The 112,673-nt window shown below is 74.7% G+C and carries 103 protein-coding genes and 2 tRNA genes (2 of these 105 running past the window's edge); 69 read left to right on the top strand and 36 right to left on the bottom strand.

Annotated features, from left to right (window positions below; genetic code table 11):
• From sepX to K1Y72_RS04885, 3 genes are all read left to right on the top strand, one after another.
• On the top strand, positions 1-510 hold the 3' portion of the coding sequence (gene sepX / locus K1Y72_RS04895; protein ID WP_220163562.1) for a divisome protein SepX/GlpR. It extends 90 nt beyond the left edge of the window; the window shows 510 of its 600 coding nt (coding positions 91-600); the start codon falls outside the window, past its left edge; it ends in the stop codon at positions 508-510.
• A gap of 58 nt (positions 511-568) precedes the next feature.
• A tRNA-Ala gene (locus tag K1Y72_RS04890) sits at positions 569-642 on the top strand.
• 715 nt (positions 643-1,357) lie between these two features.
• Entirely contained in the window at positions 1,358-1,621 is a 264-nt protein-coding gene (locus tag K1Y72_RS04885) for an LppU/SCO3897 family protein (RefSeq protein WP_220163560.1), read from the top strand.
• Here K1Y72_RS04885 and K1Y72_RS04880 read toward each other — a convergent pair.
• A complete protein-coding gene (locus tag K1Y72_RS04880; RefSeq protein WP_220163558.1) occupies positions 1,608-2,429 on the bottom strand; it encodes an MBL fold metallo-hydrolase in 822 nt (273 codons plus the stop codon). The genes K1Y72_RS04885 and K1Y72_RS04880 overlap by 14 nt on opposite strands.
• 119 nt (positions 2,430-2,548) lie before the next feature.
• Here K1Y72_RS04880 and K1Y72_RS04875 point away from each other — a divergent pair, with 119 nt between their 5' ends.
• Positions 2,549-3,142 (top strand): hypothetical protein, encoded by a 594-nt coding sequence (locus K1Y72_RS04875; protein WP_220163556.1) that lies wholly within the window; start codon positions 2,549-2,551, stop codon positions 3,140-3,142.
• Here K1Y72_RS04875 and K1Y72_RS04870 read toward each other — a convergent pair.
• Together K1Y72_RS04870 and K1Y72_RS04865 are read right to left on the bottom strand one after the other, a co-directional pair.
• Positions 3,139-3,999: an alpha/beta fold hydrolase gene (locus tag K1Y72_RS04870; protein ID WP_220163554.1), complete on the bottom strand. Its 861-nt coding sequence runs from the start codon at positions 3,997-3,999 to the stop codon at positions 3,139-3,141. The genes K1Y72_RS04875 and K1Y72_RS04870 overlap by 4 nt on opposite strands.
• 50 nt (positions 4,000-4,049) lie before the next feature.
• The gene (locus tag K1Y72_RS04865; RefSeq protein ID WP_220163553.1) at positions 4,050-4,634 is read right to left on the bottom strand and encodes a TetR/AcrR family transcriptional regulator; all 585 of its coding nucleotides are present in this window, start codon (positions 4,632-4,634) and stop codon (positions 4,050-4,052) included.
• 71 nt (positions 4,635-4,705) lie between these two features.
• Between K1Y72_RS04865 and K1Y72_RS04860 the strand changes: the two genes are divergently transcribed.
• Positions 4,706-5,554 carry an alpha/beta fold hydrolase gene (locus K1Y72_RS04860; RefSeq protein ID WP_220163551.1) on the top strand — a complete coding sequence of 283 codons (849 nt, stop codon included), beginning with the start codon at positions 4,706-4,708 and terminating at the stop codon, positions 5,552-5,554.
• A 10-nt stretch (positions 5,555-5,564) separates the two neighbouring features.
• Positions 5,565-5,879 carry an NIPSNAP family protein gene (locus K1Y72_RS04855; RefSeq protein WP_258571886.1) on the top strand — a complete coding sequence of 105 codons (315 nt, stop codon included), beginning with the start codon at positions 5,565-5,567 and terminating at the stop codon, positions 5,877-5,879.
• Here K1Y72_RS04855 and K1Y72_RS04850 read toward each other — a convergent pair.
• Positions 5,834-6,493, bottom strand: a complete 660-nt coding sequence (locus K1Y72_RS04850) for a TetR/AcrR family transcriptional regulator (RefSeq protein WP_220163548.1) — start codon at positions 6,491-6,493, stop codon at positions 5,834-5,836. The genes K1Y72_RS04855 and K1Y72_RS04850 overlap by 46 nt on opposite strands.
• An 88-nt stretch (positions 6,494-6,581) precedes the next feature.
• Here K1Y72_RS04850 and K1Y72_RS04845 point away from each other — a divergent pair, with 88 nt between their 5' ends.
• Together K1Y72_RS04845 and K1Y72_RS04840 are read left to right on the top strand one after the other, a co-directional pair.
• The gene (locus tag K1Y72_RS04845; RefSeq protein WP_220163546.1) at positions 6,582-7,496 is read left to right on the top strand and encodes an oxygenase MpaB family protein; all 915 of its coding nucleotides are present in this window, start codon (positions 6,582-6,584) and stop codon (positions 7,494-7,496) included.
• A 197-nt stretch (positions 7,497-7,693) separates the two neighbouring features.
• Positions 7,694-7,924: a hypothetical protein gene (locus tag K1Y72_RS04840; RefSeq protein ID WP_220163545.1), complete on the top strand. Its 231-nt coding sequence runs from the start codon at positions 7,694-7,696 to the stop codon at positions 7,922-7,924.
• A 60-nt stretch (positions 7,925-7,984) separates the two neighbouring features.
• Here K1Y72_RS04840 and K1Y72_RS04835 read toward each other — a convergent pair whose 3' ends face one another.
• The 3 genes from K1Y72_RS04835 to K1Y72_RS04825 all read right to left on the bottom strand — a co-directional run bounded on the left by K1Y72_RS04835 (position 7,985) and on the right by K1Y72_RS04825 (position 10,475).
• On the bottom strand, positions 7,985-8,641 hold the full coding sequence (locus K1Y72_RS04835) for a hypothetical protein (protein ID WP_220163543.1): 657 nt from the start codon (positions 8,639-8,641) through the stop codon (positions 7,985-7,987).
• Positions 8,642-8,765: 124 nt separating this feature from the next.
• On the bottom strand, positions 8,766-9,800 hold the full coding sequence (locus K1Y72_RS04830; protein ID WP_220163541.1) for a transposase domain-containing protein: 1,035 nt from the start codon (positions 9,798-9,800) through the stop codon (positions 8,766-8,768).
• A 102-nt stretch (positions 9,801-9,902) separates the two neighbouring features.
• Positions 9,903-10,475: a TetR/AcrR family transcriptional regulator gene (locus K1Y72_RS04825; protein ID WP_220163540.1), complete on the bottom strand. Its 573-nt coding sequence runs from the start codon at positions 10,473-10,475 to the stop codon at positions 9,903-9,905.
• Positions 10,476-10,559: 84 nt separating this feature from the next.
• Between K1Y72_RS04825 and K1Y72_RS04820 the strand changes: the two genes are divergently transcribed.
• Genes K1Y72_RS04820 through menC form a run of 4 tightly spaced genes read left to right on the top strand, consistent with a single transcriptional unit; the run spans position 10,560 to position 14,969 of the window.
• A complete protein-coding gene (locus K1Y72_RS04820; protein WP_220163538.1) occupies positions 10,560-12,287 on the top strand; it encodes an acyl-CoA dehydrogenase in 1,728 nt (575 codons plus the stop codon).
• A 23-nt stretch (positions 12,288-12,310) separates the two neighbouring features.
• The gene (locus K1Y72_RS04815) at positions 12,311-13,072 is read left to right on the top strand and encodes an SDR family NAD(P)-dependent oxidoreductase (RefSeq protein ID WP_258571885.1); all 762 of its coding nucleotides are present in this window, start codon (positions 12,311-12,313) and stop codon (positions 13,070-13,072) included.
• A gap of 44 nt (positions 13,073-13,116) precedes the next feature.
• Positions 13,117-13,872 carry a GNAT family N-acetyltransferase gene (locus K1Y72_RS04810; protein ID WP_220163536.1) on the top strand — a complete coding sequence of 252 codons (756 nt, stop codon included), beginning with the start codon at positions 13,117-13,119 and terminating at the stop codon, positions 13,870-13,872.
• Positions 13,869-14,969: an o-succinylbenzoate synthase gene (gene menC / locus K1Y72_RS04805; protein WP_220163534.1), complete on the top strand. Its 1,101-nt coding sequence runs from the start codon at positions 13,869-13,871 to the stop codon at positions 14,967-14,969. Before K1Y72_RS04810 ends, menC begins: the two co-directional genes overlap by 4 nt.
• Here the strand turns inward: menC and K1Y72_RS04800 are convergent.
• Positions 14,966-16,630, bottom strand: a complete 1,665-nt coding sequence (locus K1Y72_RS04800; protein ID WP_220163533.1) for a serine/threonine-protein kinase — start codon at positions 16,628-16,630, stop codon at positions 14,966-14,968. The genes menC and K1Y72_RS04800 overlap by 4 nt on opposite strands.
• A 159-nt stretch (positions 16,631-16,789) precedes the next feature.
• On the opposite strand from K1Y72_RS04800, the gene K1Y72_RS04795 reads away from it, so the two are divergent.
• Entirely contained in the window at positions 16,790-18,322 is a 1,533-nt protein-coding gene (locus K1Y72_RS04795; RefSeq protein ID WP_220163532.1) for a phytoene desaturase family protein, read from the top strand.
• Positions 18,323-18,359: 37 nt separating this feature from the next.
• Positions 18,360-19,145 (top strand): SAM-dependent methyltransferase, encoded by a 786-nt coding sequence (locus K1Y72_RS04790; RefSeq protein WP_220163531.1) that lies wholly within the window; start codon positions 18,360-18,362, stop codon positions 19,143-19,145.
• Between the two features lie 7 nt (positions 19,146-19,152).
• On the opposite strand, the gene K1Y72_RS04785 is transcribed toward K1Y72_RS04790, so the two are convergent.
• Entirely contained in the window at positions 19,153-20,349 is a 1,197-nt protein-coding gene (locus K1Y72_RS04785; RefSeq protein WP_220163530.1) for a beta-ketoacyl-[acyl-carrier-protein] synthase family protein, read from the bottom strand.
• Between the two features lie 220 nt (positions 20,350-20,569).
• On the opposite strand from K1Y72_RS04785, the gene K1Y72_RS04780 reads away from it, so the two are divergent.
• Positions 20,570-21,760: a phospholipase D-like domain-containing protein gene (locus K1Y72_RS04780; RefSeq protein WP_220163529.1), complete on the top strand. Its 1,191-nt coding sequence runs from the start codon at positions 20,570-20,572 to the stop codon at positions 21,758-21,760.
• 22 nt (positions 21,761-21,782) lie between these two features.
• Here the strand turns inward: K1Y72_RS04780 and K1Y72_RS04775 are convergent, their stop codons facing one another.
• Entirely contained in the window at positions 21,783-22,184 is a 402-nt protein-coding gene (locus K1Y72_RS04775) for a carboxymuconolactone decarboxylase family protein (RefSeq protein WP_220163528.1), read from the bottom strand.
• Between the two features lie 102 nt (positions 22,185-22,286).
• Between K1Y72_RS04775 and K1Y72_RS04770 the strand changes: the two genes are divergently transcribed.
• Positions 22,287-23,168, top strand: coding sequence for a LysR family transcriptional regulator (locus K1Y72_RS04770; RefSeq protein WP_220163526.1), 882 nt, complete (start codon positions 22,287-22,289; stop codon positions 23,166-23,168).
• Positions 23,169-23,213: 45 nt separating this feature from the next.
• On the opposite strand, the gene K1Y72_RS04765 is transcribed toward K1Y72_RS04770, so the two are convergent.
• Positions 23,214-24,053 (bottom strand): hypothetical protein, encoded by an 840-nt coding sequence (locus K1Y72_RS04765; RefSeq protein ID WP_220163524.1) that lies wholly within the window; start codon positions 24,051-24,053, stop codon positions 23,214-23,216.
• A gap of 288 nt (positions 24,054-24,341) precedes the next feature.
• Here K1Y72_RS04765 and K1Y72_RS36990 point away from each other — a divergent pair, with 288 nt between their 5' ends.
• From K1Y72_RS36990 to K1Y72_RS04700, 13 genes are all read left to right on the top strand, one after another.
• A complete protein-coding gene (locus tag K1Y72_RS36990) occupies positions 24,342-25,847 on the top strand; it encodes a fibronectin type III domain-containing protein (protein WP_220163523.1) in 1,506 nt (501 codons plus the stop codon).
• Between the two features lie 194 nt (positions 25,848-26,041).
• The gene (locus K1Y72_RS04755) at positions 26,042-26,830 is read left to right on the top strand and encodes an MlaE family ABC transporter permease (RefSeq protein ID WP_220163522.1); all 789 of its coding nucleotides are present in this window, start codon (positions 26,042-26,044) and stop codon (positions 26,828-26,830) included.
• A 4-nt stretch (positions 26,831-26,834) separates the two neighbouring features.
• On the top strand, positions 26,835-27,665 hold the full coding sequence (locus tag K1Y72_RS04750; RefSeq protein WP_308286903.1) for an MlaE family ABC transporter permease: 831 nt from the start codon (positions 26,835-26,837) through the stop codon (positions 27,663-27,665).
• Positions 27,662-28,912 carry an MCE family protein gene (locus K1Y72_RS04745; protein WP_220163521.1) on the top strand — a complete coding sequence of 417 codons (1,251 nt, stop codon included), beginning with the start codon at positions 27,662-27,664 and terminating at the stop codon, positions 28,910-28,912. The genes K1Y72_RS04750 and K1Y72_RS04745 overlap by 4 nt, the downstream gene beginning before the upstream one ends.
• Positions 28,909-29,949 (top strand): MCE family protein, encoded by a 1,041-nt coding sequence (locus K1Y72_RS04740; RefSeq protein WP_220163520.1) that lies wholly within the window; start codon positions 28,909-28,911, stop codon positions 29,947-29,949. Before K1Y72_RS04745 ends, K1Y72_RS04740 begins: the two co-directional genes overlap by 4 nt.
• A complete protein-coding gene (locus tag K1Y72_RS04735) occupies positions 29,946-30,983 on the top strand; it encodes an MCE family protein (protein WP_308286902.1) in 1,038 nt (345 codons plus the stop codon). Before K1Y72_RS04740 ends, K1Y72_RS04735 begins: the two co-directional genes overlap by 4 nt.
• The gene (locus tag K1Y72_RS04730; protein ID WP_258571884.1) at positions 30,980-31,966 is read left to right on the top strand and encodes an MCE family protein; all 987 of its coding nucleotides are present in this window, start codon (positions 30,980-30,982) and stop codon (positions 31,964-31,966) included. The genes K1Y72_RS04735 and K1Y72_RS04730 overlap by 4 nt, the downstream gene beginning before the upstream one ends.
• Positions 31,963-33,063 (top strand): MCE family protein, encoded by a 1,101-nt coding sequence (locus K1Y72_RS04725; RefSeq protein ID WP_308286901.1) that lies wholly within the window; start codon positions 31,963-31,965, stop codon positions 33,061-33,063. The genes K1Y72_RS04730 and K1Y72_RS04725 overlap by 4 nt, the downstream gene beginning before the upstream one ends.
• On the top strand, positions 33,060-34,301 hold the full coding sequence (locus K1Y72_RS04720; protein ID WP_220163519.1) for an MCE family protein: 1,242 nt from the start codon (positions 33,060-33,062) through the stop codon (positions 34,299-34,301). The genes K1Y72_RS04725 and K1Y72_RS04720 overlap by 4 nt, the downstream gene beginning before the upstream one ends.
• On the top strand, positions 34,298-34,804 hold the full coding sequence (locus K1Y72_RS04715) for a hypothetical protein (RefSeq protein WP_258571883.1): 507 nt from the start codon (positions 34,298-34,300) through the stop codon (positions 34,802-34,804). The genes K1Y72_RS04720 and K1Y72_RS04715 overlap by 4 nt, the downstream gene beginning before the upstream one ends.
• Positions 34,801-35,346, top strand: coding sequence for a hypothetical protein (locus K1Y72_RS04710; protein WP_258571882.1), 546 nt, complete (start codon positions 34,801-34,803; stop codon positions 35,344-35,346). Before K1Y72_RS04715 ends, K1Y72_RS04710 begins: the two co-directional genes overlap by 4 nt.
• 2 nt (positions 35,347-35,348) lie before the next feature.
• Entirely contained in the window at positions 35,349-35,891 is a 543-nt protein-coding gene (locus K1Y72_RS04705; protein WP_372452828.1) for an Rv1363c family protein, read from the top strand.
• An 11-nt stretch (positions 35,892-35,902) separates the two neighbouring features.
• Positions 35,903-36,421 carry a nuclear transport factor 2 family protein gene (locus tag K1Y72_RS04700; protein WP_220163517.1) on the top strand — a complete coding sequence of 173 codons (519 nt, stop codon included), beginning with the start codon at positions 35,903-35,905 and terminating at the stop codon, positions 36,419-36,421.
• 11 nt (positions 36,422-36,432) lie between these two features.
• Here K1Y72_RS04700 and K1Y72_RS36985 read toward each other — a convergent pair whose 3' ends face one another.
• From K1Y72_RS36985 to K1Y72_RS35925, 4 genes are all read right to left on the bottom strand, one after another.
• Positions 36,433-38,022: a toprim domain-containing protein gene (locus K1Y72_RS36985; protein WP_220163516.1), complete on the bottom strand. Its 1,590-nt coding sequence runs from the start codon at positions 38,020-38,022 to the stop codon at positions 36,433-36,435.
• 58 nt (positions 38,023-38,080) lie between these two features.
• Complete coding sequence (locus K1Y72_RS04690) at positions 38,081-40,747, bottom strand: AAA family ATPase (RefSeq protein ID WP_220163514.1); 2,667 nt, start codon at positions 40,745-40,747, stop codon at positions 38,081-38,083.
• Positions 40,748-40,864: 117 nt separating this feature from the next.
• Positions 40,865-41,740, bottom strand: a complete 876-nt coding sequence (locus tag K1Y72_RS35930; RefSeq protein ID WP_308286900.1) for a serine hydrolase — start codon at positions 41,738-41,740, stop codon at positions 40,865-40,867.
• Entirely contained in the window at positions 41,737-42,669 is a 933-nt protein-coding gene (locus K1Y72_RS35925; protein WP_258571881.1) for a LysR family transcriptional regulator, read from the bottom strand. Before K1Y72_RS35925 ends, K1Y72_RS35930 begins: the two co-directional genes overlap by 4 nt.
• A gap of 111 nt (positions 42,670-42,780) precedes the next feature.
• On the opposite strand from K1Y72_RS35925, the gene K1Y72_RS04680 reads away from it, so the two are divergent.
• Positions 42,781-44,412, top strand: a complete 1,632-nt coding sequence (locus K1Y72_RS04680; protein WP_220163512.1) for a penicillin-binding transpeptidase domain-containing protein — start codon at positions 42,781-42,783, stop codon at positions 44,410-44,412.
• Here the strand turns inward: K1Y72_RS04680 and K1Y72_RS04675 are convergent.
• Positions 44,390-45,418 carry a magnesium transporter CorA family protein gene (locus tag K1Y72_RS04675; RefSeq protein WP_220163510.1) on the bottom strand — a complete coding sequence of 343 codons (1,029 nt, stop codon included), beginning with the start codon at positions 45,416-45,418 and terminating at the stop codon, positions 44,390-44,392. The genes K1Y72_RS04680 and K1Y72_RS04675 overlap by 23 nt on opposite strands.
• Positions 45,415-46,437, bottom strand: a complete 1,023-nt coding sequence (locus tag K1Y72_RS04670) for a LacI family DNA-binding transcriptional regulator (protein WP_220163507.1) — start codon at positions 46,435-46,437, stop codon at positions 45,415-45,417. Before K1Y72_RS04670 ends, K1Y72_RS04675 begins: the two co-directional genes overlap by 4 nt.
• 116 nt (positions 46,438-46,553) lie before the next feature.
• Between K1Y72_RS04670 and K1Y72_RS04665 the strand changes: the two genes are divergently transcribed.
• Complete coding sequence (locus K1Y72_RS04665; protein WP_220163505.1) at positions 46,554-47,759, top strand: MFS transporter; 1,206 nt, start codon at positions 46,554-46,556, stop codon at positions 47,757-47,759.
• Positions 47,760-47,781: 22 nt separating this feature from the next.
• On the opposite strand, the gene K1Y72_RS04660 is transcribed toward K1Y72_RS04665, so the two are convergent.
• Positions 47,782-49,389: a dolichyl-phosphate-mannose--protein mannosyltransferase gene (locus K1Y72_RS04660; RefSeq protein WP_220163503.1), complete on the bottom strand. Its 1,608-nt coding sequence runs from the start codon at positions 49,387-49,389 to the stop codon at positions 47,782-47,784.
• 127 nt (positions 49,390-49,516) lie between these two features.
• On the opposite strand from K1Y72_RS04660, the gene rsmI reads away from it, so the two are divergent.
• Positions 49,517-50,350: a 16S rRNA (cytidine(1402)-2'-O)-methyltransferase gene (rsmI, locus tag K1Y72_RS04655; protein WP_258571971.1), complete on the top strand. Its 834-nt coding sequence runs from the start codon at positions 49,517-49,519 to the stop codon at positions 50,348-50,350.
• 150 nt (positions 50,351-50,500) lie between these two features.
• Entirely contained in the window at positions 50,501-50,806 is a 306-nt protein-coding gene (locus K1Y72_RS04650; RefSeq protein WP_220163501.1) for a hypothetical protein, read from the top strand.
• Between the two features lie 15 nt (positions 50,807-50,821).
• Here the strand turns inward: K1Y72_RS04650 and K1Y72_RS04645 are convergent, their stop codons facing one another.
• Positions 50,822-52,372 carry a glycosyltransferase family protein gene (locus tag K1Y72_RS04645; protein ID WP_220163500.1) on the bottom strand — a complete coding sequence of 517 codons (1,551 nt, stop codon included), beginning with the start codon at positions 52,370-52,372 and terminating at the stop codon, positions 50,822-50,824.
• A 157-nt stretch (positions 52,373-52,529) separates the two neighbouring features.
• A complete protein-coding gene (locus K1Y72_RS04640; RefSeq protein ID WP_220163498.1) occupies positions 52,530-54,068 on the bottom strand; it encodes a hypothetical protein in 1,539 nt (512 codons plus the stop codon).
• A 233-nt stretch (positions 54,069-54,301) separates the two neighbouring features.
• On the opposite strand from K1Y72_RS04640, the gene K1Y72_RS04635 reads away from it, so the two are divergent.
• Genes K1Y72_RS04635 through K1Y72_RS04625 form a run of 3 tightly spaced genes read left to right on the top strand, consistent with a single transcriptional unit; the run spans position 54,302 to position 58,375 of the window.
• Positions 54,302-55,576 carry a glycosyltransferase family 2 protein gene (locus K1Y72_RS04635; RefSeq protein WP_220163496.1) on the top strand — a complete coding sequence of 425 codons (1,275 nt, stop codon included), beginning with the start codon at positions 54,302-54,304 and terminating at the stop codon, positions 55,574-55,576.
• 7 nt (positions 55,577-55,583) lie between these two features.
• A complete protein-coding gene (locus K1Y72_RS04630) occupies positions 55,584-56,915 on the top strand; it encodes a glycosyltransferase 87 family protein (RefSeq protein WP_220163495.1) in 1,332 nt (443 codons plus the stop codon).
• Positions 56,912-58,375, top strand: a complete 1,464-nt coding sequence (locus K1Y72_RS04625; RefSeq protein WP_220163494.1) for a hypothetical protein — start codon at positions 56,912-56,914, stop codon at positions 58,373-58,375. Before K1Y72_RS04630 ends, K1Y72_RS04625 begins: the two co-directional genes overlap by 4 nt.
• Here K1Y72_RS04625 and K1Y72_RS04620 read toward each other — a convergent pair.
• Positions 58,346-59,953 (bottom strand): glycosyltransferase family 39 protein, encoded by a 1,608-nt coding sequence (locus K1Y72_RS04620; RefSeq protein ID WP_308286899.1) that lies wholly within the window; start codon positions 59,951-59,953, stop codon positions 58,346-58,348. The genes K1Y72_RS04625 and K1Y72_RS04620 overlap by 30 nt on opposite strands.
• Before the next feature lie 434 nt (positions 59,954-60,387).
• Here K1Y72_RS04620 and metG point away from each other — a divergent pair, with 434 nt between their 5' ends.
• The 7 genes from metG (at position 60,388) to K1Y72_RS04585 (ending at position 68,876) form a co-directional block, all read left to right on the top strand.
• Entirely contained in the window at positions 60,388-62,187 is a 1,800-nt protein-coding gene (gene metG / locus K1Y72_RS04615) for a methionine--tRNA ligase (protein WP_220163493.1), read from the top strand.
• Positions 62,184-63,011, top strand: coding sequence for a TatD family hydrolase (locus tag K1Y72_RS04610; protein WP_220163492.1), 828 nt, complete (start codon positions 62,184-62,186; stop codon positions 63,009-63,011). Before metG ends, K1Y72_RS04610 begins: the two co-directional genes overlap by 4 nt.
• A 274-nt stretch (positions 63,012-63,285) precedes the next feature.
• Positions 63,286-64,092, top strand: a complete 807-nt coding sequence (locus K1Y72_RS04605; protein ID WP_220163491.1) for a resuscitation-promoting factor — start codon at positions 63,286-63,288, stop codon at positions 64,090-64,092.
• A gap of 18 nt (positions 64,093-64,110) precedes the next feature.
• Complete coding sequence (rsmA, locus tag K1Y72_RS04600) at positions 64,111-65,106, top strand: 16S rRNA (adenine(1518)-N(6)/adenine(1519)-N(6))-dimethyltransferase RsmA (RefSeq protein ID WP_220163490.1); 996 nt, start codon at positions 64,111-64,113, stop codon at positions 65,104-65,106.
• Positions 65,030-66,064, top strand: a complete 1,035-nt coding sequence (locus K1Y72_RS04595) for a glycoside hydrolase family 26 protein (RefSeq protein WP_258571880.1) — start codon at positions 65,030-65,032, stop codon at positions 66,062-66,064. The genes rsmA and K1Y72_RS04595 overlap by 77 nt, the downstream gene beginning before the upstream one ends.
• A gap of 56 nt (positions 66,065-66,120) precedes the next feature.
• On the top strand, positions 66,121-67,056 hold the full coding sequence (locus tag K1Y72_RS04590; RefSeq protein ID WP_220163671.1) for a 4-(cytidine 5'-diphospho)-2-C-methyl-D-erythritol kinase: 936 nt from the start codon (positions 66,121-66,123) through the stop codon (positions 67,054-67,056).
• A 53-nt stretch (positions 67,057-67,109) separates the two neighbouring features.
• On the top strand, positions 67,110-68,876 hold the full coding sequence (locus K1Y72_RS04585) for an ABC-F family ATP-binding cassette domain-containing protein (protein ID WP_220163488.1): 1,767 nt from the start codon (positions 67,110-67,112) through the stop codon (positions 68,874-68,876).
• On the opposite strand, the gene K1Y72_RS04580 is transcribed toward K1Y72_RS04585, so the two are convergent.
• On the bottom strand, positions 68,873-69,385 hold the full coding sequence (locus K1Y72_RS04580; RefSeq protein WP_220163486.1) for a MarR family winged helix-turn-helix transcriptional regulator: 513 nt from the start codon (positions 69,383-69,385) through the stop codon (positions 68,873-68,875). The genes K1Y72_RS04585 and K1Y72_RS04580 overlap by 4 nt on opposite strands.
• A 75-nt stretch (positions 69,386-69,460) precedes the next feature.
• Here K1Y72_RS04580 and K1Y72_RS04575 point away from each other — a divergent pair, with 75 nt between their 5' ends.
• Positions 69,461-70,246, top strand: a complete 786-nt coding sequence (locus K1Y72_RS04575; protein ID WP_220163484.1) for a trans-aconitate 2-methyltransferase — start codon at positions 69,461-69,463, stop codon at positions 70,244-70,246.
• Positions 70,247-70,422: 176 nt separating this feature from the next.
• Entirely contained in the window at positions 70,423-70,785 is a 363-nt protein-coding gene (locus tag K1Y72_RS04570) for a VOC family protein (RefSeq protein ID WP_308286898.1), read from the top strand.
• 7 nt (positions 70,786-70,792) lie between these two features.
• Here K1Y72_RS04570 and K1Y72_RS04565 read toward each other — a convergent pair whose 3' ends face one another.
• The 5 genes from K1Y72_RS04565 to K1Y72_RS04545 all read right to left on the bottom strand — a co-directional run bounded on the left by K1Y72_RS04565 (position 70,793) and on the right by K1Y72_RS04545 (position 74,196).
• The gene (locus K1Y72_RS04565; protein ID WP_220163482.1) at positions 70,793-71,155 is read right to left on the bottom strand and encodes a hypothetical protein; all 363 of its coding nucleotides are present in this window, start codon (positions 71,153-71,155) and stop codon (positions 70,793-70,795) included.
• A 5-nt stretch (positions 71,156-71,160) separates the two neighbouring features.
• Entirely contained in the window at positions 71,161-71,703 is a 543-nt protein-coding gene (locus K1Y72_RS04560; protein WP_220163480.1) for a hypothetical protein, read from the bottom strand.
• Between the two features lie 90 nt (positions 71,704-71,793).
• Entirely contained in the window at positions 71,794-72,351 is a 558-nt protein-coding gene (locus K1Y72_RS04555; RefSeq protein ID WP_220163478.1) for a hypothetical protein, read from the bottom strand.
• Positions 72,352-72,403: 52 nt separating this feature from the next.
• The gene (locus tag K1Y72_RS04550) at positions 72,404-73,189 is read right to left on the bottom strand and encodes a TetR/AcrR family transcriptional regulator (protein ID WP_220163475.1); all 786 of its coding nucleotides are present in this window, start codon (positions 73,187-73,189) and stop codon (positions 72,404-72,406) included.
• 53 nt (positions 73,190-73,242) lie between these two features.
• A complete protein-coding gene (locus K1Y72_RS04545) occupies positions 73,243-74,196 on the bottom strand; it encodes an acyl-CoA desaturase (RefSeq protein WP_220163474.1) in 954 nt (317 codons plus the stop codon).
• A 162-nt stretch (positions 74,197-74,358) separates the two neighbouring features.
• Between K1Y72_RS04545 and K1Y72_RS04540 the strand changes: the two genes are divergently transcribed.
• From K1Y72_RS04540 to rfbD, 14 genes are all read left to right on the top strand, one after another.
• Entirely contained in the window at positions 74,359-75,267 is a 909-nt protein-coding gene (locus K1Y72_RS04540; RefSeq protein ID WP_220163472.1) for an ADP-ribosylglycohydrolase family protein, read from the top strand.
• 42 nt (positions 75,268-75,309) lie between these two features.
• Positions 75,310-76,908 carry a hypothetical protein gene (locus K1Y72_RS04535; protein ID WP_220163469.1) on the top strand — a complete coding sequence of 533 codons (1,599 nt, stop codon included), beginning with the start codon at positions 75,310-75,312 and terminating at the stop codon, positions 76,906-76,908.
• An 80-nt stretch (positions 76,909-76,988) separates the two neighbouring features.
• Positions 76,989-77,059, top strand: a tRNA-Gln gene (locus K1Y72_RS04530).
• Positions 77,060-77,259: 200 nt separating this feature from the next.
• A complete protein-coding gene (gene glmU / locus K1Y72_RS04525; RefSeq protein WP_220163467.1) occupies positions 77,260-78,702 on the top strand; it encodes a bifunctional UDP-N-acetylglucosamine diphosphorylase/glucosamine-1-phosphate N-acetyltransferase GlmU in 1,443 nt (480 codons plus the stop codon).
• Between the two features lie 87 nt (positions 78,703-78,789).
• Positions 78,790-79,770: a ribose-phosphate diphosphokinase gene (locus K1Y72_RS04520; protein WP_220163465.1), complete on the top strand. Its 981-nt coding sequence runs from the start codon at positions 78,790-78,792 to the stop codon at positions 79,768-79,770.
• Positions 79,771-80,065: 295 nt separating this feature from the next.
• On the top strand, positions 80,066-80,728 hold the full coding sequence (locus tag K1Y72_RS04515) for a 50S ribosomal protein L25/general stress protein Ctc (RefSeq protein ID WP_220163463.1): 663 nt from the start codon (positions 80,066-80,068) through the stop codon (positions 80,726-80,728).
• A 139-nt stretch (positions 80,729-80,867) separates the two neighbouring features.
• Complete coding sequence (pth, locus tag K1Y72_RS04510) at positions 80,868-81,446, top strand: aminoacyl-tRNA hydrolase (protein ID WP_220163460.1); 579 nt, start codon at positions 80,868-80,870, stop codon at positions 81,444-81,446.
• A 260-nt stretch (positions 81,447-81,706) separates the two neighbouring features.
• Positions 81,707-83,197 (top strand): sugar transferase, encoded by a 1,491-nt coding sequence (locus K1Y72_RS04505; RefSeq protein WP_220163458.1) that lies wholly within the window; start codon positions 81,707-81,709, stop codon positions 83,195-83,197.
• A 93-nt stretch (positions 83,198-83,290) separates the two neighbouring features.
• Positions 83,291-84,178: an inositol monophosphatase family protein gene (locus tag K1Y72_RS04500; RefSeq protein WP_220163456.1), complete on the top strand. Its 888-nt coding sequence runs from the start codon at positions 83,291-83,293 to the stop codon at positions 84,176-84,178.
• A gap of 124 nt (positions 84,179-84,302) precedes the next feature.
• Positions 84,303-85,217 (top strand): sulfate adenylyltransferase subunit CysD, encoded by a 915-nt coding sequence (cysD, locus tag K1Y72_RS04495; protein WP_220163454.1) that lies wholly within the window; start codon positions 84,303-84,305, stop codon positions 85,215-85,217.
• Positions 85,218-85,234: 17 nt separating this feature from the next.
• Positions 85,235-86,497, top strand: coding sequence for a sulfate adenylyltransferase subunit 1 (locus K1Y72_RS04490; protein WP_220163667.1), 1,263 nt, complete (start codon positions 85,235-85,237; stop codon positions 86,495-86,497).
• Positions 86,498-86,690: 193 nt separating this feature from the next.
• On the top strand, positions 86,691-87,758 hold the full coding sequence (locus tag K1Y72_RS04485) for a glucose-1-phosphate thymidylyltransferase (protein ID WP_220163451.1): 1,068 nt from the start codon (positions 86,691-86,693) through the stop codon (positions 87,756-87,758).
• Complete coding sequence (gene rfbB / locus K1Y72_RS04480; protein ID WP_220163449.1) at positions 87,755-88,747, top strand: dTDP-glucose 4,6-dehydratase; 993 nt, start codon at positions 87,755-87,757, stop codon at positions 88,745-88,747. Before K1Y72_RS04485 ends, rfbB begins: the two co-directional genes overlap by 4 nt.
• A complete protein-coding gene (gene rfbD, locus K1Y72_RS04475; protein WP_220163447.1) occupies positions 88,744-89,595 on the top strand; it encodes a dTDP-4-dehydrorhamnose reductase in 852 nt (283 codons plus the stop codon). Before rfbB ends, rfbD begins: the two co-directional genes overlap by 4 nt.
• Before the next feature lie 6 nt (positions 89,596-89,601).
• Here the strand turns inward: rfbD and K1Y72_RS04470 are convergent, their stop codons facing one another.
• A complete protein-coding gene (locus K1Y72_RS04470; RefSeq protein ID WP_220163445.1) occupies positions 89,602-90,207 on the bottom strand; it encodes a dTDP-4-dehydrorhamnose 3,5-epimerase family protein in 606 nt (201 codons plus the stop codon).
• 44 nt (positions 90,208-90,251) lie between these two features.
• Here K1Y72_RS04470 and K1Y72_RS04465 point away from each other — a divergent pair, with 44 nt between their 5' ends.
• Entirely contained in the window at positions 90,252-91,283 is a 1,032-nt protein-coding gene (locus tag K1Y72_RS04465) for a hypothetical protein (protein ID WP_220163443.1), read from the top strand.
• On the opposite strand, the gene K1Y72_RS04460 is transcribed toward K1Y72_RS04465, so the two are convergent.
• From K1Y72_RS04460 to K1Y72_RS04450, 3 genes are all read right to left on the bottom strand, one after another.
• Entirely contained in the window at positions 91,230-92,591 is a 1,362-nt protein-coding gene (locus K1Y72_RS04460) for an O-antigen ligase family protein (RefSeq protein ID WP_220163441.1), read from the bottom strand. The two genes, K1Y72_RS04465 and K1Y72_RS04460, sit on opposite strands and share 54 nt — an antisense overlap.
• Positions 92,592-92,669: 78 nt before the next feature.
• Complete coding sequence (locus K1Y72_RS36980) at positions 92,670-94,466, bottom strand: right-handed parallel beta-helix repeat-containing protein (RefSeq protein ID WP_220163439.1); 1,797 nt, start codon at positions 94,464-94,466, stop codon at positions 92,670-92,672.
• 129 nt (positions 94,467-94,595) lie between these two features.
• Positions 94,596-95,183 carry a hypothetical protein gene (locus K1Y72_RS04450; RefSeq protein ID WP_220163437.1) on the bottom strand — a complete coding sequence of 196 codons (588 nt, stop codon included), beginning with the start codon at positions 95,181-95,183 and terminating at the stop codon, positions 94,596-94,598.
• A 280-nt stretch (positions 95,184-95,463) separates the two neighbouring features.
• Between K1Y72_RS04450 and K1Y72_RS36975 the strand changes: the two genes are divergently transcribed.
• Positions 95,464-98,616: a LamG-like jellyroll fold domain-containing protein gene (locus K1Y72_RS36975; protein ID WP_308286897.1), complete on the top strand. Its 3,153-nt coding sequence runs from the start codon at positions 95,464-95,466 to the stop codon at positions 98,614-98,616.
• A 167-nt stretch (positions 98,617-98,783) separates the two neighbouring features.
• The gene (locus K1Y72_RS04440) at positions 98,784-100,424 is read left to right on the top strand and encodes a hypothetical protein (protein WP_220163435.1); all 1,641 of its coding nucleotides are present in this window, start codon (positions 98,784-98,786) and stop codon (positions 100,422-100,424) included.
• Between the two features lie 79 nt (positions 100,425-100,503).
• Here the strand turns inward: K1Y72_RS04440 and K1Y72_RS04435 are convergent, their stop codons facing one another.
• Entirely contained in the window at positions 100,504-101,631 is a 1,128-nt protein-coding gene (locus K1Y72_RS04435; protein WP_220163433.1) for a DUF1972 domain-containing protein, read from the bottom strand.
• Positions 101,632-101,852: 221 nt separating this feature from the next.
• On the opposite strand from K1Y72_RS04435, the gene K1Y72_RS04430 reads away from it, so the two are divergent.
• The 3 genes from K1Y72_RS04430 to K1Y72_RS04420 are packed head-to-tail and all read left to right on the top strand — an operon-like array spanning position 101,853 to position 105,897.
• Positions 101,853-102,989: a glycosyltransferase family 4 protein gene (locus K1Y72_RS04430; protein WP_258571878.1), complete on the top strand. Its 1,137-nt coding sequence runs from the start codon at positions 101,853-101,855 to the stop codon at positions 102,987-102,989.
• Positions 102,986-104,533, top strand: a complete 1,548-nt coding sequence (locus tag K1Y72_RS04425; protein WP_220163431.1) for a GumC domain-containing protein — start codon at positions 102,986-102,988, stop codon at positions 104,531-104,533. Before K1Y72_RS04430 ends, K1Y72_RS04425 begins: the two co-directional genes overlap by 4 nt.
• Positions 104,530-105,897: a lipopolysaccharide biosynthesis protein gene (locus K1Y72_RS04420; RefSeq protein WP_220163429.1), complete on the top strand. Its 1,368-nt coding sequence runs from the start codon at positions 104,530-104,532 to the stop codon at positions 105,895-105,897. Before K1Y72_RS04425 ends, K1Y72_RS04420 begins: the two co-directional genes overlap by 4 nt.
• On the opposite strand, the gene cysC is transcribed toward K1Y72_RS04420, so the two are convergent.
• Positions 105,780-107,249: an adenylyl-sulfate kinase gene (cysC, locus tag K1Y72_RS04415; protein WP_220163427.1), complete on the bottom strand. Its 1,470-nt coding sequence runs from the start codon at positions 107,247-107,249 to the stop codon at positions 105,780-105,782. The genes K1Y72_RS04420 and cysC overlap by 118 nt on opposite strands.
• Positions 107,250-107,397: 148 nt before the next feature.
• Positions 107,398-108,156, bottom strand: coding sequence for a class I SAM-dependent methyltransferase (locus tag K1Y72_RS04410; RefSeq protein WP_220163425.1), 759 nt, complete (start codon positions 108,154-108,156; stop codon positions 107,398-107,400).
• A 187-nt stretch (positions 108,157-108,343) separates the two neighbouring features.
• On the opposite strand from K1Y72_RS04410, the gene K1Y72_RS04405 reads away from it, so the two are divergent.
• Genes K1Y72_RS04405 through K1Y72_RS04395 form a run of 3 tightly spaced genes read left to right on the top strand, consistent with a single transcriptional unit; the run spans position 108,344 to position 109,967 of the window.
• Positions 108,344-108,772: an adenylyltransferase/cytidyltransferase family protein gene (locus K1Y72_RS04405; RefSeq protein ID WP_220163422.1), complete on the top strand. Its 429-nt coding sequence runs from the start codon at positions 108,344-108,346 to the stop codon at positions 108,770-108,772.
• Positions 108,769-109,545 carry a CDP-alcohol phosphatidyltransferase family protein gene (locus K1Y72_RS04400; protein ID WP_220163420.1) on the top strand — a complete coding sequence of 259 codons (777 nt, stop codon included), beginning with the start codon at positions 108,769-108,771 and terminating at the stop codon, positions 109,543-109,545. Before K1Y72_RS04405 ends, K1Y72_RS04400 begins: the two co-directional genes overlap by 4 nt.
• A complete protein-coding gene (locus tag K1Y72_RS04395; protein ID WP_220163418.1) occupies positions 109,542-109,967 on the top strand; it encodes an FAD synthase family protein in 426 nt (141 codons plus the stop codon). Before K1Y72_RS04400 ends, K1Y72_RS04395 begins: the two co-directional genes overlap by 4 nt.
• Positions 109,968-109,973: 6 nt before the next feature.
• On the opposite strand, the gene K1Y72_RS04390 is transcribed toward K1Y72_RS04395, so the two are convergent.
• Together K1Y72_RS04390 and K1Y72_RS04385 are read right to left on the bottom strand one after the other, a co-directional pair.
• Positions 109,974-111,533, bottom strand: coding sequence for an MFS transporter (locus K1Y72_RS04390; protein WP_308286896.1), 1,560 nt, complete (start codon positions 111,531-111,533; stop codon positions 109,974-109,976).
• Positions 111,530-112,111, bottom strand: coding sequence for a TetR/AcrR family transcriptional regulator (locus K1Y72_RS04385; RefSeq protein WP_220163416.1), 582 nt, complete (start codon positions 112,109-112,111; stop codon positions 111,530-111,532). Before K1Y72_RS04385 ends, K1Y72_RS04390 begins: the two co-directional genes overlap by 4 nt.
• A gap of 227 nt (positions 112,112-112,338) precedes the next feature.
• On the opposite strand from K1Y72_RS04385, the gene mfd reads away from it, so the two are divergent.
• Positions 112,339-112,673 carry the beginning of a transcription-repair coupling factor gene (gene mfd / locus K1Y72_RS04380; protein WP_220163414.1) on the top strand. It continues 3,166 nt past the right edge of the window, so 335 of the gene's 3,501 nt are visible here — the first part of the coding sequence; it begins with the start codon at positions 112,339-112,341; the stop codon falls past the right edge of the window.

Below are 112,673 nucleotides of genomic sequence, written 5' to 3'. Positions count from 1 at the left end.
GGAGTCTCCCGCTTCCTGCACAAGCGCGGCGACGAAGCCCTCCCCGAGGAGAGCGCCGCCCTCGACGACGAGCCCGAGCAGGAGCCCGAACAGGACGCGACCACCACCGCCATGCCGCCGCCCGCACCCCGCCGCCCGAGGCGCGCCACCGTCATCGCCCGCCGCCGCCGCCGCACGGCCGGCCTCACCCTCCTCCTGCTGACCTCGCTCGCCCTCGTCCCGACGGACCTGGCGCCCTGGTGGATCACCGTCCCGCCGGTGCTGCTGCTGGCCGGGCACCTGGCCCTGCTGCGCGTCGCCGTCGGCATGGACGCCGCCAACCACCGGGCGGCCGCCGAGGCCGCCCGCGCCGCCCGCGAGGCCCGCGCCGCCGCCGCGGCGGCCGCCGCCCGCGCCGCCGAGGAGACCCCGGACCCGGCCGACCACGCCGAGATCATCGAGCTCACCGCCCTGGCCGAGGAGGAGGTCTTCGACCAGTACGCGGCCGACCGCCGCGCGGTCGGGGAGTGACCCGCCGTTATAGGTGGCGCGAGGACCGGCCGGAGTTTGCTAACCTTACGGAGTCCGCGGGGCTGTAGCGCAGTCCGGTAGCGCACTTCGTTCGCATCGAAGGGGTCAGGGGTTCGAATCCCCTCAGCTCCACCCGTGACAAGGGCCGGTTCCGACTTCGGAACCGGCCCTTTGCGTTCCCGCGCCGCGCCCCGCCGTTCTGGGTGGGAAGTGTGCATGATGCTGGTATGTCTTCTTGGCGTAGTGCCTCCCCGCGCGGAGGGTGCTGATCTCCAGCGCTCGCACGCTCGCACGCTCGGGCCTGGGCGACGGTGGTCGCGAAGAGCACGAGCAGTAAGTACGGAACGGACTACGGGCTGACTCACACCGACTGGTCGGGGCGGGCTCGCACGGTCCGGACCGAAGAGCTGGCTTCCGGGTACAAGGTCGGGGACCGCGTCGAGATCTACTACGCCCTCGCCGAGGGGTCAGAGGTCAGCGGGGTCCGGGAGGGCCGTCCTGGGGCGGCGCAGTTCCGCGGGTCGATCGCGTCTGCGGGGTTCTCGGTGATCTGTCTTGTTCTCGCGGCCGGTCTGACGGTCGCGCGGATCCGCCGGGGCCGCATGGAGCGCGGTCCCTTTCGTGGCCGCGTTCCGGTCGGTCCGGCAGGCGGCTCCGTCCGGGAACTCCGCGGGCCGCGGGCCTGATCTGAGGGGTGCGTCGATCAGGCCTCCGGGGAGTGGCACGAAGCGGTCGGGGAATCCTTGGGGATCTCGGGGTCTGAGCTACGACAGGTGTGGTTTGATCTGCCGCCAGCGCCAATCGTGGACATAAAAGGCGGATCGTGATGCGTCGTACTCTCGTGCCGGTGATCGTCGTTGCCGTCGCCGCCGGGCTCACCGCCTGCGGCCACCCGGCCAGCGGGGCCAAGGAAGGCGACTGCCTGGACAACGGCGGCATGATGGCCGACCTGAACAAGACCGAGATCGTCAAGTGCGACTCCCCGGACGCCAAGTACCGCGTCTCCCGGATCCTGGGGCCGGGCCGCAAGGCCGACTGCCCCAAGGACGGCGGGATGTTCACCTACTCGTGGCAGACCGACGACAAGACGATCTGCATCACGAAGATCTGAGCCGGGCGCGGTCGAACTCGGTCCCGTCGTGCGCGCTGAAGATGTCCGCCGCGCCGGTGCGGGCCAGCTCGTTGAGCCGGCGCAGGTTGTGCAGGCGGGTGGTGCGGTCGGCCTGCATGAGGGTCTGGAAGAACCGGGTGGCCGGCGGGCAGGACGGCTCGGCTTCCAGCTGCGCGTGGTTGAAGTAGGCGTCGCCGGCGTGCAGGAGCCAGCGCCCGCCGGTGTCGACGGCGACGCCGACGTGGCCCCGGGTGTGGCCGGCCAGGGGGACGAGCAGGATCGAGGGCGGCAGGCCCGGCAGGTCGCGGACGGCGGTGAAGCCGAACCAGTCCTCGCCCGCGGTGGCGTGCGGTGACCAGTCGGGGCCGTGCGACCAGTGCGCGGAGCGGTAGCGGGAGCGCTCCAGGGACGTGAGGGGGCGCCGGGCGGCCTCCAGCTCCGCGGCGTGAACGTGGACCCTGGCGTGCGGGAAGTCGCGGAGGCCGCCCGCGTGGTCGAGGTCCAGGTGGGTGAGGACGATGTGCCGGACGTCGCGGGGGTCGTGGCCGAGCCGGGCCACCTGCCGGACGGCGGTCTCCCGCTCGTCCAGGACGGGGCGGACGATCCGCCGGAACGCCGGGTTCAGGCCGGCCGGGTCGCGCACGTCGTCCAGGCCGAGGCCGGTGTCGACCAGGACGAGGCCGTCGTCGGTCTCCAGCAGGAGGCAGTGGCACACGTTCCGGGCGAAGGCGAGGACGCCGCCCGTCCCGTCGACGAGCCGCCCGCCGGGCGGGCACAGGGTTCCGCAGTTCAGGTGGTGGTGGCGCATGGCCAAAATATACAGACCGGTCTATTTAGCGGCAAGGGTCGCCGCTTCTCGTCCGGGAGGCGCTCCGCTGCGCCTGTGGGACTTGTCACGGGGCGGGGCGGTGGTGCGTCCTGGACGGTATGCGTAGGTCGGATCGGTGGGCCTTCGGGATCCTCGGCGCCGGCGTCGTCGCGATCCTGGGCGGGATCGAACTGGCGGGGCGGCTGGACGACGCGCCCGCGCCGCCGGCGCCCGTCGCGGAGTTCTGTCCGGAGAAGGCGGGCGGCGCGGCGCGGTCCGACACCCGGTACAGGGAGGACGCCGCGCCGTACCAGGGCGCCGGGCCGCATCCGGTGGCGCTCGGGCTGAGGTACGCCGGGGACGTGGAGGTTCCGGACGGGTGGGACGCGGCCCGTCCGCAGCTGGTGGCCTGCCTGTATCGGGAGGGCCCGGCCAGGCCGCAGGTGGTCCGCACCTGCCTGTACTCCTACGTGCAGGGGGTTCCCGTCGATCCGGAGAAGGCGGTGAAGGTCGCGCTGATGAGGACCGGATACACCGTGCAGGTGTACGAGGCGAGGACGGCCCGGCCGGTCGGGCGGGCCTCGGTCGCGGGCGGCGGGGCGTGCCCGGCGCGGCACGCGGCGGGGTCCGGCGGCGCCGTCGCCGAGGCGCCCGACGCCGCCGGGCTGCGCGCGGCCCTGCGCCCCTACGTGGAGCGCGCGGCCGGCGGCTAGCCGAGGACCTCGCGCAGCTTGCGGGCGAACGCCTCGGGCCGGCCGGCCCGGCCGTGCTCGCCGCCGAGGAACCCGGCGTGGTGGCTGGGGAAGACGACCGGCGGCCGGCCCAGGAGGCGGGCCAGGGCCGCCGAGGTGCGGCCGGTGAAGGTGTCGCCGGTCTCCTCGCCGACGGCGATCACGATGCGGGTCGGGGCGGCGGCGAGGGCGCCGATGTCGGGGCGGTGGTCGCTGACCGCCCAGGACCGGTCGGACAGGAGCGGGTCGTCCCGGGTGCCGTCGTCGCCGGTGGGCAGGCCGAAGGCGGCGGGGTCGGGGAGGGGCTGGGCGAAGTAGGCGTCGGTGTACTCGCCCTGCCACGAGGCCATCGCGATGAACGCGGCCATGCCGGTGCCCGCGCCCTTGGCCTCGTAGGCGTCGCGGACGGCGGCGCGGGCGCGGGCGGCGGCCGCGGCGTCGGGGAGCACGGGGATGAGGGGCGGCTCGTGCGCGACGAGGGTGGCGACGTCGCCGGGGTGGGCCGCGACCAGGGCGAGGGCGGTCACCGCGCCGCCGCTGCTGGCGAACAGGTCGACGGGGCCCGCGCCGAGCGCGGCGATGAGGGCGTGCAGGTCGGCGGCCTGGGTCTCGGGCGCGTGGTCGGTGCGGCCGTCCTTGCGGACGCTGCGGCCGAGCCCGCGCGGGTCGCAGGTGACGACGGTGCGGTCGGGGAACAGCGACGCGAGCGTGGTGAAGCCGCTCGCGTCCATCGGCTGGCCGATCATGAGCAGCGGCGGGCGCCCGTCCGCGGGCGGCAGCGGGCCGCGGACGTCGTGGACGAGGTCGGCGCCGGGCAGCGCGAGCGTTCTGGTCTCCATGGCAGGACGGACCGGCGGGACGGCCGGAACTCATCGCGCCGGCCGCCCGGTCAGGCGGTGCGGACCGCCGCGGCGAGGCGGGCGGCCGAGCGGCCGGCGGCGAGGAGGGGGGCGGGGTCGCGGAGGGACCGGCTGAGGATGAAGGCGCCCTCCAGGGACGTCAGGACCGCGGTGGCGAGGTCGCGGGCGCCGTCGGGGTCGTCCACGACGCGCCGGCACCAGGCGGTGAGCCCGTCGAGCCAGGACGCGAAGACGTCGGCGGTCGCGCGGCGCAGCGGCTCGCTGGTGCTCGCGACCTCCAGCGCGATCGTGGCGATCGGGCACGCGTCGGCGTAGCCGGACGCGGCGAGGTCGGCGGCGGCCTGCGCGAACGCGGCGCCGAGCGCCTCGACCGGGTCGTCCGGGCCGTCCTCCAGCAGGGCGAGCACGAGCGCGCCGTAGGCGGCGCCGCCGGAGCGGACGACCTCCTCGGCGAGGGCGTCCTTGCCCGCGTAGAAGTGGTAGATCGAGCCGATGCGGGCCCCGGACGCGGCGGCGATCTGCTGGAGGCCGGTGGCGCTGTAGCCCTGCCGCCGGAACAGCGTGCCGGCGGCCCGCGCGATGCGCTCGCGGGTGTCGCCCCTCGGTGCGGCCATGCGGATCCCCTTCCCTCGCGCCCTCTCCGGATGGTAGTTCTTGAATGATCGTTCAAGAGAGCGGAGCGCCGATGCCGATCGCCGAACTGCCCGCCGGACCCGTCGAGTACACCGACACCGGCGGGCCGGGCCCCGCCGTCGTCCTCACGCACGGCTTCCCGATGAACCACCTGCAGTGGCGCAAGGTCGTGCCGCTGCTGGAGGGCGTCCGCTGCATCGCGCCGACGCTGCCGCTCGGCGCCCACCGGACGCCGATGCGCCCGGGGACCGACCTGTCGCAGATCGGGCAGGCGGCCATCCTCGCCGACTTCCTCGACGCCCTGGACCTGCGGGACGCGACGCTGGTGATGAACGACTGGGGCGGCGCGCAGTTCGTCGTCGCGCTCGGCCGCACCGAGCGCATCGGGCGGCTGGTGTTCGTCGCCTGCGAGGCGTTCGACAACTTCCCGCCGCCGCCGGCGCGGCCCGCGGTCCTGCTGACGCGCGCGCCCGGCGGGGTGTGGCTGCTCATGCAGCTCCTGCGGACGTCCTACTTCCGGCACGGGCGGCGGACGTGGGGCGCCGTCGCCCGCAGCCGCGTCCCCGACGACGTCCTGGACGCCTGGTTCGAGCCCGCCCGGCGCAGCCGCGCGATCCGCCGGGACCTGCGCGCGTTCGCGACGGGCACCCCGTCGCGCCGCACGCTGCTGGAATGGAGCGAGGCGCTGCGCGGCTTCGACCGGCCCGCGCTCGTGGTGTGGGCCGGCCGGGACGCGATGATGCCGCGCGAGCACGGGCGGCGCCTCGCCGAGCTGCTGCCGCAGGGCCGCCTCGTCGAGATCGAGGACGCGGGGACGCTGATCCCCGAGGACCGGCCGGAGGAGCTGGCGGGCGTCCTGCGCGGCTTCCTCGCCGAGACCGGGGCGGTGCCGAGCGCCTAGCATGCGGCGGATGATTACCTGCGTGGTCCACTACGTGATCGACCCGGCCGAGATCGAGGCGTTCGAGCGGTTCGGGCGCCGCTGGATGGAGCTGGTCGAGCGGCACGGCGGCACCCACCACGGCTACTTCCTGCCCGCCGAGGGCGCGAGCGACGCCGCGCTCGCGCTGTTCAGCTTCCCGAGCCTCGCCGCCTACGAGGAGTACCGGGCGCTGTTCGGGTCCGACCCCGACTTCGTGGAGGCGGACCGCATCCGCGACGAGAGCGGCTGCGTCCTGCGCTACGACCGGACGTTCATGCGGCCGGTGCTGCCCGGCGGCTCCTGAGCGCGGATGTAGCCGACGACGAGCGCCGCCAGCTCATCGATGATCTTCTCGCGGGGGATGGGCGGCCGGTCGAGGACGTAGCGGATGGAGACGGTGCCGACGGTCTCGGCGAGGATCCACAGCGCCGCGTCCACGTCCAGGTCGTCGCGGAAGGCGCGCCGGTTCAGCAGCAGGTAGACGCGGACGAGGTCGGTGAGGCGGCGCTGCAGGGCGTTCAGCTTGTCCAGCGGGCCGAGGCGCGGGACCTGCTCGACGATGATGCGCAGCAGGTCGGCGTGCTCCTCGAACAGGCCGATCTGCGCCTCCAGCAGGGCGCGGCCGGCCTCCTGCCACGGCGCGCCGAGGCTCGCCTCGATCTGCGCGCCGAGCTGATCGGCCAGGTGGTCGGCGAAGCGGTCGAGGACGGTGGCGACGATGGCGTCCTTGTGCGGGAAGTACTGGTAGAGCGACCCGTTGCTGATGCCCGCGGCGGCGGCGATGCGGTTGGTGGACGCGCCGTCGTAGCCGTGCTCGGACAGAACGCGAGTGGCGGCGTCCAGGATGCGCTCGACCATCCGGCGCGAGCGGTCCTGCTGCGGGACGCGGCGGAGCGAGCGCGCAGGTGGCCGGTCCATCGGTCCTCCTCGGGCGAACGCGACTTGTAAGCGACTACTTATTCGCGTTTAGCTTAACCCCTGACCGCCGTCGCAGGGAGGCACCGCCATGACCGTCGTCGAAGGCACCCCGGCGGACGCGCCGGCCGAGCGGCCCGCCGTCCGCGAGCCCGTCCCCTTCGGGCCGGGCACCCTGCTGTGGGACATGATGGGCCTCTACAGCGGGGCCGTCGCGGGCAACAGCGCGTTCATCCTGCAGTCCATGCACCCGACCATCGGGACCGTCGTCGACCAGCTGTCGACCTTCCGCACCGACCCGCTCGGCCGCGCCGCGCGCAGCTTCGCCTCCGTGCAGACCTGGGTGTACGGCGGGCAGGAGGCGGTCGAGGAGGGCCGCCGCCTCCGCCGCATGCACAAGCCGCTGAGCGCCGTGGACGCCGACGGCAAGCGGCACCACGCGCTGTCCGCGGACGCCTGGGCGTGGGTGCACCTCACCGGCTTCTACGCCGCGGTCGTCGCGGCCCGCTACTTCGCGCCCGCCCCGCTGACTCCCGACGAGGAGCGGCAGGTCTACGACGAGTTCCTGAACCTCGGCCGCATCCTCCAGGTGCCCGAGCGCATGTTCCCCGCCGGCGTCGAGGACTACTGGGCGTACTTCGACGACATGGTGGCGAACACCCTCGTCCCGCACACCGTCGCGCTGGAGGTCATCGACGCGCTGGACAAGGTCCCGCCGACGGTGCCCGACCCCTGGCGCCGCATCCTCGCGCCGGTCGCGATGGCGGGCGGCCGGGTCCAGCGGCTCATCACCGTCGGCACCCTCCCCGCGGGCGCGCGCGAGAAGCTCGGCGTGTCGTGGACGCGGGCCGACGAGCGCCGGCTGCGGACGGTCGGGCAGCTCATCGGCCGCAGCACGCCGCACCTGCCCGAGCGGCTCCGCTACATGCCCATCGCCTACCGCGCCCGCCAGGCCGCCCGCGCGCGGCAGCGGCTGGAGGAGGCGCTCGCCAAGCGCCCCATGTGACGGCCGGCCCGCCCGCGGGCCCTCCCCGGACCGGCCCCTGCGCGTTAGCGTGCAGGGACGGCCCCGGCCGAAGGTAGGGTCGGGGGTGCCTCCGGCGGCGTCCTTCCCGCCGGACGGCGCGCTGGGCAGAGCGGTGAGCAGGCGAGGAGCGGGAGTCCATGAACGGTCGCATGTCCGAACGCGGTGCGCCCCCTCCCATGGGACGGGACCCGCGCGGGGGACGGCCGGCGCCGCAGCGTCCCGACGGGCGGCGACCCCCGGGGCGCGGCCGCCCGCCCGAAGGCCGCCGGCCCGCCGGGCCCGGTCCCGAGGGCGAGGGCGAGGAGACCAGGGTCAAGGTCGTCCGCGGGATCCTCGCGGTGATCCTGGGCGGCGCCATCGCCGGGTTCTTCCTGCTCTTCGTCCTGGTCGTGCTGGCCTTCATCTGAGCCGGACGCGCGGCTGAGCCGGACCCGCCCTCCCCGCGTGCGGGCGGACCCGGCCCCTCGTCAGCTGAGGAACAGCTTGACGTTGTAGACGCCGGACGCCAGCCCGTTGACGTCGAAGCCCGCGCTGTAGGTGGCCGTGGACGGGCAGAGGATGTTGCTGCCCGAGCTGACCTTGGTCAGCGAGATGTTCGTGGCCGTCGCCTTCAGCTGGGTCGACGCGGTCGAGTTCGTCACCGCCATGGTGATGCTGTTGCCGGTGCCGCTGCCGCGGTAGTTGCAGACGATGTTGCCGAAGATCGTGCTGCTGGTCGAGGTGACCTGCATGTTGTTGATGCGCAGCGTCCCCGCCGAGCCCGTCCAGTTGATGTCACCGCCCGTCCAGGGCAGGCCGACCGGGGTGGTGGTGGACGAGCCGCCGGCGCTGTTGGTGCAGGCCGGTCCGGGGTCGTTGTAGAAGTTGTAGGCCGAGACGGTGAGGGCGCCGCTGGAGGTCGTCGTCCCGTCGATGTTGCCCCGGTTGCAGCTCGCCGTGCCGAGCGAGGTGGTGACCGACACGGGGCTGGTCAGGGTCAGCCGGACGCTGCCGCTGTAGGCCGCGCCGGCCGCGTTGTTGACGTGGATCACGGTGGGCGGGGCGGCGGCGGCGGGCGAGGCCGCGACCGCGACGGCGGCGGCCGAGGCGGCCATCACAGCGGCCAGTTCGCGGGGGTGTTTCATCGGTCACTCCTTCGAAATACGGGGAACGCCGCCAGAGTAAGAAAGGGCATAAAACCGGTCAATACAGGTTTAAAGAATGCATTTCCGGGCGCCGGAAGAAGTGTTGCGCTAAGCGCTTGGGCGATCAGCGCGCCCCGGGCGCGGGCCGGCAGGCGCACCAGCGGCGCTCGCCCGCCTGGCAGGTCAGGGCGTTCATCGCCTGGTAGAGGCAGAGCGTCGCCCACACCTCCTGCACCACCGTCTCCGGGTCGCGCGAGCGCAGCGCGACGGCGCCGCCCGCCGGGACGGCGCGCAGCCAGGACAGCGCGGGCGCGATCCGCCAGCGCTCGGCGTAGCAGGCGGCCAGCGCCTCGGCCGGCGCCCGCTGCGGGTCGAGGAGCGTGGTGAACAGGACGCCGCGCGCCGCCGGGAGGGCCCGCACGCGGAGCCCGGGCGGCGGCCGCGTCCCGGCCGGGGCGCCGAGCAGCAGCCCGTGGCCGCGGCCCGCCGCCGCGCGGAGCGCCGCGGGCGGCGCGGCCGCGAACGGCATGGCGAGCAGCGTGCCGGGGCGGGGCGTGCGGAGCAGCCGGGCGGCGAGGACCTCCTCGGCGACCGCGGCCGCGCCGAGCGTCGCGGCCAGCAGCGCGTGCGTCCCGGCGTCGGCGAGCGCGGCCACCCGGACCTGCGGGAACCGGGCGGCGGGGGCCGGGTAGCCGAGCGCGGCGTTGCCGCGGCTGCCGGCGACGTCGAGCGCGATGCCGTCCAGCGACAGCACGTGCAGGCCGCCGAAGCGCGGTCCCGGGCGCCGCGGCGGCGCCGGGGCGAGGCGCTCGAACAGCAGCCGGAGCGGGTCGGCGCCGAGGCGCTCGCGGGCCCGGCTGAGCGCCGAGGCGCTCGGCGTGCCCTCCCAGGAGCGCAGCCAGTGCGAGCGCCAGGACAGCCCGTCCAGCAGGAGCCGCATGACCTGCTCGTAGTTGCGGTCGGGGAACAGGCAGAGGGCGAGCACGTAGTAGAGGACGAGCCGGGCGGGCAGCGCCCGGCGGCGCAGGTCGGCCCGGCCGCTCTCCCGGATGACGTCGTCGAGCAGGGGGATCGGGAACAGCGACAGCAGCACGCCCATCGCCACGCGGTCCGGCAGGCGCTCGGCCGGAGCCGCTGCGGTCCGCCGCGCACCGGCCATCTGATCAAGGTAGCAAGCAAGCGCTTGAGTAAATAGTGTCGCCTGCCGCAGGCCGGGGATCCGGCCGCCCGCAACGTGTGCCGGAACCCGGCGGTATCGCCGTCAGGCGAGCATGCGGGCGGCGAGGTCGGCGTAGAGGGCGGCGAGGCGGTCGGGGTCGTCGTGGGCGCCGGCGGGGAACCAGCGGCAGACGTCCACGCAGAGCGAGGAGATCGCCAGGAGGGCGCCGGCCGGGTCGGGGACGGTGAAGTCGCCCGCCGCGCGGCCCGCCTCGATGATCGCGGCGAGCACGGCGGAGGTCTCGTGCCGGATCGCGACGACGGTCCGGTAGTGCTCGGGCGACAGGGCGCGGATCTCGTACTGGACGACGCGCGCGAGCGTGCTCTGCCGGGCCTGCCAGGCGGTGAACGCGGCGACGACGGCGCGCAGGCGCGCGGCGGGCGGCGCAGCCGGGTCGTCGGCGGCGCGGAGGACGGCGAGCGCCGCCCGGTGGCCGTCCAGGCTGATGGCGTAGAGCAGCTCCTCCTTGGAGGGGTAGTGCGGGTAGAGGGCGGCGGCGCTCAGGCCGAGCCGGCGGGTGATGTCGCGGGTGGAGGTGCCGCCGTAGCCCTGCTCGCCGAACGCCTCGGTGGCGGCCCGGCGGATGCGGGCCGCGGCGGTCGAGTCCTGCGGCATCGGGCTCCCTGGCGAGGTGCGGTGGTCCGCCCATTCTAAGCGAGCGCTTAGGATCTGAGCGATCGCTTATCTCCGGGAGGACGCATGACGGCGCCGATCCTGTCCCGCCGGGACCTGGACTTCCTGCTCCACGAGTGGCTGGACGTGACCGCGCTGACGGAGCGGCCGCGCTTCGCCGAGCACTCGCGGGAGACCTTCGACGCCGTCCTGGAGCTGGCCGCCGAGATCGCCGAGCGCGACTTCCGCCCCCACAACCGGGCCGCCGACGACCACGAGCCCGTCATGCGCGCGGACGGGTCCGTCGAGGTGCTGCCCGAGGTCGGCGCGGCGCTCCGCAGATTCGCCGATGCGGGCTTCACCGCCGCCTCCTTCGACGAGGAGCTCGGCGGCATGCAGCTCCCCGCGACCGTCGCGCGCGCCGCGATGATCTGGTTCCAGGCCGCGAACGCCGGGACGTCGAACTACCCGCTGCTGACCGTCGGGAACGCCAACCTCATCGCCCACCACGGCACGCCCGAGCAGATCGAGCAGTGGGTGAGGCCGATGCTGGAGGGCCGCTACTTCGGCACGATGTGCCTGTCGGAGCCCGGCGCCGGCTCCTCGCTCGCCGACATCACGACGAAGGCCGAGCCGCAGGCCGACGGCACCTACCGGATCACCGGCAGCAAGATGTGGATCTCCGGCGGGGAGCACGACCTCGCCGAGAACATCGTCCACCTGGTGCTCGCCAAGGCGCCCGGCGGCGGGCCGGGCGTCAAGGGCATCTCGCTGTTCATCGTTCCGAAGGTGCTGCCGGGTGGGGAGCGCAACGGCGTGAACCTCGTCGGCCTGAACCACAAGATGGGCATGCGCGGCACCACCAACACCCTGCTCGGCTTCGACGGCGCGACCGGGTACCTCGTCGGCGAGGAGCACCAGGGCCTGGCGTACATGTTCCACATGATGAACGAGGCCCGCATCGGCGTCGGGATGCTCGCCACCGCCCTCGGCTACACCGGCTACCTCCAGGCCGTCGAGTACGCGAGGGTCCGCACGCAGGGACGGGTGAAGGGGCGGGTCGTCCCGATCATCGAGCACGCCGACGTGCGCCGCATGCTGCTCGCCCAGAAGTCCTACGTCGAGGGCGCCCTCGCGCTCGGCCTGTACTGCTCCAAGCTCGTGGACGACCAGGACACCGGCGTGGACGCCGAGCGCGCCGCGCTGCTGCTGGACGTGCTCACCCCGATCGCCAAGAGCTGGCCGTCGCAGTGGTGCCTGGAGGCCAACAGCCTGGCCATCCAGGTCCACGGCGGCTACGGCTACGCCCGCGACTACGACGTCGAGCAGTTCTACCGCGACAACCGGCTGAACCCGATCCACGAGGGCACGCACGGCATCCAGGGCCTGGACCTGCTCGGCCGCAAGGTCGTCATGAACGGCGGCGCCGGGCTGGCGGTGCTCGCCGAGACGATCGGCGCGACCGTCGCCCGCGCCGCGTCCGGCGACGCCCTCCAGGCCGAGTACGCGGGCGCCCTCGGCGCCGCGCTGGACCGGCTGCTGGAGGTCACCGCGACGCTGTGGGGCACCGGCGACCCCGCCGTCGCGCTCGCCAACTCCTCGGTCTACCTTGAGGCCGCCGGGCACATCGTCGTCGCCTGGATGTGGCTGGAGCAGCTCCTCGCCGCGGACGGGCGCGACGGCGCCTTCTACGACGGCAAGCGCGCCGCGGCCCGCTACTTCCTGCGCTTCGAGCTGCCGCGCACCGGCCCGCAGCTCGACCTGCTGTCCTCCCTCGACCGCACCACCCTCGACACCGACCCCGCCTGGCTGTGACGGCCCGGCCGGAAGGAGCCCCCATGCCGATCCTCGACCGCTTCCGCCTGGACGGCCGCGTCGCCGTCGTCACCGGCGCCTCGTCCGGGCTCGGCGTCGCCTTCGCGGTCGCGCTCGCCGAGGCGGGCGCCGACGTCGTCCTCGCCGCCCGCCGCGCCGAGCGCCTGAAGGAGACCGCCGCGAAGGTGGAGGCGGCGGGCCGCCGCGCCCTCGCCGTCCCGGCCGACGTGTCCGACCCGGAGCGGTGCGCCGCCGTGATCGACGCGGCGGTGGCGGAGTTCGGGCGGGTCGACGTGCTGGTCAACAACGCGGGCGTCGGGACGGCGGTGCCGGCGTCGCGCGAGACGCCCGAGCAGTTCCGGTCGGTGATCGAGCTGAACCTGAACGGGGCGTACTGGATGGCGCAGGCCGCCGGGCGCGTCATGCAGCCGGGCAGCAGCATCGTCAACGTGGCGAGCGTCCTCGGCCTGATCACCGGCGGCCTGCCGCAGGCCGCCTACAGCGCCAGCAAGGCGGGCATGCTCGGCCTCACCCGCGATCTCGCCGCCCAGTGGGGCGCCCGCAAGGGCATCCGGGTGAACGCGATCGCGCCCGGGTACTTCGCCACCGAGATGACCGACGCCTACGCCCCCGAGCACCGCGAGCGGATCGCCGACGCCTCGGTGCTGCGGCGCTTCGGCGACGCCGAGGAGCTCGCCGCGACGCTCGTCTGGCTCGCCTCGGACGCCGGCGGCTACGTCGTCGGCCAGACCATCGTGGTGGACGGCGGCACGACGATCATCTGAACCCGCTGCTCAGGGCCGGTGGGCGGGGTGCATATCCTGCGAGCGTGGAGGACGTGGAGATCCGCGAGCTGCGCGCGCTGGGGGAGTACGAGGCCGCCTACCGGCTCATCGCCGACATCTGGGGCGCGCCGGACGCGCACGCGCCGGTGTCGGTCGAGATGATGCTCGCCCTCGCCCACACCGGGAACTACGTGGCGGGCGCCTACCGGGACGGCCGGATGGTCGGCGTCTCGGTGGCGTTCCTCGCCGCGCCCGCCGGCGCCGCCCTGCACTCGCACGTCACCGGCGCCGCCGCCGGGCGCGGCGTCGGGCTCGCGCTGAAGGAGCACCAGCGGGACTGGGCGCTCGCCCGCGGCCTGCGCCGCATCACCTGGACGTTCGACCCGCTGGTCCGCCGGAACGCCCACTTCAACCTGGCCAAGCTCGGCGCCCGCGTCGAGGAGTACCTGCCGTCCTTCTACGGCCCGATGGCGGACGCGATCAACGGTGGCGACGAGTCCGACCGGGTCCTCGCCGCCTGGCCGATCGCCGAACCCGCCGCGCCGCCCGCCGTCCCGCCGGACGCGCCGCTCGCCCTCGCCGACCGCGACGGCCGCCCCGCGGCCGGCCCGCGCGACGCGGCGACCGTCCTCGTCCAGCTCCCCGCCGACATCGAGGGGCTGCGCCGCACCGACCCCGGCGCCGCCCGCGCCTGGCGGCTCGCGCTGCGCGAGGTGCTCGGCGGGCTGCTCGCCGAGGGCGCCCGCGTCGCCGGGTTCCACGACCGGTCCGCCTACGTCGTCGAACGGAGCCGAGCATGAGGATCACCGGGATCGAGCTGCGCCGGATCGCGATGCCGCTGGTGGCGCCGTTCCGCACGTCCTTCGCCGTCGAGACCGCGCGCGACGTGCTGCTGCTCCGCGTGGTGACGCCGGACGCCGAGGGCTGGGCCGAGTGCGCGTCGATGGACGAGCCGCGCTACAACGCCGAATACACCGACGGCGTCGCCGACGTGCTGCGCCGCTTCCTCATCCCCGCGCTGCCGGAGGACGTGGACGCGTACGCGGTCGGGCGGGCGCTCGCGCCGTTCACCGGCCACCACATGGCGAAGGCGGTGCTGGAGACCGCCGTCCTGGACGCCGAGCTGCGCGCGCGCGGCGAGCCGCTCGCCCGGTTCCTCGGCGCGGACCGCGACCGCGTCCCGTGCGGCGTCTCGGTCGGGATCATGGACTCGGTGCCCGCGCTGCTGGACGCCGTCGCCGGGTACCTGGCCGAGGGCTACGTCCGGATCAAGCTGAAGATCGAGCCGGGCTGGGACGTGGCGCCGGTCCGCGCCGTCCGCGAGCGGTTCGGCGACGACGTCCTGCTCCAGGTGGACGCCAACGCCGCCTACACCCTCGTGGACGCCCGGCAGCTCGCCAAACTCGACGACTTCGACCTGCTGCTGATCGAGCAGCCGCTCGCCAACGACGACCTCGTCCAGCACGCCCGCCTCGCGCGGATGCTGCGGACGCCGATCTGCCTGGACGAGTCGATCGAGTCGGCGGCGGGCGCCGCCGCCGCGATCGAGCTCGGCGCCTGCTCGGTCGTCAACGTCAAGCCCGCCCGCGTCGGCGGCTACCTGGAGGCGCGCCGCATCCACGACCTCTGCCGCGCGCACGGCGTGCCGGTGTGGTGCGGCGGGATGCTGGAGACCGGCATCGGGCGCGCCGCGAACCTGGCGCTCGCCGCGCTGCCCGGCTTCACCCTGCCGGGCGACACCTCGGCGTCGCGCCGCTACTTCGCCACCGACATCACCGAGCCGTTCGTCCTGGACGACGGCCACCTGGACGTCCCGGCCGGTCCCGGCATCGGCGTCGACCCGCTTCCGGACGTCCTGGACGAGGTCACCACCGCCACCGAGTGGATCGCCCTCTAGAACGTGACGGCCGGGCTCTCCTGCCCGGTGCCCTGGAAGACGTTCTGGTAGTAGATCTTCGACAGGGTCCGGTAGGCGTGGCGGGCGGGCACGGTCGAGGCGCTGAACGAGCACACCAGCGACGTGCAGGCCGGCGAGGTGAAGTACTGGACGCTGGACTGGGTGTCGGCGGTCTTCAGCACCAGCACGATCTGCATGTGGTTGCTCGCGATGAGCTTGGCGTCGTTCCTCGACGCGACGGGGTCGAGCGTCGCCTTCAGGTAGACGCGCTCGCCGTCGGTGCGGATGCAGGCGGTCGTGTAGTGGCCGCGCGCGTCGGCGCTGGTGCGCGGCCCGCAGAGCCAGCCGGTGTCCTTGGGCGTCCTGGCGGCGGCGGGCCGGGACGGCTTGGCGGACGCCGACGGCTTCTTCGACCGTGCACCGCCGGGAGAGCCGGAGGGCGTGCCGGAGGGGGAGGCCCCCGGCGTCCGCCCGGCGCGCGCGGGCGAGCCCGACGCGCCGCCCTTGCCGCCGCCCTTGCCGCCGCCCTGGCCGAGGGCCGCCCGCCGCTCGTTGGCGACGGGCGTGCGGTCGCCGTCGCCGCTGCCGGAGCCGTCGCCGCCGGAGGCGAGGGCCAGGGTGACGCCGGCGGCGAGCGCCACCGCGGTGAGCGCGGCGCCGGCGCCGAGCAGCAGGCCGCCGCGCCGCCTCCGCGCGGGGGCCGGGGGCATCGGGGGCGCCTGCGGGTGGGTGGCCGTGCCCGGGACGGTGCCGCCGGCCGGGACGGGCGTCCAGGACGGCGCGGGCGGCGGCGCGGGCCGCTCCGGCAGCGGCGCGAGGGCGAACGGGACGGCGCGGTGGGCGCGCGCGAACGCCGACAGGCCCTGCCCGAGGGCGTGGGCGCCGATGCGGGCGGCGGGCTCCTTGGTGAGGCTCTGCTCCAGCAGCGTCCAGAGCTCGGCGGGCAGGCCGGGCACCGGCGGGAGCGGGTCGTCCAGGTGCCCGCGCAGGACCGCCGCCAGGTCCGCGCCCCGGAAGGGCGCGCGGCCCGCGAGCAGCTCGTACAGGGTGACGCCCGCCGCGTAGACGTCGGCGGCCGGGCTGAGGGCCTGCCCGCGCAGCACCTCGGGCGCCATGTAGGTCGGGGTGCCGACGAGCTGCCCGGACGCGGTGAGCTCGGGGCCCGACGCGATGTGCGCGACGCCGAAGTCGGCGAGCCGCACCGGCGCCTCGCCGCCGCGCCCGTGGTCGAGCAGCACGTTGGCGGGCTTCAGGTCGCGGTGCACCAGGCCCGTCGCGTGCACCGCGACGAGCGCCTCGGCGACCTGCGCGGCGAGCCAGGCCGCCTCGGGCGGCGGCAGCCGGCCGCCCCGGCGGGCCCGGTACGCGCCGAGGTCCTCGCCCACGACCAGGTCCATGACGAGCGCGAGCCGGCCGCCGTCCACCACCAGGTCGTGGACGGCGACGACGCCGGGGTGGCGGACGCGCAGCAGCGCCGTCCGCTCCCGGACGAAGCGGGTGAGCGCGTCGGGGTCCTCGGCGAGCTCGGCCCGCAGCACCTTCACGGCGCGCTCGGCGCCGGTCTCGCGGTCCAGGGCGCGCCAGACGACGCCCATGCCGCCCCGCCCGATCCGCTCGGTCAGCAGGTACCGGCTCCCCAGCGGGCCCCCGTGCTCGGTCATCGTGATGTCGCTCCCCGCCCGAAATGATCTAGACATCATGGACCTTTCGGGCAGCGGGGAGGGCGGTGTGCACGGAAAGCCGGGAAATCCCGCACGGATCGTTCGGTCGAGCCGGCCGCCCCTTGATCGCGCCGCCGCCGGCTTGCTCTGCTGGAGGGCATGGACGACGTGGTGATCGTGGGCGGCGGGCACAACGGGCTCGTCGCCGCCGCCTACCTGGCGCGCGCGGGGCGCCGGGTGCTGCTGCTGGAACGGCTCGGCCGCCTCGGCGGCCTCGCCGTCTCGGCGCGGGCCTTCGACGGCGTGGACGCGCGGCTGTCCCGCTACTCCTACCTCGTGAGCCTGCTGCCGGCGCGGATCGTGCGCGAGCTCGGGCTCCGCGTCGAGCTGCGCAAGCGGCGGTTCGCGTCCTACACGCCCGTCGGCGACCGGGGCCTGCTGGTGGACGGCGGCGACGAGGCGCGCACCCGCGCGACCTTCCCGGGCCGCGACTTCGACGCCTGGCGCGACTTCGCCGCGCTGACCGCGGGCGTCGCGCGCGCCGTCGCGCCGACCCTGCTCGAACCGCTCCTGGACCGCGCGGAGTTCCGGCGGCGGCTGGAGCCGGAGGCGTGGCGCGACCTGTTCGAGCGGCCGATCGGCGAGGTCGTGGACGAGCGGTTCGCCGACGACACCGTCCGCGGCGTCGTCCTCACCGACGCGCTGATCGGCACCTTCGCCGACGTCGACGACCCCGGGCTGCTCGCCAACCGGTGCCTGCTCTACCACGTGATCGGGAACGGGACCGGCGACTGGGACGTGCCGGTCGGCGGCATGGGCGCGGTCACCGCCGCCCTCGCGGACGCGGCGCGCGCGGCGGGCGCCGACCTGCGCACCGGCACGGAGGTCACCGGCATCGTCCCGGCGGGCGCGCGCGGGGGAGAGGTGACGTTCCGCGACGCGGCGGGCGCCGAGCACACCGTGTCCGCCCGGTGGATCCTGGCGAACCTGCCGCCCGCCGCCCTCGCCCGGCTCACCGGGGACGAGCCCGAGGAGCCCGAGGGCGCCCAGCTCAAGGTCAACATGGTGCTGGCGCGGCTGCCCCGGCTGAGGGACCCCGGCGTGCGGCCGGCGGAGGCGTTCGGCGGCACCTTCCACATCAACGAGGGCCGCGCGAACCTCGCCGCCGCCCACGCGCGGGCGTCCGCCGGGCGCATCCCGGACCTGCCGCCCGCCGAGGTGTACTGCCACTCGCTGACCGACCCGTCGATCCTCGGCCCGGACCTGCGGGCGGCGGGCGCGCACACCCTTACCCTGTTCGGCCTGCACATGCCCGCGCGGCTGTTCCGCGCCGACCCCGACGGCGCGCGGGACGCCGCGCTGCGCGCCACCCTCGCGTCCCTGGACGCCGTCCTCGCCGAGCCGATCGCGGACTGCCTGCTGCGCGCCCCCGGCGGCGCGCCCTGCGTCGAGGCGAAGACCCCCGTCGACCTGGAGCGCGAGACCGGCCTGCCGGGCGGCCACATCTTCCACCGCGACCTGGCGTGGCCGTTCGCCGAGGAGGAGGGAGAGGCGGGCCGCTGGGGCGTCGAGACCGCCCACCCGCGGCTGCTGCTCTGCGGCGCGGGCGCCCGGCGCGGCGGCGGCGTCAGCGGCATCCCCGGCCGCAACGCCGCCCGCGCCGTCCTGGACGGAGAGAATGTACGGAAATGATCGACTCGGTGGTGATCGGTGACCTACGCTTCCCGGCATGACCACCGACTCGGACCGGATCGACGTCAGCCGCCCCCATTCGGCCCGGGTCTGGGACCACTGGCTCGGCGGCAAGAACAACTACGAGGTGGACCGCGCCCTCGGCGACCAGATCGCCGGGACGTTCCCGCACGTGGTGGCGATGGTCCGGGCCGACCGGACGTTCATGCGGCGGGCCGTGTCGTTCCTCGCGGGCCAGGGCGTCCGCCAGTACCTCGACATCGGGTCCGGGCTGCCGACCTCGCCCAACACCCACCAGGTCGCGCAGGCGGCCGAGCCCGCGAGCCGCGTCGTGTACGTCGACAACGACCCGGTCGTGCTCGCGCACGCGCGGGCGCTGCTGGACTCCTCGCCCGAGGGGTCGTGCAGCTACCTGGACGCCGACCTGCGCGAACCGGACCGCGTCCTGGCGGGCGCGGGCCTCGACCCGGACCGGCCGGTGGCCGTCACCCTGATGAGCCTGCTGCACTTCGTCCCCGAGCTGGACGAGGCCGTCGCGATCGTGCGGCGGCTGCTGGAGGGCTTCCCGCCCGGCAGCTACCTGGCCCTCACCCACGCCACCGACGAGCTCGGCGGCCCCAAGGTGAAGACGGCGTTCGAGATGTGGAACGAGAACGCCGCGCAGCCCGCCCGTCCGCGCGGACGCGACGAGGTGGCCCGCGTCTTCGACGGCCTGGAGCTGCTGGAGCCGGGCGTCGTGTCGCCGCCCGCCTGGCGCCCGGACGGCCGCGACGACGAGCCCGCCGAGGTGCCGCTCTGGGCGGGCGTCGCGCGCAAGCCCTGACCGGGGGTCAGAGCGGGTCGAGGACCAGGCCGGCGTTGTGGCCGCCGAACCCGAAGGAGTTCGACAGCACCGGCGCCCGGTCGATGCGGCGCGGCGCGCCGTGCACGACGTCGATCTCCGGGTTGCCGGCGGTGTGGTTCGCGGTCGGCGGGACGAGGCCCTCGGCCGCGCAGCGGAGCGCCATGACGGCTTCGACGGCGCCGCCCGCGCCGAGCAGGTGCCCGGTCACGCCCTTGTTCGCGGTGACCGGCGGGGTGCCGCCGGGGAAGCAGCGGGCGAGCGCGAGCGCCTCGGCGCGGTCGTTGAACTGCGTGGCGGTGGCGTGCGCGTTGACGTGCCCGATCGCCTCGGGCCGCAGGCCCGCGTCGTCGAGCGCGGCGCGCATGGTGGCGGCGGCGACCGCGCCGTCCTCCAGCGGCTTGACGATGTGCCCGGCGTCGGCGGCGGTCGCGTACCCGGCGACCTCGCCGTAGATCGCGGCGCCGCGCGCCCGCGCGTCGTCCAGCCGCTCCAGCACCAGGAACGCGGCGGCCTCGCCGAGGACGAACCCGTCGCGGTCGTCGTCGAAGGGGCGGCTCGCGAGCTCGGGCGCCTCGCCGCGCCGCGACAGCGCGCCGATGCTGCTGAACGCGGTGACCGCGAACGGGGTGAGCATCGAGTCGAAGGCGCCCGCGACGGCCCGGTCGATGCGGCCGTACCGGATCGCCATCATCGCCTCGCCGATCGCGACGGCGCCGCTCGCGCAGGCCGTCGCGAAGGTGAGGGCGGGGCCGCGCAGGCCGTGCCGGATGGAGATGCGGGCGGCGGTCGCGTTCGGCATCGTCATCGGGACGGTCGCGACCGGCACCTTCGGCAGCGGCAGCGCGCCCATCGCGGCGCTGAGCGCGGTGTGCCCGCCGCCGGTGCCGACGTAGACGCCGGTCCGCTCGGCGCCGTGCGGCAGGCCGGCGTCGGCGACGGCGTCGTCGGCGGCCGCGCAGGCCAGCTGGGTGGGCCGGTCGAGGTGGCGCTGCCGGTGCCGGGGGAAGTAGGCGTCGGGGTCGAAGTCGACCGGGCAGCCGAACGTCACCTTCAGCCCGGCGCCGACGAGCTGCGGCAGGTGCCGGGCGGTGCTGCGCCCCGACAGGAGGCGCGCGTGCGCCGCGTCGGCGGTGGTTCCGGCGGGGCTCTTGACCCCGACGCCGGTGACGGCGACTCGGTGCATCGGACCACTCCTCGCTCGGCGGCGGGACGAACGTAGCAGAGCGGTCAGATCACACTTACCGGTTCGCCAGATCCGTCCGGGACTTGTGGGATGAGTGATAAATCCCGGCTTCCGGCTTTTCGGGGTTGGACTACTCGCGGGCGGGTCCGGAGGGGAAGGGTCGGGAAGCGACCGGTCCTCGACACCCCGGGAGTGATCTGTGCGCCGACCGATGTTCGCCTTGACCGGTGGCCTGGTCGCGGTGGCGGCGGGAGCCGTTCCGGCCGCGGCCGAACCGCAGGGGGTGGTCGTGCGGAAGGCGGCGCCGGCGGTGCCGCAGGGGCCGCGCTTCAACCTGCCGGCCGGCTCGACGGCGCAGCAGGGCAGCATCGACCTCTACCTCAAGCGGCTCATCGCGCACACGCCGAAGGGCGCCGAGATCGACGTCGCGATGTTCCGGCTCACCACCTCCGGCATGGCGAAGGCGCTCGCCGCCGCCGCGAAGCGCGGCGTGCACGTGCGGGTCGTGGTGGACAGCGACTCGGTGAAGCGCGCCCCCAAGGTGCAGTCCTACCTGCGCGAGCACCTCGGGACGAGCACCGCGAAGGCGTCGTGGATCGTGACGTGCCCGACCGGCCGCGGCTGCATCGCGCCCGCCGCCAAGGGCGTCTGGGGCAAGAACCACAACAAGTTCTACGCCTTCTCCACGACCTACGGGACGCGGAACGTCGTCGTGCAGACGTCCGGCAACGCGACCGGCGGCATGTACACCAGCTGGAACAACGCCTACACGCTGACCGACGCGACGCTCTACAAGGCTTACCGCGGCTACTTCTACGACCTGTCGAAGCGCAGGGCGAACGGGAACTACTACCGGGTCCGCGCGTCCGGCTCGCGCAGCGTGACGTTCTTCCCCAAGGCGACCGGCGACCCGATCGTCAGCGCCCTGGACGGCGTCGTCTGCCTCGGCGGCACCCGCATCCGACTGTCCAGCGGCGAGTTCACCCGCGACGCCGTCGCGCAGAAGCTGTGGTGGCTCGCCCGCACCGGCTGCCGCGTCCAGATCGTCAGCGGCAGCTTCGGCACGAGCACCCTGAAGACGCTGTCCACGCCGGGCGTCCTCAACGCGGCGCCGGAGACGCGCTACTTCACCGCCGGGCAGGCCCACCCGGCGCACTCCAAGTACCTGCTCATCGACGGCTGGTACTTCGGCAAGCGCGCCAAGGTGGTGATGACGGGGAGTCACAGCTACACCAACGCCGCGCTCCGCCACAACGACGAGGCCATGCTGACGCTCCGCGACACCGCGACGTTCAACGCCTACGCCGCCAACTTCGGCAAGGTGTTCGGGGCGGCGAAGGGGCGCTTGAAGACCGCCACCTACCTCAAGCTGCCCGCCCCGACCGTCCCCGACGACTCCAACGGCGACTGACGCCCGCCCTTGACGCCGGCGCTCAGCCCAGGTTGTTCACCGGCGGCAGCCCGCGCTCGGCGAACACCTTCTTCGCCACGAGCGTGGCGTTGATGGAGCGCGGCACGCCGGCGTAGACGGCGGTGTGCAGCAGCGCCTCGGCGACCTCGGTCGCGGTGAGCCCGACGTTCAGCGCGGCGTTGACGTGCACGTCGAGCTCGATCTCGCAGCCGCCGAGCGCGGCCAGCACGCCGAGGGTGACGAGCTGGCGGTCGCGCGGCGGCAGCTCGGGCCGCGCGTACATGTCGCCGAACGCCCAGGCGACGACCTGGTGGCCGAGCTCGGGCGAGACGTCGGCGAGCGAGTCGACGACGCGCTGCCCCGCCTCCCCGTCGACCTCGGACAGGACCTTCAGGCCGGTGGTGTAGCGCTCTTCGCGGTTCATGGTGCTTCCTCCCTGTTCGGTGCACCGATCGTCGCGCGGCCCGGCCTCCTGGACGCCTTCCAGGCATCGATATCTATACTTGCGATGCCTAGGGGGTATGGCGTGGATCTGCGGCTGCTCGGCTACGTGGTGGCGATCGCCGAGGAGGGCGGCGTCAGCGCGGCGGCCCGCCGCCTGAACCTGACGCAGCCGACGCTGAGCCGCCAGCTCCGCGACCTGGAACGCACCCTCGGCACCGAGCTGTTCGAGCGCGGCCCGCGCGGCCTCGCACCGACGCCCGCCGGGAAGGTGCTCGTCGAGCGGGGCCGCGCGGTGCTCGCCGAAGCGCGCGCGGCGATGGACGACGTCCGGCTGGCTGCCGAGGGACGCGCGGGCCGCCTCACCGTGACGTTCGCCGGGTCCGGCATCAACGGGCCGCTCGGCGCCGCGCTCGGCCGGCTCCGCCGCGAGCTGCCGCGCGTCGAGCTGCGCCTGGAGGAGAGCTTCAGCGACGCGGAGATGTCGGACGGGGTGCTGGACGGCCGCTTCGACGTCGCCGTGCAGCGGCTGCCCGCCCGCGACGCCCGGCTCGCCGTCCGCGCCTGGTGGCGCGAGCCGCTCAGCCTGTTCCTGCCCGCCGCGCACCCGCTCGCGCACCCCGCCGGGCCCGCGCCGCTGGACATCCTCGGGCGGATCCCGCTCGTCGTCTGGCCGCGGGACGCCTCCCCGCACTCCTACGACGAGATCATGGCGCTCTGCGCGCGGGCCGGGGTGGTGCCGCGGATCGGCGCGAGCGGGCACAGCGTGCAGACCGTCCTCGCGCTCGTCGCCGCCGGGTTCGGCGCCGCCGTCATGGCCGACTCGCACAAGGTGCTGCGCCGCGTCGGCGTGCGCCACCGCCCGCTGGCGGACACCTCCACGACCCTGCACCTGGTGTGGCGGGCGGGCGAGGCGAACCCGCTGGTGGACCGGTTCCGCGACGTCCTCACCGCCACCGGGGAGTGAGGTGCGCCCCGGGCCCGCGGCGCGGTGCCGGCCCGGGGCGCGTCCTCACGGCTCGGCGCGCGCCCTGCGGCGGCGGGCGAGCCGGACCCGGGCGAACAGGAGCGCCTGGCCGGTGAACAGCGCGGCGAGCCAGCCCGCCTGGAGCGAGGCGAGGTCCCGGTGGTCCTCGGTGGCGGCGCGGAGCGCGACCGGGCTGAGCGCCGGCGCGGCCGGGCCGCCCGCGACCTGCGGCGGCGCCACCGGCGGCAGGGCGACCTGCGGGGCGGACGGCGCGACCGCCGGGACGGCGGCCGGCACCGTGCCGGCCGGGGGCGGGCCGGGTGAGAGCGGGGTCGTCCCGGCGGAGCCCCCCGGCGCCGGGACGACGATCGTGACGGGCACCGACGCCGTGGCGGCGTCCGCCCGGGCCGCCGACGCGCGGGCGACGAGCGCGACCGACCCGGCCGCGGCGCCCCTCGGGACGGTGACGGTCGCGGTCACCGTGTCGCCGGAGCCGCCCACCGCGCCGAGCGCGCGCGAGCCGGGACTGACCCCGAGGCCCGCGGCCGACAGGTCCAGGCGGGCGCCGTGCGCGGTGGCGCCGGACGAGCGGACGGTGACGGTCGCCGTCAGCCGCCCGCCGGGCGCGGCGGCGCCCGCCGACAGCCGGATGCCGAGCGACAGGTGCGGGGACGGCGCGGGCGCCGTCGGCTTCGGGGTCGGCTTCGGCGTGGGGGCCGGCGTCGGCTCGGGGGTCGGCGTGGGGGTGGGCGTCGGGGTCGGGGTGGGTTCCGGCGTCGCCGTGCCGTCGGCGGGCGGCGGGTCGGCGAGGGCCGCCGGCGCCGCGCCGCCCGCGGCGAGGACCGCGGCGAGCCCGAGCCCCGTGATGATCGAACGGCGTGCCACCGCGCTCCTCCTCAGGTCCGTCGCTTCTCCGACCCGTGTTTCCGGTACGTGCGAGGTCCGAGGGGAACACGCCCGCCGGGCGGCGGCAAGGAGGCCGACGGAACATTGGCGGGAAGCGCGCGCTTTCCGTTTCCCTGCGCACAAGATGACAAGGCGCGGAATGAGCATTCCCGGCACCGGAATTAGCGCCCGGTAACAGGTATTCGCGGGCGCCGGGGAAAAGGTTGTCGGCCATTCGGGCGGCTCTGTACGCTGCCGCGGCCGGTACCCCTGACCCGGAGGTGGCATGTGAAGCCCGGTACGACCGTACGGGCGGCGGCGGTCCTCGCCGCGGCCGCCGTCGCCGCGTCCGGCCTGGCCGGCGCGGGCCGCGCGTCCGCCGCGCCGGTGGAGACGAGCCTCGACTACACCTGCGCGTCCTCGCTCGGCGGCGAGCCGGAGCCGATGGCGGTGCGGTTCTCCGCCGTCGTGCCGCCCTCGGTCCGCACCGGCGTGACCGTCCCGATCGGCCTCGACGTGACCGCCCCGCTGAACGCGAACGCCGTCCAATCCCTGCTCGACGCGGGCGCCACGACGATCTCCGGCACCGGGACGGCGACCGCGGCGTCGGGGGAGAAGAGCGGCGCGATCCCGGTCGCCTTCGCCGCGACGCCGATCAAGAGCGGCTCGCTCGCCCTCGCCGGGACCGGGACCGCGAGCGGCCTGGCGTTCCCCGCGACGGGTGCCGGCGCCGTCACCGCCGGCAACCTGGAGCTGGCCTTCGGGAACGCCGAGAACGCGAAGCTCGGCACGCTGACCTGCACCCCGCCCGACCCGGCGACGATCGCGGAGTTCGCCGTCATCGCCGCCGACCAGCCCGACACGCTCCCGCCGACGATCCCCGGCGCGCCGAAGGCCGTCGCGGGCGGCATCACCAAGACCAGCATCGCGCTGGCCTGGCAGGCGTCCGCTGACGACACCGGCGTCACCGCCTACGACGTCTACGCCGGGGACGCCAAGACCGCCACCGTCACGGCGCCGAAGGCCACGGTGACCGGCCTGACCCCCGACACCGCCTACGCCTTCACCGTCAAGGCGCGCGACGCCGCTGGCAACGTGTCCGACGCGAGCCCGGAGACGACCGTCCGCACCACCGCGACCGACGCCCCGCCGCCCGGCTGCGGGAACATCCCCGACCGGCCGGACGCCAAGCCCGCCACCAAGGGCTGCCTGTTCCTGACCGGCTACACCAACGTCAAGAAGGCGGGCGCGGCCGTCGCGCTGAACGACCCGGCTGAGGACCCGGTGCCCGCGAACATGGGCCTGTACGTCAAGAACGGCATCACCGCCGACGTGATGTTCGCGCGGCCCCTGGAGTCCGAGGCGATCATGCTGCAGTTCGGGTTCATGCCGGTCCGCGCCCGCATGCAGATGGTCCAGGAGAAGCCCGGCCTGCTCACCACCTACCCCGGCAACCCGTTCCGGCTGAAGGCGACCGTCGAGATGACGGTGCGCGTCACCGGCGCGACGGTGAACGGCGCCCCGCTGGACCTCGGGAGGTCGTGCCGCAGCGTCCGGCCCGCCGTCCTCACGCTGACCGGCGGCGGCCCGGCCGAGTACGTCAACGTGCAGAAGGGCGGCATCCTGCGCGGCGTCTACACGATCCCGCCGTTCACCGGCTGCGGCGCCGGCGAGGACCTCGACCCGCTGCTCACCGGCGCCGTCTCCGGCCCCGGCAACTACCTCAAGATGGTCCAAGGGCCGCTCTGCCTGCCCGGAGTGGCGCACTGCCCCGTCCCGAAGCCCGTCCGCTGACACCATTCACCGCAAAGAGCAGGGAGCGGCGCGTTATGCCGTCCCCTGCTCTTTTCGTGCCCGTGGAAAACGCTTCCGGGCGGCCTTTTGTCACGCGGTGCCAATAATCGCCGGTACTCCTTTCCCGGTGATTATCGGGGTCGGTAGCGTACCCGCGGACACGACCGAGGAGAGCACATGACGGGCACCGCGACATGACCGCGCAGCAGGCGGCGTTCCCCGGCGCCGGCGCGCTGCGCCAGACCGGGCGGCTGTTCGCGCTCGGCGCCACGGTGCTCGGCATGGTGTGGCGCCGCCCCTTCCAGTTCCGCGAGTTCGTCACCCAGTTCTGGTTCATCGCCGGCGTGACGATCCTGCCGACCGCGTTCGTGTCGATCCCGTTCGGCGCGGTCATCTCGCTCCAGGTCGGGTCGCTCACCCAGCAGCTCGGCGCGCAGTCCTTCACCGGCGGCGCGAGCGTCCTCGCCGTCATCCAGCAGGCCAGCCCGATGATCGTCGCGCTGCTGATCTCGGGGGTGGCGGGGTCGGCGATCTGCGCCGACATCGGCTCGCGCACCATCCGCGAGGAGCTCGACGCGATGGAGGTGCTCGGCGTCTCGCCCGTCCAGCGGCTCGTCGTGCCGCGGGTCCTGGCCTGCGTCCTCGTCTCGGCGCTGCTGAACGGCCTGGTCTCGGTCGTCGGCGTCGCCGGCGGCTACGCCTTCAACGTGCTGATGCAGGGCGGCACGCCCGGCGCCTACCTGGCGAGCTTCTCGGCCCTCGCGCAGCTCCCCGACCTGTACATCAGCGAGTTCAAGGCGATCCTGTTCGGGTTCATCGCCGGGGTCGTCGCCGCCCACCGGGGGCTGAACCCGCGCGGCGGCCCGAAGGGCGTCGGCGACGTCGTCAACCAGGCCGTCGTCATCACCTTCCTGCTGCTGTTCCTCGCCAACATGGTGATCACCGGCATCTACCTGCAGGTCGTCCCCCCGAAGGGCGGGTGAGGACGTGGCGCCGTACGGCGGCCTCCGCCCGTCCCGGCTGCTCGCCCGCCTGGACGAGCCCGGCGACCAGCTCCTCTTCTACACCCGGGCGCTGCTCTGGACGCCCCGCGCGCTCCGCCGCTACCTGCGGGAGATCCAGCGGCTGCTCGCCGAGGTGTCGTTCGGCAGCGGCGGGCTCGGCGTCGTCGGCGGCTCCATCGGCGTGATGATCGCGCTGACCCTGGCCACCGGCATGATCGTCGGGTTGCAGGGGTACTCGGCGCTCCAGCAGATCGGCACCGCCGCGTTCACCGGGTTCGCCTCGGCCTACTTCAACACCCGCGAGATCGCGCCGCTCGTCTCCGGCCTCGCCCTGTCGGCGACCGTCGGCGCCGGGTTCACCGCGCAGCTCGGCGCGATGCGCATCAGCGACGAGGTGGACGCCCTGGAGGTCATGGGCATCCCGAGCCTGCCCTACCTCGTCACCACCCGCATCATCGCGGGCGCCGTCGCGATCGTCCCGCTCTACGCGATCGGGCTCATGTGCTCCTACGTCGCCTCCCGCGAGGTGACGGTGGTCGTCAACGGGCAGTCGCAGGGCACCTACGACCACTACTTCGGGCTGTTCCTGTCGCCCGCCGACGTGGTGCTGTCGTTCCTGAAGGTCCTGGTCTTCAGCGTCATGGTGATCCTGTCGCACTGCTACTACGGCTACCGCGCGGCCGGCGGCCCCGCCGGGGTGGGCAGGGCCGTCGGCCGCGCGGTCCGCACCTCCATCGTCCTCATCAGCGTCACCGACTTCTTCCTCAGCCTCGCGATCTGGGGCACCACGACGACGGTGAAGGTGGCGGGATGACCGAGCGGAGGAGGCAGCGCAGGGACCGCACCGGCGTCGCCGTGCGGCGGCTGGCGGGCGTGGCGTTCCTGCTCGTGCCCGCGCTGCTGGCGTGGCTGGCGGTGGCGATCTACGACAAGAAGTTCACCGACGTCGCGTGGGTGACGCTGCGGACCGCGAGCGCCGGCAGCGAGATGCACCCGCACGCCGACGTGAAGCTGCGCGGCGTCGTCATCGGCGAGGTCCGCTCGATCGGCTCCGACGGCGGCGGCGCGACGCTGCGCCTGGCGATCCAGCCCGACAAGATGCGGCTGCTGCCCGCCAACGTCACCGCGCGGATGCTGCCGACGACGCTGTTCGGTCAGCGCTACGTCGCGCTCGTCCCGCCGGCGCGGCCGAGCACGGCGCGGCTCGCCGCGCACGGCACCATCAGCCAGGACCGGTCGGCGAACGCCATCGAGGTGCAGCGCGTCCTCGACGACCTCATGCCGCTGCTGACCGCCGTCCGGCCCGCCGAGCTGTCGGCGACGCTCACCGCCGTGTCGCAGGCCCTCGACGGGCGCGGCACCGAGCTCGGGCGGACCCTCGTCGAGTTGGACGCCTACCTGCGGAAGCTCAACCCGAACCTGCCCGCGCTGAACCAGGGCATCCGCGACCTCGCGGAGGTCAGCGCGCACTACAGCGAGGCCGTCCCCGACATCCTGCAAGCGCTGAACGACGCGACCTACACCAGCAACACCATCGCGGCGCAGCGCGCCAACCTCGCCGCCCTCTACGCCTCGGTGACGGACGTCTCCGACGACCTCACCACCTTCGTCCGGGAGAACTCCGCCAACCTCATCCGCGTGTCGGCGCAGAGCCGCGCGAGCCTGGAGATCCTCGCGAGGTACTCGCCCGAGCTGCCCTGCACGCTGGCGATGCTCGCCGACTTCGTCCCCCTCATGGACCGCGTCCTCGGCAAGGGCACCGCGAACCCGGGCCTGCACGTGGACGTGCGCACCCTGAAATCCAAGGGCGCCTACCGGCCCGGCAAGGACAGGCCCGTCTACAACGCGCGCGGCGGCCCGCACTGCTACCCGGTCGCCTACGGCACCGCGCAGCCCGCCGCGTCGCGGGCCGGGCTCGGCGTCGCCAACTCCCCGCAGGAGAACCGCCTGGTCAACGAGCTGATCGCGGCGCGCCTCGGGGAGGCCCCCGAGGCGCTGCCGGACTGGTCGAGCGTGCTGCTCGGCCCCCTCTACCGCGGCACGGAGGTGAAGATCGGATGAGCGACCGCAGCCTGGCCGGGCCGATCGCCAAGTCGCTCGCGTTCATCGTCGTGACGGTGCTCGCCACGACCGTCCTCGCGGCGAGCATCGCGCAGACCGGCGGCGGCCCGAGCCGCTCCTACCGGGCCCGCTTCACCGACGCCTCCGGCCTCCGCGCCGGCGACGGCGTCCGCATCGCGGGCGTGCAGGTCGGCCGGGTCGAGGGCATCGACGTGGTGGACCGGCGGATCGCCCGAGTGCGGTTCTCGGTGGACCGGGACCGGACCGTCCCGGCGTCGGCGACCGCGACGATCAAGTACCTGAACCTCGTCGGGCAGCGCTACGTCGAGCTGGCGCGCGGCACCGGCGGCACCGGCGCGCTCGCGCCCGGCGCGACCATCCCGGTCGAGCGGACGACGCCCGCGCTCGACCTCACCCGCCTGTTCAACGGCTTCCAGCCGCTGTTCGCGGCGCTGTCGCCGAAGGACGTCAACCAGCTCGCCGGGTCGATCGTGCAGGTGCTCCAGGGCGAGGGCGGCACCGTCGAGGACCTGCTCGCCTCCATCGGCACCCTCACCTCCGCCATCGCCGGCAAGGACGCGGTCATCGGGCAGGTCGTCACCAACCTGACCGGCGTCCTCGACACCGTCAACGCCCACGGCGCGCAGCTCACCGGCCTCATCACGACGCTCCGCGCGCTCGTGTCCGGGCTCGCCGCCGACCGCCGCCCGATCGGCGAGGCGATCAGCGCCCTGGACGGCCTCACCGCCAGCACCGCCGCGCTCCTCCGCGACGGGCGCGCCCCGCTGAAGGACGACGTCGTCGAGCTCGGCCGGCTGTCGGCGAGCCTCGACCGGGACGAGCCGGTCGTGGACCGCTTCCTGAAGACCCTGCCGGTGAAGATGGCCGCGATCGGGCGGCTCGGCTCCTACGGGTCCTGGATGAACTTCTACCTGTGCGAGGCCGCCGTGACCGGCGCGACGTACCAGCAGGTCCCGGGCGAGCAGCACCCCGCGCCGACCGGCGTCCCGAACACCTCGCCGCGGTGCGGGCGGTGAGCGCGCCGAAGCGGCGGCCCCGGCTGAAGCCGGTCCGCGACCGCAACCCCATCGCCGTCGCCCTGGTCGGCCTCGCCGCGATGGTCCTCGTCGCGCTGCTCGCGCTGCGCGCCGGCGACCTGCCGGTGATCGGCGGCGGCACCGACTACACCGCCGAGTTCGCCGAGGCCGCCGGGATGCGCACCGGCAACGAGGTGCGCGTCGCGGGCGTCAAGGTCGGCAAGATCACCAGCGTGGCGCTGGCCCGCGGCAGGGTGCGCATCGGGTTCCGGGTGAAGCACGCCTGGATCGGCGACGCCAGCACCGCCGCCATCGCGATCAAGACGCTGCTCGGCGACAAGTACCTGGCCGTCGACCCCCTCGGCGCCCGCGCTCAGGACCCCGATCGCACCATCCCGATCACCCGCACCACCTCGCCCTACGACGTCACCCGCGCGTTCGAGGACCTCGCCGGGACCGTCGGGCAGGTCGACTCGGCCCGGCTCGCGGGCAGCCTGCGGGCGCTGTCCACCGCCTTCGCCGGGACGCCGCCGAGCGTCCGGCAGGCCCTCACCGGCATGTCCGCGCTGTCCAAGACGATCTCCTCGCGGGACGCCCGGCTCGCCCGGCTCCTCGCGGGCAGCCGCGAGGTGAGCGGCACCGTCGCCGGGCAGAACGCCTCCTTCGAGGCGCTGCTGCGCGACGGCAACACCCTCCTCGCCGAGATCCAGCGCCGCCGCGACGCCGTGCACGGCCTGCTCGCCGGCGCCCAGGACCTCGCCCGGCAGCTCACCGGGATCATCGACGACAACGAGGCGCGGCTGCGGCCGACCCTCGCCGCCCTCGGGCGGGTGAGCGACCTGCTCGCCCGCAACCAGCAGAACCTCGACCGGGCGCTCCGCCTCGCCGGCCCCTACACCCGCCTGCTCGGCAACGCCATGGGCAACGGACGCTGGATGGACGGCTACCTCTGCGGCCTCGTGCCGAAGGAGTACCGGGCGCCCGGCGCCCCGCCCGCGCAGGGCTGCACGCCGACCAAGAGGGGCGCCAAATGATGATCACCAAGCTGCGGGCCGGGGTCGGCGCCCTCGCGCTCGGGCTCGTCCTGCTCCTCGCCGCCGCCGCGCTGATCGTGTTCCGGCCGCCGCCGGGCACCGGCATCACCGTCTACTTCGCCGAGGGCATCGGCGTGTACGCGGGGTCGGACGTGCGGATCCTCGGCGTCCGCGTCGGGACGGTCGACGCCGTGCGCGCCGAGGGCACCCGCGTCCGCGTCCGCCTCACCGTCGACCACGGCGTGGACGTCCCGGCGGGGGCGCGCGCCGTCGCCGTCGCGCCGAGCCTGGTCGCCGACCGGTACGTCCAGCTCACCCCCGCCTACACCGGCGGGGCGACGATGGCGGACGGCGCGAGCATCCCCGTCGAGCGGACCGCGACCCCGATGGAGCTGGACAAGGTCTACGCGAGCCTCACCAAGCTCGCGAACGACCTCGGCCCGAACGGGCTGGACAAGGACGGCGCGCTGTCGGGCGCCCTCGGCACCGGCGCGAAGAACCTCGACGGCAACGGCCTCGCGCTCCGCACCACCGTCGACGGCCTCGGGAAGGCGGCGCGGACGCTGACCGGGTCGCAGAAGGACCTGTTCGCCACCATCGACAACCTGCAGAGGTTCACCACCATGCTGCGCGCCAACGACGGGCGCGTCCGCCAGGCCGAACAGCAGCTCGCCGGCGTTACCGGCTTCCTCGCCGCCGACCGCGAGAACCTCGCCGGCGCCCTGCGCGCCCTCGCCGACGCGCTCGGCCGCGTCCAGCGGTTCGTGCACGACAACCGGGCGGCGCTGAAAACGAACGTCACCAAGCTCGCCGGGATCACCCGCACGCTCGTGGCGCAGCGCGCCTCGCTCGCCGAGGCCCTGGACGTGCAGCCGCTCAACGTCGACAACCTGCTGAACGCCTACGACCCGGCGACGCGGACGCTGATGGGCCGCGGCAACCTCGACGAGATGCTGCCGCTCGCGTCCGGAGCGGGCCGGTGAGGCGGGCGCGCGCCGCGGCGGTGCTCGCCCTCGCCGCCGTCCTGCCGCTGTCCTCCTGCGGCCTCGGCGTGCAGGACCTCCCGTTGCCCGGCGGCGCCGACGTCGGCGACCACCCGTACACGGTGCGGGCGCAGTTCGCCAACGTGCTGAACCTCGTGCCGCAGTCCGCCGTGAAGGTCAACGACGTCGCGGTCGGCCGCGTCACGAAGGTGGCGCTCCCCGCCGGCGGCTGGACGGCCGAGGTCACCATGCTCGTCAACGCCAAGGTGCGGCTGCCCGCCAACGCCTACGCCCAGCTCCGCCAGTCCAGCCTGCTGGGGGAGAAGTACATCGCGCTGACGCCGCCGTCGCGCGGCGCGTCCGGGACGCTGGCGGGCGCGACGATCCCGCTCGCCCGCACCAACCGCAACCCCGAGGTGGAGGAGGTGCTCGGCGCCCTGTCGATGCTGCTGAACGGCGGCGGCATCGCCCAGCTCCGCACCATCACCACCGAGCTGAACCGGGCCCTGCACGGCAACGAGCCGCAGATCCGGTCGCTGCTGGAACGCGTCCGCGACCTCACCACCAGCCTGAACGACAACCGGGACGGCATCACCGGCGCCCTCGACGGCCTCGCCCGCCTGTCGGCGACCATGAACGACCGCCGCGACCAGATCGGCAAGGTGCTGGACGACCTCGGGCCCGGCCTGAAGGTGCTGGAGCGGCAGCGCGGGCAGCTCGTGCGGATGCTGGCGTCGCTGGACGCGCTGTCGGACACCGCCGTGCGGACGGTCAACGCCACCCGCGACGACCTCGTCGCCGACCTGCGCGCCCTCGCGCCGACGCTGCGGCGCCTCGCCGACGCCGGCCACGACCTGCCGAACGCGCTCCAGGTGCTGCTCACCTTCCCCTTCACCGACGCCGTCCTGCCCGCGATCAAGGGCGACTACCTGAACGCCTACCTGCGCACCGCCGCCGTGCCCGGCACCGAGATCGTGCCGCCGCTGGAGCAGCCGTCCACCTGGCCCGGCAAGGACCTCGCGGACGGCGGCGCCGCCGGGGCCGACGCGGCGGCCCCGCCGCTGCCGCTGCCGCCCGCCACCGGGAGCCGCTCATGATCACGCTCGCCACCCGGCTCAAGGTGATCGCGTTCGCGGTCGCCGGGTCCCTCGCCGTCGCCTTCGTCGGCCTGCACTACGCCGACCTCGGGCGGCTCGTCGGGATGAGCGGCTACTACACCGTCAAGGTGGACCTGGCGCAGACCGGCGGCCTCACCACCAACGCCGACGTCACCTACCTCGGCACGTCCGTCGGCCGCGTCGGGCCGGTCCGGCTCACCGGCGACGGCGTCGTCGCCGAGCTGCACATCGACGACGGCGCGCCGCGCATCCCGGCCGGGACGCGGGCCGTCGTCGCGAACCGCTCCGCCGTCGGCGAGCAGTACCTCGACCTGCGGCCGGCCCGGGGCGGCGGCCCCTACCTGGCGGCGGGCGCCACCATCCCGCGCGCCGCGACCAGCACCCCCGCCCCCGTCACCGACCTGCTGACCAGCGTGGACGCCCTCGCCGCGTCGGTGCCGCTGGACGCGCTCCGCACGGTCGTCGACGAGTTCGGCACCGCGTTCGCGGGCCAGGGACCGAACCTCCAGGCGCTCCTGGACAGCGGCCGCGCGTTCACCGCGACCGCCGACCGGCACATCGTCCCGACGACGACGCTCATCCACGACGGCGGCGCCGTCCTGCGCACCCAGAACGACGAGGCCGCCGCGCTCGCGTCGTTCGGCCGGAACGCCCGGCTGCTCGCCGCGCAGCTCCGCGCCTCCGACGGCGACCTGCGGCGCGTCATCGCCGCCGGGCCGGGCGCGTCCGCCGAGGTCGCCGGGCTGCTGCGCGACCTCGACCCCGATTTCAGCGTCCTGCTGGCCAACTTGACGAGCGTGTCGGACGTGTTCGCGACCCGCTCGCGCGCCTTGGAGGAGCTGCTCGCCAACGTGCCCGCGGCGGTCTCGGCCGCCACGTCGATGGTCAAGGACGGGCGGCTCCAGTTCGGCATGGTCACCACGTTCTTCGACCCGCCGCCCTGCGTGTCCGGCTACGGAGGCACGCCCTACCGCAACGGCACCGACACCAGCGCCGGGGCGCCGTTCAACACCGCAGCGCGCTGCACCGCCCCCGCGTCCAGCGGCGTCAACGTGCGCGGCGCCGCCAACGCCCCGAAGGGCGGGCCGCTGCCCGCGCCCGCCAAGCCCGGATCGGTCGCGGCGACCGGCGCGGGCGCCCTGCCGGGCGCGCTCGGCCTGCCCGGCCTGCCGCCCGCCGCCGCCGACCTGCTCGGGCTGACGGGCGCGGGCCGATGAGGCGGCTCGCTGCCTGGGGCGCCGTCCTGCTCGCGGCCGCCTTCCTCGCCTGGGCGGCCTGGCCGTTCGTGTCCGGCGGCCGCGCCGGCGCCGACGACGGCGCCCGGGGCCGCGAACGGGACCTGGTGCTGCGCACCGGCACGCAGGAGGTCGCGACGCTGAACAGCATGGACGCGCGCAACGTCGAGGGCGGCCTGCAAGCCTGGCTGAACGCCTCCACCGGGCAGCTCCACGACCGGCTCCGCGCCGACCTGCCGGCCAGCCGCAAGAAGCTGCGCGCGTCCAGGGCGACCGCCGCCGCGACCGTCCTCGCCGCCGCCGTCACCGACCTGGACTCCGCGACCGGAGGCGCCCGCATCATCGCGTCGGTGCAGATCACGCTGACCACCGCCAAGGGCGGCACCGCCCTGCAACGCAAGCGCTACGAGGCGGGCCTCGCCCGCACCCCCGCCGGCTGGCGGCTGTCGTCGCTCACCCTCGTCCCGTCCGGAGGCCGCGCATGACCCTCACCGCGCGGACCGCCGCACCCGCCCGCCCCCGGCCGCCCCGGCGGCGCGCCCGCGGGCTGCTGCCCGCCGCCCTCGCGCTGCTGCTCGCGTGCACCGGCGCCGTCCTCCGCGCCGCCGCGCCCGACGGCGCCCCGCCCGCCCCGCCGAACCGGGCGGTGCTGGACGGCCCGGCGACGGCCGAGGTCGCCGGGGACGTCGGGACCGCCCTCGGCCGCGTCCTCTCCTACACCCCGGCCACCGTCGCCGAGACCCGGCGGGCCGCGTCCGAGGTGCTGACCGGCGCGGCCGCCGCCCAGTACGGGCGGCTGTACGCGACGGTCGCCGCGCAGGCGCCCGCGCAGCGCGTCACGCTGACCACGCGGGTCGTCCGCACCGGCGTGATCTCCCTGGCGGGGGGCACCGCGCGGCTGCTGGTCTTCCTCGACCAGACGTCCGCGCGCGGCAGGGGGCGGCCCACGACGGCCGCCGCGCAGCTCGCCGTCACGGCCGTGCGCCGCGACGGCCGCTGGCTCATCAGCGCGATCCAGGCGAGGTGACCATGACCGTGACGACCGAGAGACCCCCGGCGGTGCGGGAGGAGCGCGCCCTGCCGCGCACCGCCGCCGCCCTGCTCTGCGCGGCGGCCGTCGCCGCCGCCTGGTTCGGGTGGGGCTGGTACGCGGCCGCCCACGACTCCTCGCTCCGCTACTCTTGGCTGCGCGAGCAGGTCCTCCAGGCCGGCGAGCAGGGCGTCCAGAACCTCAGCACCCTCGACTACCGCACGGTGGACGCGGGCCTGAAGGTCTGGCGCGACTCCTCCACCGGCGAGCTGCACGACCAGCTCGTCCAGGGCGGCGCGCAGTTCAAGGCCGACGTCCAGCGCGGCCGGACCGTCACGACCGCCAAGGTCCTGGACGGCGCCGTCGGCGAGCTGGACGAGCGGGCGGGGCGGGCGACCGTCCTCACCGCCGTCCAGATCACCGTCACGCCCGCGCAGGGCGCCCCGTCCAGCAAGCAGAGCCGCCTCGTCGCCCGCCTCACCCGCACCCCTGCCGGGTGGAAGGTCAGCGCGCTCGGGCAGGCACCGGCGAACGGATCCTGAAGGGACGCCGCATGAACCTCCCCACCGGCCCGCTGCGCGCGCCCGCCGCCCTCGGCGCCGCCGCCGTGGCGCTCGCGGGCTTCGCCGTCCTCGCCCACCAGAAGGCGGACGCCCTGCGCGGCGGCGCCGCCGTCCGCAACGTCGCGCTCACCGACAACGCCCGCACCAGCGAGGTGAAGGGCGCCGTCACGCAGATCGTCAACGGCGTGTTCTCCTACGCCTACACCGACCCGGCCAGGACCGCCGCCGCCGTGAAGGCGTCCCTGACGGGCGCCGCCACCGGCCAGTACGCGGCGCTGTTCGCCAAGGTCGGGCAGCAGGGACCGGCGCGCAAGCTCGTCCTCACCACGACCGTCACCGACAGCGCCGTCACCTCCCTGCGCGGCGACCGCGCCCATCTGATCGTCTACGCCGACCAGCGCAGCACCGGCGCCGCCGACGGCCGGACCGCCTACGCCGCCGCCCTGCTCACCGTCGACGCGGTCCGCACCGGCGGCCACTGGAAGATCGCCTCGCTGCGCACCTTTTGATGACCGGGCGGTCAGGGGGCGGCGGCGGTGAGGAGCTCGGCGGTGACGAGGGCGGGCGGGACGTCCAGGCGGGCGGCCAGGCGGACGACCTGGCGGGCGGCCTCGGCGGGGCGGGCGGCGGCGATGACGGCGACGGCGGCGCGGAGGGCGGACAGGCGGGCCTCGTTGGTCTGGAGGGGGCCGCCCGCCCGCGAAGCGGCGTCGTCCACGACGAGGTCGAGGAGGCGGCCGGGGGAGCGCAGGGCGGCGCGGACGGCGGCGCGGCCGCCCTCGTGCAGGAGCTGCGCCGGGTCGCGGCCCCCGGGCAGGACGGCGGTGTCCACCGGCCCCGGGACGGCGGCGAGGGCGGGCCAGGCGCGGACGGCGGCCGACCGGCCCGCCGCGTCGCCGTCGAGCGCGACGAGCAGGCCCGCCCGCTCCAGGTCGCAGGCGCGGGCGAGCGCCGCGACCTGCGCGGGCGTGACCGCGACGCCGCAGGTGGCGACGGCGGCGTGGCCGCGCGCCGCCGCCAGGTCGACCGCGATGGCGTCGAGCGGCCCCTCCACCAGGACGGGACGGGCGCCCTCGGCGAGGCGGCCGGACGCCTCGTGCAGCCCGTAGAGCAGCTCGCCCTTGCGGAACAGGGAGGTGTTCGGGCCGTTCAGGTACTTAGGGCCGGTGCCGCCGTCGCGGCGGCGGCCGATGAAGCCCGCGACCGCGCCGCCCTCGGCGCGGATCGCGAACATCGCCCGGTCGCGGAAGGTGTCGCGGCCGCCCGGCCGGGCGAGGCCCGCCGCGACGACCGCCTGCTCGGTGTGGCCGAGCCCGAGCAGGTGGTCGAGCAGGTCGCGGCGGCCCGCCGGGGCGTACCCGATCTGCCAGCGGCGCTGCACGCCGCGCGCGAAACCGCGCTCGGCCAGGTAGCCGGGCACCCAGCCGTCGCGGACGCGGGCGCGGAAGAAGCGGTGCGCCGCCGACATCAGATCGCCGGACGGGTCGGTGAGGCGGGCGTGCAGGATCCGCGCGAGCCGCAGCACGGTGTCGCCGAGCCGGTCGTCCGCCCAGTCCGCCGGGGACGGGAACGCCGGGGGCGGCGGCTCCAGGCCGAGCCGCGCGAGCACGACGAACGCCACCGACCGCGCGACGAGGTCGGCGCGGGGCAGGCCGCGCGGCGCGAGGTCGAGGGCGAGCCGGTGGGCGAGGGCGTCCGGGCCGTCGTCGGCGCGGACGGGCAGGCCGCACCGGGCCGCCTCGGCGGCGAGCCGCTCCCAGATCCGCGCCTCGCCGGGCTCGGGGCGCGGCAGCGGCAGCCCGGCGGTCTGCGCGACGTCGAACACCGGGCGCGTCCCGCCGCCCCGCGCGAGGACCCGGATGCCGGCCTCGCCGCGCCGGACCTGGCGGCCGGCGGCCTGCCACTCGGCGTAGGAGCGGACGTCGGTGGCGGCGCGCCACTGCGCCGCGATCAGCAGGGTGTTGGTGAATCCGTAGCGGCCGTGCCGGGCGGCGTGCTCCAGCCACCACGCCCACGGCAGCGTCCCGTCGTGGAGGCGGGCGGCCTGGTGCCCGGCCAGGTCGCGGAGGACCGAGGTGTCCTCGGGCATGGCGCTCCCCTCGCTCGTCACGGCGGGGAAGCCTCCCTGTTCCTACCCGTTCCGGCCCCGGACCACTCGCCTGTCCGGGTTACAGGTAGAGCCCGAGGAGCTCGTCCGGGCGGTCGAGGACGGGCGGCAGGTCGGACGGGCGCAGCGTGACGAGCTCGGCGCGCGACGGGCGGCCCTTGCGGCCCGCCGCCGCGACCCGCTCGGACTGGCGGGCGACCGCGACGTCCAGCAGGTTGCGCATGAGCCGCCCGTTGCCGAACGACGGTCCGCGCGGCACCCGCCGGAGCGCCCGGCGCAGCACCTCGTCCATGCCGGGCGCGAGCCGGTACCCGTCGGCCTCGGCGAGCTGCTCGAACACCGCGATCAGCTCGTCGTCGCTGTAGTCGGCGAAGTGCAGCCGCTTGGGGAAGCGCGACTCCAGGCCCGGGTTGGCGGCGAGGAACTCGGCCATCTCCCGCTCGTACCCGGCGACGACGACGACGAGGTCCTCGCGGTGGTCCTCCATCATCTTCACCAGCTCGGCGATCGCCTCGAACCCGTAGTCGCCCTTGTAGGACGACTGGCTGAGCGTGTACGCCTCGTCGACGAACAGCACGCCGCCGAGGGCCCGCTCGACGAGGCGGCGGGTGCGCGGCGCGGTCTGCCCGACGTACTCGCCGACCAGGTGGGCGCGGGACGCCTCCACCAGGTGGCCCGAGGACAGGACGCCGAGCCGCTTGTAGATGCGGCCGAGGAGCCGCGCCACCATCGTCTTGCCGGTGCCGGGGTTGCCGGTGAAGACCAGGTGCCGGGTCGGCGCCGACACCTTCAGGCCGGCCTCGGTGCGCAGCCGCGCGGCGTGCGTCCCGGCGACCAGCAGCGAGATCTCCTCCTTGACGGTCTCCAGCCCGGTGAGGCCGGCGAGCTCGGTGAGGGGGCTGCCGGTCGGGAGGCCGACGTCCAGCAGCGCCGGGACGTCCTGCTTGCGCACCACCGGCTCGGCGCCCGCGGCGGCGCGCTCGCGGGCGGCGTCCACCAGCGTCCCGGCGAGGTGCGGGGCGAGGCGGGCGTTGCGGAGCGTCTGCAGCGGCGGGGTCGCGGCGAGCAGCTCGCCCGCGGCCTCGATCGCCTGGCGGGTGGCGCGGCCGCCGCGGGCGCGGACGGCGCGGCGGAACAGCTCGGCGTGCCCGGCGGCGGTGAACGGGCGGGTCCGCGCGACGGTGAACCGCAGCGGCAGCGCCGGGTTGACGTCGCGGATGCGGTCGTCGCCGGCGGCGTCGCAGAGCGCCACCAGGTTCAGGTCGGGGTGGATCGCCAGGAGCCGGTGCAGCTCGTCGGCGAGGGCCTCCCCGTTGCCGGGGTCGGCGACCATCGCGTCCAGCCCCTCGATGATCAGCAGCCGGTCGGCGGCGCAGTCGCGGACGTCGGCGTGCAGCTTGGCGACGGCGTCCGGCAGGCGCTGCCCGACGAACAGGTTCGCGGTGAGCCAGAGCGGCTCGCGGGCGAGCGACAGCGCCCGGCCGAGGTCCTGCGCGGCGTCGCGCTTGCCGGTGCCGTCGGGGCCGGCGAGCAGCAGCCGGACGGGGGCGCTCGCCCGGCTGAGCTCGGCGAGGACCGCGACGACCTCGGGCTGCCCGACGAGGGAGGTGTCGACGGCGGCGGCCGGCGCGCCCCCGGCGGCCTCCGCCGCCGTCCCCGGGGCGGGCGCCAGCGTCGCCGCCAGCGGGTTGATCACCTTGCGGCGGGTGCCGAAGACGCGCCGCAGGTCGGTCTGGAACTGGCCGACCGGGATCCACTCCGAGCGCGGGAACCAGGGGTCGCCGGGCAGGCCCTGCACGGTCGCGACGAACCGCATCGCCATGTCCAGCCAGGCGCGGCAGGCGTCGGCGGCGCCCGCGACGAGGGCGCGGAGCAGCCACGCCTGCGTCCGCTCCTGCCACGGGCCGGGCTTGAAGCCGCGCTTCTCCACCGGGAACCGCTCCTGGACCTCCAGGTAGCGGTCCTCGCCGACGGCGACGGCGAGCTCGGCGGGGACGTGCTCCATGCTGCCCTGCAGCAGCAGCCGGACGAGGTGCGCCTCGACGGTCTCGTCGACCGGCGCGACGGCCTTCAGGTGCTCGAACGCCGCGACGAGGCCGGTGCAGACCCACTCCAGGTACCCGACGGGGCCGAGCAGCTCGGGGACGGCGGCGAGGACGTCGTCGCCGGCGTGGGCGTTCCAGCGCTCGCGCAGCTCGGCCTTCGGGACGTTGGCGTCGCCGGGCGGCGGCGCGTCGTAGAGCCGCAGCAGCGCGCGGCGGCGCTCCTCCAGCGGCGCGATGCCCTCCAGCGCGACCAGGCAGTCGCGGGACAGCTCGATCGCCAGGTCCCGGTCGGGCGCCTCGACCAGCCAGTCGACGGGGGGCCGCCACCGGCCGCCGGGCGCGTCCCAGCGGGTCATCCGCGACGACGGCGGCGACTGGTTGACCAGGTGGGCGCGGAGCAGCCGCTCGGGCAGCTGCGACATCGACCCGCCCTTGATCGCCCCGCCGCCCGGCAGGAACGCCAGCATCCCGTAGACCTCGGCCAGCACCAGGGACGCCGGCAGGGTCAGCAGCTTGTGCTCGTCGGTGGTCAGCCCGGCGCAGCGCGGGTCGGCGGCCAGCGCGTCGATCCGCGCGGTGACCTCCTCGAACAGGCCGTCCGGCACCCGCCAGGGGCCGTACGCGTAGACGTCGAGGACCGGCTCGTCACCGAGCAGTAGCTCCAGATGCTCCGGCAGCCGCAACGCATTCTCCCCAAGAGACAACAAAGCTGAGGTAACAGCCTATGTACTCCCGGGGACTGGATCAGGCGCGATCGGCCGCGAACCCTCGGTGACCGGCCGGTCAGGGCGGGCGGCCGGTCAGGACGGGCGACGCAGCGCCTCCACCGCGAGCCGGGCCGCGGTGCCGATGGCGGCGTCGGCGGCGGGCAGCACGGCGGCCGGGACGTGCGCGCGGGTGAAGACCGCGACGGCGTACCGGCCCCCGTCGGGGTACTCGACCACCCCGGCCTCGTTGCGGACGGTGGCGAGGGTGCCGGTCTTGCCGCTCACCACCACGTCGTCGAAGGGGAACCCCGACGCCAGCCGGTGCGGCCACACCTGGAGGCCGAGCAGCCGCCGCATCGCCGCGCACGCCGCGGGCGGGGCGGCCTCGTCGCGCCAGATCATGGCGAGCAGCGCGGCGGCCTCGCGGGGCGTGCTGCGGCTGGTGCGGGCCGGGTCCAGGGCGCTGAGGCGGCCGAGCAGGCCGGGCTCGTCCAGCCGGTCCCACAGCTCGGCGAGGTCGCCCACGGCGGCGTCGGCGAGGAGGGAGGCGTGCAGGTCGCGGCCGTTGCCGGCGACGCGGGTGCGGGCGAGGCCGAGCTCGTCCAGGGCGGCGTTCACCGCGTCCCGGCCGACCCGGTCGTAGACGGCGTCGGCGGCGGCGTTGTCGCTCACGGTGATCATGAGGGCGGCCAGGTCGCGCAGCGACATCGCCACCTCGTCCAGCATGATCGAGGTGCCGGTGGGGCCCGGCGTGCGGTCGGCGGGGGCGAGGACGGTCCGCTCCGCCGGGTCCAGCGCGCCCGCGGCGGCCCGCCGGTGGAACGCCACGAGCAGCGGCACCTTGTAGACCGAGGCGAGCACCACCGGCTCGTCGGGCCCGACGCCGACCGCGCGGCCGGTGTCGACGTCCACCGCGTGCAGGTGGCCGGTGACGCCGGCGGCGCGGAACACCTCCGCGAGCCGCCTCACGCGAGGAACCCCGACGACGGGCGGGGCGCGACGCGGCGCGGCGCGGCGTCCAGCGGGACCATCCGCGCCTCGCGGCGCAGCACCGCGGCGGCGGCCGCGGCGAAGTCGGCCACGGCGCCGGGGACGGGCCCCGCGCGCCAGGCGCAGGAGGTGCGCCACATGATCGGGTCTCCGGTGATCGGGTGCCAGGACGCGCCCGGCGCGTCCGGCACGGGCGGGGTGAGCGCGACCGCGGTGCCGGCGAGGACGAGCCCGAGCGCGAACTGCGGCTGGCCCGCCTCGCGCACCGACGGCGGATCGTAGCCGTGCCGGCGGCAGGCCGCCAGCAGCTCGTCGAAGGCGCCCGGCGCCTCCTCGCGGGGGAACACCACCAGGTCGCGGCCCGCCAGGGCGGCGAGCGCGACGGGCCCGGCGGCCTCCCCGGCGGGCAGCAGCACGCCGAACCGCTCCCCGAGGACGGGCCCGAACGCCAGGCCGCGCACCGGGCAGGGGTGCCGGACGATCCCGACGTCCAGGTCGCCCGCCGCGAGCGCGGCGCCCTGCGCGGCGGTGGACAGGTCGCGGATCTCCAGCCGGTGCTCCGGGCGGCGCTCGCGGAACGCCGCGATCAGCGCCGCGACCACGTCCCCGCCGAGGCCCGCGGGCAGCCCGGCGCGGAGCGGCGCGCCCTCGGCACGATCGGCGAGGGCGTAGACGCGGTCGACGCGGGCGAGGATGTCGCGGGCCTCGTCCAGCAGCAGGCGGCCGGGCCCGGTCAGCTCGACGCGGCGGCTGGACCGCTCGAACAGCCGCACGCCGAGCTCGCGCTCCAGCCGCTGGATGCGCTGGCTGAGCGGCGGCTGGGCCATGCCGAGGCGCTCGGCGGCGCGCCCGAAGTGCAGTTCCTCGGCGACCGCAACGAAGCAGCTCAGATGCGGCACCAGGTTCATGACCGGCGACGATATCAGAAACCGTATCAGTACCTGCCGGATATCGGTCTTGGACATCCGCGCGCCGTGATGGTGTCCTTTCGGACATTGCCTACTCGGGGGAGGGTGCGCGTGCGGCGGACCGGAGTGATCATCAGTGTGGTGGCGGTCGTGCTGCTCGGCGGTGCCGGGCTCGTGTGGTTCCTGGCGCGGGACAGCGGCCCGCGCGGCACCGCGGAGGACTACCTGGCAGCCTGGAGCCGCGGCGACTTCGCCGCGATGCGGGCGCTCACCGACGGCGCGCCCGCCGACTTCGAGAAGCGCCTGTCGACCATGCGCACCGAGCTCGGCGCGGTGAAGCAGGACTACACGATCGCCGCGTTCAAGGACGACGGCGGCTCCTTCAACGCCGACCTCACCCTCGCCGGCGGGCGCACCTGGTCCTACCTCGGCGCGTTCTCCTTCCTCGAGCGGGACGGAAAGTGGAAGGCGCGGTGGACGCCCGAGCTGCTCTACCCCGGGCTGACGGAGGGGCAGCGGCTCCGCACGTCCCGGGCCTGGCCGTCGCGCGCCGGCGTCGTCGCCGCCGACGACAGCACCCTCAGCGGCCCCGGGTCGGCGGGCCAGCTCGCCGGCTCGGTCGGCCCCGCCGACGCCAAGACCGCCGCCGCGCTCGGCGCCCCCTACCAGAAGGGCGATCCGGCCGGCCTGGACGGCCTGCAGCAGCAGTACGAGAAGCGCCTCGCCGGCACCCCCGCGCTCGCCGTGCAGATCGTCGACGCCAAGAACGCCGTCGTCAAGACGCTGAAGACCTACGGCGGCAAGGAGGGCGAGAAGCTGGTCACCACCATCGACCCGCGCGTCCAGCAGGCCGCCTCGCAGGCGCTCAAGGACGTGAAGAAGCCCGCCTCGGTCGTCGCGATCCGCCCGTCCACCGGCGAGATCCTCGCCGTCGCGAACAAGCCCGGCGGCTACAACCGGGCGCTCATGGGCCACTACCCGCCCGGCTCGACGTTCAAGGTCGTCACCGCCGCCGCGCTCGTCGCGGGCGGCATGAGCGCCTCGACCAAGGTCGGCTGCCCCGCCACCACGGCCGTCGGCGGCCGCACGTTCAAGAACTACCACCACGAGGACTTCGGGACGATCCCGCTGCGCGAGGCGTTCGCGCACTCGTGCAACACCACCTTCGCCCGCCTCGCCGTCGACGAGCTGGGGGAGAAGCGCCTCGCCCAGGTCGCGCAGCAGTTCGGGTTCAACGCGCCGATCATCGGCGGCCTGCCCGCCGTCCGCGCCGCCTTCCCCGACGCCAAGGACGCCACCGCGCTCGCCGCCGCGTCCTTCGGCCAGGGCGAGGTGCTGACCAGCCCCCTCAACATGGCCGCCGTCGCGGCCGCCGCCCAGTCCGGGACGTGGCGCTCGCCGCGGATCGTGGACGCCGCGCTCGCCGCGCAGGCCGCCGACGCCGGCGGCCGGAAGCCCGAACCGCCGCACAAGATCGAACCGGCGGTGCGGCGCGCCCTGCACGCGCTGATGCCCGCCGTCGTCAGCGAGGGCACCGCCAAGGACGTGTCGTTCCCCGCCGGCACCGCGGGCAAGACCGGCACCGCCGAATACGGGTCGGGCGACGACCCACCGACGCACGCCTGGTTCATCGGCTACCGGGGCGACCTGGCCTTCGCGGTGATCGTCGAGGGCGGCGGCACCGGCGCCGAGGCCGCCGCGCCCGTCGCCGCGGACTTCCTCAGAGCCAGTCGCGCTTCTTGAACACCAGGTACAGGCCGACGCTGAGCAGCACGATGACCACGCTGCTCACCACGAAGCCCGAGTGCGCCGAGTAGCCCGGATAGGGGACGTTCTGCCCGTAGAAGCCGGTCACCGCCGTCGGCACCGCGATGATCGCGGCCCAGCTGGTGACCTTCTTCATCACCTCGTTCATCCGGTTGCCCTGCAGCGCGATCCGGGTGTCGAGCAGGTTGGCGACCAGGTCGCGCAGGCCGTCGGTCCACTCGGCGACGCGCAGCGTGTGGTCGTAGACGTCCTGGTAGTAGGGCGTCAGCTCCTTGGTGACCAGCCCGAGGTCGCGGCGGAGCAGGGTGTTGAGGATCTCGCGCATCGGCAGCGTGACGCGGCGGAGCGCCGCCAGGTTCTTGCGCAGCCGGAAGCTGCGCTGCTGGATCCGGCGGACCGGGAAGGACTCGTCGAAGATCAGCTCCTCCAGCTCGTCGGCCTCGTCGTCGAGCTTCTGCGCCGCGTCGAGCTGGGCGTCCACGACGAGGTCGAGCAGGCCGTAGAGCAGCGCCGACACCGGCCGCTCCGCGAACCCCTTCTCGCCGAGCTCGGGGCCGTCGTCCCAGCGGTCCATCAGCGCGTCGATCTTCAGGCCGCGGTCGGTGCGGACGGTCACCAGGGCGTGGTCGGTGACGAACACCGACACCTCGTGCAGCGTCAGCTCGCCGCCGTCGACGTGCGGGACGTACAGGTTGAGGAACAGGTAGCCGTGGTAGCGGTCGAGCTTGGCGCGCTCGTGCGCCGACACCGCGTCCTCGACCGCGACCGGGTCGAGGTCCAGCTCCTCGCTGATGACGTGCAGGTCGTCCCTGCCGGGGTCGCAGAGGTCGAGCCAGACGGTGAGGCCCTGCCCGATGTACTCGCTGACGTCGGCGACCGGGAACCCCTCGGCCTCCACCTTGCCGTCGTGCCAGGCGCGGGTGCGCGGCGCCTCGGCGCCGATGTGGTCGGCCGAGTGCGCCTTGGCGGGATCGGTGGTCATGCGCCGGGTATACCCCCTGTCCGCCGATCATGCGGGGGCGGGGCGGTCGAACCGCGCACCACCAGGCGGCCGGGCAGCGACACCGGCGCGGGCGCGCCGCCGCCGAGCAGCTCCAGCAGCGCCGCCATGCCGCGCGCCCCGAGCTCGGCGGCGGGCAGCCGGACGGTGGTGAGCTCGGGCTCCAGCGCGGTCGCGAGCTGGTCGTCGTCGAAGCCGGTCACCGACAGGTCGCCGGGGACGGCGAGGCCGCGCGCCCGCGCCGCCTTGTAGGCGCCGGCGGCCATCGCGTCGTCGTCGCAGACGAGCGCCGTCGGCGGGTCGGGGGCGTCCAGCAGGCCGAGCGCCGCCGCGCGGGCGCCGCCGACGGTGAGCGGCCCGGCGGCCCGCCGGTAGGAGCCGCCGGGCAGCGCCCGGACGGCCGCCGCGAGCGCCTCGCCGCGGGCCCGGAACGTCCACTGGTCGATCGCGGCCGCCACGTGCCCGACGCGGCGGTGGCCGAGCGCGCCGAGGTGCGCGGCGAGCGCCGCCATCCCGCCCGCCACGTCGAAGTCGACCGTCGGGGTCGGCCCCGCCGGGTCGCTGTCGAGCATCACCGCCGGCGTTCCGGGGAACCGCGCCACCGCCTCGACGGCCAGCGACGAGGCGAGGATGCCGTCGATCGCCTCGTGCGGCGCGGCGAACGGGCTGCGCGCGGGCCCGGCGTCGTCGGGCCAGGGCAGCACCACGATCCCGAAGCCGTGCTCGGCGGCGACCCGCGCCGCGCCCGCGTGCACCGCGCCGAAGAACGGCGCCGACAGCGTCGGGATCATCAGCAGGACGGTGCGGGTCGTCCCGAGGCGCAGGCTGCGCGCGGCGAGGTTCGGCCGGTAGCCGAGCCGGTCCGCGGCCGCCCGGACGGCGCCCGCGGTCGCCGGGGAGATCCGGCCCTCCCACTTGCCGCCGAGCACCAGCGACACCGTGGACTGCGAGACGCCGGCCGCGCGCGCCACGTCCCTGCTGGTCGGGCGGGCGCCGGGCACGCGGCCTCCTTCGGGGAACGGCGATGTGGCCGCGATCAGGGTAGCGAGGACCCGCCCGGAGATGGTTGGCTGGACACCGTTGGTAATACGTATGACTGGATCGGACGGTGCGGGCGATGCGGACCTATGTCGAGTTCCTGCGCGTGCGGCACGCCGCGCGGCTGCTCGGCGGCACCCTGCTCGGCCGGCTGCCGAACGGCATGGCGCTGCTGGCGATCGTGCTGCACGTCCGCGCGCACGGCGGCGGCTACCCGCTCGCCGGGGCGCTCGGCGCGGTGAACGGCCTCGCGACGGCCGCCGGGCAGCCCGTCCTCGGCCGCGCCATGGACCGGTTCGGGCAGCCGCGGGTGCTGCTGCCGTCGGCGCTCGCCGCCGCCGCGGGGTTCGCGCTGCTCGCCTGGACGGGCGTGCGCCCGCTGCCGGTCGCGGTGGCCGCCGTCGTCCTCGCCGGGTTCGCGACGCCGCCGCTGGAGGCGGGACTGCGCGCGCTCTGGCCGGACGTGCTGGACGGCCCCGACCAGGTCCAGGCCGCCTACGCGCTCGACGCCGCCGCGCAGGAGCTGCTGTTCACCCTCGGACCGCTGATCGTGGTCGGCGCCGCAGCCGTCTCGACCGAGGCCGCGCTGCTGCTCACCGGCGCCCTCGGCATCGCCGGGACGCTGGTGGTGGTGTGCGCGGGGCCGTCGCGCCGGTGGCGGGGCGCGCCGCGCGCGGCCGACTGGCTCGGCCCGCTGCGCGCGCCGGGACTGCGGGTCCTGCTGCTGTCGCTCGGCTTCGCCGGCGTCGCGCTCGGCGTCTACGCGATCGCCGTCGCCGCCTACGCCGAGCGCTCGGGCGTCCCCGCGCATTCGGGGCTGCTGCTCGCGGCGATGTCGGCGGGCGCGCTCGCCGGCGGCCTTGTTTACGGGGCGCGCCCCCGCACCGGCGCGCCGCACCGGCGGCTGCCGGTGCTGCTGGCCGCGCTCGCCGCCTGCTACCTGCCGCTCGTCTGGGCGCCGGGCCCGCCGCTGATGGCGGTGCTGGCGTTCGCCAGCGGCATCTGGCTGGCGCCCGTCCTCGCCTGCACGTTCTCGCTGGTGGACCGGCTCGCTCCGGCCGGGACGGTCACCGAGGCGTTCGCCTGGGTCGTCGCGACGATCTGCGCGGGCGGCTCGCTCGGCTCGTTCGTCGCGGGACTCGGCGAGTCCCTGGCGGGCGTCCCGGGCGCGTTCGCGGGCGCGGGCGCCGGCGGGCTGCTCGCGCTCGCCGTCTGCCTGCTCGGCGGGCGGGCGCTGCGGCCCGTCCCGGAGGACGCCCCCGCGCCCGCCGCCGCGCGGGCCTGAGCGGGGGCGGGCGCGCGCCGGGTCAGATCCAGGAGCCGAACCAGATCCGCGCGTGCCAGGCGTCGTAGGTGATCGTCTGGGCGGCGAGGATCGGGTAGAAGTAGCCGAAGTTGGCGAGCACGACGAGGACGAACGCGCCCGCCGCCGCGGCGCCCGCGACCCGCCGCACCCCCGCGACGGGCGGCGCCGGCTCGCCGGTCAGCGCGTTCACCCCCGGCCGCGGCGCCGGCCCGATCAGGTAGCCGAGCACCAGCACCACCGCGATGATCATGAAGGGGATCAGCGGGGTGGCGTAGAACAGGAACATCGTCCGGTCCTCGAACGCCGACGGGAACCAGGTCAGCCAGCCCGCGGCGAAGCCGAGCAGCGCCGCGCCGGCCCGCCAGTCGCGCACCATCAGCCAGATCACCAGCGTGACGGCGAGCGCGGCGAGCGCGCCCCACCACAGGGCCGGCGTCCCGATCCCGAGGATCTCCCGCGAGCACCGGTCGGCGCCGCAGGCGCCCTTCGGCTCGACGTAGAAGAACGCCACCGGGCGGCGCAGCACCGGCCAGTCCCACGGCCACGACTGGTAGGGGTGCTTGGCGTGCAGGCCGGTGTGGAAGTGCAGCATCTCGGCGTGGTAGCGCCAGAGGTCGGGCAGCGCCTCGAACGGCCGCAGCAGCGGGTTGGACGCGACCTCGCCGCGCCCCCAGCCGCCCGCCCGGAAGATCCAGCCCCACCAGGACGCCAGGTAGGTCACCGCCGCCACCAGGACGAGCTGCACGAACGCCGGGCCGGCCTCCAGCGCCAGCGCCCCGGCGGCGGGCCGCCGCACCCCGGCCGCGCGCCGCGCGCCGTAGTCCCACACGACGGCCATCAGCCCGAACGCGGCGATGTAGAAGACGCCGGTCCACTTGGTGGCGACCGCCATGCCGAGGCAGAGCCCGGCCGCCCACCGCCAGCCGTGCGCGACGAACGGCCCGAGCGCCCCGCCGAACCCGCGCTCGGTCCGGTCGGCGAGGATCCGCCGCGAGCGGTCCCGGTCGGCGACCAGGCAGGCGAACCCGGCGAGGATCCAGAACATGACGAACACGTCGAGCAGCGCGGCCCGGCTCGTCACGAACGCCAGGCCGTCCACCGCGAGGAGCAGCCCGGCGGCGCAGCCGAGCAGCGTCGACCCGGTCATCCGGCGCGCCAGCCGCGCCAGGATCAGCACCGACAGGGTGCCGGCGAGCGCGGGCACGAACCGCCACCCGAACGGGGTGGCGCCGAACAGCCACTCGCCGAGCGCGATCATCCACTTGCCGCCGGGCGGGTGCGCGACGAACGCGCCGCCGTCCGCCCAGATGTTCGCGTGCGGGTCGGCGATGAGCAGCTTGTCGGCGTCCTTGACCGTGTTGCGCTCCCACCCGAACTTCAGCAGCGCGAGCGCGTCCTTGGCGTAGTAGGTCTCGTCGAAGACCACGGCCTTCGGCTCGCCCAGCCGGTAGAAGCGGAGGAACCCGGCGAGCGCCGTGACGAGCAGCGGCCCGAGCCAGCCGAGCAGCGGGCTGCCGGGGACCGCGGGCGCCAGCCGGTCGCGCAGGCGCGGCAGCCGGTCCGCGTCCTCCTCGATCAGGTGCGCCGGGGTGTGTTCCGTCGTCGCCATCCCGCCATCGTAGGGGCGGGCCGCGGGCGGGACCGGCCGGGTGGCGCGCGGGAGGGTCAAGTCGCGCAACAATTGACAGGTGACGGGGACGACGGAGACGAGCGGGACGACAGGGCCGGCGGGCACGATGGGGACGCTCATGCTCGGCGCCGCGCCGATCGGCCGCCCCGAGGACGCCTCGCCGCGCCTCCGCGCCGCGCTGGCGGCCGCGCCGGTGGTGGCGGCCGAGGACACCCGGCGGCTGCGGCGCCTCACCGCCGACCTCGGCGTGCAGACCACCGGCCGGGTCGTGTCCTACTTCGACCAGAACGAGCGGGCGCGCGCCGCGGAGCTGCTGGAGGAGCTGCTCGCCGGCCGCGACGTCCTCGTGGTCACCGACGCGGGCCTGCCCGGCGTGTCGGACCCCGGCTACCGGCTCGTCGTCGCGGCGGTGGCGGCGGGCGTGCCGGTGACGGTGCTGCCCGGCCCGTCGGCGGTGACGACGGCGCTCGTCATGTCGGGGCTGCCGACCGACCGGTTCTGCTTCGAGGGGTTCCCGCCGCGCAAGGCGGGCGAGCGCGCCCGCCGCCTCGCCGCGCTCGCCGCCGAGCCGCGCACCATGGTGTTCTTCGAGGCGCCGCACCGGCTCGCCGCGACGCTCGCGGCGATGGCGGACGCGTTCGGCGCGGACCGCCCGGCGGCGGTCTGCCGCGAGCTCACCAAGACCTACGAGGAGGCGCGGCGCGGGCCGCTCGCCGAGCTCGCCGCCTGGGCCGCCGAGGGCGTCCGCGGCGAGATCACCCTGGTCGTCGGCGGCGCCCCCGAGCCCGCCGGGCTGACCGACCCGGGCGACCTCGCCGCCGCCGTCGCGGCCCGCGAGGAGGACGGCGTCCCGCGCAAGCAGGCGATCGCCGACGTCGCCAGGGAGAACGGCCTGCCGAAGCGCGAGGTGTACGACGCCGTCCTCGCCGCCAAGGAGTAGTGGCCGCGCCAGAAAGCCGTCACCCCCGCGCGGAACGGTCCAGGACGGCGTTCCGCGCGCCCGTTCCGGGGGCATACTCGGAGATGCCGGCGCGCCGGCCCCACGGGGGGACCGGGGCGCGCGAGGCGGTCACCCGAGGGGGTGGGGGTCATGCGGGACGCATGGTCGAGCCACGAGGTCTGGGTCTACGAGTGCCTGTGCTGCGCGGCGAGCTGGGACGAGGAGTTCGAGGTCCGGCACACCGCCGACGGGCACGGGGGCGAGGGCGTGGTCTACGAGCACGCCGGCCACCGCTGCACCGTCCCCTGGTGCGACGACCACACCTGCGCCGCCTGCGGCAGCCAGAACGTCAAGGCGTTCTCGGCCCCGTGGCGCAGGCGGGCCACCGCACCGGAGGCGCGGCGCGACAGCGGGCTGGAGATGCTGTTCCGGCTCCGCCGCCTGCACGCCTGGTAGGCGGTCCGGGGGCGCCTACGCCGGCCCGTCGACGCTCTCCGCGGGCGCCGTCGCGGGCTGGGCTGCGGGCTCAGCGGGGGCCGCCGCGCGGCGGCGGAACCGCCGGGCGAGGCCCGCGCGCGCCTCCGGCGTGAACGCGAGCGCGGCCGCGATGCAGGCGAGCGGCACCGTCGGCAGGATGTAGCGGTAGTCGAACTCGGCGGTGGCGGCGGGCGCGAGCAGCAGCCCGGTGCCGAGCGCCCACGGCAGCAGCGCCGCGAGCGTCCCGTGCCGCTCGCGCGCCTTCTCGGCGCGGCGGCCCCAGCGGCGCCAGGTGGACGCGACGACGCCGAGGCCGACCAGGAGCAGGACGCCGAGCAGCGTCCCGGGCAGGTACGCGACCGACTGGTAGCCGCGCATGATCCCGGCGAACGGCTCGTTGACGCGGGTGCGGATCGGGCCGTGCTCGTAGCGCTCGGCGTCGTCGGTGGCGGTGCCGCCGCTCGGCGACGGCCACTCGCCGAGGTCCTCGGAGGTGGCGCGGAACCGGTACCGGTCGTAGGTGGCGCGGTCGGGGAAGACCGGCCGGTTCCAGGTGAACGAGCGCAGGAAGTCCGTGCCGACGACCTTCAGGTAGTCGCCGGGCTGGGCGAGGATGGCGCGGCGCGCGAACGGCCCGGCGACCTCGATCTTCTCGCGGCCGAACCGGGAGCCGGAGTAGCGGTTCAGCGGGGAGGCCCGCTGCCAGAGGGAGTCCTGGGAGAACCGCATCCGGTTGGCGGGCTCGACGCAGAGCGGCATCTCCTCGACCGGCACGTCCATCTTGTGGCAGTCGGCGAACTTGGAGACCCGCGAGTACAGCATCAGCGAGCCGCTCTCCACGACGGTGAACCGGCCGTTCTCGACCTTGTACCAGCCCATGTAGGCGACGACCGGGACCAGGCACGCCACCGCGAGGACCGCGACCGTCCGCCAGGGCGTCCGGCGGACGATCAGGAAGAACAGGACGCCGAACAGCACCGGCATGCCGACCGAGCGGGTCAGCCAGACGAGGCCGACGAGCAGCCCGGCGGCGGCCGCGACCCGCTTGCCCGGCCGGCCGTGCCAGAGCAGCAGGGTGACCGCCGACACCAGCAGGAACATGAACAGCGTGTCGGACATGATCAGCTGTTCGAGCTGGATCTGGTAGGCGTCCAGCAGCACCGGGGCGGCGGCGAGCGAGGCGCCCCAGCCGGGCAGCCCGAACCGGCGCCGCAGCAGCAGGTAGATCATGGCGCCGGCGCCGAGGCCCATGAGGTGCTGCACGAACACCACGAGCGCGAAGCTGTGGAAGGGCCGGAGCAGCAGCAGCAGGAACGGGTAGCCGTCCGGGCGCATCATGTCGGGCGTCGGCCAGAGCGCGACCTGCACGTAGTTGAAGCTGTCGGTGAACCACATCGCGGGCGTGTAGCCGGCCATCGCGATCAGGCGCAGCAGCACGGCGGCGGTGATGAGGGCGAGGAACGGCCGGTGCGCGCGCCACCCGGCGGTCGCCCGGACGGCGGTCGCCCGTGCGGCGGTCGCCCGGACGGCGAACGATGCTGCCATGCGTCGGTCTCCTGGGTGTCGCCGGCCGGCGGCCGCGGGACGGGTCGGGCGGGGTTCGGTCCCCGTCGATCAGACGGGCGGATCGGCCGGGCGGTTCGCCCGGGTGGTCGGGTCAGGCGGGTCCGGCGGTGCTGCCGGGTCCGGCGGGTCGGTCGGGTCAGGCGGGTCCGGCCGCCGACTCGGTGTCGCGGACGGCGGGTCCGGCCGGCCGCGCGTCCTCGCGCGGCGCCGGGCGGGCGCGGGCGGTGCCCGGCCGGCCCGGCCGCCAGGCGAGCGCCGCCGCCAGGCAGGCCATCGGGACGGCCGGCACGACGTAGCGGTAGTCGAACTCGGCGGTCGCCGCGGGCGTCACGAGCAGGCCCGCCACCACCCCGAAGGGCAGCAGCACCGGCCCGAGCCAGTCGCGGCGGCGGGCGACCCCCGCCACCGCCAGGAGCAGAAGGATACCGACCATCGTGCCGCGCAGGTAGAAATGCGCCTGGTAGAAACGCAGGAACCGGGCGTAGGGCTCGACGACGCGGGTGTCGCCGGAGCCGTGCTCGTAGGCCGTGACGTAGGGCTCGGCCCACTGCGGCACCGGCTCCGTCGTGGCCCTGAACTGGTACAGGTTGTAGGTGAAGGCGTCGGGGTAGACGGTGCGCTTCCAGAAGAAGACGCGCGCCACGTCGTAGCCGACGGCGCTCAGGTAGTCGCCGGGCTGGGCGACGATCGCCCGCTTGGCGAAGCGGCCCGCCAGGGCGCTCTTGTCGTTGCTGAACATGTCGCCGGGCACCCGGAACAGCGGCGACTCGTCGCCCCACACGTAGAACTGCGAGGACGGCCGCTCGCGCGGCGCGACCTCGGTGCAGAGCGGCATCTCCTCGACCGGCACGTCCATCTTGTGGCAGTCGGCGAACTTCATCACCCGCGCGTACAGGAACGGGCCGCTGCTGTTGCTGAGCGCGAACTTGCCGTGGGCGGCGTGGAACCAGGTCGCGTAGCCGGCGAGCGGCAGCGCGCACGCGACGAGCGCGACCCCGAGCGACGTCCAGCGGATGCGCCGGATCACCAGGTAGACGAGCACCACCATGAGCAGCGCCATGCCGATCGAGCGGGTCAGCACGGCGGCGGCGAGCAGCAGCCCGATCGCGGCCGCGCGCGCCGGCGTCACCGTCCGCCACCAGAGGACGGCCGTGACGAGCACGGTGATCAGGAAGGTGAACAGGGTGTCCGACAGGACCATGTGCTCCAGCTCGACCTGGTACGCGTCGAGGAGCACGGGGGCGGCGGCGAGGGTGGCGAGCCACCGGGGGCAGCGCAGGCGGCGCTTCAGCAGCGCGTAGATCAGGACGGCGGTGCCGAGGCCCATCAGGTGCTGGAGCGCGACGACCAGCGCCAGCGAGTGGAACGGCTCCAGCGCCTGGAGCAGGAACGCGTAGCCGTTCGGGCGGACGATGTGCGGCTCGGCGTCGATGGCGCTCTGCACGTACTGGAAGCCGTCGTTGAACCACATCGCCGACCGGTAGCCGAGCATCGCCGCGACCCGCAGCAGCAGGCCCGCGGTGAGCAGGGCGAGGAAGGGCCAGTGGCGGGCGGCGCGGCGGAGCGTCCGGTCGATCCGGGCCCGGGGCGGCGGCGATCCGGGACCGCGCCGCCTCCGCAGCGCGGACGCCCAGGTCAGGGCGCGCCGCGCGCCGGCCTCGGTGGCGTTCGACAACGCGCCACTACCTCCCAAGGTCGGCTGAGCCCGTATCATCGGTCCTCAGCATGCCGTTCGCGCCCTACGGACCGCGGGACGCCGCGGCGTGGAAATCGTGCCGGTCTCCGCATTTCGCCGATGTCTCGCGGCTCGGGCGGCGGCTACCGGTAGCCTCTGAACCCTGCAAGAGCAGAAGCGAGATTAGTCGAAATCCCCAGATCCCGTATCCAAGGGGACGGCAAGGAGTCGACATGGAACTTACTGTAGTGATGCCGTGTCTCAACGAGGCGGAGACGGTCGAGACATGCGTCCGCAAGGCCGTCGCCTGCCTCGCCGAGCACGGGATCGACGGTGAGGTCCTGGTCGCCGACAACGGCAGCACCGACGGCAGCCAGGCGCTCGCCGAGGCCGCCGGCGCCCGGGTCGTGCACGTCACCAGCAAGGGCTACGGCAACGCGCTGCTCGGCGGCATCCGCGCCGCCCGCGGCGAGTACGTCATCATGGGCGACGCCGACGACAGCTACGACTTCACCTCGCTGCTGCCCTTCGTCGAGGAGCTGCGCGCGGGCGCCGACCTGGTCATGGGCAACCGGTTCAAGGGCGGCATCGCCAAGGGCGCCATGCCGCCGCTGCACCGCTACCTCGGCAACCCGGTGCTGTCGTTCGTCGGCCGGCTGTTCTTCAAGAGCCGCATCGGCGACTTCCACTGCGGCCTGCGCGGCTTCCGCCGCGACGTGGCGCTGTCGCTCGGGCTGCAGTCCAGCGGCATGGAGTTCGCCAGCGAGCTGGTGGTCAAGTTCACCACCTTCGGCTACAAGGTGACCGAGGTCCCGACGACGCTGGCGGTGGACGGCCGGTCGCGGCCCCCGCACCTCAACACCTGGCGGGACGGCTGGCGCCACCTGCGCTTCCTCATGCTCTACAGCCCGCGCTGGCTGTTCCTCATCCCGGGCCTGCTGCTGATGGCGCTCGGCCTCGCCGCCGGGATCGCGCTGTCCACCGGCCCGGTCACCGTCGGCGAGATCGCCTTCGACGTCGACACCCTCGTCGGCGCGTCGGCGATGATGGTCATCGGCTTCCAGGCGGTGCTGTTCGCGCTGTTCACCAAGTCCTACGGCGTCGCCGAGGGCTTCCTGCCGCCGACCGACCGGATGCGCAGCTTCCTGCGCAGCTGGTCGCTGGAGCGCGGCCTGATCATCAGCGGCGTGCTCGCCGTCGCGGGCCTCGCCGGCCTGGTCGCCTCGGTGGCGCACTGGAAGCTGCGCAGCTTCGGCGAGCTCGACCCGCGCGAGTCGCTGCGCCTGGTGGTGCCGTCGGCGACGGCGCTGATGATGAGCTTCCAGGCGCTGCTCGGCACGTTCTTCCTGTCGATCCTGAACATCCGCCGCGCCTCGCACCCGGCGACCGAGCCGGGCGCCGCCGACGAGTCGACCGTGCAGGACGCGCTGCACGCCCGTCCCGCCGCACCCGCCGCCCCGGCCGCCGAGCCGGCGGCGGACGCGGCCGGGCTGGGCGGCCGGGACTGACCCGCCGATGCCCCACCTGATCGACCCGGGGGAGGTGGCGCTGCGCCTCGTGGCGTTCGCCGCCTGCGCCGCCCTCATGATCGCCGGCTGGCGGCGCGGGTGGCGGCCCTCCCTCAAGGCGACGCTGGCGGTCGCGCTCGCGCTGCGGGTCCTGCTGCTGGTCGTGGCGGGCGACTTCAAGCCCTACGACCTGCACATCGACTTCCACCGCGCGGGCGTGAACGCGCTGGAGCACCGCGACCCCATCCTGAACGCGCCGCAGACCGGCTGGAACTACCTGCCGACCTACGCGCTGTACCTGGCGACGAACGTGTTCGCCGAGCGCCATCTCGGCGTCCCGTGGATGGTCGTCAGCCGGATCGGGCCGATCCTGTTCGACCTCGGCGTGATCGTGCTGGTCGGGCTGCTGGCGTCGGCGCGGTTCCGCCCGACCGCCCGCTTCCTGTACGCCGCCAACCCGCTGACGGTGCTGGTGTCGGCGGTGCACGGCCAGATGGAGCCGCTCTGCCTGCTGTTCGCGCTCGGCGCGTTCGTGCTGGTGCTGCGCGGCCGGTTCGGCGACGAGGAGCCGGGAGCACCCGTGCCCGCGCTCACCGGCCGCCGCGTCCTGGCCGCCGGGGTGCTGATCGCGCTGGCGATCTCGGTGAAGACCTGGCCGGCGCTGTTCCTGCCCGCACTGCTGATCGCACTGCCGACGTGGGCGTACCGGGCGCGGCTCGTCGCGGCGATGGGCGCGGTCCTCGCGCTGCTGTTCGTCACGATGCCGCTGACCGTCGGCACGCCCGTCGCCAAGCTGCCCGAGGTCGCCGGCGTCATGATCGGCTACCACCCGGTCGTCGGCACGTTCGGGTGGACGTCGGTGGTGCTGTGGGCGCATCCCGTGCCGGCCGACCGGCTGCTGCACGACCCGCTGACGGTCGCGCTCGGCAGCGCCGGGTCGCTGCTCACCCTCGCCGCGATCGCGGCGGCGGTGTGGTGGTGGCGGCGCGCGCACCCGGTCGACCTGGCGATGGTGAGCGCGTCGGCGTTCCAGGTGGTGACGGCGTCGCACGGCGTGCAGTACCTGGAGTGGGCGGCGCCGTTCGCGATGGCGCGCCCGGCCCGCCGCACCGGCCTGATGACGGTCGCGATCGGCCTGTACGCCGGGTTCGGCTACCTGGTGATGACGATGACCCGCAACTGGGCCGCCGTCGCGCCCTACTACTACATGAGCAGCCTGCTGGTGATCGCGGCGATCGTGGCGGCGCTGCCGTGGGCGCGGCGCGTCTGGTCGCCGCCCGCCGCCGGCGGCCCGGACGAGGGGCGGGGCGAGCCCGCGCTGGCGGGCGCGGCGCGGTGACCGGCGCGCTGGCGGCGGCGGGACGCGTCCGCGGCGCGGAGCCGCCGGGCCGGGCGCGCCGGGCGTGGGCGCTCGTGCGCCGCCACCGGGTGGCGGCGGTGCTGCTCGTCCTCGCGGTCGCGCTCCGGGTCCTGGCGATGCTGGCGCGGCGCCCCGGCGAGGTGTACTGGTACGACTCCTACGAGTACCTGCGGTTCGCGCTCGACCCGAAGCCCGCCCAGGAACTGCATCCGGGCGGCTACGGGATGCTCCTCTGGCTGCTGCGGCCCTTCCACAGCATCGCCCTGATCGTCGCGTTGCAGCACCTGATGGGGCTGGCGGCGGGCCTGCTCGGCTACGCGACGCTGCGGCGCCGCGGCGTCGCGGGGTGGCTCGCGGCGGTCGCGATGGTCCCGGCGTGGTTCGACGTGGAGCTGCTGCACCTGGAGCACGCCGTCCTGTCGGACACGCCGTTCATGCTGCTGGTGACGGCGGCGGTGTGCGCGCTGCTGTGGTCGCCGCGGGTGTCGGTGCGGGCGGCGGCGCTCGCGGGGCTGCTGCTGGCGCTGTCGGCGCTGGTGCGGACGACGGCGCTGCCGCTGCTCGGCCTCGTCCTCGTCTGGCTGCTGCTGAAGCGGGCGGGCCGGCGGCAGCTCGTCGCCCTGGTGGCGGTGGCGGCCGTCCCGGTGGTGCCGTACGCGTTCTGGTACCACGCCGAGTACGGGCAGTACAAGCTCGCGGGCGGCGACGGGTCGGCGCTGTGGGCGCGGACGCGGACGTTCGCGGACTGCGCGAAGATCAAGCCGCCGCCGGCGGAGGCGCGGCTCTGCCCCGATCCGCGGATCACCGCGGACGCGGCGTCGGAGTACTTCTGGATCGGCGAGATCACCCGGCCGCCGGGGCGGGCCGCCAACGACGCGCTCGCCCGCTCGTTCGCGCTCCGCGCGATCAGGGCGCAGCCGCTCGACTACCTGCACGACGTGCTCGCCGACCTGTCGCTGACGTTCGCCTACCCGGCGAAGGCGCACCCGAAGCGGCTGCCGCCGGTGTACTACTTCACCGACGACGTCGAGCCGCTGTCGAACGAGCCGACGGCGCACGAGACGATGCGCGCCTACGACCCGTCGGTCCGCGACACGCGCCCGGTGGGGCCGTGGAGCGGGCTGCTGGTGGCGTACGGGCTGCACCTGCCGGGCCCGGCGCTCGGCGCGGTGCTGCTGCTCGGCGCCTACGGGGTCGTGCGGCGCGGCCGGGGCCCCGGCGCGCGCCTCGCGGTGCTGCTGCCGTGGGGGATGGCGGTGGCGCTGCTGGTGCTGCCGGTGGTGGTGCTGGACTTCGACCACCGGTACGTCATGCCGGTGCTGCCGGTCGCCGGGATGGCCGCCGCGCTGGCGTTCGCCCGCCGCCCGCTCGCGGCCGGGGACGGGCGGCCGGTGGAGCCGCCGGGGCCGTCAGGAGCGCTGCCAGAGCTGCAGGACTGAGTCCGAGGACCGCCACAGCAGCCGCCAGCCGGGCGTGATCGTCGGGTCGACGCCGTCGGAGCTCTGCGGTTCCTGGCCGCGCCAGTGGGTGTAGAGCAGCGGGCCGTCGGCGGCGCCGGCGGGCAGGGCGGGCGAGGTCTGCGGGAAGGTGTGCAGGGTGCCGTCCCAGGTCCGGGCGCCGGTGGGGGAGCGGACGTAGAACGACATGGTCTGGCCGAGCCGCTCGTCCGCCCAGATGTCGGTGACGCGGGTGTTGCCGTCCAGCCAGCCGCGCAGCTCGCTCCAGGCGTCGTCGCGGGGCTGCTCGGCGACCGTCCTGGCGGCGGGCACGAAGTAGGCGGCGGCGAGGACGGCGAGGAGGGCGGCGACGGCGGGGCGGCGGCGGTCGCCGAGGCGGCGGGCGAGCGGGGCGCCGTAGGCGCGGGCGAGCAGGACGGCCGAGCCGAGGCCGCCGGCGGCGAGGGCGGGCAGCACCGCGAACCAGTAGCGGGCGAGCCAGCCGCGCAGCGAGATGTCGTGCGGGTCGAGCAGGCCCGACAGCAGGGTGAGCGGCGCCCAGAGCGCGGCGAACCAGACCAGGGTGAGGGCGAGGCGCCGGTCGCGGGTGAGCGCCCAGCCGACGATGTTGAGGGCGAGCGCGGCGATGAACAGCGCGCCGAGCGGGCTCCAGTCGAGCATGGCGCGGAAGAACGAGCCGAGCGCGAGGGCGCGGGTGACCGGCTCGGAGGGGGCGCCGCCGTGCTCGGCGGCCGACCGCAGCTCGATCAGCGGGTCGCCGAAGACGGCCAGGTTGTGCAGCAGGTTGACGGCGAGGGTGCCGAGCATGGGGCCGGCGACCACGACGATGCGGCGGAGCGGGATGCGCAGCAGCAGCATCATGAACGGGATCGCGATGTACATGAACGCCAGGAACTCGCGGGCCAGGAACGCCGACCCGAAGCAGAGCCCGGCGGCGGCGAGCAGCCAGAGCTGGCGGCGCCCGGTGCGGCGGGCGGCGACGACGAGGCCGGCGACGCCGAGGGCGAACAGGCCGGCGCCGGGCATGTCCGGCAGGACCGCGCCGGTCGACCAGGTCACGTCGTGGCCGTAGGGGCTGACCGAGACGAAGAAGGGGTGGACGAGCAGCAGCGCGGTCGCGGTGAGCCCGACCGCGTCGCCGAACAGCGAGCGGACCGCCAGGTAGCAGCCGACGAAGAACAGGCAGCCGCTCGCCGCGGCGACCGCGGTGTAGGCGGCCTGCCCGTCGCCGAGCAGGAGCTGGGCGAGCTTGACCGGCAGCACCAGGCCCATGCGGGTGACCTGGTGGGGCACGTCGAGGAACGGCTCCTTGTCCAGGTCGATGTGCGGCCAGAGGTGCCCGGCGGTGAAGACGTAGTACGGGTCGGCGTACAGCGGCGGCGGCAGGATCGCCCACAGCACCGCCAGGCTCGCGGCGGCGACCAGCAGCGACAGCCAGAGGACGCGGCGGCGCGGCACCCATGACGGCAGCCACGCCGGGGCGGCCCACCGGGGGGACGCCCGCCCGTCCCGCGGCGGGCGGCGTGGCGCGTCGGACGTACGGGGTGTGATGCTGGTCACTGCTCGCCCTCGACTTCGACGGTCGGTGAAACCTCGACAGGATAACGGGTCACTGTTCCGTTTTGTACGCTCCCGTCCGGGTGGACGGCTGCATTCATCACCCCTGGCCGCCCGTGCTCACCTGGCTTTATGAGTTCTTCCTCAATTTTTGTCGCGCCATTGGCGGCGCGTTTTCCCGGACGCCTTTTCCGGGGCGTCGGGGAACCCGTCCGGAAAGGGCGGGACCGCCGACGCCGCGCGGCGGGCGCCGGTATCCGCAGGGGGGAGGCGGGAGAAGGGCGGGCGGCGCCGCGACCGGCGCGCCCGGGAACGGCCACCGTACCAATTCCGTGCCGGAGGCGGCGGGCGCGGCGGCGGCCCGGCGCGCGGGCCGGGCCCGCCGGCGGCGCCGATATGCGTACGTGCGGCGCGGCCCGGACCTCTACCCTGGACACATGTCCTCGCCCAGCCGCCACATCCTCACCGCGCCCGCCTGGCCGTACGCCAACGGGCCCCGCCACATCGGGCACGTCTCCGGTTTCGCGCTGCCCAGCGACATGTTCAGCCGCTACCAGCGGATGGCGGGCAACCAGGTGCTGATGGTGAGCGGCACCGACGAGCACGGCACCCCGATCCAGGTGCAGGCCGACAAGGAGGGCGTCACCGCCCGCGAGCTCGCCGACCGCTACAACGGCGTGATCGCCGAGGACCTGCGCGGCCTCGGGATGTCCTACGACCTGTTCACCCGCACCACCACCCGCAACCACTACGCGGTGGTGCAGGAGGTCTTCAAGGGCCTGTACGAGAACGGGTACGTCTTCCCGAAGACGACGATGGGCGCGATCTCGCCGTCCACCGGCCGCACCCTGCCCGACCGCTACATCGAGGGCACCTGCCCGATCTGCGGGTACGACGGCGCGCGCGGCGACCAGTGCGACAACTGCGGCAACCAGCTCGACCCGATCGACCTCATCGACCCGGTGAGCCGCATCAACGGCGAGACGCCGGTGTTCACCGAGACCGAGCACTTCATGCTGGACCTGCCGGCGTTCACCGACGTCCTCGGCCGGTACCTGAAGGGCAAGCAGGGCCAGTGGCGGCCGAACGTGCTGAAGTTCGCGCTGAACCTGCTGGACGACCTGCAGCCGCGGGCGATCAGCCGCGACCTGGACTGGGGCGTGCCGATCCCGCTGGAGGGCTGGCGCGACAACCCCGCCAAGAAGCTCTACGTCTGGTTCGACGCCGTCATCGGCTACTTCTCGGCGTCGGTGGAGTGGGCGCGCCGCACCGGCGACCCCGAGGCGTGGCGGGCCTGGTGGCAGGACCCCGAGGCGCTGTCGTACTACTTCATGGGCAAGGACAACATCGTCTTCCACGCCGAGATCTGGCCGGCGATCCTGCTCGGCTACGGCGGCCAGGGCGACCGGGGCGGGAAGCCGGGCTCGCTCGGCGCGCTGAACCTGCCGACCGAGGTCGTGTCGTCGGAGTTCCTGACGATGGAGGGCCGCAAGTTCTCCTCCTCGCGGCAGGTCGTCATCTACGTCAAGGACTTCCTGGAGCGCTACGACGTCGACGCGCTGCGCTACTACATCGCGGTCGCCGGCCCGGAGAACCAGGACACCGACTTCACCTGGTCGGAGTTCGTGCGCCGCAACAACGACGAGCTCGTCGCGGCGTGGGGCAACCTGGTGAACCGGTCGGTGAACCTGGCCGCCAAGAACGTCGGGGCGATCCCGGCGGCGGGCGACCTCACCGACGCCGACCGGGCGCTGCTGGAGCGCAGCCGCGGCGCGTTCGCGACGGTCGGCGGCGAGCTGGAGCGGTCGCGGTTCAAGAACGGCATCACCGAGGCCCTGGAGGTCGTCCGGGACGCCAACCGCTACCTGTCGGACCAGGCGCCCTGGAAGCTGAAGGACGACCCGGCGCGGGTGGAGTCGATCCTGCACGTGGCGCTGCAGGTCGTCGACGACGCCAAGACGCTGCTCACGCCGTTCCTGCCGAACTCCTCGCAGAAGGTGTACGAGCTGCTCGGCGGCGAGGGCGTCTGGTCGGGGATGCCGCGCATCGAGACGGTGTCGGAGGAGGGCGGCCCCGACTACAGCGTCATCACCGGCGACTACGCGAGCGCGGCGGCCCGCTGGGAGTCGGTGCCGATCCGGCCGGGCGTGCCGCTCGCCAAGCCGACGCCGCTGTTCACCAAGCTGGACTCCTCGGTCGTCGACGAGGAGCTCGCCCGCCTCGGCGGCGGGGAGTGAGCGGCGAGAACACCGGCAGCCGGGCGCCGCAGGCGTTCGCGGCGGCGCCCGAGCCGCTGCCGGTGGAGGTCTTCGACAGCCACTGCCACCTGGACCTGGTGGAGCTGCCGGTCGCCGAGCAGCTCGCCGCGGCGAAGGCCGCCGGCATCGCGCGGGTCGTCACGATCGGCGTGGACCTGCCGACGTCGCGGCTCTGCGCCGACACCGCCGCGGCGTTCGACGACGTGTACGCGGGCGTGGCGATCCACCCGAACGACACGACGGGGATCACCGAGGACGTCCTCGCCGACATCGCGGCGCTCGCCGAGCGGCCGGAGGTCCGGGCGATCGGCGAGACGGGCCTGGACTACTACCGCGACTGGGCGCCCAAGGACGACCAGCACCGCTCGTTCCGCGCGCACATCGCCATCGCCAAGCGCACCGGCAAGGCCCTGGTGATCCACGACCGGGACGCGCACGACGACGTGCTGCGCCTGCTGGCCGAGGAGGGCGCCCCGGACACGGTGGTGTTCCACTGCTTCTCCGGCGACGCCGAGATGGCGCGGACCTGCGCGGACGCGGGCTACGTGATGAGCTTCGCGGGGAACGTGACGTTCAAGAACGCCGAGCCGCTGCGCGAGGCGCTGCGGGTCGCGCCGCTGGACCTGCTGCTGGTGGAGACCGACGCGCCGTTCCTCACCCCGGTCCCGAACCGGGGCAAGCCGAACGCCTCCTACCTGATCCCGCACACCGTCCGGTTCATGGCCGAGGTGAAGGGCGTCGAGGTGGCCGAGCTCTGCGCGGCGATCGCGGCGACCGGGGAGCGCGTCTTCGGCCCCTGGTGACGGACCGCTCCTGACGTCCGGGCCGGAGGGAAGGGCGCCCTCACCTTCCGGCGCGTCCGACCTGTCCCTGCGGAACGGTACGGACCGCCCTTTTCGCCTGACCCGCCTTCCACTGCATTCCCGCAGGCCAGAGCCCTGTGGCCGGGGCGGGACGGGCCGGTGGCGCCGGAGCGTCGCGCGGAGCGGGTGGCGGACCCCGGCGTAGTGCCTCTAGTGTCTGGCCACCGAACGGGCCGTTCCCCCGCGGCCCGGCCGTCTCTGGAGGAAACCCACCGTGCGTCGTCCCCCCGCGACCGCAGCTCTCTGCGCCCTCGTCCTGCCCGTGGCCCTGCTGTCCTCGGGGTGCGGCGGGGACGCCGCCGCCAAGCAGGGCCCGTCCGCGCAGGCGCCCGCCTCGGACGCGCCGCGCGCCACCCCGACGCCGCGCCCCGTCGCCATCGTCATCGACGGCAAGCGCAAGGAGGTGCAGAGCACCGGCACCACCGTCACCGAGGTGCTGGAGCAGGCGCGGGTCGAGCTCGGCGAGTACGACCTGACGGCGCCGGAGCGGGACCAGCCGGCCGGCGACACCATCAAGATCACGCGGCTGCTGTCCAAGCCGGTGGTGAAGGTCGTGCGGACCGAGGCGCCCACCGTCAAGAAGAAGGACTCCTCGCTCGCGCCGTTCTCGCAGAAGGAGAAGCGGGCCGGCAAGGCGGGCGTGAAGGTCGTGAAGACGGCGCTGGCGATGCGCAAGGGCAGGAAGGTCCGCGTCGTCCTCGCCGTGAAGGTCAAGTCGAAGCCGGTCGCGCGGATCCTGCTCGTCGGACCGACCGTCGCGAGCGGCGGCGACGTCGCCAAGCTCAACTGGGCGGGCCTCGCCAACTGCGAGTCGCACGGCAACCCCAAGGCGATCAACTCCGCCGGCTACTACGGCCTCTACCAGTTCTCCCTGGCCTCGTGGGCGTCGGTGGGCGGCTCGGGCCGGCCGAGCGACGCCCCCGCCGCCGAGCAGACCTACCGGGCGCAGCTGCTCTACAAGAAGGTCGGCGGCCGCTGGCAGGGGCAGTGGCCCAACTGCGGGCGGTTCCTGTTCAGCTGACCTGACACAATCGTCGATGTGGGGGACTCAACGACGGACGCGGCGGACGCGGCGGAGACCGCGGGCCCGGCGCTGCTCGGGCCGGCCGACGTCCGCGAGCTCGCGGCCGCGCTCGGCATCCGGCCGACCAAGCAGCTCGGCCAGAACTTCGTCATCGACGCCAACACGGTGCGCCGCATCGTGCGCGCCGCCGACCTGGCGCCGGACGACGTGGTGCTGGAGGTCGGCCCGGGGCTCGGGTCGCTGACGCTCGCGCTGCTGCCCGAGGCGCGCCGCGTCGTCGCCGTCGAGATCGACGGCGGCCTCGCCGCGGCGCTGCCGGTCACCGTCGCGGCCCGCGCGCCCGGCCTCGCGGACCGGCTGGAGGTCGTGCGCGCCGACGCGCTCCGCGTCACCGGGCTGCCCGGCCCCGCGCCGACGGCGCTGGTGGCGAACCTGCCCTACAACGTCGCGGTGCCGGTCGTGCTGCACCTGCTGGCGGCGCTGCCGTCGCTGCGGACGGCGCTGGTCATGGTGCAGGCCGAGGTCGCCGACCGGATGACGGCGGCGCCCGGCGGCAAGGTGTACGGGGTGCCGTCGGTGAAGCTCGCCTGGTACGGGCGGGCCCGCCGGGCGGGCGCCGTCGGCCGGGCGGTGTTCTGGCCGGCGCCGAACGTCGACTCGGGCCTGGTCGCCTTCACCCGCGGCGAGCCGCCGGCGACGCCCGCGTCCCGCGAGGAGGTCTTCGCCGTCGTCGACGCCGCGTTCGCGCAGCGCCGCAAGACGCTGCGCGCCGCGCTCGCCGGATGGGCCGGATCGGCCGCCGCCGCCGAGGCCGCGCTGCGCGCCGCGGGCGTCGATCCGCAGGCGCGCGGGGAAACCCTGGACGTGGCCTCGTTCGCCCTGATCGCCCAGTATCGTCCTGAGGGCGTGCCGGATCGGAGCGAGGCGGAGGACCATGCTGAAGCGGAGGGGCCGGGCCGCGGCCCTGGTGGCCCTGGCGGTACTGGCCGGCGCGGCGGCGGGCTGCTCTAGCGGCGCCCGCGCCACCCCCAGGATCACCACGACGGCCCGCGCCGGGGTGGCGCCGGTGCCGCCCGCCAAGGGCGCCTTCTTCGGCGTGTGGACCCCCGACCAGCCCCTGACCGGCGCCGACGCCGCGGAACCCGACCGCAAGGGCGACCTGCCGCCCCTCACCCGCGTCAAGGAGATCGAGAAGGGCCTCGGCCGGCAGCTCGACATCGCGCCGGCCTACCACTCCTGGACGGCGCGGTTCCCCGACGAGGCCGACAAGGCGGTGCTGGCGAGCACCCGCTACCTGATGGTCACCTGGGCGAGCGCCGACACCAGGGAGATCGTCAACGGCCGCTACGACGCGCTCGTGCGCGAGCGCGCCCGCGCGCTGAAGGCCACCGGCAAGCCGATCTTCCTGCGCTGGGCGCGGGACATGGACAAGGAGTCGCTGGCGGCGCGGATCCACTCGGGCGCCGACTACGTGGCCGCCTGGAAGCACCTGCGGGCGATCTTCGCGGCGGAGCGGGTCGCCAACGTCGTGTGGGTGTGGTGCCCGACCGCGTCGGCGTTCCAGGGCCCGACGCCCGCCTCCTACCCCGGCGACGACCAGGTGGACTGGGTCTGCACCGACGCCCAGCCCGGCGGCAACTACGACTACCGCGACCTGGTCGACACCATCGGCCCCTTCCAGCGGTGGGCCGCCGGGCACCCCAAGCCCGTCATGATCGCCGAGTTCGGGGTGCCGCGGTCCTACGGCACCCGCCGCGCCGAGTGGCTCCGCAAGGCCGCGCAGACCTTGCAGGACCCGCAGGTGAAGGCCGTCGTCTACTTCAACTCCGACGAGCAGGCGCAGGACCCCCGCGACGACCGGCGCGGCTACGCGCTGACCGCCGACCCGCACGCCCTGTCGGCGCTCCGCGAGCTGGCGACCACGCCCTACTTCAACCCGCGGAACCTGCCGGTGACGAGCGGCGGCTGACGTCGCGCGGGCGCGGGGGCGGCCCGCCGTCCCGTACGCTTCGGTGCGTGACATCGGTGACCGTTCGCGTTCCGGCCAAGGTCAACCTCTGGCTCGGGGTGGGCCCCGTCCGCGACGACGGGTACCACGACCTCGTCAACGTCTTCCACGCCGTCTCGCTGTTCGACGAGGTGACGGCCGCGCCCGCGGACGCCCTCGCGGTGACCGCGGCGGCGGCGCCGGGCGCGCGGGTGGCGATCGAGGGCGTCCCGCTGGGCGGCGACAACCTGGCGGCGCGCGCCGCCCGGCTCGTCGCGGCCCGGCTCGGCGTGGAGCCGCGCGTGGCCCTGGCGATCCGCAAGGCGATCCCCGTCGCGGGCGGCATGGCGGGCGGCAGCGCCGACGCCGCCGCCGCGCTCGTCGCCTGCGCCCGCCTCTGGGACGACCCGGCCGACCCGAAGCTCGACCTCGACGCGCTGCTCGCGCTCGGCGCCGAACTCGGCAGCGACGTGCCGTTCGCGCTGCTCGGCGGCACCGCCGTCGGGCTCGGCCGCGGCGAGCGCCTCACGCCCGTCCCGGCCGCCGGCCCCTTCCACTGGGTGTTCGCGACGGCGGACGGCGGCCTGTCCACCCCGGCCGTCTACGCCGAGTGCGACCGGCTGCGCTCCGCCGAGGGCGTCCGGGCGGCCTGGCCGCACGAGCCGCCGGAGCTCGCGGCGGCGCTCGCGGCCGGCGACGCGGCGGCGCTCGGCGCGGCCCTCGGCAACGACCTGCAGCCCGCCGCGCTCATGCTGCGGCCCTCGCTGCGCCGCACCCTGGACGCGGGGGCCGCGCTCGGCGCGCTCGGCGCGCTCGTGTCGGGGTCCGGCCCGACGTGCGCGTTCCTCGCCGCGGACGCCGAGCACGCCGCCGACCTCGCCCGCGTCCTCGCCGCCGAGGGCGTCGCGCGCGACACCGTCCGGGCGCACGGCCCCGTCCCGGGCGCCACCGTGCTCGACGCGGCGGCGGAGTGAGCTGGAGCGAGGTGGAGTGAGGACGCCCGACGGGCACTAGCCTTGAGAGTGCCGTGAATCTGATCAATGTTGAGAACATCAGCAAGGCCTACGGGCCGAAGCCGCTGCTGGGCGGTGTCTCGCTCGGCCTGGACGAGGGCGACCGCGTCGGCGTCGTCGGCCGCAACGGGGGCGGCAAGTCCACCCTCGTGGCGATCCTGGCGCGCACCGCCGAACCCGACGAGGGCCGCGTCACGCACGCCCGCGGCGCCCGCGTCGGCTACCTGACGCAGCGCGACGCGTTCCCGCCGGACGCCACCGTGCGCTCGGTCGTCCTCGGCGACCGCGCCGAGCACGAGTGGGCGGGCGACACCCGCGTCCGCGACATCCTCGCCGGGCTGCTGGCGGACCTGGAGCTGGACGCGCCGCTCGCCGGCATGTCCGGCGGCGAGCGGCGCCGCGTCGCGCTCGCCCGGCTGCTCGTCCCCGAGTCCGACCTGCTGGTCCTGGACGAGCCGACCAACCACCTGGACATCGAGGCCATCGCCTGGCTCGCCGCGCACCTGAAGGGCCGCAAGGACGCGCTGCTGGTCGTCACCCACGACCGCTGGTTCCTCGACGAGGTCACCGACCGCACGTGGGAGGTCGTCGACGGCAGGGTCGAGCGCTACGAGGGCGGCTACTCCGCCTACGTCCTCGCCAAGGCCGAGCGGTCGCGGATCGCCGCCGCCACCGAGGCCAAGCGGCAGAACCTGCTCCGCAAGGAGCTGGCGTGGCTGCGCCGCGGCCCGCAGGCCCGCACGTCCAAGCCGAAGTTCCGGGTCGACGCCGCGCAGGCCCTCATCGCCGACGAGCCGCCGGCGCGCGACGCCGTCGAGCTGACCAAGTTCGCCACCGCCCGGCTCGGCAAGACGGTGTTCGACCTGGAGGACGTCACCGTCCGCCTCGGCGACCGCGACGTGTTCGCGCACCTGACGTGGCAGCTCGGCCCCGGCGACCGGATCGGCCTGGTCGGGGTGAACGGCAGCGGCAAGTCGACGCTGCTGCGGCTGCTGGACGGCGAGGTCGCCGCGTCGTCCGGCAAGGTCGTGCGGGGCCGCACCGTGCAGCTCGCGCACCTGTCGCAGAACCTCGAAGAGCTGGACCCCGCCCGGCGGGTGCTGGAGTCGGTGGAGGAGATCCGCCGCCGCATCACCGTCGGCAAGCGCGAGTGGACCGCGAGCCAGCTCCTGGAGCGCCTCGGGTTCGCCGGCGACCGGCAGTGGACGCCCGTCGGGGACCTGTCGGGCGGCGAGCGCCGCCGCCTCCAGGTGCTGCGGCTGCTCATGGGCGAGCCGAACGTGCTGCTGCTGGACGAGCCGACCAACGACCTGGACATCGAGACGCTGACCGAGCTGGAGGACCTCCTCGACGGCTGGCCGGGCACCCTCGTCGTCGTCAGCCACGACCGCTACTTCCTGGAGCGCATCACCGACCGCGTCGCGGCGCTGCTCGGCGACGGCCGCATCGCGATGCTGCCGGGCGGCGTCGACGAGTACCTGGAGCGGCGCGCGTCCGGAGGGGCGGTCACGCCGCGCTCGACCGCCGCCGCGCCGGCCCCGGCGCCCGCTGCCGCCAAGCCGAAGGCGGGCGGCGACTGGAAGGCCCGCAAGGAGCTGGACCGCCTGGAGCGGCGCCTCGACAAGCTCACCAAGCAGCAGGCGGCGCTGCACGAGCAGCTCGCCGAGCACGCCACCGACTACGGCAAGCTCCAGGAGCTCGACGGGCGGCTGCGGGCGCTGCAGTCCGAGGCGGCCGAGGTCGAGGAGGAGTGGCTGATGCTCGCCGAGGACATCGGCTAGCGCGGCGCGGGCGCCTCGGCGGGCTCGTCGAACGGGATGAGCAGGGACCGCAGCAGGCCCGCGAGGGTCTCGCGGTCGGCGGCGCTGAGGCCGTCCAGGATGCGGTGCTCGCGCTCCAGCAGGTGCGCGAACGCCGCGTCCACCCGGGTGAGGCCCGCCTCGGTGAGGCGCACCTGCACGCCGCGCTTGTCGAGCGGGTCGGGGTGGCGCTCCACCAGGCCGGCGGCGGCGAGCCGGTCGATGCGGTTGGTCATGGTGCCCGAGGTGACCAGGGTGGCGCGGAGCAGCCGCCCGGGGCTCAGCTGGTAGGGGGAGCCCGCGCGGCGGAGCGCGGTCAGCACGTCGAACTCCCAGGACTCCAGGTCGTGCGCGGCGAACACGTCGCGGCGCGCGCGGTCCAGGTGGCGGGCCAGCCGGGACACGCGCGACAGGACGTGCAGCGGCCGCACGTCCAGATCGGGGCGCTCGGTGCGCCAGGCATCGACCAGCCGGTCGACCTCATCTTGCATGCCTCCACCCTACCTGTCTTGATATCGAGACGACTTTCTTGACATCAAGATACAGCTGGGGCATCATCTCTCTTGATGTCGAGACAACCACGGGCCGTCTGGGACCCCGCGCAGTACGGGGCCTACGCCGCCGAGCGCGGCCGCCCCTTCGCCGAGCTGCTCGGCCGCGTGCGCGTCCCCGCCGCCCGCCGGATCGCCGACCTCGGCTGCGGCTCCGGCGAGCTCACCGCCACCCTCGCCGAGCGCTGGCCGGACGCCGGCATCGACGCCCTCGACGCCTCGCCCGAGATGATCGACGCCGCCCGCGCCCACGCGACGCCCCGGCTCCGCTTCGCCGTCGGCGACGTCACCGCCTGGGAACCCGGCGGCCGCTACGACGTCATCGTCTGCAACGCCGTCCTGCAGTGGGTTCCCGGCCACCTCGACCTGCTGCCGCGCTGGCTCGCCGCGCTGAACCCCGGCGGCCGCCTGGCCTTCCAGGTCCCCGGCAACTTCGCCGCCCCGAGCCACGCCCTGCTCCGCGAGCTGTGCGCCGCGCCGCGCTGGCGCGCCGCCTTGGACGGCGCCGTCCGCTCGGATCCGGTCCTCGACGCCCCCGGCTACCTGGACGCCCTCGCCCGCGACGGCTGGGCCGTCGACGCCTGGGAGACCACCTACACCCAGGTGCTGCAGGGCGACGACCCCGTCCTGGAATGGGTGAAGGGCACCGCCCTGCGGCCCGTCCTCACCGCCCTCGGCCCCGCCGACGCCGCCGAGTTCCTCACCGCCTACGCCGCGCTGCTGCGCGAGGCGTACCCGGCCGCCCCCTACGGGACGGTCTTCCCCTTCCGGCGCGTCTTCGTCGTCGCCGGACCCCCCTAGACAGGGTGCCGCCCCCCGCCGAGGGAATCCACAATCCCCTGGGGTGCACCTCCCGCGGCGGGCGGCATCCAACGAACCCCGGTCTCGTGACCCGAGCCGGCGACCCCGGCCGGCGGCCGCCCCGGACGAACTCCGGGCGGCCGCCGGTGTCCCCCTCGCCGAACGGAGATCCCGCCGTGCTGTCCGCGCTGCACCACGTCCAACTGGCCGCCCCGCCCGGATCCGAACCGGAACTGCGGGCCTTCTACGGCGGCCTGCTCGGCCTCACCGAGGTCGAGAAGCCCGCCGAGCTCGCCAAGCGCGGCGGCGCCTGGTTCCGCGGCCCGAACGGCCTGGAACTGCACCTCGGCATCGAGCAGGACTTCCGCCCCGCCCGCAAGGCCCACCCGGGCCTGCTGACCGCCGACCTGGACGGCCTCGCCGCCCGCCTCCAGGCCGCCGGCCACACCGTCACGCCCGACGACCTGTTCCCGGGCCACCGCCGCTTCTACGCCGACGACCCCGTCGGCAACCGCCTGGAGTTCCTCCAGCCGCTCTGACCCGCCGCTACCGGCGCGCCACCAGCGCCGCCGCGACCGTCAGCGCGCCCCAGCCGGCCGCCACCGCCGCCGCCTTGCCCCGCTTGTCGCGCGGCAGCAGCGTCCCGAGCACCACCGCGTCCCCGAGATCGGCCGCCACCCGCGACGCCACCGCGACGTCCAGCGGCCGCCCCGCCGGAGCCAGCGCCACCGCGAGCCCGCCCACCAGGTCCCGGGCGCCCACCGCCCGCGTCAGCGTCGCGACGCCCGGCAGCGGATCGCCCCACTCGTCCACCAGCCCGCACGGCCCGGCCAGCACCTCCGGCTTGACCAGCAGCGCGGCCGAATAGGCCGCCGTCAGCGCACCCACAGCGCGCACCAGAACACTCATGCCCCTCACCTTCCCCCGACCCCACCCCCTACGCCCCGCCGTCCCCTGACCGCCGCCTCGGCCCGCCGCAGCCGCCGTCCCTCCTGCCAGAAGAGGGCCACCGTGCCGGCCGCATAGGCCGGGAAGAGGACGGCCATGAACCAGTCCATCGCCCCACCCCCGACCAGGATGTTCAGCAGCTCCAGCATGCCGGTGAGGAGGAACAGGCCGGGCACGACCCACACGGCCCACCGGCGCACACGGCGGCGGTGCGCGACGTACCGCAGCACCGCCTCGTCAACGGCCGGATCGGCCGGCGCCCGCCCTTCCCGCACGGCCCGCCGGACCTGCTCCAGCGTCCCGTCGTCACCGGTGACGCCCGCCCGCCGCAGCCGCCGCCGATGGTTCGCCGAGACGAGCACGAACAGACCCGCCCCGAATCCGGCCAGGCACACCGCCATCCCCGCGCCGTACGCCACGCTCGCGCCACCGTGCGCCCCCCGGAACCGATCGAGGAGCACCTGACCCACGACGGAGGAGGCCAACACGACGACGACCGTCCCGATCATGGCGACGGGGGAGCGCACCACTGGAAGTCCCATGCCCTCGAAGATCCCCGCGAGACGCCCGGCAAACGGCGGTGGCCCGATGCGGACGATCTACCCGCGCGCCCGGATCGCCGTCTCGGAGCGGGACAGGGAGCGCAGCTCGCGCCAGTGCGCGATCGGGATGCCGACGGCCATCGCCGCCAGCACCGCCGAACACGCCCAGAACAGCCAGGAGGCGGTGCCGCCGTGCGCGGCGCGGAACACGGCGTTGAACGCCATCAGCGCGAGGAACGGCGGGAACGCCCAGATCGCGATCCGCGCGTACCGGCGCCGCCGCGCGATGTAGGCGAGCGCCGGCGCGTCGTCCGCCGGTTCCTCGGGCGCCGTGCCGCGCGTCGTGGCCCGGGCGATCCGCCGCATCGCGGCCTCGTCGGAGACGCCCGCCAGCCGGAACGTCCGCTCCAGCACGGCCAGCAGCAGCCAGCCGAACAGCACGAGCGAGACGACCACGGCAAGGCAGAACGCGCCGAACAGCACGCCCCGGACGGCGCCGTGCGCCTCCTGCGCCGCCCCGAACAGCGCCCCGGTGCCCGCGCCGAGCACTCCGAGGACGACGAACGCGGCGACGAGGACCGGCGGTTTGTTCCAGGGAACGCGAGGAGACGACATGATCGGAAGATCCCCGGAGGGCGGCCCGCAAACGGCGGTGGCCCGATGCGGCCTACAGGGTCGGGACCTCGGTGTCGATCTCGTCGAGGAGGTCCTCGGGGCCGGAGGCCGGACCGTCGTCGTCCCGGCGGGCCTTGCGGTGCGCCTTCTCGGCCCGCGCCGCGGCCTTCGCCTCGTCCTTCTCGGCCCGCGCCGCCGCCTTCTCCGCCCGCCGCTCCGCGCGCTCCTGCTCCTTGCGGCGCTGCCGCGGGTCCAGCGACGGCTTCGGCTCCAGGCCCGACAGGCCGTTCCAGGCGAGGTTCACCACGTGCGCGGCGACCTCCTCGCGCTTCGGCCGGCGCACGTCCAGCCACCACTGGCCGGTCAGCGCCACCATCCCGACCAGCATCTGCGCGTACATCGGCGCGAACCGGTCGTCGTAGTCGTGCCGGTCCAGCTCCTGCGCCATCAGGTGCTCGACCTCACCGGCGATCTCCGACAGCAGGCTCGCGTAGCTGCCCGTGCCGGTGCCGCCGTGCGAGTCGCGCACCAGGATCCGGAACCCGTCCGGATGCTCCTCGATGTACTCCAGCAGCGCCAGCGCCGCCTTCTCCAGCTTCGTCCGGTAGTGCACCGCCGACGTCAGCGACTCGGTCACCAGGGCGAGCAGCTGCTCGAACTCGCGGTCCACCACGACGGCGTACAGGCCCTCCTTGCCGCCGAAGTGCTCGTAGACGACGGGCTTGGACACCCCGGCCGCGGCCGCGATCTCCTCGACGGACGTGCCGTCCAGGCCGCGCTCGGCGAAGAGCGTCCGCCCGATGTCCAGCAGCTGCTCGCGGCGTTCCTTGCCGGTCATCCGTTTGCGTCGGGATCTGGGAGCGGGTTCAGTCACGGTGTCAATTGTGGTGGTCACTCAGGCTGCTTTGCGCGCTTTGCCGCGAGCCGGTCCTCGTTCGGCCAGCGCACGTCGTGCGCCCAGCCGGCCTTCTCGAACAGGGCGATGATGCGGGCGCTGATGTCGACCTGCCCCTTCAGCACCCCGTGCCGCGCGCAGGTCGGGTCGGAGTGGTGCAGGTTGTGCCAGGACTCGCCGAGCGAGGGGATGGCGAGCCACCACACGTTGCGCGACCGGTCGCGGACCTGGAACTCCTCCTTGCCGAAGGTGTGGCAGATCGAGTTGATCGACCACGTCACGTGGTGCACCAGCGTGATCCGCACCAGCCCGGCCCAGAACAGCGCGGTGAGCGCGCCCTGCCACGACCAGGTGAGCAGCCCGCCGAGCGCCGTCGGCAGCAGGAACGACAGCGCGACCAGGCCGGGGAACCAGCGGTGCAGCACGACGAGGTCGCGGTCGTTCAGCAGGTCCTTGGCGAACCGCTGCTTGGAGGTGACGTCGCTGTGGAACAGCCACCCGTAGTGCGCCCAGCCGAGCCCCTTGGCGAGGGCCTTCCAGTCGTCCCCGAACCGCCACGGCGAGTGCGGGTCGAACTCCTTGTCGGAGTGCTTGTGGTGGCGCCGGTGGTCGGCCACCCACGTGATGACCGGCCCCTCCATCGCCATCGACCCGGCCACCGCCATGAAGATCTTCAGCGCCCGGTTCGCCTTGAAGGACCCGTGCGTGAAGTACCGGTGATAGCCGACGGTGATGCCGCCGGCCGAGATCAGGTAGAAGACCGCGGTGAGCGCCACGTCCGTCCACCCGAGGAACCGGCCCCAGGCGAGCGGGACCGCGGCGAGCAGCGCGAGGAAGGGCACGCCGGTGAAGGCGGCGATGAGGAGCCGCTCGCCGTTGCGGCGGTGGGTCTGCTCCAGCTCCGGCCGGCCCTGCGGCAGGGGAGGATCGACGACGGGGGCTGTGGTCATGCGGCACCGCTTTCCTGCTGGTAGGGGAGCCTTACCTACGCAACCGTAACCTACGCAACCGTAGGTTGCACAGGTCCGATGGGTAAAAACCGTGGTCGGAGGGGTGGTGGACGGGCAATACTCACTCACCGGAAAGTCCGCCCTGACCAGGAGGTGACCCTGATGACGGCTCTCGACCGGCGGCGCCGCGCCGCGCTCGCCCGCGACGCACTGGACGGTCTCTCGGTAGGGGACGCGTTCGGGGATCAGTTCTTCCTGCTCGCCAACCGGGACGTCTCCCGGGCGTCCGGCCTGCCCCCGGCCCCCTGGGCCTGGTCGGACGACACGCAGATGGCTTGCTCGGTCCTCGCCGTTCTAAACCGCTGCGGCCGTGTAGAACAAGACATTCTGGCCGAATACTTTGCGAACCACCTCGACCTCGGCCGCGGATACGGCTACGGCGCCGCCCTCCTCCTGGAGCGCGTCCGGACCGGAACCCCCTGGCGGGAGGCCGCATCCGACCTCTTCGACGGCAAGGGCTCCTTCGGCAACGGCGCCGCCATGCGCGTCGCCCCCCTCGGCGCTCACTTCAGCGCCGACCTCGCCGAGACCGCCCGCCAGGCGACCCTGTCCGCCGAGGTCACCCACGCCCACCCCGAAGGCATCGCCGGAGCCGTCGCCGCCGCCGTCGCCACCGCCCACGCCACCGCCCGCCGCGGCACCCGCCTCGACCCCCGCGACCTCCTCACCACCGCCCTCGACCACACCCCCGCCACCTACGTCCGCCGCGGCCTCGCCACCGCCCTCCGCCTCCTCGACGCCACCCCCGCCGAAGCCGCCCACGCCCTCGGCAACGGCAACCGCATCTCCGCCCAGGACACCGTCCCCTTCGCCCTCTGGGCCGCCGCCACCCGCCTCACCGACTACGAGTCCGCCGTCCGCGCCTGCGTCGCCGTCGGCGGCGACATGGACACCACCGCCGCCATCGCCGGCGGCATCGTCGGCGCCCACCTCGGACCCGCCGGCCTCCCCGACGGCTGGACCGCCGCCCGCGAACCCCTCCCGGACTGGATCGATCACCCTGCGGAGTAGTGCCGTCACGAAATGTCAGAGGGTCCGCGTAACGTCCCGGCCATGGCCAAGCCCCTCGCCAGGACCCGCGCCCGCGAACTCCGCGCCCAGGGCCGCTCCTACAACGAGATCGCCGCCGAACTCGGCATCTCCAAGAGCACCTGCTCCCTCTGGCTGCGCGACATGCCCCGCCCCATCGACCGCACCGAGCACGTCCGCCGCATCCAGGCCGCCCGCCGCCCCGGCGACGAGCGCCGCAGGGCCGCCACCACCGCCCGCCGCCTCGACACCAAGCTCACCGCCGCCCGCGAGATCGGCCCTCTCTCCACCCGCGACCTCCTCCTCGCCGGCGCCATCGCCTACTGGTGCGAGGGCGCGAAGAACAAGCCGCACCAGCGCGTCGATCGCATCGACTTCATCAACAGCGACCCCGCCCTGATCGCTTTCTTCCTCCGCTTCCTCAAGGCCGCCGGTGCCCGGCGCGAGCAGATCCGCCTCCAGGTTCAGATCCACGAGACGGCCGACCTGCTGGCGGCCGAGCGTTTCTGGGGAGAACTGACCGGAGAGGGGCCCGACCGCTTCAACGTCCCGGGGATCAAGCCCGCGAATCCGGTGACGAAGCGGAGGAACATCGAGGAGGGATACCGAGGCTGCCTGCGCATCACTCTTCGCGAGAGCGCCGAGCTCTATCACCGCATCCACGGGTGGTCGCACGCCGCGATGGCGTACGGGGCCTTGACGGCGGGACGCCGACCGGAAACGCTCGGGCTCGTTCCGGCGCTTCCGTACGGAGAGTCAAGGGTCAGGGCGCTCGAACTGAGGCGTGCCGGCATGGACAGGCGGGCGATCCAGCATGCCCTCCGGATACCTGACATGGTTCGACTCGGGCAGCTGCTCAAGGGCGAACCGCCGGCGTCCGCCTGGCTCGAGCGGGCGACAGCCCGCGAACGCGTCGAGGAACAGGCGCATGAACTCCGTGCTCAGGGTTGGGGCCATCGCCGCATCGCGGAGCACCTGGACGTTCCCCGATCGGAGATCCGGCTGCTGCTGGAGGACCGGCCAGGTGCACGGGAGGAAGAAGCCGCATCGGGTGATGCTCGCGCGGCCGGCATCCGGGCCTACTGGAAGGAGAGGTCGCGGCAGCTCGCCTTGGAACGTGAGCAGATCTCGGCTGCTGCCGCCGCTGAGATCGGCGACCTGGGACGTCGCGAGCTCCTGATGCTGGGCGCGCTCGCCTACTGGTGCGAAGGCGCTAAGGACAAGCCCTATCAGAGGCGTGAAGGCGTGGCCTTCGTCAACAGCGATCCGGGTCTCGTCGCGCTCTTCGCCGGGTTCCTCGGAGCCGCCGGGATCGATCGTGCGCGTTGGAAACCCCGGGTACTGATCCACGAATCGGGTGACCTGGCGCAGGCGGTCGCCTTCTGGGCCGGCGTTCTCGGGGTGGCGGAGGCGGACTTCCGCAAGGCGACCATCAAGAGGCACCGGCCGCGTACGGACCATAGCGAACGATCCGATTACCGGGGCTGCCTCCGCTTGGACGTCGCGAAGGGAACCGATCTCTACCGGCGGATCGAGGGATGGGCGCTCGGAACGCTCCTCGGCGAGACGGGCGCACGCTCGCGCTGGACGGAGGAGGCGACGCCGACCGGTGATCTACGTTAACGAATCGGCCGCCGGCGCCGGAACCGGTATCGTGGCGGCCGGGTGCGGCGAGGCCGGTGACGGCCGGACCCGCTCGGCCTTCCCGGGTCGTCTAACGGCAGGACAGGGCGTTTTGGTCGCTCTAATGAGGGTTCGATTCCTTCCCCGGGAGCACGATTGTCCGGTTTATTCCCAGGAGGGGGCTGACCCGCGCTCCTGCGTGTCCGGGCGGGGGCGGGGTGACAGATCCGGCGGGGCCGGTATCCTTCGGGTGTCGGGTGAGCTGGGGCGTAGCCGTGCCCCGGGGCGGTGGTGCAGCCGCCGGCCGCCCGTGCCGATCCCTTTCCGCCTGCGATGCCGAGGAGCCTCTTCGTGAGTGCGAGCCGCCCGGCTGCCGTCATCGTCCTCGCCGCGGGCGAGGGCACCCGGATGAAGTCCCGGACTTCCAAGATCTTGCATGAGCTGGCCGGCCGGTCGATGGTCGGGCATGTGCTGGCCGCCGCCGGGGAGCTGGAGCCCGAGCGGCTGCTGGTGGTGGTGGGCCATCGGCGGGAGCAGGTGGTGGAGCATCTGGCGCGGGTGGCGCCGGAGGCGGTGCCGGTGGTGCAGGAGCGCCAGGGCGGTACGGGCCATGCGGTGCGGATGGCGCTGGAGCAGGTGGGCGAGCTGCCGGGGACGGTGGTGGTCACCAACGGGGATCATCCGTTGCTGCGGGGTGCGACGCTGGCGGAGCTGGTGCGGGTGCACGAGTCCGAGGGCAACGCGGTGACGGTGCTGACGACGGAGATGCCGGACGCGGCCGGTTACGGGCGGATCGTCCGTGAGGGTGACGGTGCGGTCGCGGCGATCGTGGAGCACAAGGACGCGTCGGCGGAGCAGCGGGCGGTCCGTGAGATCAATGTGGGGATGTACGCGTTCGACGGGAAGGCGCTGGCGGACGCGTTGCGGCGGGTGACGACCGACAATGCGGGTGGTGAGGAGTATCTCACCGACGTGGTCGGGATCCTGCGGGGCGACGGTCTGCGGGCGGGGGCGTTCCTGGTCGGGGACTGGGTGGAGACGCAGGGCGTCAATGACCGGGTGCAGCTGGCGCAGGCGCGCCGGCAGTTGAACGACCGGATCCTGGAGGCGCACATGCGCGCCGGGGTGACGGTGGTGGATCCGGGGTCGACGTGGATCGACGTGCAGGTGGTGGCGGAGCCGGACGCGGTGGTGCGTCCGAATACGCAGCTTCATGGTGAGACTCGTCTCGGTGAGGGTTGCGTGGTGGGGCCCGGGTGCACGTTGACGGACACGGTGGTGGGTGCGGGCGCGGTGGTGGTGAACGCCGTGTGCGAGTCGGCCGAGGTGGGTCCGGAGGCGTCGGTGGGGCCGTTCGCGTACCTGCGTCCGGGGACGCGGCTGGGCCGGAAGGCGAAGGCCGGGACGTACGTGGAGATGAAGAACGCGCAGGTGGGCGAGGGCTCGAAGGTCCCGCACCTGACCTATGTTGGTGATGCGGAGATCGGGGTGGGCTCCAATATCGGGGCGAGCTCGGTGTTCGTGAACTACGACGGTGTGAGCAAGCACCGGAGCGTGATCGGTGATCACGTGAAGGTGGGCAGCGACAACATGATCGTGGCTCCGGTGTCGGTGGGCGACGGTGCCTACACGGCGGCGGGGTCGGTCATCGTGAAGGACGTTCCTGCGGGGGCGATGGCGGTGGCGCGTGGTCAGCAGCGCAACGTCGAGGGGTGGGTCGAGCGCAAGCGCGCGGGGACCCCTTCGGCGGAGGCGGCGCGGCGGGCCAGGCAGGACGGTGCGGGCGGGGAGTGACCGTCCGCGCGGTCCGGGTAAGGGTGTCCTGGGTCCTCCCCCCGGAGGGCGCAGGGGTGGCAGAACATTGAGGGGGAGTTGTCGCGCGTGAGTGGGATCAAGGCGAGTGGCCAGAAGAAGCTGATGCTCTTCACCGGCCGGGCCCACCCGGAGCTGGCGAGGGAGGTGGCGGACAACCTGCATGTGGAGCTGACGCCGACCTCGGCGTACGACTTCGCCAACGGTGAGACGTTCGTGCGGTTCCTGGAGTCGGTGCGCGGGTCGGACGCGTTCGTGATCCAGAGCCACACGGCCCCCATCAACCAGTGGATCATGGAACAGCTGATCATGGTGGACGCGCTGAAGCGGGCGTCGGCGAAGCGCATCACCGTGGTGGCGCCGTTCTTCGGGTACGCCCGGCAGGACAAGAAGCACCGCGGGCGGGAGCCGATCTCGGCGCGGCTGATGGCGGACCTGTTCAAGACGGCGGGCGCGGACCGGCTGATCACGGTGGATCTGCACACGGCGCAGATCCAGGGGTTCTTCGACGGCCCGGTGGACCATCTGTTCGCGCTGGACCTGCTGGCGGACCATTTCGAGTCGCGGCTGGACCTGTCGCAGGTGACGGTGGTGGCGCCGGACGCGGGCCGGGTGCGGGTGACCGAGCGGTGGTCGGACCGGCTGGGCGGCGCCCCGATGGCGATCATCCACAAGAAGCGCGATCCCGAGGTGGCCAACGAGGTCAAGGTCTTCGACGTGGTCGGTGACGTGGCCGGGCGGACGTGCGTGGTGGTCGACGACATGATCGACACCGGTGGCACGATCGTGAAGGCGGCGGACGCGCTGTTCGACCACGGGGCGACGAAGGTCGTGGTGGCGGCGACGCACGGGGTGCTGTCGGGTCCGGCGGTGGACCGGCTGAAGAACTCGCGGATCTCCGAGGTGGTGCTGACGAACACGCTGCCGATCCCGGAGGAGAAGCGGTTCGACAAGCTGACGGTGCTGCCGATCGCGCCGCTGGTGGCGCGGGCGATCAACGAGGTGTTCAGCGACGGTTCGGTGACCAGCCTGTTCGGCGGTCACAGCTAGCCGTCCGCTCGGGGAGGGCCCGGGTCCGCGTGCGCGCGGGGCCGGGCCCTTCGCCGTGGGGCGGCGGGGAGATGCCCTGTTGGCGTCGGGCGCGGCGGCCATCGGCTAGGATGGCGGAATCCGCGTATGCCCCGGGTCGTCGAGTGCGGTGGTCGTGCAGGTCCCGTGTCTCCCTGGGGAAGCGCAAAGAATCTTCGAGGCGCCTGACGCGTCGAGCAACGCCTGATTGGCTCTGTCCGGAGCGGACGTCCGATGTCGGACGGCCGTGGATCGCAACAAACGAGGAGTTTCCGCCGTGTCCGAGGTACGTATCGCCGCCGAGCCGCGCACCGAGTTCGGTAAGGGTGCCGCGCGGCGCACCCGCCGGGCCGGCAAGGTTCCCGCCGTTCTCTACGGCCACGGCACCGACCCGAAGCACATCACGCTGCCGGGGCACGAGCTGATGCTCGCGCTGAAGACCCCGAACGTGCTGCTGACCATCGACGGCCTGGGCGGCGGCGCGGAGCTGGCGCTGCCGAAGGACGTGCAGCGCGACCCGATCAAGGGGTTCCTGGAGCACGTCGACCTGCTGCTGGTGAAGCGGGGCGAGAAGGTGACCGTCGACATCGCGGTGACGGTGACCGGTGAGGTCGTGTCGGGCGGTCTGGTGCAGCAGGACGCGGTGCAGCTGTCGGTCGAGGCCGAGGCGACGCACATCCCCGACGGCGTCGAGGTGAGCGTGGAGGGTCTGGAGATCGGCACGCAGGTGCTGGCGAAGGACGTGAAGCTGCCGCGCGGCACGACGCTGGTGGTCGACGAGGAGACGCTGGTCCTGCAGATCGCGGACGCGGCCGCCGCGGCCGCCGCGCTGGAGGAGAGCACCGAGACCGACGAGGCCGCCGAGGGCGAGGCCGCCGAGGGCGAGTCGGCCGGCGAGGGCGAGGCCGGCGAGGGCGAGTCCGCCGAGGCCGCCGAGTAGGGTGCGGCGCGCCCTGTCCGGTAGCGGACGGAGCACGGTGTGCGGAACGCCGCCCGTGCGCTTCCGGTAGGTTCGATGGTTTTTCGACGGCCCCCGCGGGTTACCGCGGGGGCCGTCGTCGATGTGAGGGGAGCCCCGGGTGGGCGCGGACGTGTGGCTGGTCGTCGGGCTCGGGAATCCGGGGCCGTCGTACGCGGGCAACCGGCACAACGCCGGGTTCATGGTGCTGGACGTGCTGGCGGGCCGGGCCGGCGGCCGCTTCAAGTCGCACCGGGCGCGGGCCGACGTGCTGGAGGGGCGGCTCGCGGGGACGCGGGTGGTGCTGGCGAAGCCGCGGACCTACATGAACGAGTCGGGCGGGCCGGTGAAGGCGCTGCGCGACTTCTACAAGGTGCCGCTCGACCGGGTGATCGTGGTGCACGACGAGCTGGACGTGCCGTTCGGCGCGGTGCGGCTGAAGCAGGGCGGCGGTGACAACGGCCACAACGGGCTGCGGTCGATCACGCGGTCGGTGGGGGGCGGGGAGTATCCGCGGGTGCGGTTCGGGGTGGGCCGGCCGCCGGGGCGGATGGACGCGGCGGCGTTCGTGCTGAAGGATTTCGCGGCGGCCGAGCGCAAGGAGCTGGACCTGAACGTGGAGGTCGCCGCGGACGCGGTGGAGGCGCTGATGACCGGGGGCCTGGAGGCGGCGCAGAACACCTTCCACGCGGCGCCCTGAACGGCCTTCCCGGAACGGTCCGGGGGCCTCACGCCGGGGTCGTCGCGGGGCGGCCGGTGGCAAGGGGGTGGCGGTGTCCTCTTGCGGCCGCGCGCTGTCAGGGCGCGATGACTGCGGATCACAGGTCCCGTGGACGGGCGCACGTCCGTAAGATGCACGCGAATGGCGATCCGGGCGGCTGTGAACCTGGAGTGCCTTTCGGCCGTCCTGGATGTGTATCGGATTCCTGGTGCGGATGTTACGGGTTGGGGGAGACGCCGATGACCGTCATGGGCAGGGACCGGACGAGCGCGCCCGTCCTACCCCTCCATCCCGATCCGGCCGAGCAGAAGTGGCCGGCGCGGTACCGGCGGGCGGCGGTGGCGCTCGACTACGCGTCCATGCAGGTGGCCACGGTCATCGCGCTGCTGCTGCGCTTCCCCGGCCTGCCGGGCAAGGTCGGCGACGACGGGTTCGGCCTCGCCTACATCGCGCTGTCGCTGCTGCTCCCGCTCGGCTGGCTGCTGGTGCTGACGGTCTGCCGGGCCTACCAGCCCCGCTACGTCGGGGTGGGGTACGAGGAGTTCCACCGGGTGCTGCGCGCCGGGTTCATCCTCATCGCGACGGTCGCGATCGTGGCGTACGCGACGAAGACCGAGGTGGCGCGCGGGTACGTGGTGATGGCGCTGCCGCTCGGGACGCTGCTGGCGCTGGTGGCGCGGTACCGGCTGCGCAAGTGGCTGCACGCGCGGCGGTGGAACGGCCGGTACATGCGGCGGGTGGTGGCGGTCGGGCACCGCTCGTCGGTGGCCGACCTGATCCTGCTGCTCCGCCAGAAGGCCTACCACGGCATGGACATCGCCGCGGTGTGCCTGCCGCCCGCGCCGGCGGCCGCGGGGGAGCGGGCCGCCGAGGTCGAGGGCGTCCCGGTGCTCGGCGACTTCGGCGAGGTCGCCGCGGTGGTGGAGCGGATCGGGGCCGACTCGGTCGCGGTGCTGTCGTGCCCGGAGATGGACGGGCGGGCGCTCCGCCGGCTGGCCTGGCAGATCGAGCGCGACGACGTGGAGCTGGTGGTGGCGCCCGCGCTGATGGACGTGGCGGGTCCGCGCATCTCGATCCGGCCGGTCACCGGGCTGCCGCTGCTGCACGTGGAGCACCCCGAGCTGGCGGGCGGCCGCAAGCTGCTGAAGGGCGGGTTCGACCGGGCGGCGGCGCTCGCGGCGCTGGTGGCGCTCAGCCCGGTGCTGCTGGCCGTCGCGCTGCTGATCGGGACGACCAGCCGCGGGCCGGTGCTGTTCCGCCAGACGCGGGTGGGCCGCGGCGGCCGCGAGTTCACCGTCTACAAGTTCCGCACGATGGTCGCCGACGCCGAGACCCGCAAGGTGGAGCTGCTCGACGGGAACGAGAACGACGGCGTGCTGTTCAAGATCAAGGAGGATCCGCGGATCACCCGGGTCGGCGGCCGGCTGCGCCGCTACTCGCTGGACGAGCTGCCGCAGCTGCTGAACGTCGTGCGCGGCGACATGTCGCTGGTCGGGCCGCGCCCTCCGCTGCCCGACGAGGTCGCCCGCTACGGCGACGACGTGCACCGGCGGCTCGTGGTGAAGCCGGGGATGACCGGGCTCTGGCAGGTGAGCGGCCGCTCGGACCTGTCGTGGGAGGAGTCGGTCCGGCTGGACCTGCGCTACGTCGACAACTGGTCGCTGGCGATGGACCTGCAGATCATCTGGAAGACCTGGGCGGCGGTGTTCCGCGGCTCGGGCGCGTACTGATCGGGGCGGATACCCCCCGCCCGCACCCGGCGGCCCGCGCGGCATGAGATTGTTGACCGTGCAGATCGGCCGAGTCGGGAATGTGATCATCGGATGACGCGGGGAACGGCGGACGACCACGCCCGGGCGGACGACCACGCCCTGGCGGGCGGGCTCGCCGCGGCGGCGGGGCGCCTGCTGCTGGCGGTGCGCGACGAGGTGGGGTTCGCCGACGCGCGGACCCTCAAGGACACCGGCGACCTGCGGTCGCACGAGCACCTGATGGCGGCGCTGGCCGAGCGCTGTCCGGGCGACGCGGTCCTGTCGGAGGAGGGCCGCGCGTCGGTGGCGGGCAAGCGCGCCGCCGGCGACGACCGGGCCCCGACGGGCAACACCGCCGCCGCGGCCCGGCTCGCCGCGGGCCGCGTCTGGATCGTCGACCCGCTGGACGGCACCCGCGAGTTCGCCGAGGAGGGCCGCCCCGACTGGGCGGTGCACGTGGCGCTCTGGACGAAGGCCGGGCTCGCCGCGGGCGCCGTCGCGCTGCCCGCGCAGGGCCGCACGCTGCGGACGTCGCCGGGCGGGGCGCTCGACGTCACCGCCGGCGGGGAGGCGCCGCTGCGCGTTCCCGAGCCTGCCCCGGGCCGGCTGCGGATCGCGGTCAGCCGGAGCCGTCCCCCCGAGTTCGTGCAGCGCCTCGCCGACGCGCTGCCGCTGGAGGTGGAGCTCGTGCCGATCGGGTCGGCCGGCGCGAAGATCTCCGCGGTGCTGCTCGGGCAGGCCGACGCCTACGTGCACGCCGGCGGCATGTACGAGTGGGACTCGGCCGCCCCGGTGGCGGTCGCGCACGCCGCGGGCGCGCACGCGTCCCGCGTCGACGGCTCGCCCCTGGAGTACAACCGGGACGACCCCTGGCTCCCGGATATCCTGGTGTGCCACCCGGTGTCGGCATCGACGCTGCTGACCGGCATACGGGACGTGACCGGCGCGCGGCCGGAGTGACCTCGGGCGGCCGCCCGGAACAGCCCGCGGCGCGCCGCCGTTCAGAACCGGTGGGCAGGTGCCGCCCCATGGCCCGGCCCACGACCCGGTGCAGCCTGCCAACAGCGTGGAGAGAGCCCCAGACATGCAGCGCAGCGATTATCTGCTGTCCCAGCTAGACGTCCTCGAAGCCGAGTCCATCCAGATCATCCGGGAGGTGGCGGCCGAGTTCGAGCGCCCGGTCCTGCTGTTCTCCGGCGGCAAGGACAGCATCGTGATGCTGCGCCTGGCCGAGAAGGCGTTCGCGCCCGCGCCGGTGCCGTTCCCGGTGATGCACGTCGACACCGGCCACAACTTCCCCGAGGTGATCGAGTACCGGGACCGGCGGGTCGCCGAGACCGGCGTCCGCCTCGTCGTCGCCTCGGTGCAGGAGTCCATCGACCAGGGCCGGGTGACCGAGGAGACCGGGCGGCGCGCGAGCCGCAACCGGCTGCAGACCGTCACCCTGCTCGACGCCATCGAGGAGCACCGCTTCGACGCGGCGTTCGGCGGCGCCCGCCGCGACGAGGAGAAGGCCCGCGCCAAGGAGCGCGTGGTGTCCTTCCGCGACGAGTTCGGGCAGTGGGATCCGAAGAACCAGCGGCCCGAGCTGTGGAACCTCTACAACACCCGGATCCGGCAGGGCGAGCACGTCCGGGTCTTCCCGCTGTCCAACTGGACCGAGCTGGACATCTGGGACTACATCCGGCGCGAGGAGCTGGAGCTGCCGTCGATCTACTTCGCGCACCCGCGGCGGGTGTTCGAGCGCGACGGCATGCTGCTCGCCGACATCTCCTACGCCAACCGCGGCGACGACGAGCCCGCGTTCGAGGCGACCGTCCGCTACCGCACCGTCGGCGACGCGTCCTGCACCGGCGCGGTGCGGTCCGCCGCCGCCTCGCTGGACGAGGTGATCGAGGAGATCGCGGCCACCCGGATCACCGAGCGCGGCCAGACCCGCGCCGACGACCGGGCCAGCGAGGCCGCCATGGAGGACCGCAAGAAGGAGGGCTACTTCTGATGAGCGCCCCTGGGAACATGGACATCCTGCGGTTCGCGACGGCCGGGTCGGTGGACGACGGCAAGTCCACGCTGATCGGCCGGCTGCTGTTCGACTCCAAGTCGATCTTCGAGGACCAGCTGGAGTCGGTGGAGCGCACCAGCGCCGACCGCGGCGAGGAGTACACCAACCTCGCGCTGCTCACCGACGGCCTGCGCGCCGAGCGCGAGCAGGGCATCACCATCGACGTGGCCTACCGCTACTTCGCGACGCCGCGCCGCAAGTTCATCATCGCCGACACCCCCGGCCACATCCAGTACACCCGCAACATGGTGACCGGCGCGTCCACCGCCGACCTGGCGATCATCCTGGTGGACGCGCGCAAGGGCATCCTGGAGCAGTCCCGCCGGCACGCCTTCCTCGCGACGCTGCTGCGGGTGCCGCACCTGGTCGTCGCGGTGAACAAGATGGACCTGGTGGACTACGACCGGGGCGTCTACGAGCGCATCGTGGACGAGTTCACCGCGTTCGCCTCCAAGCTGGAGATCGGCGACCTGACGTTCGTCCCGCTGTCGGCGCTGCACGGCGACAACGTGGTGGAGCGGTCGGTGAACATGCCCTGGTACGAGGGGTCGTCGCTGCTGCACCACCTGGAGCACGTGCACATCGCCTCCGACCGCAACCTCATCGACGTGCGGTTCCCCGTCCAGTACGTGATCCGCCCGCACGCCTCCACCGACCCCGAGCTGCACGACTACCGCGGCTACGCGGGGCAGGTCGCGGGCGGCGTCCTCAAGCCCGGCGACGAGGTCGTGCACCTGCCGTCGGGGCTCACCACCACCATCGCCGGCATCGACGGCCCGAACGGGCCGGTCGAGGAGGCGTTCGCGCCGATGTCGGTGACGCTGCGGCTGGCCGACGAGATCGACATCTCCCGCGGCGACATGATCGCCCGGCCGCACAACCGGCCCGAGGTCGCCCAGGACATCGACGCGATGGTCTGCTGGATGGCGCCCGACCGGCGGCTCACCCCGCGCAGCCGGCTGCTGCTGAAGCACACCACCCGCACCGCCAAGGCGATGGTGAAGGACCTGGCTTACCGGCTGGACGTCAACACCCTGCACCGCGACGAGGACGCCGCCGGGCTCGGCGTCAACGAGATCGGCCGGATCTCGCTGCGCGTCACCCAGCCGCTGTTCATCGACGACTACGCCCGCAACCGGCTGACCGGCGGGTTCATCCTGATCGACGAGTCGACCAACAACACCGTCGGCGCCGGCATGATCGTCCAGGCGCGGTAGCGGCGCGGCGCGCCCGCCGGGGCGCGCGGGGGCGCGGGGAGCGGTACGGAACATCGGCTTCCGGCTATGTCCGGCATGCCCGACCTGGGGTCGGGCGCCGGTAAGGTCGGTGGCGGAAACGCACCCCTGGCATCTCGGGAGCCGATGTGAACCCCTGCGCCCCCACCGGGCCGCCGCGCCGGGCGGCCGCCCGGTGAAGGCCCTCGTGCTCGCGGGCGGCGCCGGCTCGCGGCTCCGGCCGATCACCCACACCTCCGCCAAGCAGCTCGTGCCGGTCGCCAACAAGCCGGTGCTGTTCTACGGCCTGGAGGCGATCCGCGACGCCGGGATCACCGAGGTCGGCATCGTCGTCGGCGACACCGCCGCCGAGATCGAGGCGGCCGTCGGGGACGGCTCGGCGTTCGGCCTCCAGGTCACCTACCTGCCGCAGGACGCCCCGCGCGGCCTCGCCCACGCCGTCCTCATCGCCCGCGGCTTCCTCGGCGACGACGACTTCGTCATGTACCTCGGCGACAACTTCATCGTCGGCGGCATCAGCGGCCTCGTCGAGCGGTTCCGCACCGAGCGGCCCGCCGCGCAGATCATGCTGACCCGGGTGTCGGACCCGCGCGCCTTCGGCGTCGCCGAGCTGGACGGCCAGGGCCGCGTCGTCGGCCTGGAGGAGAAGCCCGCGCGGCCGAAGAGCGACCTCGCCCTCGTCGGCGTCTACCTGTTCTCCCCGGCCGTGCACGCCGCGGTCGCCGCGCTGAAGCCGTCCTGGCGGGACGAGCTGGAGATCACCGACGCGATCCAGGGGCTGCTGGACCGCGGCCACCGCGTCGCCTCCACGGTGATCTCCGGCTACTGGAAGGACACCGGCAACGTCACCGACATGCTGGAGGTCAACCGGCTGGTGCTGGAGGGCCTGGAGCCGTCGGTGCGCGGCACCGTGGACGCCGCCAGCGAGCTGATCGGCCGGGTGGTGGTGGAGGAGGGCGCCACGGTCGCCGGCTCGCGCGTCGTCGGCCCGGCGATCGTCGGGGCGGGCAGCACGGTGCGCGACTCCTACGTCGGCCCCTTCACCTCCATCGACCGCGACTGCACGGTGATCGGCAGCGAGATCGAGTACTCGATCGTGCTGCGCGGCGCCTCCATCGACGGCGTCGGCCGCATCGAGGTCTCCCTGATCGGCCGCGAGGCCGAGGTCACGCCCGCCCCCCGCGTCCCGAAGGCCCACCGTCTCGTCCTGGGAGACCACAGCAAAGTGCAGATCTCATCGTGACCCGCGTGCTCGTCGCCGGCGGCGCCGGCTTCATCGGCTCGCAGTACGTGCGCGACCTCGTCGCGGGCGCCTACCCGGCGTTCGCCGGCGCGGACGTCACCGTCCTCGACCTGCTCACCTACGCCGGCAACCTCGCCAACCTGGAGCCCGCCGAGGGCGGCTTCACGTTCGTCCGCGGCGACGTCTGCGACGCGGCGCTGCTCGCCGAGGTGGTGCCCGGCCACGACGTGGTGATCAACTTCGCGGCGGAGTCGCACGTGGACCGCTCGATCGCGAGCGCCGGCGAGTTCGTCCGCACCAACGTGCTCGGCGTGCAGGCGCTCATGCAGGCGTGCCTGGACGCCGGCACCCCCCGCGTCGTGCAGGTCTCCACCGACGAGGTCTACGGCAGCATCGACGCCGGATCCTGGGACGAGAGCGCCCCGCTCGCGCCGAACTCCCCGTACTCGGCGGCCAAGGCCGGCGGCGACATGATCGCGCAGGCGTACGCGCGGACCCACGGGCTGCCGGTGTCGATCACCCGCTGCGGCAACAACTACGGGCCGTACCAGTTCCCCGAGAAGGTCGTCCCGCTGTTCGCCACCCACCTCATGGACGGCCGCCGCGTCCCGCTGTACGGGGACGGCGGCAACGTCCGCGACTGGATCCACGCCGCCGACCACTGCCGCGGCATCCAGCTCGTCGCCGAGCGCGGCGAGCCCGGCGAGGTCTACCACATCGCCGGGACGGCCGAGCTCACCAACCTGGAGCTCACCGCGCGGCTGCTGGAGGCCGCCGGCGCCGGCTGGGACCGGGTGGAGCGCGTCGCCGACCGCAAGGGCCACGACCGCCGCTACTCGCTGTCGGACGCCAGGCTGCGCGCCCTCGGCTACGCCCCGCGGATCGCGTTCGAGGACGGCCTCGCCGACACCGTCGCCTGGTACCGCGCCAACCGCGCCTGGTGGGAGCCGCTGAAGAAGCGCACCGAGGACACCGGGGCGCCCGCATGACCTGGCTCGTCACCGGCGCCGGCGGCATGCTCGGCACCGACATGGCCGCCCGGCTGCGCGCGCGCGGGCTGCCCGTCGTCGCGCCCGCCCGCGCCGAACTGGACCTGCTGGACGCCGCCGCCGTCCGCGCCGCGCTGGACCGCCACCGGCCCGAGGTGATCGTCAACTGCGCGGGCTGGACGGCGGTGGACGACGCCGAGGCGCACGAGGCCGAGGCGCTCGCGGTGAACGGGACCGCCGTCGAGGCCCTCGCCGCCTCGCCCGCCCGGCTCGTCCAGATCTCCACCGACTACGTCCTGCCCGGCGACGCCGCCGAACCCTACGCCGAGGACGCCGCCACCGCGCCCGTCAACGCCTACGGCCGCACCAAGCTCGCCGGGGAGGCCGCCGCCGCGCGCGCCCCCGGCGGCGCCTACATCGTGCGGACCGCCTGGCTGTACGGGGCGCACGGCCCGAACTTCGTGCGGACGATGGCGCGCCTCGCCGCCGGGCGCGGCACCGTCCGGGTGGTGGACGACCAGACCGGCCAGCCGACCTGGACCCGCGACCTCGCCGACCAGATCATCGACCTGGTCGCGGCGGGCGCCCCGCCCGGGATCTACCACGGCACCGGCGGCGGCTCGACGACCTGGTACGGCCTGGCCCGCGAGGTGTTCGCGCTGCTCGGCCTGGACCCCGGCCGCGTCCGCCCGGTCCCCTCCGCGGAGTTCCCGCGCCCGGCGGCGCGGCCCGCGTTCAGCGTCCTCGGCCACGGCGGCTGGGACCGCACCGGGCTGAAGCCGCCGCGCGACTGGCGCGAGGCGCTGCACGCGGCCTGGCCGGAGCTGCGGGCGGCATGGGACCGGTAGCGGAGGTCAGGGGCGTCCGCCGCGGTCGAGCTCGGCGTAGAAGTCCAGGCAGCGCTCGTAGTCGGGCAGCGCCCCGGCCTTCTGCGCCTCGGCGAGGGTCGGCGCGGCCGCGTCCCGGTCCGACAGGACCGGCGGGACGTCGAGCGGCCAGGCGATGCCGAGGTCGGGGTCCAGCGGGTGGACGCCGTGCTCGCCGGCCGGGTTGTAGCCGGTCGAGCAGAGGTACATCGCGGTCGTCCCGTCCTCCAGCGACAGGAAGGCGTGGCCGAGGCCCTCGGCGATGGAGAGGCAGCGGCGGTTCTCCTCGTCCAGCCGGACCGCCTCCCAGCGGCCGAAGGTGGGCGAGCCCGTCCGCAGGTCCACCACGACGTCCAGCAGGGCGCCGCGCACGCAGGTGATGTACTTGGCCTGCCCGGGGGGCACGTCGGCGTAGTGCACGCCGCGCAGCACGCCCCGTGCCGACACCGAGGCGTTGGCCTGCGCGAGCCCGAGGCCGTGCCCGGTCGCCGCGCGCAGCGCGTCGGCCCTGAACCACTCGTGGAAGGAGCCCCGGGCGTCGCCGTGCACGCGCGGGGTGAACAGGAAGGCTCCGTTGATGCCGAGTGGTTCCACATGCGCAAGAATGCCACACGGTTCGCCGAGGAGGCTGATCTGACGTGTCCATCTGTCGCTACCGGCTGACGGCGGGCGGCGGTGCCGCGGCGCTGGTGCTCGCCGCCGCGGCGCCGGCGGCGGCCGGCGCCCCCAGCCCGACGCCGGCGCCCGCCGCCGTCGGCAAGGCGTCCCCCAAGACCGTGTTCCGGTCCGCGGTGGGCGCCCCCGCCGCGCTCGCCCCCGGCGTCACCCACCCCGAGGTGTGGTGGACGTTCGAGACCGGCCGCAACCGGCTGTACGCGCTCGGCCAGGACGGCCGCGTCGCCGGCACCTACACGCTGCCCGCCGCGGCGCGCCTCAGCGCCCTCGCCGTCGTCAAGGGCACCGACGGCAAGGGCACCCTGGTGTTCGGCGACATGGAGGGCACCAAGGACGCCCTCACCCTGTACCGCGCGCCCGAGCCCGCCCGGCTCGGCACCGGCACCGTCGCGGCCCGCGCCTACAGGGTCGGCTACCCCGACGGCGCCCACAACGGCGGCGTCCTGATGGCCGACCCCGCCGAGGGCCGCGTCTACGCCGTCACCCACGGCTCCTCGGCGGCCGGCGTCTACGCCCTGCCCGCCGCGCTCGGCCGCAACCTCGACAACCGGATGACCAAGATCCGGCGGCTCACCTTCGGCGTCCTCGGCGGCGCCTTCACCGGCGACGGGCGGGTGGTGCTCCGCACCTCCGCCGACGTCCGGATCCTCGGCGACGTCCGCGACCGCGTCACCCACGTGCTGCGGGTGCCCGGGCAGGCCGCGGTGTGGGGCAGCGGGTTCGGGCTGAGCGCCGACGGCCGCCGGGCGCTGCTCGCCGACGGCGGCGCCCGGCCGCGGGTGCGGAGCGTGGCGCTGCCCGGCGCCCCCGCCGAGCGGCCGCAGTCCGGCGCGAGCCAGCCGATCGCCGAGCGGACGGCGGGCGACACCGAGCCGCTGCCGGCCGAGAGCGGGCTGCCCGGCGGCCTGCTCGGCACCGGGGCGCTCTGCGGGCTGCTGCTGCTAGGCGTGCTGGGGCTGGTCGCCTACCTGCGCGGGCGGCGGCAGCGCGGCTGACGGCGGCGGCTCCGCCCCGGCGTCCCCGGTGGTGGTGACGGCGTCGGCGGGCAGGGGGTCGCCGCCCTGGCGGCGCAGCGTCTCGGTCCAGGCCACCAGCAGGAACAGCCAGATGCCCGACACGTTCGCGGGGGCGGCGAGGCCCTCGGTGGTGATGCCGTCGGTCACGAAGAACGCCAGGATGCCGAGCAGCATCCCGGCGTCGGCGCGCAGCGTGCGGTGCCGCACCAGGAACAGCAGCACGATCGACAGCGTGAGCAGCAGCACCCCGAACGCCGCCACCCCGAGCGCCCCCTGGTCGACCAGCGCGTTGATGAACGCGTTGTGGCCGCCGCCGAGGCCGATGTCCGCCAGGAACAGGCCGCGCGAGGCGCCGAGCCCGCGACCGTAGACCGGCGACTCGGCGTAGGCCTTCAGCGCCAGCGACCAGAGCTCGGTCCGCGAGTTCAGCGACGCCAGCTTCTGCGCGTCCTCGCCGCGCGCCACGAACGCGACGATCGTCCCGGCGAACGCCAGCGCGCCGAGCGTCCCGACCGCCGCGCCGACCACCGCGACGTCCACCCGGCCCTTCGGGCCGCGGGCCGTGCAGAGCAGCACCAGCACGCCGACGACGGCGCCGAGCGCCGCGCCGCGGGTCTGGGTGGCCAGCAGGGCGCCGGCGAGCACCGCGAGCGCCCCGAGGTAGACCGGGACGCGCCACTGCCGCTGCGCGGGCGCCGTCCAGCGGATCAGGTAGCCGATGACCAGCAGCACCGCGATCCCGAGGTAGACGCCGCCGATCACCGGGTGCACGTACAGCCAGTTGAACCGGGCCTCGGTGTGCTTGGTGCGCGGGAACGGGTGCGCCACCCCGACCGCCACCGACGCCAGCACGATCGCGACGAAGGCGTGCGCGAGGCGCCGCAGGTCCGCCGGCGTCGCCCGGGTCGCGACGGCGTGCGCCACCAGCATGGTGACCAGCAGCTGGGTGCCGCGCACCAGCCCGAGCGCCTTGAACGGCGACCAGAGCGCCGACAGCGCCGCGTACCCCGCCCAGACCCAGGCCGCCGTCAGCAGCCCGGTGATCTTGCGGCGGGGCGGGCGCAGCCCGAACCGGCGGACCAGGTACAGCGCGGCCGCCCCGTAGACGGCGATCTCCAGCAGCACGGTGAGGTCGGCGCTGCCGCCCACCGCCTGGTCGACGTCGCGGCTCCGCAGCTTGTAGTCGCTGGCCAGCATGAGGGCGAGCGGCAGCACGTACGCCCACCACCCGGCGGTCGGGTCGGCGGGCCGCCGGGACCGCAGCAGCACCGGGCGGGGGAGGGGCATGGACGGGCTCCTGGCAGGGGACGATCGGCCTTCAGGATACGGGCGCCCCGCTCCGCCGCGGCCGGGCCGCCCGGGGGGTCAGGAGGGCCAGGCGCCGACGTGGCGGTCGCCGGCGGGACGGCCCGCGAGGGCGGCGAGGTCGGCGGGCAGCGGCGGCGCGCCGGGGTCCTCCTGGCCGGTGTCGCGGCGGAACCGGTCCAGGTCGTCGTAGGCGGTCCTGGCGCCGCGGACCCCGGGCCAGACGACCAGCGGGTAGGGGCCGCCGCCGGCGAACCGGTCGCCGGCCGCGGTGATCCGCAGCTCGGCGGCGGAGTGCGCGCCGGTCGCGTCCTCGACGCAGAGCAGGCACGCCGCCCCCGCGCGGCCCGCGCCGAAGACGTTGGCGGCGACGGCGACGTCCTCGATCCGCCAGGTCATCGCCGGATCGTCCGGATGCCGCGGGTCGGCGCCCGGGTCGCCGCGCCGCCGCGCGTCCTGCACCAGCCACAGCCCGCGCAGGTTGCCCGCCAGCGTGTTGTTCCGGATCCGCACGTCCGAGGTGTCGTTGACCTTCAGGCCGGCGCCGCCGTTGTCGCGCAGCACCGAGCCCGCCACGACGGCCTTCGCGCCGAGCTCCAGGACGGCGCCGTGGTCGGCGTTGCCGACGGCCCGGTCGCGCAGCAGCACGCCGTCGTAGACCGACTCGTCGAGCCAGAACCCCTTGCCGAGGTTGCCGGCGGCCACGCTGTCCACGATCGACACGTCGCGCGAGCGGGTGACCTTCACCCCGCCCGAGACCGGTGCGTACTTGAAGTGCTCGGTGTTGTTGCCGTCCGTCCGCACGCCCTGCAGCCGCAGCCCGTCGGCCTGGTTGGCGTGCACGCCGAGCAGGCCGTTGCGCGAGGACGTCACCCGGTGCAGGCGGGCGCCGGAGGAGAGCGCGCTGACGCCCGTGGTGGCCGAGCCCTCGACGACCACGTTCTCCACCGTGACGTCCGGCGCGGCCAGCTTCACCGTGCCCATCTGCGGCAGCGAGGTGGCGTAGCGGCGCACCCCGAGGCCGCGGAGCGCCGACCCGGCGCCGCGCACGGTGACCGCCTCGCTCAGCGTGGCGCCGCGCACGTCGTGGCCGCGCGGGTCGCTGCCCATGTACAGCCGGCGCGCGCCCTCGTCCACGTAGAACGTCCCGCCGCGGACCTCGCCGCGCGACCCGACCTGGACCTGCGCGGCCCCGTCCACCCAGAGCTGGTCGGGGTGGGCGGCCATCGGATGGTCGGGCGACACGAACTGGAACGCGGCGTCCCCGCTCGGCTGCGCGCCCTTGGTGTAGGTGGGGCTCGCGTCGAAGCGGGCGGTCCAGCCGTCGGAGACCCAGGCGCCGTCCTCGGCGCGCCAGGAGGTGACGGGGGAGGAGCCGTCGAGCCACACCGCCTCGTGCGGGTAGGCGCGGACGTCGACGCGGCTGCCGTCCGGGATCGTCACCGACTCGTGGTAGACGCCGCCCCGCACCACGACCGTCCCGCTGCGGCCCGCCTTGGCGACGGCGGCCGCGACGGTCCGGAGCGGGCGGTCGGGGGTGCCGGCCGCCCCGTCGTCGCCGTCCGGCGCCACCATGATCGCGCCGTCCGGCACGGGGTAGGCGGCCGAGCCCACCGGGACCGAGCCGGCGGGCTCGGCCCGCAGCGCTTCGGGTCCGGGCGCGGCGGGCGCGGCGGGTGCGGCGGAGGGGCCGGAAGTGGCCACCTGGCGGCCCGACTGCGCGACGGGCGCGGCCGTGTGGGGCGGTTCGGAGCCGCCCCCGAGCGGGTGCAGCCAGACGGCGAGGGCGGCGCCGGCGACCGCCACGGGCAGGGCCAGGGCACGGAACGTCCGCGCCCGGCGCGGCAGGTGTGGCATGACTGACCCGCTTACCCCGAGGAACGTGGGTTCTGAAAGTACCCCGAAAGCATCGCGTGCGACATACGGGACGCGCGGCCGGCGTGGCCGGTGCCGGGCGGCCGGCCGGGCGTCCCGCCGGGCGGGGCGTCAGCGGCGCAGGGAGCCGGCGAAGACCGCCGTCTTGTGCGTGGCGTCGAACTTCACGGCCAGCGTGACCGCCTTGTAGCCGGTCGCCGGCAGCGCGAACGCGTAGGCGGCCGACTTGGCCGCCCCCGGGGCGACGGTGCCGTAGAAGTCGTTGATGTCGGCGTAGGACGAGGGGTTGGCGTGCGTCTTGCGCGGCCCGTACTGGGCCACGACCTGCACCTTGTTCAGGTCGAGCGGGGCGGCCGACCCGTTGGTGAAGCGCAGCGTGAAGAGGGTGAGCTGCTGGCCGGTCACCTCGCCGGGTCCCTTGCCCTTGTTCCGCACGTACCGGATGCCGGTGATCGCCACGGTGATCTTGTCGGCGTACACCACCGGCTTGCGCAGGCCGGTGGAGGAGTTCAGCGCCATCGCGCCGGGCGCCGCGGTGGCCTCCGACTCCGGCTGCGGCGTCGAGGCGGGCGGCGGCGGCCCCTGCTTCGCCGCGTCCTTCTCGTCGCCCCCGCCGCAGCCCGCCAGCGCCAGCGCGAGGGCCAGCACGGCCCCGGTCGCGGCGAGGTGCCTGGGCTGGTGCGGTCCCCGGTGCAGCATGCGGATCCTCCCCCTCGGTCATGGCGATCGGGGGCCAGTGTAGGGGCGCTCCCTGCCAGAAACAGGGCGACGGCGTCAATAGCCCCCGTTAGCACCGCGAATCCCCACCCCGCCCGCCCTTCAACATGCACCATTCCATCCGCTAATGTCGCTTTACTCTCGGTGAGTTCCGGGGCACACCGGGTTCGAGACAGGGGAATCGCACATGCTCAGCCCCCGCAGGCGCAGCGTCGCCGCGGTCATCTCAGCGATCGCAACGTTGATGTTCGGAACCGTGGCCGTGACGGCCGCTCCCGCGGGCGCCGACACCGATCCGCCGGCCGGGACGCCGGCCACCGTCACCGCCGACCCGCTGCCGACCTGGCAGGTGAACGGCGTCGTCTGGTCCATGGCGACGGTCGGCACGACCGTCTACGCGACCGGCAACTTCACCCGGGCGCGCCCGCCGGGCACGAGCGCCGGGGACGCCCAGGAGGTCGCGCGCGGCAACATCCTGGCGTTCGACATCACCACCGGGAACCTGATCACCTCCTTCGACCACACGCTGAACGGGCAGGGCCTCCGCATCGTCGCCTCGCCCGACGGCAGCCGGGTCTACGTGGGCGGCGAGTTCACCGCCGTGGACGGCCAGGCGCGCAGCCGCCTCGCCGCCTTCGACACCGCCACCGGCGCCCTGGTGAGCTCCTTCGCCCCGACCGTGTCGGCCAAGGTGCGCGGCATCGCCGCCACCAACGACACCGTCTACTTCGGCGGCAACTTCTTCAACGTCAACGGCAAGTCCCGGACCCGCCTCGCCGCGGTGAAGGCGTCCGACGGCACCAACGTCGACACCTGGAAGCCGACCGCCGACGACGACGAGGTCATGGCGCTGGCGATGGCCCCCGGGAACCAGCGGGTGCTGATCGGCGGCAAGTTCCAGACCCTGAACGGCGCGGCCCAGGTCGGCATCGGCGCGGTGGACGCGACCACCGGCGCGTCCGCGCCCTGGTCCTCGCGCCCGGTCCCGACCCGCCTCGACCCGAAGTCGGCCACCTCCTACGTGACCGACCTGTACGTCTCCGGCGACACCGTCTTCGGCGCCGCCGACGGCGAGGGCTGGCACTGGTACGACGGCCGGTTCGCCGCCAAGGCCGACACCGGCGACCTGGTCTGGCTCGACAACTGCTACGGCGCGACCTACGGGATCTTCGCGCAGGGCCAGTCGGTCTACAGCGTCTCGCACGCCCACGACTGCTCCTCGGTCGGCGCCTTCCCCGAGACCTCGCCGACGACCTGGCACCGCGCCCTCGCCGAGACCTCCTACGCGACCGGCACCGACAAGTCCTCGCCCGGCTCCAACGGCAACTACAGCGGCCAGCCCGTCCCGACGCAGCTGCACTGGTACCCGACGCTCGGCATCGGCTCGTTCACCGGCCAGTACCAGGCCGCCTGGGCGGTCACCGGCAACAGCGACTACATCGCCCTCGGCGGCGAGTTCCCGACCGTGAACGGCAAGGCCCAGCAGGGCCTCGTCCGCTACGCCGCCAAGGACAAGGCGCCCGCCAAGGTCGGCCCGACCGGCGTCGGCACCCCGACCGCCACCCCCGTGGCCGGCCGCGTCCGCGTCGCCTGGCAGACCGGCTGGGACATGGACAACAACGAGCTGACCTACGAGGTGCTGCGGGACGGCGGCACGACGCCGGTCGGCACCGTCACCAAGCGGTCGACGTTCTGGAACCAGCCGAACGCCGTCTTCTTCGACGACGCCCCCGGCACGCACACCTACACGATCCGGGCGAAGGACCCGGCGGGCAACACCGCCACCGGCGCCGCGTCCAACGCCGCCGCGCCCGGCGCCGGCAGCGTCAGCCCCTACGTCACCGAGATCGACGCCGACGGCGCCGACAGCCTCTGGCGGCTCGGCGAGACCGCCGGCCCCGTCTACGACCAGGCCGGCGGCAACGACCTCGCCCTCGGCTCGGGCGTCACCCGCGGCCAGGCCGGCGCGATCAGCGGCGACGCCGACGGCGCGGTCGCCTTCAACGGCACCTCCGACGGCACCTCGGCGAGCGGCGCCGCGACCACCCCGGCCGACTTCTCGGTCGAGGCGTGGGTGAAGACCACCACCCTCACCGGCGGGAAGATCATCGGGTACGGGAACGCGACGAGCGGGACCAGCGGCAACTACGACCGCCACCTGTACATGACCAACGACGGCCGGATCGAGTTCGGCGTCTACCCGGGCACGACCAAGACCGTCCGCAGCGCCCCCGGCCTGAACGACGGCACGTGGCACCACGTCGTCGGCACCCAGGACGGGACGGCCGGCATCAAGCTGTACGTCGACGGCGCCCTGGTCGGGTCGGACGCCTCCGCGGTCTCCGCCCAGTCCTACGCCGGCTACTGGCGGGTCGGCGGCGACAACCTCAACGGCTGGCCCGACCAGCCGTGGAGCTCGTTCCTGAACGGCTCCATCGACGAGGCCGCGGTCTACCCCAAGGCGCTCACCGCCGCGCAGGTCGCCCACCACTACGGCGTCGGCAACGGCACCATTCGCCCGAACGAGGCCCCGACGGCGGCGTTCACCGGCTCCTGCACCGGGCTGACCTGCACCTTCGACGCCTCGGCGTCGGCCGACTCCGACGGCACCATCGCCTCCTACGCGTGGGACTTCGGCGACGGCCAGACCGGCACCGGCGCCACCGTGGCGCACACCTACGCCGCGGGCGGCGACCGGAGCGTCAAGCTGACGGTCACCGACAACTCCGGCGCCACCGCCGACGCCACCCGCACCGCCACCCCGACCACGCCGGTCCTGGCCACCGACGGCTTCGGCCGGACCCTGGCCTCGGGCTGGGGCACCGCCGACACCGGCGGCGCCTGGACGGCGCTCGGCACGGCGGGGGCGCTGTCCACCGACGGCGCGGCCGGCCTGATCAAGATGGCCGCGCCGACCAACGGCCCCGGCGCCTACCTCGGCGGCGTCTCCGCCACCGGCACCGACCTCACCGCGAAGCTGAGCGTCGACAAGGACGGCACCGGCAACGGCGTCTACGCCTGGGCCGTCGGCCGCCGCGTCGGCGGCGCCGGCGACTACCGGGCCCGGCTCCGCTTCCTGCCGAACGGCAGGCTCGCCCTGCAGATCAGCCGGACCGACGCGGCGAGCGCCGAGACCGCCATCGGCGCCGAGCAGACGCTGAGCGGGGTGACCTACACCCCCGGCAGCCCGGTCTCCCTGCGCGTGCGGGTGACCGGGACGTCCCCGACGACGATCAGGGCCAAGGCGTGGACGGGCGCCGAGCCCGCCGCCTGGCAGGTCACCGGGACCGACGCCACCGCCGGGCTGCAGGTCGCCGGCAACGTCGGCGTCCGCAGCTACCTGGCGGGCAGCGCCACCAACGCGCCCGTCGTGCTCGCGGTGGACGACGTCACGGTGGTCAAGGCGGACGGCTGACCTCCGCGGGCCGCCGACCTGGGCGCGGGCATCCGGTTCTCCCGGATGCCCGCGTCTTTATCTATTTGTCGCCTCTTCTCCCTTATCGGGAGGGGGGAATGCACTAGCATCGCCTGGCCGGAGCGGTCCGGAGCGACCGCATGGTTCCGTGGGCAGGAGACCCGCTCGTGCGACGTGAAGTTCTGCAGCGACCGAAGGGGCGATCCGCGGTCCTGGCGACGGGAGCGGCCGCGCTGCTGCTCGGCGCCGCCCTCGCCCCGGGCACGACGGCCGCGGCCGACACCGCCCCCGCCAAGGGCACGCCCGCGACCGTGACCGCCGACGCGCTGCCGACCTGGCAGGTGAACGGCGTCGTCTGGTCGATGGCGACGGTCGGCAACACCGTCTACGCGACGGGGAACTTCACCAAGGCGCGCCCGCCGGGCACCAAGGCCGGCGACGCCAGGGAGGTCGCGCGCAAGAACATCCTGGCGTTCGACATCACCACCGGTAACCTGATCACCTCGTTCGACCACAGCCTCGACGGGCAGGGCCTGCGCGTCGCCGCCTCCCCTGACGGCAAGCGGGTCTACGTGGGCGGGGAGTTCACGACGGTGGACGGCAAGGCGCACAGCCGCCTCGCCGCCTTCGACACCGCCACCGGCGCGCTCGTCGCCGGCTTCGCGCCGAAGGTCTCCAACAAGGTGCGGGCCATCGCCGCCACCAACAGCACCGTCTACTTCGGCGGCAACTTCTTCAACGTCAACGGCAAGTCCCGCACGCGGCTCGCCGCCGTGAAGGCGTCCGACGGCACCAACGTCGACACCTGGAAGCCGACCGCCGACGACGACGAGGTGTTCGCGCTCGCGCTGTCCCCGGACGCCGACCGGGTGATCATCGGTGGCCGGTTCCAGACGCTGAACGGCGCCGCCCACGTCGGCGTCGGCGCGGTGAGCGCCGCCAACGGCGCCTCGGTCGCCTGGAGCAGCCGCCCGATCCCCGCCAAGCAGGGCTCGGCCTTCTCCTACGTCACCGATCTGCAGCAGTACAAGGGCGTCGTCTACGGCGCCGCCGACGGCGAGGGCACCCACTGGTTCGACGGCCGGTTCGCCGCCAAGGCCGACACCGGCGACCTGGTCTGGCTCGACAACTGCTACGGCGCGACCTACGGCATCAAGCCCTACACCAACACCGTCTACAGCGTCTCGCACGCCCACGACTGCTCCTCGGCCGGCACCTTCCGCGAGACGACGCCGCGGACCTGGCACCGCGCCCTCAGCGAGACGACGAAGGCGACCGGCACCGACCACGGCTCCCCGAGCGTCAACAGCAACTACAGCGAGCAGCCGATCCCGACGCAGCTGCACTGGTACCCCACGCTCGCGGTCGGCTCGTTCACCCAGCAGGACCAGGCCGCCTGGTCGATCACCGGCAACAGCTCCTACCTCGCCCTCGGCGGCGAGTTCCCGAGCGTCAACGGCAGGGCCCAGCAGGGCCTCGTCCGGTTCGCCGCCAAGGCCAAGAGCACGCCCAAGGTCGGCCCGGTCAAGCCCGCGGCCCCGTCCGCCCGCAGGTCGCTGCTCTCCAGGAAGGTCACGGTGACCTGGAAGGCGACCTGGGACCAGGACAACGCCTCGCTCACCTACACGGTGCTGCGCGACGGCAAGACCGCCGTCGGCACGGTGACGCGCTCCTCGTCCTTCTGGAACCTGCCCTCGCTCAGCCTGGCCGACACGGCCCCGCCGGCGGGCAAGCACACCTACACGGTCAAGGCGGCCGACGCCGACGGCAACACGGCGACCAGCGCCGCCTCCCGCTCGGTCGGCTGACCGGGCCCGCGTTCAGCGGAACGGGTGCGGCCCCGGACCCCCGCCGGGGTCCGGGGCCGCGCCCGTCGTCACGACCGGCTCAGCGCGAGCGGGCCGCCCGGCGCGACGTCCGGCGCGCGGCCAGGTCGAGGCAGAGCCGCTCGTAGGCGGCCGCCACGTCGTCCCACACGTACCGCTCGGCCGCCCGCTTGCGGGCGAGCTGCCCGCGCTCGGCCGCCTCGCCCGGCGCCGCCTCGGCGGCCTCGACCGCGGCGGCGAGCTCCCCGGCGTCGGCGAAGAAGCGCCCGGCCTCCTCGCCGAGCACCTCGCGGTTGAAGGTGACGTCGTAGGCCAGCACCGACGCGCCGGCGCCCATGGCGCGGAGCAGCGAGGGGTTGGTGCCGCCGACCGAGTGCCCGTGGACGTAGGTGAGGGCGCCCGCGTAGAGGGCGTCCAGCAGGTCCTGGTCCCAGACGCCGCCGAGGAAGGTGATGCGGGGGTCCTCGCCCGCCAGCTCCTTCACCGTGGCGGTGTACTCGTCGGCGTAGGGCGCGGACCCGACGACGACGAGCGGCTTGGCGGCGCGGCTGCGCCGGTAGCCGTCCACGGCCACGTGCACGTGGTTCTCGGGCTCGAACCGGGCCACGACCAGGTGGTAGCCGCCGGGCTCGTAGCCGGCCTCGGCGAGCTTGGCGGTGTCGGTGCCGTCCAGGATCGGCGCGCCGTAGGGGATGAAGACGGTGTCGGCGTCGAACCGCTCGCGGTAGTAGTCCTGGATGCCCCGCGCGTCGGCGATGAGGGCGTCCGACCAGCGGACCGCCAGCGCCTCGGCCGCGCGGTAGTAGCGCTTGCCGGCCCCGCTCCACTTGGTGCGCTTCCACTCCAGGCCGTCCACGTGGGTGGCGACGGGGATGCGCAGCGTCCGCAGCACCGGCAGCAGCGGCGCGTTCGCGGCGTTGAAGACGAGCGCCACGTCGGCGCCGTCCCGGCCGATCTTCTCGCGGAAGGCGTGCATCATCGAGAGACCGGTGTGGCTGAGGGTCTCGGCGACCTTCTTCTCGATCGCCGGGAGGTAGACCAGGCGCATGCCGAGGTACTCGTCGCCGTACCGCTCGCCCCGGCAGTACACGGTCACCTCGTGACCGGCCGCGGCCAACCGTTTGCCGATCTCCTCGACGGCGGTCTCGAACCCGCCGTAGCGGGCCGGGACCCCGCGCGTCCCTACCATGGCAATCCGCACCTGACACCCCTAGCCTGGCAATTCATACTTTTGTGCTAATCGGACCAGGCTAGCGTCGTCCGCCGCGTCCGTGTCCCGGAAGTGGACGCCGGACGTGCGCTGGATGTCAATTTCGTGTGTCTTCGGGATGATGCCTGGCGATACGGCACTAATCTTGGTCCCGGGTGCCCGGGGGCGGTTCTGCACGGAGGTGGGCGTTGGGCGTGGGGATGAGCGCGGAAGACGAGCGGCCGGTGGTGGTGCTGGCGCACCCGTCGCCGGACCTGTACGGCTCGGATCGGATGCTGGTCGAGTCGGTCCGCGCCCTCACCCCGTCCTGCGACGTCGTCGCCGTCCTGCCGGCCGACGGGCCGCTGTCGCCCGCGCTCCGCGAGGCGGGCGCCGACGTCGTCGTGCTGCCGGTCCCGGTGCTGCGCAAGTCCTACCTGACGCCGGTCGGCCTCGTCCGGCTCGCCGCCGGCGGGCTGCGGTCGCTGCCCGCGGCGGTCCGGCTCCTCCGCCGCCGGAGGGCCGCGGCGCTCTACGTGAACACCGTGACGATCCCGCTCTGGCTCGTCGCGGCGCGGCTCGCCCGCGTGCCCGCCCTCTGCCACGTGCACGAGGCCGAGGACGGCGTGCCCGGACCCGTCAAGGCCGCGCTGGCCCTGCCGCTCCGCCTCGCCCGCACCCTGGTGGTGAACAGCCGGGCGAGCGCGCGGGTGCTCGGCGCCGCCGGCCGCCGCGCCGTGGTGATCTACAACGGCGTGCAGCCGCCGGACGCCGTCGCCGAGCCGCGCCCGGTCGCCGGGCCGCCCGCCCGGCTGGTGCTCGTCGGCCGCCTCTCGCCCCGCAAGGGCACCGACGTCGCCGTGCGCGCCGTGACGCTGCTCCGCGAGCGCGGGCACGACGTCGAGCTCACCCTGGTCGGCTCGGTCTTCCCCGGCTACGAGTGGTACGAGGAGGAGGTGCGGGGCATCGCCGGCGCCGGAGTACACTTCGCGGGCTTCCGCCCGTCGGTCGGCGCGTCGCTCGCCGCGGCCGACATCGCGCTCGTCCCGTCCCGGGTCGAGCCGTTCGGCAACGTCGCGGTGGAGGCGATGCTGGCCGGCCGGCCCGTCGTCGCGTCGGCCGCCCAGGGCCTCACCGAGATCGTGGTGGACGGGGAGAACGGCCTCCTCGTGCCGCCGGACGACCCGGCCGCGCTCGCGGACGCCGTCGCCCGGCTGCTGGCCGACTGGGACGGCGCCCTGGCCATGGCGAAGCGCGCCCGCGAGGACGCCGCCCACCGCTTCGGCGGGGACCGCTACCGCAGCGAGCTGGCAGCCGCCGTCGCCGACCTGCTCCCGGCTTCAACGAGGACGCGATGACCGCACAGACCCCCGCCACCCCCGAGATCAGCCTGGTCGAGGCCGTCTGGCGCTACCGGCTGATGTCGGTGCTGATCGTGCTCGCCGGCGTGCTCGCCTCGGTGGCCGCGACCCAGCTGCTGTTCAACAGCACGAGCGCGACCGCCAAGTTCGCGCTGACCGACCCGACCAACAACAACAACGTGCTGCGCCTCGGCGTCGTCTCCGCGCAGGGCTACTCCACCTACACCGCCCAGCGCGCCTCCTTCGCCGGGTCGGCGCCGGTGCTCGCCCGCGCCGCCCAGCTGATCGAGCAGCGCAAGGGGCCGAAGCTCACCGGCGAGCAGCTGCGCGGCCGCGTCGCCACCTCCAGCAAGCCCGACGGCGGCGTGGTGCTGATCACCGCGACCGGCTCGTCCGGCGCCGAGGCCGCGCTCATCGCCAACTCGGTGGTGGCCGCCTACCAGGAGGTGACGGTCTCCACCAACGTCGCCAAGCTGGACAAGCAGCTGAAGAGCGTCCAGGCGCTGGAGAAGAAGGCCGCCGAGGACGTCAACGCCGCGCAGGGCACCCGCGGCAACGGCTACAAGATCCTCGCCGAGAACCTCGCCAAGCTCCAGTCGCAGGAGAGCGGCATCCTGTCGGCCCGCGCCAACGCCAACGACGGGGTCCAGTTCGTCGACACCGCCGACAGCGGCGGCGGGGCCGGCGGCAAGCTGCCGCAGAACGCGGCGATCGGCTTCGCCATCGGGCTGATCCTCGCCTGCGTCGTGTCGTTCCTGCGCGCCGCCGCCCGGCCCGGCGACCTTTCCGGGCCGCGCCGCGGCGGCGGCCCGCGGCCCTACCCGGCGCCCGCGGCCCCGTACGCCGAGCCGATCATGAGCGAGGTGCGGCCCGCGCTGCCGGCCGGCGGTCCGGGCGACGGCGACGCGACCGGCCACGAGCGGGCCGACCGGGCCGACCGGGCCGAGCGGGCCGAGCGGGCCGAGCGGGCCGAGCTGTACGACCCCTACACCCCCTATGACGCGGGCGACCGCGGCCACCGCAGCGCCCTCCCCGAGCGCTACGCCCAGTCCGACCGGGCCCAGCGCAACGGCCACGACCGGGACCGCCCGGTCGCGGGCCGGCGGAACAGCGGTGCGAACGGCGGTACGGGCAACGGCAACGGCAACGGGGCGATCTTCTCCGGGCGGCCGCTCGACGCCGCCGAGACCCCGCCGCCGGCCAAGCCGGCCAAGCCCGCCAAGCGGCCGGCGAAGCCCGCCGCCGAGGAGGCCGACCTGCCGATCGCGCTGTGGAGCAGCGCCAAGGCCCGCGACGACGCCCACGAGGTGCCCGACGACGACCCGGCGCTGCACGGCGACCCGACGGCCACCGTCGAGGACCTGACCGCGATCACCGAGGCGGCCGCCCGCAGCGCGCGCCGCCGCGGCCGCCGGGCCCGCCCCGAGGCGGCGGCGAAGCCCGCGGCCGAGGAGGAGCAGCGGGACGCGCCGGCGAAGGACGCGGCCAAGAAGAAGAAGGACGAGTCCACGTCGCTGATCCACTACGACCTCGACTCGTGAGCGCCGCCCGGACCGGGCGGCTCGGCCGGCTGCTGTCGTCGGCGGGCGGCGCCGTCACCGTCCAGTTCGTCACCGCGGGCGGCAGCCTGCTCGTGCAGGCGCTCGCCGCGCGCACGCTCGGCGCGTCCGGCTACGGCGCCTACGCGCTGCTCTTCGCCGTGCTGGTCATGATCACCTCGGTGCAGACCTCCTGGGTCGGCGACACCCTCACCGTCTACGACCGGTTCGACCCGCGCGTCCGCGGCGCGCTCATCTGGTCGGTGCTCGGCACGGTCGTGCTCGGCGCGGCGGTCGGCGCGGCCGTCTCGCTCGCGATGGGCGTGGCGGGCGCCGCCGGGACCGGGCTGTTCGCGCTGCTGGTCGCGCTCTGGCTGGTCAACGAGACCGGCCGGCGGATCTTCACCGCGCGGATGGAGTTCTGGCGGCTCACCGCCAACGACGCCTGGTACCTGCTGATCACCCTGGCGACGCTCGGCGCCTCCCTCGCGCTCGGCGCGGCCGCCTCGGTGGAGCTGCTGCTCGCCGCGATGTGCGCGGGCTGCGCGGCCTCGATCATCCTGGCCCGGCTGCGGCTGCCGGCCGCGGAGTACGCCCGCGCGCCGCTCCGCGGCACCGCCCTGCGGGAGATCGCCGGGTTCGCCTGGTGGCGGTCGATCCAGGCCGGGGTCCGGCCGACGGCGCTGCTGGCCGCCCGGCTGATGATCGCCGGGTTCGCGTCCACCGCCGCGCTCGCCGGGGTGGAGGCCGCGCGGCTGCTGCTCGCCCCCGCCATGACCTTCGTCAACGGCGCGGGCTGGTTCCTGCTCGGCGACTTCGCCAAGGCCGAGCGGGAGGGCGCCCCGATGCGCGCCGCGCAGGCGGTGCGCGCCTGCGCGCTGATGGCCGGGATCGCGCTCGTCCTCAGCCTCGGGGGCATCCTGCTGGTGGACTGGCTCGGCCCGCTCGTCACCGGCGGCTCCTTCGCGGTGGACCGGGTCGCGCTGCTCGGCTGGGGCGTCTACGCCGTCTGCTTCGCCTGCACGCTGCCGCTCGCGAGCCTCGCGACGGCCCGCAAGCGGTCCCGGTCGGTGTTCGCCATCCGCGGCGCCGAGGCCGCGACCGGCCTCGCCGTGCTCACCGCCCTGCTCGCCACCGACCCCGGACGCGCCGCCGCGGCGCCCTACTGCCTCGGCGCGGGCGGGCTCGTCTCGGCCGCCCTGCTGTGGCGGATGCTGCGCCGCGGCGATCCGCCACGCCGGGCGGCGGCCTACTCCGCCCGGACCCAGCCGCCCGCGACGAGCAGGTCCAGGACGAGGCCGGCCGCCTCGTCCGGCGACAGCGCCGAGGTGTCCAGGGTGAGGTCGGCGTCGTCGGGGACCTCGTAGGGGTCGGAGACGCCGGTGAACTCGGGGATGAGGCCCGCCCGCGCCTTGGCGTACAGGCCCTTGCGGTCGCGGCGCTCGCACTCCTCCAGCGGCGTCGCCACGTGCACGAGCAGGAAGTCGCCCGTGGCCTGGACCATCCGGCGCACCTCGGCGCGGGTCGCGGCGTAGGGCGCGATCGGCGCGCAGATCGCGACGCCGCCGTGCCGGACGACCTCGGCGGCCACGTACCCGATCCGGCGGATGTTGAGGTCGCGGTCGGCCCGCGAGAACGTCAGCCCGGCCGACAGCAGCCGCCGCACCACGTCGCCGTCCAGCAGGGTGACGGTGCGGCCGCCGCGCTCGACGAGGGCGTCGGCGAGGCCGCGGGCGACGGTGGACTTGCCCGACCCCGACAGGCCGGTGAGGAACACCGCGACGCCGCGCGAGCTCTTCGGCGGCCGGGCGACGGCGAGCTCGGCCGCGACCGCGGGCGGGGTGAACCAGTCGGGCACCGGGTCGCCGCGGTCCAGGAGCTCGCCGAGCTGCTCGGGCGTGAGCTCGGCCTGCACGTGGTCGGGGTCGATGCGCGCGACCGGCCGCCACACCTCCACGTCGGCGTCGTACCCCCACGGCTCGGGGACGGCGACGGGGATCGGCGACCCCTCGGCCTCGGCGTCCCCGAGCAGGTGGGTGGCGCCGTAGGCGGCCGCGACGTGCGCGCGCAGCAGCAGGTCGCGGCCGGCGTCCTCGCGCGGCGGGAGCGGGACGGGGATGACGCGGGCGGCGTCCGGCAGCTCCTTGCGGACGGCGAGCAGCGCCCGCACCAGCGCCTCGTCGTGGCCGCCGCCGAGCAGCGGCAGCACCAGGACGTGCGCGCCGAGCCGCTCGGCGACCTGGCGGAGCTGGCCGAGCTGCTTGCGGTGCAGCGGCTCGCGGGTGGCGACCGCCAGCACCGGGCCGTCGGGGCGCTCGATCTCGTCGGGGCGGCGGCGCAGCCGGTGGAACGGTCCGTGGGCGGGCGCGCGGAGCGCCTCCAGGGGCCCCGCGAGGCGCCAGCCCTGCGTCGTCGGGTCCTGCCACGCCTCGGTGACCGACAGCACCGCGAGCGGGACGCCCTCGGGGTCCTGCAGGACGAGCCGCTCGTGCGCGGTCAGCTCCTTGGGGACCGGCAGCGTCACCGGCACCGGCCACGGGGTGCCGTCGGCGAGCCGGCCGCCCGCGATCACCATGGCGGTGTCGTAGGGGCCGAGGAAGCCGGTGAGCGGCCGGTAGACCCCGGCCAGCAGCAGTTCCAGGTCGGCGAGCCCGGCCGGGCCGGGCGTCCAGGTGGGCAGGTCGCGCAGCGTGTCGGGAAGGCCGGCTTCGGCGGTCACCGCGGTCTCCGATCCCGCCCGGGGTCGCACCGGGCCGATCCAGGTCAGTAGGGGTTTCCCCGGAAAAATACCGAGCCGGCGGGATCCGTGCATCCCGGGGCGGCCGCCGCCGTCCCGGGCGGCCGGCCCGCGGCGGCCGGGCGCGGCCTCAGAGGAGCCGCGCGAACCGGTTCTCGGGCTTGCGGATCACGAACGTGACCTCGCTGTGCGCCGCGGCCAGCCGCCCCCGGCTGAACGCCGAGACGACCCGGCAGAGGCCCCCGGCCAGGCCGATTCCGGCCCGCATCGCGTCGAGGCGCTCGCGCGAGGCGTACTCCTCGGCGACGACCAGGCCGCGCATCACGCAGTACCACTGCATGCCCTGCCGGGAGGCGACCCGGTCGTAGACGGTCGTGGGAGGCGGCGACCCCGACCCGCCGCCCGCGTCCCCCGCGGCCGGCCCGGCGTGCGCCCCGGCGTGCGACCCGCCGTGCGACCAGGACGGCAGGACGCGGTCGAGGAAGCCGAAGGCGCTGCCGCGGTCGCGCAGCCGCAGCAGCAGCAGGCCGCCGGGTTTCAGCGCGGCCACGAAGCGGTCGAGCACGAGCTCGGCCTGCGGGATCCGCTCGATCAGGTAGTCGCCGTAGACGATGTCGTAGGCGCGCGGCGGCATCGGCACCGTGCGCAGGTCGCCGAGATGCCAGCCGTGCAGGTCGGTGCGGGCCTTGGTGCGCGCGCGGAGCGCGGGGGTGTCCAGGTCGACCCCGGTGAGCCGGTGGTCGAGGCCGCCGAGGTCCAGGCCGCGGCCCCAGCCGCAGCCCGCCTCCAGCACCTGTACGGGGTGCAGGGGATGCTCCTTGGCGTACCGGCGGACGCGTTCGGTGAACAGGTCGCCGTCGTTGACCGGCGAGGTTCGCGGTTCGGTCACAGTCCCGCAGCGTAATCGCCCGATCGCGCACTGTCCGCTATTTGCCTTTTATTGGCGCCGGGTGTCGCGCCGCCGCCCCCGTGCGGGCCGGGTGAACGCGGCGTGAACCAGCAATGCCGTCATTTGCGACAAGGTGGTAACACTGGGCTGCTACCGTACGTCTGATTCTGATGCACAGGGGGGGCTTATGGGGGCCGTGACGGGCTTCGCTCCAGGGGTGTTCGACCTGTTCCACGTGGGGCACCTGGACGCTCTCGGCCGCGCGGCCGCCGCCTGCGACCGGCTGGTCGCCGGGGTCTGTACCGACGAGCTGGCCGCGGCGCTGTTCGGCGCGCCGCCGGTCGTCCCGCTGATCGAGCGGCTGGAGATCGTCGGAGCCTGCCGGCACGTCGCCGCGGCGGTCCCGCTGGACACCGCGGACCTGCGCGCCGCCCACGCCGGGCTCGGCTTCGGCGTGGTGTTCACCGGCTGGCGCGACGCCCCGCCCCCCGCCGCCCTCGACCTCACCGGCACCGGAGCACGCGTGCACGCCTTCACCGACCTCGCCCGCACCCGCAGCGCCGTGCTGCGCGCCGCCCTGATCGGCACCGACACCGCCGGGTCCTCGGTCGCATGAGCGCCTTCGCCGACGCGCTCGTCCGCCTGAAGTCCGCGCAGAAGACCGCCAAGGGCGCCCCGGCCTACTCGCGGTTCGTCAACCGCAAGCTCGGCCGCCTGCTCGCCGCCGCGTCCTACACCGCGGGCCTCACCCCCAACCAGGTCACCGGCATCAGCGCGCTGTTCACCTTCACGGGCATCGCCCTGATCGCGCTGGTGGACCCGGCGCCCTGGCTCGGCGTCGCGGTCTGCCTCGCCCTGGTCGTCGGCTACGCCTTCGACGCCGCGGACGGGCAGCTCGCCCGGCTGCGCGGCGGCGGCTCCAAGGCCGGCGAGTACCTGGACCACATGGTCGACAGCCTGAAGATCTCCGCCCTGCACGGCGCGGTGCTGGTCTCCTTCTACCGGTTCTTCGACCTGGACCGCGCCGCCTGGCTGCTCGTCCCGCTCGGCTTCACCGTCGTCGCGGCCGTCATGTTCTTCGGGATGATCCTGAAGGACCTGCTGGCCCGCGCCCACCGCGCCGCCACCGGCGAGCCCGCCCCGCCCGCGACGGCCCCCTCGGCGCTGCGCTCGCTGCTGGTCGTGCCGACCGACTACGGGCTGCTCTGCGCGGCGTTCGCGCTCCTCGGCGCCAAGGCGGTGTTCCTGCCGCTCTACACGCTGATCTTCGCGGGGAACCTGCTGTTCCTGCTCGCCGCGGGCGTCAAGTGGTACCGCGAGGTCGCCGGGCTGGACCGGCCCGCCGCGCCCGCCCCGGCCGGGCGGGCGGCGCCGGAGTACCAGCGGTGACCGCGCGCCGCGGCGTCGTCGGGTACGTGCCCGGCGCCTACGACATGTTCCACATCGGGCACCTCAACATCCTGCGCCGCGCCCGGCAGGGCTGCGACCACCTCATCGCGGGCGTCGTCACCGACGAGGTGCTGGTGCGGGCCAAGGGCCGCGCCCCGATCGTCCCGCACGCCGAGCGGGCGGCGGTGGTCGCCGCCATGTCCTGCGTGGACGAGGTCGTCACCGACACCTCCAGCGACAAGCTGGTGATGTGGCGCGAGCTCGGCTTCGACGTGCTGTTCAAGGGCGACGACTGGAAGGGCACGGCGAAGGGCGACCGGCTGGAGCGCGACCTCGGCGGCGTCGGCGTCCGCGTCGTCTACTTCCCCTACACCGTGCACACCTCCAGTACCGCGCTGCGCAAGCTGATCTCGGCGGGCTGACGCCGGTCAGTGCTGGACCTCGGCGAGGTCGAGGGCGCGGGGGGTGAGCCACCAGACGAGGGCGGCGGTGAGGAGCATCAGCGCGCCGCCCGCCGCGCTCGCCCACTCCAGCGAGCGGGTGAAGGCGGTGCGCGCCTCGTCCGCGAGCGCCGCGCCCGGGGCGCCGAGGCGGGACGCGACGTCCAGCGCGCCGCCGAGGGACTCGCGGACGGTGTCCGCGGTCGTCCCGGTGACGCCCCGGCCCGCCAGGTCGCCGAGGGGCAGCCCGCTCCGGTAGATGGCCGCGGCGACGCTGCCGAGCACCGCGACGCCGAGCGCGGCGCCGAGCTCGTAGCCGGTCTCCTCGATGGCGGCGGCGCTGCCGGACTTCTCCGGCGGCGCCCCCGCCATGATCACGGCGGAGGCGATGGCCAGCGAGCCCATGCCGGCGCCGACCAGGGTCGCGGCGAGCGCGACGGTGCCGTAGCCGAGCGGCTGCGGCCCGAGGAAGATCACCAGGAAGCCGGCGCCGCTCACCGCCAGGCCGCCCGCGAGGACGGTGCGCGCGCCGATCCGGGCCGCGAGGGCGGGCGCGAGCGGCGACACGACCGCCGCCGCGACCGCCTCGGGCAGCAGCCGGACGCCCGCCTCCAGCGGCGAGTAGCCCATGACGAGCTGGAGCCACTGCGCCATCAGCAGCATCGTCGCGGCGACCGCGACGCTGGTGGTGAGGGCGGTGAGGGTGCCGGCGGTGAAGGCGCGGCCGCGGAACAGCCGGACCTCCAGGATCGGGTCCGGCCGGTTCAGGCAGCGCCGCACGAACCAGGTCAGCGCGACGGCGGCGACGGCCGCCGCGGCGAGCGCGCCGGTGCTGTGCGGGCCGTCCTTGCCGAAGTGCTTGATCGCGTAGACGAGCGCGACCATCCCGACGATCGACAGCGCGGTGCCGAGGGCGTCCCAGCGGCCGGGCGCGGGGTTGCGCGACTCGGGCAGCAGCCAGAGCCCGAACCCGATCGCCAGCGCCATGACCGGCGCGTTCACCAGGAACGCGGCGTGCCAGGAGAACGCCTCCAGCAGCGCCCCGCCGAGGATCGGGCCGAGGGCGCCGCCGAGCGCCGCCATCGTCGCCCAGACGCCGAGCGCGGTCGCCCGCTCGCGCGGGTCGGTGAACAGCTGCCGGATCATCGACAGCGTCGACGGCATGATCATCGCGCCGCCGGCGCCGAGCAGCGCCCGGATCGCGATGACCGCCGCCGGGCTGCCGGCCGCCAGCACCGCCAGCGAGCCGAGCCCGAAGACGGCGAAGCCGAGGATCAGCATCCGCTTGCGCCCCCACCGGTCGGCGAGGGCGGCGGCGGTCACCAGCAGGCCGGACACCACCAGCGAGTAGACGTCCACCATCCAGAGCAGCCCGATCGCGTCGGGCCGCAGGTCCGCCGAGATCTCCGGCAGCGCCACGTTGAGGATCGTCATGTCCATGACGACGAGCAGCAGGCTCGCCGACAGGACCGCGAGGCCCGCCCAGCGGCGCGGGTGCGGCGGCGGGACGGGGCGTCCCGCCGCGGTGGCCGGGGTCGCGGTGGTCACGGCCGTCCTCCTTCCCGTGCCGGCCCGCCCGCCCCGTGCAGGAGGGTGCCGACGAGCAGGTCCGCGACGTCGCGGCGCGCGACGTCGCCGTGCCGCAGGCTGTCGCGCACCGCGACCATCAGCCCGTAGACGGCGTTGCTCATCCAGCGTGCCGGCAGGTCGGCGCGCAGCACGCCGGCGCGCCGGCAGGCCGCGTAGAACGCGATCTCCCGCTCCTCCAGGGCTTCCCCGCGTTCCACCAGGTCAGGCAGATGGGCGACGAAATGGTCGGTCAAGGCGAAGCCGTGCTCGTCGGCGTCCACGACGTAGGCGCGCAGCAGCGCGTCGAGGGCGGCGGCGAGACGGGCGGGGTCGCCGGACGCGGCGGCGGCGTCGATCCCGGCGGAGTCCATGGACTCCGCCCAGCGGGCGATGGCGCGGTCGCCGAGGGCGTGCAGCAGCGCCTCGCGGGTGGCGTAGTGCCGGTGCAGCGTGGCGCGGCTGATCCCGATGGCCGCGGCGATCGCGGCCATGGACGCGGTCGGGTCGGCGTTCAGGTGCCGGATGGCGGCGGCCAGGACGTCGTCTCCGCGCGGCATGTGAGACTCCCATGATGCTGATGAGACATTTATGTCTTACACGGTACATCATCGTCCCGGACGGCGGGCCCGGCGGGCGCCGGTGTGACGGGCGGGCCGGGCGCGTAGGCTGGGAGGCGTCACCGGGGCCCCGCGACGGGCCTTCCGGGTTTCCGTGCTGCCCCCGCGCCTCCGCTGCGCGGGGAAGGGCCGCCTCGGGCGGCCGACGATCGGGTGGAGCTGGCGAGATGACGCTTTCCGGACTTGTGGATCTGGCCTGTACCGACGCGGGACTGGCGGGCGCCCTGAAGGACGCCCGCGGCGACCACGAGGTGGTCGCCCCGCCCTCGCTGTGGCCGGTCCTCGCCGCCGCGCTCGCCCGCACCACCGGGGACGGCGCCGTCCTCGCCGTCACCGCCACCGCCCGCGAGGCCGAGGACCTCGCCGCCGCCCTCACCAGCCTCATGGACGCCGGCCGGGTCGCGCACTTCCCCGCCTGGGAGACGCTGCCGCACGAGAAGCTGTCGCCGCGCTCGGACACCGTCGGCCAGCGCCTCGCGGTGCTGCGCCGCCTCGTCCACCC

The sequence above is a fragment of the Actinomadura parmotrematis genome, assembly GCF_019458805.1.
GTDB lineage: Bacteria > Actinomycetota > Actinomycetes > Streptosporangiales > Streptosporangiaceae > Spirillospora > Spirillospora parmotrematis.
Note: the sequence above shows the minus strand (reverse complement) of the source record. Positions and strands in the feature narration are given on the sequence as shown.

Coding starts and splice junctions, on each gene's coding strand:
- rfbD (WP_220163447.1), top strand. CDS start 88,744: ATGACCTGGCTCGTCACCGGCGCCGGCGGCATGCTCGGCACCGACATG.
- K1Y72_RS04835 (WP_220163543.1), bottom strand. CDS start 8,641: ATGAAACACCCCCGCGAACTGGCCGCTGTGATGGCCGCCTCGGCCGCC.
- K1Y72_RS04700 (WP_220163517.1), top strand. CDS start 35,903: ATGAACCTCCCCACCGGCCCGCTGCGCGCGCCCGCCGCCCTCGGCGCC.
- rsmI (WP_258571971.1), top strand. CDS start 49,517: ATGGGGACGCTCATGCTCGGCGCCGCGCCGATCGGCCGCCCCGAGGAC.
- K1Y72_RS04855 (WP_258571886.1), top strand. CDS start 5,565: ATGATTACCTGCGTGGTCCACTACGTGATCGACCCGGCCGAGATCGAG.
- K1Y72_RS04775 (WP_220163528.1), bottom strand. CDS start 22,184: ATGAACCGCGAAGAGCGCTACACCACCGGCCTGAAGGTCCTGTCCGAG.
- K1Y72_RS04745 (WP_220163521.1), top strand. CDS start 27,662: ATGACCGAGCGGAGGAGGCAGCGCAGGGACCGCACCGGCGTCGCCGTG.
- K1Y72_RS04580 (WP_220163486.1), bottom strand. CDS start 69,385: ATGCAAGATGAGGTCGACCGGCTGGTCGATGCCTGGCGCACCGAGCGC.
- K1Y72_RS04565 (WP_220163482.1), bottom strand. CDS start 71,155: ATGAGTGTTCTGGTGCGCGCTGTGGGTGCGCTGACGGCGGCCTATTCG.
- K1Y72_RS04450 (WP_220163437.1), bottom strand. CDS start 95,183: ATGCTGCACCGGGGACCGCACCAGCCCAGGCACCTCGCCGCGACCGGG.
- K1Y72_RS04865 (WP_220163553.1), bottom strand. CDS start 4,634: ATGGCCGCACCGAGGGGCGACACCCGCGAGCGCATCGCGCGGGCCGCC.
- K1Y72_RS04385 (WP_220163416.1), bottom strand. CDS start 112,111: ATGCCGCGCGGAGACGACGTCCTGGCCGCCGCCATCCGGCACCTGAAC.
- K1Y72_RS04705 (WP_372452828.1), top strand. CDS start 35,349: ATGACCGTGACGACCGAGAGACCCCCGGCGGTGCGGGAGGAGCGCGCC.
- K1Y72_RS04400 (WP_220163420.1), top strand. CDS start 108,769: ATGAGCGCCTTCGCCGACGCGCTCGTCCGCCTGAAGTCCGCGCAGAAG.
- K1Y72_RS35925 (WP_258571881.1), bottom strand. CDS start 42,669: ATGAACCTGGTGCCGCATCTGAGCTGCTTCGTTGCGGTCGCCGAGGAA.
- K1Y72_RS04730 (WP_258571884.1), top strand. CDS start 30,980: ATGATGATCACCAAGCTGCGGGCCGGGGTCGGCGCCCTCGCGCTCGGG.
- K1Y72_RS36980 (WP_220163439.1), bottom strand. CDS start 94,466: ATGCCACACCTGCCGCGCCGGGCGCGGACGTTCCGTGCCCTGGCCCTG.
- K1Y72_RS04595 (WP_258571880.1), top strand. CDS start 65,030: ATGCTGAAGCGGAGGGGCCGGGCCGCGGCCCTGGTGGCCCTGGCGGTA.
- K1Y72_RS04815 (WP_258571885.1), top strand. CDS start 12,311: ATGCCGATCCTCGACCGCTTCCGCCTGGACGGCCGCGTCGCCGTCGTC.
- K1Y72_RS04840 (WP_220163545.1), top strand. CDS start 7,694: ATGGGACGGGACCCGCGCGGGGGACGGCCGGCGCCGCAGCGTCCCGAC.
- K1Y72_RS04405 (WP_220163422.1), top strand. CDS start 108,344: ATGGGGGCCGTGACGGGCTTCGCTCCAGGGGTGTTCGACCTGTTCCAC.
- cysD (WP_220163454.1), top strand. CDS start 84,303: ATGCAGCGCAGCGATTATCTGCTGTCCCAGCTAGACGTCCTCGAAGCC.
- K1Y72_RS04635 (WP_220163496.1), top strand. CDS start 54,302: ATGGAACTTACTGTAGTGATGCCGTGTCTCAACGAGGCGGAGACGGTC.
- K1Y72_RS04825 (WP_220163540.1), bottom strand. CDS start 10,475: ATGCCGCAGGACTCGACCGCCGCGGCCCGCATCCGCCGGGCCGCCACC.
- K1Y72_RS04830 (WP_220163541.1), bottom strand. CDS start 9,800: ATGGCCGGTGCGCGGCGGACCGCAGCGGCTCCGGCCGAGCGCCTGCCG.
- K1Y72_RS04860 (WP_220163551.1), top strand. CDS start 4,706: ATGCCGATCGCCGAACTGCCCGCCGGACCCGTCGAGTACACCGACACC.
- metG (WP_220163493.1), top strand. CDS start 60,388: ATGTCCTCGCCCAGCCGCCACATCCTCACCGCGCCCGCCTGGCCGTAC.
- K1Y72_RS04715 (WP_258571883.1), top strand. CDS start 34,298: ATGAGGCGGCTCGCTGCCTGGGGCGCCGTCCTGCTCGCGGCCGCCTTC.
- K1Y72_RS04460 (WP_220163441.1), bottom strand. CDS start 92,591: ATGCCCCTCCCCCGCCCGGTGCTGCTGCGGTCCCGGCGGCCCGCCGAC.
- K1Y72_RS04880 (WP_220163558.1), bottom strand. CDS start 2,429: ATGCGCCACCACCACCTGAACTGCGGAACCCTGTGCCCGCCCGGCGGG.
- K1Y72_RS04430 (WP_258571878.1), top strand. CDS start 101,853: ATGAGCGCGGAAGACGAGCGGCCGGTGGTGGTGCTGGCGCACCCGTCG.
- K1Y72_RS04740 (WP_220163520.1), top strand. CDS start 28,909: ATGAGCGACCGCAGCCTGGCCGGGCCGATCGCCAAGTCGCTCGCGTTC.
- K1Y72_RS04500 (WP_220163456.1), top strand. CDS start 83,291: ATGACGCGGGGAACGGCGGACGACCACGCCCGGGCGGACGACCACGCC.
- K1Y72_RS04560 (WP_220163480.1), bottom strand. CDS start 71,703: ATGATCGGGACGGTCGTCGTCGTGTTGGCCTCCTCCGTCGTGGGTCAG.
- K1Y72_RS04820 (WP_220163538.1), top strand. CDS start 10,560: ATGACGGCGCCGATCCTGTCCCGCCGGGACCTGGACTTCCTGCTCCAC.
- K1Y72_RS04785 (WP_220163530.1), bottom strand. CDS start 20,349: ATGCACCGAGTCGCCGTCACCGGCGTCGGGGTCAAGAGCCCCGCCGGA.
- K1Y72_RS04645 (WP_220163500.1), bottom strand. CDS start 52,372: ATGGCAGCATCGTTCGCCGTCCGGGCGACCGCCGCACGGGCGACCGCC.
- K1Y72_RS04505 (WP_220163458.1), top strand. CDS start 81,707: ATGACCGTCATGGGCAGGGACCGGACGAGCGCGCCCGTCCTACCCCTC.
- K1Y72_RS04790 (WP_220163531.1), top strand. CDS start 18,360: ATGACCACCGACTCGGACCGGATCGACGTCAGCCGCCCCCATTCGGCC.
- K1Y72_RS04720 (WP_220163519.1), top strand. CDS start 33,060: ATGATCACGCTCGCCACCCGGCTCAAGGTGATCGCGTTCGCGGTCGCC.
- K1Y72_RS04845 (WP_220163546.1), top strand. CDS start 6,582: ATGACCGTCGTCGAAGGCACCCCGGCGGACGCGCCGGCCGAGCGGCCC.
- K1Y72_RS04660 (WP_220163503.1), bottom strand. CDS start 49,389: ATGGCGACGACGGAACACACCCCGGCGCACCTGATCGAGGAGGACGCG.
- K1Y72_RS04675 (WP_220163510.1), bottom strand. CDS start 45,418: ATGACCACCGATCCCGCCAAGGCGCACTCGGCCGACCACATCGGCGCC.
- K1Y72_RS04650 (WP_220163501.1), top strand. CDS start 50,501: ATGCGGGACGCATGGTCGAGCCACGAGGTCTGGGTCTACGAGTGCCTG.
- K1Y72_RS04630 (WP_220163495.1), top strand. CDS start 55,584: ATGCCCCACCTGATCGACCCGGGGGAGGTGGCGCTGCGCCTCGTGGCG.
- K1Y72_RS04710 (WP_258571882.1), top strand. CDS start 34,801: ATGACCCTCACCGCGCGGACCGCCGCACCCGCCCGCCCCCGGCCGCCC.
- K1Y72_RS04795 (WP_220163532.1), top strand. CDS start 16,790: ATGGACGACGTGGTGATCGTGGGCGGCGGGCACAACGGGCTCGTCGCC.
- K1Y72_RS04545 (WP_220163474.1), bottom strand. CDS start 74,196: ATGACCACAGCCCCCGTCGTCGATCCTCCCCTGCCGCAGGGCCGGCCG.
- K1Y72_RS04425 (WP_220163431.1), top strand. CDS start 102,986: ATGACCGCACAGACCCCCGCCACCCCCGAGATCAGCCTGGTCGAGGCC.
- K1Y72_RS04870 (WP_220163554.1), bottom strand. CDS start 3,999: ATGGAGACCAGAACGCTCGCGCTGCCCGGCGCCGACCTCGTCCACGAC.
- K1Y72_RS04575 (WP_220163484.1), top strand. CDS start 69,461: ATGTCGAGACAACCACGGGCCGTCTGGGACCCCGCGCAGTACGGGGCC.
- K1Y72_RS04850 (WP_220163548.1), bottom strand. CDS start 6,493: ATGGACCGGCCACCTGCGCGCTCGCTCCGCCGCGTCCCGCAGCAGGAC.
- K1Y72_RS04800 (WP_220163533.1), bottom strand. CDS start 16,630: ATGACCGAGCACGGGGGCCCGCTGGGGAGCCGGTACCTGCTGACCGAG.
- K1Y72_RS04875 (WP_220163556.1), top strand. CDS start 2,549: ATGCGTAGGTCGGATCGGTGGGCCTTCGGGATCCTCGGCGCCGGCGTC.
- K1Y72_RS04535 (WP_220163469.1), top strand. CDS start 75,310: ATGGCCAAGCCCCTCGCCAGGACCCGCGCCCGCGAACTCCGCGCCCAG.
- K1Y72_RS04665 (WP_220163505.1), top strand. CDS start 46,554: ATGCGGACCTATGTCGAGTTCCTGCGCGTGCGGCACGCCGCGCGGCTG.
- menC (WP_220163534.1), top strand. CDS start 13,869: ATGAGGATCACCGGGATCGAGCTGCGCCGGATCGCGATGCCGCTGGTG.
- K1Y72_RS04490 (WP_220163667.1), top strand. CDS start 85,235: ATGGACATCCTGCGGTTCGCGACGGCCGGGTCGGTGGACGACGGCAAG.
- K1Y72_RS04540 (WP_220163472.1), top strand. CDS start 74,359: ATGACGGCTCTCGACCGGCGGCGCCGCGCCGCGCTCGCCCGCGACGCA.
- K1Y72_RS04555 (WP_220163478.1), bottom strand. CDS start 72,351: ATGTCGTCTCCTCGCGTTCCCTGGAACAAACCGCCGGTCCTCGTCGCC.
- K1Y72_RS04435 (WP_220163433.1), bottom strand. CDS start 101,631: ATGGTAGGGACGCGCGGGGTCCCGGCCCGCTACGGCGGGTTCGAGACC.
- K1Y72_RS04755 (WP_220163522.1), top strand. CDS start 26,042: ATGACCGCGCAGCAGGCGGCGTTCCCCGGCGCCGGCGCGCTGCGCCAG.
- K1Y72_RS04550 (WP_220163475.1), bottom strand. CDS start 73,189: ATGACCGGCAAGGAACGCCGCGAGCAGCTGCTGGACATCGGGCGGACG.